Genomic DNA, 115,343 nt, shown 5'->3' with positions numbered 1-115,343 from the left:
TTGAAGCGATCAGCGATTTCTTGATAATTTTTAAATCCGTGCTGTAAACAGAGTAAAACAAAAGCTTTTCCTGTTAATATATTATTAGTCATTTTAAGTAGCTCCATTACTTTTAATGATGTCGCCCCTTTGGTTATTCCTATTAGCCAGAGGGGTATCTTTTTTGTTTGGTGTATTTTTTCAACTGACAAAAATTAATCTTATCAGTATTCTTAAATTATAGCGTAAAGGTTTACGCTAGTTACAAAAAAAATAGTGTAAAGGTTTACAATGAAAACTTTAAACATTGACAGCTACGAGGTTGATGGTGTTTCTACGTTTTCCCGTAAAGGTTTACAGTGTGTATTGGGTATTTCTGCTAGGGAATATTGGCGTAAATACTTATTATCGTGTGGTTTTGACCCTGATAATCGAGACGCTAAATATACAGAAGCTGACGGGATCCTATTGACCACGCTTAAGCTTTTCCTAGAGCTTAAAAGGGGGAGAAAGGGACACACAATTAATCAATTTAAGGAAATAGTGACTAACAATTTAGTTGGCTATTTGTGCGAACAATTTAACCTAAATCCTGAACAAAAATGGAGAGAATTAATTAATGACTATCAATCAAGAAAAATCAAAACTTGACGACATTCTTAACAGTAATACTGTTAATAAAACCCCTAAAGCCCGTAATGGTCACAAAACTCGTACACAGGCACGTCAAGCTGTTGGTCAAAATGTAGCAAATCAAACTGTTAATAATTTTGAAGAAATGACAGATTCTTTAGCCGATAAATTAACGGATAATTTAGCGGCACAAGTTGAAGTTAAAGTTTCTAAACAGTTTGTAGATGGCACATTTCAACAAAAATTAGAAACAAGATTAATGGAAAGATTCTTAGGGTTCAATCAACAATTAGATAATAATTTGTTGGCTTTGGAAACTTCAATTGAGGTGTTAGAAAATGACCCTTTATCCTTGCCCTATGCCTCCGAGGAGGAACTGAATTAATGATGAGATTTTATCTTTCTAAATTCTCTAAACCTAAAAACTGGAAACCTTTACCCGAAGGGGGGTTTATTTCCTCAAGGTTAGATTGGTTTCCTTAAATAACAATTCAAACTAATTTTACACCATGAATAACAAAGACGATAAATTTCTAGTTGTGAATGATGATGATGTTGAAATCATTTACAAAAGGCACAAAAGTAGCTCTAACGATGAGATTCACGGGTTTAATCCGGTTATCATCTTTACCATAATTATTATTAGTTTATTTTGTGCCGTGACCATTGGTAATCAATCTAATAATAATAATCAAACACCAGTAATAATTAACAATAATTAGGAGAAATTATGGCATTAGAAAGATTCAAAAAATCAGCCATTAATGGCGGTAATAATATTAACTTAGATGCGTGGCATTCTCCCACCGGAGGCTTCAGTGCTACCGATGCCGGAAACATTCAATTTCAGAATGTAAAAGGGATCAGAAAAGAGGGTTTTGAACTCGCCACTGATGAAGTAGTTGAACAGGAAAATCAAGCCAAAGCCACCTTTAAAAAACAGTCAGCAAATGGCCGCAAAATTCTTCAAACCCGTACAGAAGTGGCTCAAGAAACTGTTAAGAATAACGAAGCGTTAGCTGATCATATAAAAGCCCTTGCTAATGTTGAAGTTTCTAACCAAAAGCTAAAAGGAGTTATTAATCAACATTTACAAGGGACGAGGGTACAAATGGCCAAAATCAAAGCTAATGGTCAGACTGCGATTGATGATGCGAATAGTAAAGTTTCAGCTATCTTTTCTGCATCCAAAGAGTCAATTAAAGAATCAATCTTTTAATTTTGTTTAACTTTTACCACTGGAGGAAGCCCTTTAATTAGGGCTTTTAATCTTTATGAGAAAATTTGTCTTATTAGGACTGACAACCGCTATTATGTCAGCGATTATCAGTGAAATTAGTTTTATTGACTGGCGTTATAGTTTAACATTTTATCTGTTGTTTTTGGCCAGTAATTTAATATTTTTTCTAGCTTATCAGTATGATGAGCTATTTATCAAGGCTTGTAAGAAATTATGGGATTATTTATTAATCAAAGATGCAGAAAGTTTCAACCTTGCTGTAATCGTCATGTGGGCAAGTTTTAATCTATTTGTAATTATCTGGAGATGGAGCTATGTTAGATAATTTAACGCCCATTAAAAGATTAACCTTAATTACTTCTATTACTGTTGATCTTATCACCGCCGGATTAGTCTTTATTGTATTGTTTCTCCCCCTTAATACCACCAATAAAACCTTAAGATTATGGGGATTAGGAACGGGGATTGTTGCCTGTAAAATTTCATTTTATTTATTAAAGGAATTAAATAAAATGGAAACTTTCCTTAATGGTAATCAACATCTTGAGGAAAATAGCTTTTTTAATAAATTGACGGTGCTTAAGGCTTTGGATGACCAACAGCATCAAAATTTATTACAGCCTCCTGTTATGGCTCAAAAAACTGTGATTCAGGATGATTTTGAGGAATATCACGATCAACCGTCCGAACCAAAACCGCTTTTTGATGTTTATGATTGGCATGACTGCATTGATGAAGCAGTTGGTTTTATTATTTCCGGCAACTCCGGCAGTGGGAAAACGAGCGTGGCTTGTTGGTTAGCAGGGTTATTGACTCAAGAAAAACCCGCTCAAGTGTTAGCCTTAGACCCTCACTGGAACGATAATTGGGGGGAAATAGGGATTAAGTCAATTGGTAAAATTGAACAAATTGAAAAGGTGCTTAAATGGCTTCTTAATGAACTTGATCACCGATGCGAATTAAAGGAGAAAAAGTTACCTTTAGGAGATGATTTAATCGTATTTTGTGATGAAGTTAACGCCTGTTTAGAACGCTTTAGCAATGAGAAAAATATTACTTCAGCGATGAAAAGATTAGGCTCTGAAGGGCGTAAATTTGGTATTACTTTCATTATGCTTAATCAATCCCATAATGCTACAGATTTAGGTATTTCTAAGAAGTATTTGAATAACTATTTTATGATAGCTTTATGTGCATCGGCACGGGCTATTATTGATGAGAATTTCAAACAGAATACCCCAGAAAAAGAATACATTAAATCTATAGCTTATCCCTGTGTTGTTTCTGGTAGTGTTCCCGTTCAAATAGCCTTACATCCAACCCATCATAGTTATAGTAAATTTAAGAAACATGGCAATCCTCCTTTAAATTTACTTCCCATTAATCAACTACCTTTATTAATCTTAAATCAGGCTATCGGACTGTTGCCACCAGCAACAGCAACAGCAACAGCAACAATTTCTTGTATTGGTTGCGGTTCTTTAAATATTAAAAAGAATGGTACAATAGACCTCTTGCGAAAGTGGGATCATGAAAGTACAATAAAGAAAAAATTGGAGAACAGAATATGAATTATGAAGAAGTCAAAAAATTAAACTCAACTGAGTTTAAACGCTATTGTGGAGTTCAGCTCGAAACATTTAATGATATGGTAAAAATTGTCAAAGCTGAAAAAATACTCCAAAAAAAACCGGGAAGGAAAAGCAAATTATCTATAGAAGATCAAATATTAATGACTCTTGCCTATTTAAGAGAATATCGTTCTTTTTTTCATTTAGCAATTGATTGGGGAATTCATGAATCAAATGTTTGTCGAATTGTGAATAAAATTGAGAAAATTTTAATTAGTTCAGGTTTGTTTACTTTACAGGGGAAAAGAACGCTAATTCAAAGTGAGAATGAGATCGAAATAGTAGCAGTTGATGTCTCAGAACATGAGATAGAACGTCCTCAAAAAAAACAGAAAAGTTATTATAGTGGGAAGCAAGGCTATCATACAATAAAATCCCAACTATTGATCAATAAAAAAAGTGCAGAAATAATTTGTACAGCTTTTGCAAAAGGACAAATTCATGATTTTAACCTGTTTAAAAAAAGTAAAATAAATCTAAATGAAGATACCAAATGTTTAGCAGATAAAGGGTATCAAGGAATTAATAAAATTCATAAAAATAGTACCATCCCTATCAAAAAAAGAAGAAACAAAAAACTCAGTTCAGAAGAAAAACAATTTAATCGTCAACTAGCAAAAGAAAGGATAATTGTTGAACATATTCATCGTCATTTGAAAATATTTAAAATACTTTCATCACGATATAGAAATAGAAGAAAACGTTTTAGATTAAGATTTAATTTAATTGCAGGTATTTACAATTATGAGCTTTCTTTGAAGACAAAATTGGCGATCGTCTGATACTTTCGCAAGAGGTCTAATACAGGGAAGACAGCGCTATTTATGTAAAGATTGTAAAACCAGTTTTTAAATTTTAAACCTATGCAAAACTTCTTAAGGGGATTTTATTATTTCCGGCGTTCTTTTGAATTATGGCTCTTGCTAATTACTCGATCATATTCAAACTTAAACAAAGTATTTTTGATAACTGATCATCATCAGGTTTTTGATATGTTAAACGGTTGGAGGGATTTTTAATTATGAAAGTAACTCTTGATTTGAATAATCACATTTTAACTAAGCTTAAAAAAGCTATTAACGAAAGATACGTTAAACAAGAAAGTGTTAATCAATTAATTGAACATATCCTTAATAATTAGACATCTCCAATAACTGATAAAGCTTATATGGTAACAGTTTCATCTTTAATCAGCACTCAGCAATCAATCGCCGTAAAGTTAATTTCACGTCAAAATTTCCTCTAAATCTAATTTCCTCCCAAAAGTATGACTGATTAAAACATCAATTACTTCACTTGATGACGATGATTTTACTATTTCTAAAACTAAACTCTCAATTCTTAATCTCACTAACCCACAAACTGTTAAAAATACTGACTGATATTTATCTTTTCTTAATCTAAATCTTTCTCTTGCTACTCGCCATATTTTTATGATTCTAATTAAATGTTCTATAAATATTCTGACCGATGAAATCTTTTTATTTTCTTCTTTTTCTTCCTGAGTTAATACTCCTTTTTTCGGTTTTTTCTTTGGGGTAATAATTTGTGGCTCTCCCACATAAGCTTTATCCCCTTTAAACATTTGATTCATCCCAAACTTCTTGAGATTTTGACGACAAATGTTAATATCACTTGAAGGACCTGGTTTTCCCGCCACTACATCCACAATATCTCTGCCTTTTGGAAGACTAATTAATTGATTTTTAAAAGTATGTTCACATTTTTTTCCACTATAATATTTTTTCTGTTCTTCATAGTCTAAAGGTCTTTCTCTTGGCTGTTCTTCACTATCTACTAATAATTCATTTTCCTTCAATTTTTCCAACATTTCTTCTATTTTTTCTGGGGACTTTTTTACTTGTTCTAGTAAAGAGCATGGCAAAGCTTCTCTCATAATTTTTTGCCAATAATCAAACAAATTATTCGCAGTTGATTCACTTACTTGAAAGACGATACCTAATAGTTGAAAACTCAGATGATGTCTTAAATAAATTAAAGTCAAAATAATCTGGTTTTCTTTTGAAAGTTTACTCTCTCTACCACCACCGGAATTGATAATTCTAGTTTTTTGTTTTTCAGATTCTTCTTTTGCTTGTTTCTCCAAGATTAAAAGATGTGCGATTAGCAGTTCTAATTGTTCATAATTAATTCCTAATAATCTTTTAGTTGCTTGTTTGTGATCTTGAATATATTGCCAAGTATAATTACTCATTTTGGCTATTTCTCCTTAAAATTTTTGTTGATGATAGCTTAATTTTTTTATTTCTATTATATTATAGAGATGTCTATTGTGGTATAACTTATCTCAATATAGCAATCCTAAATAGGTTGTGGCAAAATTCCATATTGATAAAGTTTGGGGAAATCAAATATTTGACCATGCGCAAAAAACTTAAATAGCCACTTTACTATTTTAAATGATTTACATAAATGATAGAATTGTCTAATAAAATTTTTCACTTGTAGCCAAATATCTTCTACCGGATTTTGTTCTGGAGCATTAGGGGCAAATTTATGACAAGTAATTAACCATTCTTCTTCCAATAAATCTTGATTTATTATAGTTAAATACTCCCTAAATTCTTTTGAGTCATGATAGGTTGCTCCATCCCAAAATATTGCTAATCTTTTTCCTTTTCTTTTTGATAGTAAATACTTGATAAATTTGATCGTATTTTCTGTATTTCCACTTTCATATTCTTTGACAATAAATTCTTTAGTTTGATAGTCTAATGCCCCATAATAAGTTTGTCGGCTTTTTTCATTTTTAATGGGAATTTCTATTCTTTGATCTGTTCTTCCCCAAACATAACCTAAAATGTCTCCCCAAAGTAAATGACATTCATCAATCATAAACACTACAAGCTCTCCACTCTCTATTTCTTTTTCCAAATCTCTAATTTTTCACTGATTTCTTTTTTTTTAGCTTCGACTAATTCGTCATTTTTAGCCGGATTCTTTTTTTGAGTTTTTTTCCAACTTATTTTCGCTTCTTTGAGCAAACTATAATAACTTTGATTGGATTTATAAATAATATTATATTCTCGCTCTAAATAAATTTTTAAATCTGATAATCTTAAATATTCTTGCTCTCTTAACCAATTAATAACTTGGTCTTTTTCTTCTGGTTTTAATTCACTTTTAGTTCCTTTAAACTGTAATTTCAAGCTTTCTACTCCACAAAAAAGAGCTTGATTTTTCCACATACTAATAAAGCTATGAGAAACTTGTAATAATTCTTTTACTTCATGGTATGATTTTCCTTCTAAAATCATTTTGACAGCTAAAGCCCTTTTTATTTCTTTAGCCTCTTTTGTTTGATTGATAAAATCATTTAACTCAGAAATAATGTTCATTTTTTTTTCCTTGAATTTAGATTATAATTAATATTATATCTGTTATGACCTATTTAGGATTGCTATATCTTGACAAGTAAATAACCATATTTTTATTTCTTGGTAACTGTTAAATCCTTGAGGCTCACTTAATTCTTTTTTGACCAGAGCAACTGTTTCTAGCTCTAGTTTTTTTGGTCTTCCTGTTTTATTATGTTCTTGTAATAATGCGTCTAATCCTTCCGTCTTATATAAGTGAAACCATTCGTAAATTGTTCTCTCACTACGCCCCATCATTACCGCTAAGTATCTGATCGTTTCAGCCACTTGAATTTTCCAAAGATATAAAGCTTGAACTTTGGCAAAATTCAAAGCTGTTTTTTGTTGTTTCATGAGATTTTTGAGGGTATCTGCTGATTCAATTACTTCTATTTTTGATATTCCTGACATACTATTGCTCCTGTTAATCTATTCTTATACTAACCCTGAACTTACTTTTTGTAAATGGTATAATTTTAAACATTGATATTGAGCGCAAAATTTAATTTCAAAAACTACCCTATCCTTGAGGGGATGGGGTTTAAGAAAGTATTATTTATTAACTTGTATGATCAAACTTAGTATGATTAAGATTAGCACCAGTTAAAATAGTTTGATCTAAATTAGCACCACGCAGATCCGCATCAGTTAGATCTGCCCCAGTCAGATCCGCACTTTCAAGGTTAGCCGCACGCAGATCAGCCCCTTTCAAACTAGCGCCCTGTAAATTACTTTCTTGTAACTGAATATTGCGACAGTCGGTTTGATCTAAAATTGCCCCTTTTAATTGAGCGCCAAATAAATTAACATTGTTTAAATTAAAACCCGTTAAATTAACTGCATTAAGATTGACTTTTGTTAAGTTTACATCTTGAAAAGATACCCCTGTTAAATTAGCACCAGCAAGGTTAGCTTTTTCTAAATAAGCATTAGTTAAATTAACATTTGTTAGGTTAGCTTGATGAAAATTGACATTCTCTAAATTAGCATTATAAAAGTTAACATTAGTTAAATTTGCTTGTGCTAAATTAGCCCGATTTAAGTTAACATTACTTAAGTTTGCATCTGTTAAATCAGCCCGACTTAAATTACAATCAGCTAAATAAACTCCATGCAAATCAACATTAGTTAAATTGCTACCGGAAGCTAATAAATAAGCCTTAGTTTCACTGGGATCAAAATTGCGAGGAAACCATGTAGAATGATTATAAAAAGCATAATCAAAATTGGTTTTTTCAATAATTGAATCTTCAAAAGTGGCATCAAAAAGTAAAGCTTCAGTTAGAATTGCTCCGGTTAAATTTGCCCCCATTAATTTCGCTTTTCTTAAGTTAGCTCCGGTTAAATTTGCCCCCTCTAAATTAGCATAACTTAAATCGGCTCTTTCTAAATCCACATCGCTTAAATTAGCATTAGTTAAATTAGCTTCCCTTAAGTCAGCTTTCCATAATAAACTATTAGTTAAATTGGCATTAGTTAAATTGGCTTTTGTTAATAATGATACTTCTAAATCGGCCTGATGAAGATTAGCATTAATTAAATTAGCTTCCCTTAAATCTAACAAAGATTGACGGCGATCTTTGCCTTTAATAATAGTTAAATGACTTAAATTAATATTACTTAAATTAGCACCCCTTAAGTTTAAATTTTCAACTTTAGCACCGCTTAAATTAGCATTACTTAAATTACTATTACTTAAGTTTAAATTGCGCAAAGTTTCTTCCATTAATTCGGCACGTTGTAAATTAATTCCAGCAAAATAATGTTCTCCTTTATTTTTTTTCTCAATAAAACTTTCTACCCCTAACATATCAGTATGATCTTCAATAATATTAACAGTTTGTTCCCCCATTTCTTTAACGGAATTGAGTAGGGGTAATAAATTTTCTTTGCCAATTTTTTGTAGATCACTTTTCAGGGCTTCTATGGTATCTTTAATAGTTTCAATTTCGGAAGGATTAACTTTACTTTCTGTGTCTTTTTCTAATTGTTTTGCTAACTGATTAATTTGTCTTTCTACATTTTCCTGAAAGCGTTTTAATTCTTGAAATTCAGCAGTTTTTTCTAGTTTTTCCCGCAAAAATTCCAATTGATAATTAACACTTTCTTGATATTTTTGAAAGCGATCTAAATCAACTCTTTGCTCAATTTTTTCACTTAAACGATCTAATTTTTCATTAATTTTTGCTTCTAAATAATCAATATTATCAAGTTTATAAGTTAAATCTTGATTAAACTTTTCTAAACGCATTTCATAATCTTTTTTAAGATTAGCTAAATCATCATTATTTACAACAGTTTCTTGTAATCTTTCCTTAATTTTTTTGATGTGTTGTTTAACTTGACTTTGGAATAATTGAAAATCATCTTGTCTTACTCCCGCCTCTGATTTAGGGATATTACCTTGTAAATTTTTCTCTTTAATTTGCTGAATATTTTGAAAATCATCCTCTAAAGATTCAATTTTTTCTGTTAATACTTGTAACTGTGAAGCAGAAACAGCAGTATTTAAAAGCTGTTGGTAGGATAGCAACTCCTCTTGTATCTTGTCTCTAAAGGCGATAAAATCCTGTTTTAGCCCATTTTGACTATCATTTTGATTAATTTGAGGTAAAAGCTGATCAACACGGGAATTAAGGGCAATTATTTGTTGTTCTAATTGTGGTAAAGTTTGAGAGGATTGAGATTGATTAATTTGATCTAGCTGAAGTTTGATCCAGACGGTATACTTAGAGACTTTAGCTAATTCCTGTTCTAGTTGTTGTAACTTCGCTGACATAGCGATGGCAGATTCAGATTCACTCATAATTTTGATTATATTATCTACATAATAGAAAAATTTTAACTTTAAACATAAAGATTTTACATCTTTTGATCAGATCAGATAAAAGTTAATTCTTATATTCTAAATAAAAATATTATAATTGAAAGATAGATAATTATGATAAGGGAAAACACAGATGTACAAAAAATTAAGTTTGACCATAGCAACTACTGGCTTATTAACAATTCTCAATCCTAGTTCTAGTTTAGCAGATGGTTTATTAGATACTTTTGTCATGCCTAGTCGTAACATTTATTGCGGTTTAATTGAAGTAAATTCACAAAAATTTTTGCGCTGTGAAATCAGAAGTTCACTCAATCCCTTACCACCTCAATCTGATGGGGGTTTTTGTGAATTTGATTGGGGTGCCGGCCTGTTATTGCCTGAATCTGGAAAAGCCAGAGTTTTATGTATTAGCGACACTATTGCCAGTGATGATTATACCCTCTCTTACGGCAATACTTGGCATTATGACGGTTTTAATTGTAGATCTAACAGAAATGGGCTTACCTGTACTAATGCCAGTGGTAATGGCTTTTTTCTGAGTCGTGAAAGATGGCAGACATTTTAATTATGATTTAATTATTATTTAATTATTAATAATTTTAAGGTGGGAATTACAACCCACCCTATCTAGTTAATTAAGCTACCACAAAATTAACCAATTTTTTCGGTACAACAATCACTTTTTTAATCTCTTTTCCTTCAAGATTGCGTTTACCAACTTCGGAATTTTTCGCTAATTCTTCTAACTCCTCTTTAGTTGCATTTGCACTTACTTGAATTGTGCCTCTGGTTTTACCCATAACTTGAATAACTAAGGTAATTTCATCTACAATTAAAGCACTTTCATCTAATACTGGAAATCCTTGTAAATGAATTGAATTATTATTACCAATCTTAGCCCATAATTCATCGGTTAAATGGGGAGCAAAAGGTGCTAAAAGTAACAATAATGTTTCAATTCCTTCTTGATAAATTGCAGAATTTTTGCATTTTGCATCCTTTAAAGCATTACTTAATTTCATCAATTCAGACACAGCCGTATTAAATTGATAATCACCCTCTAAGTCTTCTTTAATCTCTTTAATTGCCGTATGAATTGCCCTTTTTAAATCCTTTTCTTCTTTAGTAAGATATCCCCCCTTTTCTAAAGCAGATCCAGCATAATTATCTATTAATAACCATACCCGATTTAAGAAGCGAAATTGACCTTCAACATCCGCATCATCCCATTCTAAATCTTTTTCAGGAGGAGCTTTAAATAGGATAAACATTCTCGCCGTATCTGCCCCATATTTTCCTAAAACTTGTTGAGGATCAACCCCATTATATTTAGATTTAGACATCTTTTCAAAGAAAACAGAAAGTTTATGATCAGTTCCTTTTTCATAATAAACTTTTTCGCCATTTTCTTCTTTAATCTCCACATTTTCAGGCACAATATATTTACCAGTAACAGAATTTTTATAAGCCATTGCTTGAACCATTCCTTGAGTTAATAACTTAGAAAATGGTTCATCTACATCAACTAATCCCCGATCTCTTAACACTTTAGTAAAGAAACGTGAGTATAATAAATGTAAAATTGCGTGTTCAATTCCACCCACATATTGATCAACTGACATCCAATTATTGACTTTATTTCTGTTAAAAACTTCTTGATTATTCTTAGCATCAGTATATCTTAAAAAGTACCATGAAGAATCCATAAAAGTGTCCATTGTATCAGTCTCCCTTTTCGCATTTTTCCCGCAACAAGGGCATTTAACATTGATCCAGTCTTCTAACTGTGCCAAGGGGGAAGCCCCACGACCGGTAAATTCCACATTTTCCGGTAGTTTAACGGGTAACTCAGAATCCGGTACTGGTACAATGCCACAATCCTCACAATGAATCACAGGAATGGGACAGCCCCAATAACGCTGACGGGAAATCAGCCAATCCCTCAAACGGTATTGAATACGGGCTTTGCCAAGATCGTTATTTTCTGCATATTTAATAATCGCCTCTTTGCCTTTTGTGGAGAGCATTCCGTCAAAACGTCCTGAGTTAACCATTGTACCTGCTTCAGTATATGCTTCTTTAAATTCAATATCCGTATTATCAGAGTCATCAGGTAAAATAACTATTTTTATTGGCAAATTATTATCTTTTGCAAATTTATAATCTCTTACGTCATGGGCAGGGACTCCCATTACTGCGCCCGTTCCATACTCATAAAGCACATAATCAGCGATTAAAATGGGGATTTCCTCATCAGTAAAGGGATTGATCGCTTTCCCTCCGGTTAAAATACCCCTTTTTGGTTTATCTTCGGCTGTGCGCTCAATTTCACTCTCATTTTTCACTTCTTCAATAAAGGCCTTAACTGCCTCCATATTTTCAGAGGTTGTAATTTGTAAAGTTAAGGGATGTTCAGGGGCTAATACTACATAAGTAACTCCGAAAACTGTATCAGGACGGGTAGTAAATACTCCGATTTTTTCATCTTTGCCAATAATGGGAAATTCTAAATAAGCCCCCACCGACTTACCGATCCAGTTTTCCTGCATTAATTTAACTCGATCAGGCCAGCCCTCTAACTTGTTTAAATCTTGTAATAATTCCTCTGCATACTCAGTAATTTTTAAGAACCATTGACGGAGTAATTTTTTCTCAACTTTTGCGCCCGATCGCCATGAATAACCCTCACTATCTACCTGTTCATTAGCTAAAACTGTCTGATCAATTGGATCCCAATTCACAGTAGCCTCTTTTTGATAAGCTAAACCCGCCGCATAAAATTGTAAAAATAACCATTGAGTCCACTTATAATAATCAGGTAAACAGGTAGTCACTTCCCGATCCCAATCAATAGATAATCCTAATTTTTTTAATTGTTCTCGCATTTGAGCGATATTTTTTAAAGTCCATTCGGCCGGTGGAATACCTCGATCGATGGCCGCATTTTCCGCAGGTAAACCGAAAGCATCCCAGCCCATAGGATGTAAGACTTGATAGCCCTGCATCCGCTTTAAACGGGCGATCACATCGGTAATAACGTAATTTCTAACATGACCCATGTGTAAGTTACCGGAAGGGTAAGGAAACATAGACAGGGCGTAAAATTTAGGTTTATTGCTATCTTCGGGGGTATTGTCCAAACCTAATTCTAACCATTTTTGTTGCCATTTCGGTTCAATTTCGTTGGCATTATAACGGTTTTCTGGAATATTCATTAAATAGTTTCTCCTTAAATTTTAAAGTCAATCTTCTATTGTAAGATGTTTTATGTATTATTTGTTTTGTGTGAGAAAAATATATTGTTATATGGTTTAATGAAAAATGATATGTATTTCAAATATAAAAATTTAGAGTAAAGAAATGAACGACAATTTGCAACCGCCTCGATCTAAAGGTTATATTCATTCTATTTCGTTTGAAAAACGTAGTGGCTGGATCTCTCCCGATGATAATGGTAAAAATTTATATTTTTTGGCAAAAGAAGTAGAAAATAATCAATTTGATGTTTTGAAAAAAGGAGATTTAGTAACATTTGTAATCAGACAAAGTTCTAAAGAAGGATATAATTTCAGATTTGCAAATAATATTAAATTAATCAGCAATACAACATCTACTGATAATAATTATGATATTAGCAATAATGAATCTATCACTCATTCAGGTTATATTGTAAATTTGATTAGAGAAAAAAAAGCTGGATTTATTACCCCAGAAGAAGGGGTAGAAGATCTATATTTTATAGCAAGACAAGTACAGGATAATGAATATGAAAATCTTGAAATAGGAATGTTTGTAAAATTTAATATCGGAATAACTAAAGATGGGGAAAGAAAATTTGCAAATAATATTAGATTCAAGTTTATTGGTTATATTTCCAATCTTTTTAAAGAAAAAAATACAGGATTAATTACATCGGAAATATTAAATCATAGTTATTTTTTTAATTCTCAATCTATTGAAGATCAAGATTATCAAACTTTACAATATAGAATGCTCGTCATATTTTCTCTATATAAAAACCAAGAAGGAAATTTAATTGCTTATAAAATTAATTGTAGATTTCAAGGATATATTGTTAATATTTTAGAAAATTGTGGTTGGATTAAATATAGAGAACAAGATAAGGATTTATATTTTTTAGCAAACGAAGTTGAAAATGACAAGTTTTCATCACTAAAACAGGGTGATTTTGTAAGTTTTACTATTGGGATTAGTAAAAAAGGTAAAAAATTTGCTAATAGAATTAGAATTGAAAAAAAGGTTAATGATAATGATATTAGTACAAATTCAATTTTTTCTAATTATGATTTTTCAAACAATAATGTTTTAAAATATCAAGATCAAATAATTAATATAGGGAATTTAAAACAAAATCTTATAAATTTATTTAATAATCTTTTTCAATCGCAAAAATTTGATGAATTTGAAGATTCAGTATTTTTATTATTAAGATTATTAGGCATTCATTCTTTATATCAATACGATAAAAAACATCAAGCAGGTAGAGCAGATGGTTTTTTTATAATTAGTAGTTTGGCCGTAATGTACGATTGTACATTACGGGAGTCATTTGAATTAATAAAAAAAGATCAAATTGAAAATTATGTTAATAGACTAGAACAATCTCAATTAATTTTTGATATAAGATTATCTGATGGTGGTAGTAGAAGTAAAACGCTAAAAATTGATGGGAAGACAAAACAAGTATGGATTATTACAAAAGGAAAAACAAAAGAAATTGCTGATTATGGAGATATTAAGGTTAAACAAGTGTCAATTTATAGTTTAATTAAATTATTAGAATTACGATTAAATTTTGATACAATAGAGGAAACAGATTTTGCTTTAAATATGTTATCCTGTATAGAAAAAATTGATTGATAATTAATTAAGATAAGAAATCAAAAATTATATGAAAAATTTACCGCCTTAATAGGACAAAAATAGTTAATATTTTTTTATCCATGCTGAAGTTTGTAATTTTAATTTTTTAATCCCGAAACTAACTGATAGTAGAGTAAAATTAAAACATTAACAAACTATCAAAAATTTAGATATTTTGATAAGTTTAACTTCAATCAAAGGAGCATTAATCATTATGGCCGGGAAATTTTCCGTATTAGTCGAAAAAACTACAGGTAAAAAAATTAAACTCGGTGGTTTTCAAAAATCTACCACTAAACCCCCTAAAGCCAAAGCCTATTCTGCCAGTCGTTTTGCCCAAGAGCAACTCCCCACTAAGGTGGATCTGCGCCCCTATATGACAACAGTTGAAGATCAGTCGGCCGTTAATAGTTGTGTGGCTAACTCTTTAGTCGGAGCTTATGAATATTTGGCTAAACGACATTTAGGAGAGGCGGGAGATGTGAGTCGTTTATTTGTCTATTATTATGCAAGGGTTTTTGATGGTTGGGCAAAAAAAGATCAAGGTTGTACTATTACAAATGCAATTAAAGTATTAGAAGAATATGGCTCTTGTAGTGAGGAAACTTGGGGTTATCATCCTGACTTAGTGAATGAAGAACCCCATGAGGAAGCCATCGAGGAAGCGAGTAATTTTTTAATCGAAGAAGCAGATGAAATACCCGTAGAGCTTTATTCAATGAAACATTGTTTAGCGGAAGGTTATCCTTTTACTTTTGGCTTAAGATTATTTAAAACTTTTGATCATGCACGCAAAAAAGGTATTGTTCCCATGCCTAATTTTAGCACAGAGGAAGGGCGAGAAAGTCACGGTAATCATGCGATGTTATGTGTAGGTTATTTAGATGCCCATAAATTATTTATTGTGCGCAACTCTTGGGGTGAAGACTGGGGCGATCAAGGTTATTGTTATATCCCTTATGATTATATGACGAATCCTGAGTTATGTTGGGATTGTTGGGCGATCCGAAATGTCACGGATCTTGATTTTGAGGATGTTTGGGAAGATGATGATGAGGATGATGATTCTTATGATTATGATGAAAGTGAATATGAAGATGAAGATTATGAGTATGAAGATGAAGAATATGATGAAGAATATGATGAGGATGAAGATGAAGAATATGATGAGGATGAAGATGAAGAATATGATGAAGATGAAGATGAAGAATATGATGAAGATGAAGATGATGAGGAAGAATAATTAAATGATCATTACAGGGGTTAACGGCCGTTAACCCCTACCAGAAAACAGGGCGTTTTCAAAGTCAAATTTTATGATCGCTGTGATCTTTTTATAATCAAAATTTAAGCTTGTTTTTGATCATAAAAGATCAAAAATTATAAAAAAAGGGATAATTTATCATAAAAAGTAGTTCAATTTATTGAACAATTTGTGTTAGCCTTGAACTTGAGTTCAACCCTGTATCAATACTTTAAGAGATCATGGCGAGAAATTCACCCACAATGAAATTAATTTCATTGCTAACAGTGATCGTTCAATAAATTGAACTAAGAATTGTATTTTAACCCTGATATTGAAAACCCCCTACCATAAACCCAGATTAATAACTTACTACCTCAAATCTAGTCGGTAGTGCTATAACATTAAGAAATATCAACTTATGTTTAGGAATTATAAAATCTGTGATTGAACTTTATCAATTTGAATTTTCCCAATATTGCGAAAAAGTCCGCTTAATCCTTGATTATAAAGGTTTAGAATACCGTAAAATTGAGGTGACTCCCGGAGTTGGACAAATTGAACTTTTCCAAAAATACGGCTATCGCCAAGTGCCTATTTTAAAAGATGGGGATACTGTGATTAAAGATTCTACGGAAATTGCCTTTTATTTAGATCGTCAATATCCCGATCGCCCCTTAATACCAACGGATCCCGTCAAAAAAGGCCAATGTTTATTAATGGAAGAATGGGCGGATGAGTCCATCGGCATCAAAGGAAGAACCGCCTTTTTTGGGGCTTTAAATCAATACCCTAATTTTCGCACTTCCGTTTTACCCAGTAATGTTCCGGGGCTGATCAAAAATTTAGTCGGGGCTGTGCCATCAGAATTATTAAATATTTTAGGCACAGGGGTAGGCTGTAGCACTGATACAGTCAAAGAGGCCAATAAAGCCTTAAAACAAGATTTAGAAGCCTTAAGTTTAATCTTAAAAGAGCGCCCCTATTTAATCTGTGATCAACCGACTTTAGCGGATTTAACCGTAGCCGGCCTAAGTATGTTAATCAAATTTCCTAGTGATTCCTATTTGGATATTCCTGAAGATTTAAAAGGGAAAGGGATCCCCGGATTAGCGGATAATAGTGATTATGAGCCTTTCTTTCAATGGCGCGATCGCTTATATCAAGATTTTCGTCAATCAGGTACTAATCCACCTCCAAAATCCTCTCCTACTTCCATTGAAATTGAATAAAATTAAATAAGAAAAAATAATCACAGAAACCAAGTTTTTTTATTGACTTGGTTTCTTGTTTTATGAACATAGATAAGTTAAAATAAATGGGGAAAAGCAATCCTTAATTATTCGTGATCAAAGGGCAGGTGTTAAACCTTATAATTAATTGACAATTATCCATAATTTGTTGTCAACTGATAAAAATTGCTTCATATAAATTATAATTAACTAAACTTAATTGAATAGAGGGGGGTGAGAAATGTTGGGTAACTTAAACCATCAACAAGACCACTTATTAGTAGATTTAGGCGATCAAATCAAAGCTAAAACTACTATACCTATAACGCATCATGCCGCACTCAGGGCAGGTTTTGCAGGATATCCTCCGAACCCACGCTGGAATGTTACTAAATTTCAAGCATGGAAAACAGGACAAAGATGGCAACACGCCCTCCAAATAGGGGACATGATTATTCGTTCCCAAGATCAAATGTTAGTCTTTAACAATGAACAGGAAAAGCAATCAACAGATCAACCCATCTCCACAAATTGCTTTAAATTTTCAGTTTGGGCTAAACAATTAATTACGAATCAATTATCATTCATTAGCTGAAATGTAATAACCCAAATTTAAAAATCTGAGTGTATTAATGCCCAGATTTTTTTTTGCTCTAGGCAAAAAAACATTTTCTAAAAAAGTAGAAAATCAGAAAATTACTACATATTTTTGACGGGTAATTATTACTAGATTGAATATATTTTAAAATCGGTAAATTGAGATCATTTATTATTAAAATCTTTAAGAATAAATGATAGTTTCATCATAAAATTAGTCAGAAAAATAAAAAATGAGTAAATATCTGTTATTATATTGGAATAATGGGTTAAAACTAACAAGCATAAAATCTATTAACTAAATAGATAAATTAGATTTTTTTGAATGGGAAATTGTCAATTATCAATTATGATCAAAGATCATCAAATCGCTTTATTTGGCACAAGTGCGGATCCTCCAACGATCGCACATCAAGCAATTTTGGCATGGTTATCACAACATTATGATCATGTGGGGGTTTGGGCTTCTGATAATCCTTTTAAAAATCATCAGACTGTTTTAGCCTATCGCAATGAAATGTTAAGATTATTAGTCAGAGACTTAAATCAACAATATCCTAACATTAGTTTTCATAAAGAATTAAGTCATTTAAGAAGTTTTATAACGGTACAAAAAGCGACTCAATTATGGGGAGATAAGGTAAAATTTACTTTAGTAATAGGCTCAGATCTGATTGAACAAATTAAATCATGGTATCGAGTTAAAGAATTAATTAAAAAAGTTTTATTATTAATAATAACTCGTCCGGGCTATCAAATTGAAGCAAAATCTTTAAAGATTTTAAATGAAATAGAAGCGAATTATCAAGTAGTAGAAATTTTTGTTCCTGACGTTTCTTCTAGTGCTTATCGTCAGGAAAAAAATAATAATATTTTACCTGTTTCTGTGGTTCAATATATTGACAAATATCAATTATATCAAAATAAAACTTAATTTTAGTTAAATAAATTTAAAGGAAAATAACCGTAAGTCCCTTCAATATTTTGATTTTGATCTGCAAAAATAGTGATTAAAACTCCTCGATATTCCCCTGTATAATTTTCAATAGTATAACTTTTTCTTTCCGTACTAAATTTTAAATAGATTGGTTCATTTTCATTAATATTTGATGATTTTTGTATTGTAAATTGACAATTTAAAGCTGTTAAATAATTGGTTAAAGTATTTAAGGTTTCTTGTTCATTATTAGCACAAATTCCTAAATTTTGATCATCGGATAAATTAACAATTGATAGTAAAGCGGTTATTAATTCTTGCTTTTCTTGATCACTGTTAATATTTTTAATTTTAATACCACTATATTGTTTGAGAATGGTTAAGGCTTGTTGTTGATTCATAATTAATTGTTAAAAGTTTTTATGATAAAATTATATATGATCTTGAATTAAATAGTCAGCCAACTAAACATTTCTTTAACTGATAATTGCCAATCTTTTAAACTGTCTAAAACTGGTAAAATTTCTTCTTCTGACTTGATTTCAGGGAATTGATCTGGTTGAAAAATCATGACAGATTCATCATCAGGATCAATCATCCAACCTAATTTTGTACCTTGTTTAATACAAAAAATAATTTTTTTTATTACTTTATTTGCAGACTGTTCGGGAGAGAGAATTTCTATTACCCAATCAGGGTAAATTTCAAATTTATTTGCAATATATCCTTTTTCATTTTTAGGAATACGATCGTAAGCAAAAACACTAATATCAGGCACAATAGATCTTCCGCCAAAAGTACAGCGTAATTCTGTTAAAGCTAAGGCAATTTTTAGGGTTTTTCCTCTTTGATTAATTGCTTCTGATAAATAAGTTTGAATGATACTATGTTGTCCTTGGGGCATAGGTTTTTGTTCGATTTCTCCATTAATATATTCACAATAGGGTTTAGTTTCGGGAAGTTCTAAGAACTCCTCTAAGGTTAATTTTTTTTGAATTTGACTAACAGCAACCATGTTTTTACTCCTAATTGATTATAGTTAATTATATCATAAGGATCAGTGCGTTTTCAAAGTCGGGAGTAAAAATACAATTCTTAGTTCAATTTATTGAACGATCTCTGTTAGCTTTGAAATTTATTTCAAAGCGGGTTAATTACTCACCGTGATCTCTTAAAGTATTGATACCGCCGTGAAATAAGTTTCACGGCTAATAAAAATCGTTCAATAAATTGAACTAATTTTTGTTAGAAATTATCTCTTTTTTAATAATTTTTAATTTATTAAAATAAAATAACCAATAACTAATTTTTAATTATTTTTGCTTCTAATTCTTGTTTAATTCTGTTAATAATTGAACTTTCATCAAGGGATTCTAAAATGCGTTTTACTACCATTTTAGGGCTTTCTGATTTCCATTGCGCACCGTTGGCTAAATAAATTTTTGTTACCTGTGCGATCACATAAGAAGAATATCCGGCAACGCTTCCTTGGGTGATTGCAACGGATAAATAAGGGGCAAAAGTTAAGCCTCCCGTGAGGGGAGCAGATAGCCCTAACATCCCTTTTAAGCCACTTAAGCCGAGATTTGCTAATAATTCACTGCCACTAATTCCTCCCATACTTAAGGCGATTTTTTTTAATAGTTGAATTGCCCCTTTTTGGCTTAAATTAATATTATATAATCTTGATAATTTTAAAATCATAATAACATCAATAATCGCACCACTAAATAAGTCTAAAACTGTGACGGGATTTAAGGCGATCGCTAAAGATTTGATCACCACAGTTTGATTAATAATTTGATTAGCTAATTCTTCCCTAATTGACATTTTTGTGTCAATAATTTGTTGATTAATTTCATTAGCATATAACATAGTATTTAAAGCAATTAAAGACTTACCTTCACGGTGTAAAATTTCCAAAATTTTTAATTTTAAAGTTTCAATTTCAGGTTGACCTCGATATTTTTTAATTTTAATTTTACCCTCTTGATCTTTGATCGCTTCTGTATATAAAGGCGAGGCGGCCACCATCACAATTTCATCAGGTGAGAGCAATTCTTTTACCCTTTCATCCCTAATTTTATGATAAATTTCAAGGCGATCAACTTCAGGATATTGATCAATTTTATTAAATATTAATAACATGGGTTTTCCTACTTCCCTTAATTGGGATAAAGCCTTATATTCAACTTGAGTCATATCCCCCGCAATAATAAATAAAATTAAATCCGATTGTTGAGCAATTTCCTTAGCTAAAAGTTCCCTTGTTTCTCCCCCAACTTCATCAATTCCGGGAGTATCTATTAATTGAATTTGACTGTTTCCTAGCCCCAATAAAGAAACTTTATTAACCGTTTGTTTTTCTTGACCAATTTGCTTTTGAGTTAGTCGCCATTTAGCCGATCCAATAGATTGCGTAACGCCATGTAAAGCCCCAGTTTCAAATAAATTTTCTCCTAAAAGTGCATTTAAAATTGATGATTTTCCCCTACCTACCATGCCAAAAACAGCAATTTGGATCACTGAATTTTCTAATTTATCTAACATCAAAGTTAACTGATCAAGATCAGCCGTTAAGCCCTGTTGTTCCTGTTCGGTTAAATCTAAATTAATAACCAAATTGCGGAGAGATTCTTTGGCTTTTTGATAATTTAATTCACCCTGAATTTCTCCAAAACTTAATAAAGTTTTTTCTAATTCTTCTCCATTCCAATTAAAATCAGTCATTGGGATTAATTATTAATTATTGTTTAATTTATTCAGAAATTTAATCAATTTTAATCATAATTGATCTTTAGGGATAAAACATTCATCCGGTAATAAAATAGGATAATCTTTAAATAACAAACACCCTCGATAACTATTAAGATTAACCGCTACACCAGTGGGTAATTTTTCAGGATTATGATGAACTTCAAAATAACATTGATAAATTTTATGGGCAATTCTTAACACTTTTGGATCAAATAGTGTTTTATTTTCTTGATATTTATTCATAAATATTTTAGATTATATTTCTAATATATTATCAATAATTGTAAACTTATTTGAAAAAAATTTCAACAATTATCAATTGTCAATTGTCCACTCTCAAGTGATATTTATTATCATAAAACTGTTATGATTAAAAATAATCTATTTTTGAGCAATATTTAACTATGATTCCAGTAATTTTAGCGGGGGGGAAAGGCGAAAGATTTTTTCCCCTCAGTCGTCAAAATAATCCTAAACAATTTTTAGCCCTTGATGGTAGCGACAAAACTTTACTTCAAGCTACGGGTGATCGCCTGTTTAAACTAACAGAAAATTGGCAAGATTTATGGGTAATAACATCGGGAAATTTAGCCAGTAAAATTAAACAACAATTGCCTGAATTATTATTAGAAAATATCTTAGTTGAGCCAATCGGAAAAGATACTGCCCCGGCCGTGGCATGGGCTACTTTAGAAATAGCAAAAAAATATGGAGAAAATACAATTATTGGTTTTTTTCCGGCGGATCATTGGATCCCGAATGATCAATCTTTTCAAGCATATTTAAAAACGGCGCAAGAAATTGCTTTCAATCAAAATTGTATTGTAACTTTAGGAATTAAACCAAATTATCCTTCTACGGGTTATGGTTATATTGAACAAGGTAACATTCAAGGTGAAATTAATCAACATTTTTATTATCAAGTAAAGCGCTTCACTGAAAAGCCAAATCAAGCCACCGCCCAAGAATTTTTAAACACAGGAAAATTTAGCTGGAATAGTGGAATGTTTATCTTTAAAGCAGGTGTCATGTTGGAAGAATTAGCTAAATATACCCCTGATTTATTAACTATTTTAAAAGAAAAAGGTAAGGAAGGTTATCACGAATTAACTAAAATTAGTATTGATTATGCGGTGATGGAAAATACCCAATTAGCTTTAGTTTTACCTGTGGATTTTCCTTGGGATGATTTAGGGGATTGGAATGCTTTATTTAGATTATTTAAAACAGAAAATAATCCTAATGTTGCCATCGGTCAACATTTAGAAAAAGATACAAAAGAATGTTTAATTTTTAATAGTAATTCTGAGGAATTAATTGTCACAATTGGTTTAGATGATCTGGTAATTGTGCGGGATCAAAATGTTACTTTAATTGTGAAAAAAGATCGCACTCAGGAAATTAAACAAGTTCTAAAAGAACTGGAAAATAATCCTAATTTACAAAATTTTCTTTGATTTTTTCAGCTTAAAAATTATCAAAAAAAGCCAGATTAACGATCGCATCACCTTGGTTAACTAAAGGGTTTTGAGTATGACCAATAATGATACCAGAAGCGGTAGCTTTAACTTTAGATTGACTTTCGCCAACGGCATCAAAAATAAGGGCGATCGTTTGTTTTTGCTTGACTTTTTCCCCCAATTTTACCTTTAAATGTAAAATACCACTGCGATTGGCACGAATCCAACTAGATTGACGTGATTCTAAACTTAATTTTTCTTTAACAACATCCTCTGAAAAATTATACATTTCTAAGGCTTTCATTACTCTTAAAATCCCTTTAACACCTACTTTAATTCCTTGACGATCTAATCTTAAAGCCTCTCCTCCCTCATATAATAAAACCGGAATCCCCTTTTTACTGGCGGCCTGTCTTAAAGAACCGTCTCTGGTGGTAGAATGGAGCATTAAAGGTGCTCCAAAAGCTTTGGCGATTTTATACGTCTCTGAATCCTCTAAATTGGCTCTGATTTGAGGTAGATTAATCCGGTGAATAGCGGCGGTATGTAAATCAATCCCATGGGTGCAACGGTTGACTATTTCTTTCATAAATAAATTGGCTAAACGGGAGGCCAGAGAGCCGTTAGCAGACCCCGGAAAACTACGGTTAAGATCACGGCGATCGGGCAAATAGCGAGACTGTTCAATAAAACCGAAAATATTAACGATCGAAACGGCAATTAAAGTCCCCCGTAACTTTTTGGGTTTAATTTGTTGGGTAACTTGACGAATAATCTCGATCCCGTTAATTTCATCCCCATGAATGGCCGCACTTAACCACAATTTCGCCCCATCTTCCACCCCATTAATTACCGTGACAGGTAAAGAAATCATTGTTTGAGTAGGAAGATGAGCCACTGGAATTTCTAAATGACGACATTCCCCTTTTGCAATTTTTTCTCCTGCTATTTCAATCATGATTAATTATTAATTAGTTGATGTGTTATAATCTATTTTATCATTAAATATGATACTATAATTAATAATTAAATTAAGAATTAAAAGCATAATGATGAATTATAGATCTCCCCAACAATCTCTCAATAAAGCTTTTCTCAAGGTAAAATTAACTCGTGAGCAGTTTGAGCTTTTTAAAATTAATTTAAGTCAATTAATTTTAAAAACTAATAGTCAGGAATCGGAAGAATTTAATAAAAATTTATTAATTAATTTTTTGCGTGATACCTATTATCATGATCAATTTTTAATTAATACTAAAAATAAGCAAGATCTAGTTATTTATCATGGTAAAAATCACACGGATCCAGTTAATGTAATTTTTGAGACGAAAAAAGTTAATGAAAAAAAAGATTTTCCTAGTTTAACTAATCTCAATTGTAAGGCTTTACAGCAGTTACTTTTGTATTATCTACAGGAAAGAATTATCAATAAAAATTTAGATGTTAAACATTTAATTATTACTAATAATTTACAATGGTTTATATTTGATAGTCAAGTTTTTGAAAAATATTTTGTTAATGATAAATCTTTTGTTAAACAGTTTATTGATTTTTCTGAAAATCGTTTAACTGGGAAAAAAACTGATTATTTTTATCAAGAAATTGCTCAACCTTTCATTGAAAAGGTTAAAGATAATAGACCTCTCTATAATATAATAGAAATAAAAAAATTAAGCTATCATCAACAAAAATTTTAAGGAGAAATAACAAAAATGAGTAATTATACTTGGCAATATATTCAAGATCACAAACAAGCAACTAAAAGATTATTAGGAATTAATTATGAACAATTAGAACTGCTAATCGCACATCTTTTGATCTTGGAGAAACAAGCAAAAGAAGAATCCGAAAAACAAAAAACTAGAATTATCAATTCCGGTGGTGGTAGAGAGAGTAAACTTTCAAAAGAAAACCAGATTATTTTGACTTTAATTTATTTAAGACATCACCTGAGTTTTCAACTATTAGGTATCGTCTTTCAAGTAAGTGAATCAACGGCGAATAATTTGTTTGATTATTGGCAAAAAATTATGAGAGAAGCTTTGCCATGCTCTTTACTAGAACAAGTAAAAAAGTCCCCAGAAAAAATAGAAGAAATGTTGGAAAAGTTGAAGGAAAATGAATTGTTAGTAGATAGTGAAGAACAGCCAAGACAGAGACCTTTAGACTATGAAGAACAGAAAAAATATTATAGTGGAAAAAAATGTGAACATACTTTTAAAAATCAATTAATTAGTCTTCCAAAAGGCCGAGATATTGTGGATGTGGTGGCGGGAAAACCAGGGCCTTCAAGTGATATTAACATTTGTCGTCAAAATCTCAAGAAGTTTGGGATGGATCAAAGGTTTAAAGGGGATAAAGCTTATGTGGGAGAGCCACAAATTATCACCCCAAAGAAAAAACCGAAAAAAGGAGTATTAACTCAGGAAGAAAAAGAAGAAAATAAAAAGATTTCATCGGTCAGAATATTTATAGAACATTTAATTAGAATCATAAAAATATGGCGAGTAGCAAGAGAAAGATTTAGATTAAGAAAAGATAAATATCATACCATTTACAAAAAGTAAGTTCAGGGTTAGTATAGGAATAGATTAACAGGAGCAATAGTATGTCAGGAATATCAAAAATAGAAGTAATTGAATCAGCAGATACACTAAAAAATCTCATGAAACAACAAAAAACAGCTTTGAATTTTGCCAAAGTTCAAGCTTTATATCTTTGGAAAATTCAAGTGGCTGAAACGATCAGATACTTAGCGGTAATGATGGGGCGTAGTGAGAGAACAATTTACGAATGGTTTCACTTATATAAGACGGAAGGATTAGACGCATTATTACAAGAACATAATAAAACAGGAAGACCAAAAAAACTAGAGCTAGAAACAGTTGCTCTAGTCAAAAAAGAATTAAGTGAGCCTCAAGGATTTAACAGTTACCAAGAAATAAAAATATGGTTATTTACTTGTCAAGATATTGAGATAAGTTATACCACAATACATCAATTAGTGAGATACGAATTAGGGGCAAAATTAAAAGTACCACGTCCTTATCATGAGTATCAAAATGAAGGGGTAATATCCGTATTTAAAGAGTATTTACCCATAAGATTAAAAGGCATAATAGCTCAAATAAAAGAGAAATGGGGGGATACTAAAAATATTTGTTACTGGTGTCAAGATGAAACTAGATTGGGTTTTAGGACAGAATTAGGAAGGAAAATAACTTTAAAAGGAGTCAAACCAGAACAAGAATTACAATGGCATTATGACTATTATTATCTTTATGGATTAATCGAAGTCCAAAATGGCAAAAGTTTTTTCTATGAACTATCTCATTTTAATAGTGAATGCTTTGGTAAATATTTAAAAGAATTTAGTAAAGAATATCCCGATGAGATTCATATAATACAGTTAGATAATGCACCTTGTCATAGAGCAAAAAAGTTAGAAGTACCTGAGAATATAATTTTGTTATTTCAACCACCTTATTGTCCAGAAGTAAATCCGATTGAAAGACTGTGGTTATATATCAAACAACAGTTAAAAAATATCTGGTTTAAGAACTTAGATGATGTCAAAAATAAAGTAGCTAATATCTTAAATAATTTACAAGAAGATTTTATCCTGTCTTTAGCAGGTTGGGATTATATTGTTAATGCTTTATCTGTGTAGCTACTTTTTGTAAATGGTATTAGATTTTTCTTAACCAAAGACTAGAACCCTCACATTGTACATTAACATCTTTGCGTCCTCGATTGAAATAATTAGGCAAAGCTTTTTTCAATTCTTGGGGAAATTTTTTAGCTAAAAAAGAATTATGAAACATAATTTCATAATCATTATTATGAGTTAAAAAAGCTCTCCAAAGATAAATTTCATTCCAAACTTTTCCCACTTCATAAAACTCAGGCGGATATTCAAAAGGATAAAACATTTCATGAATATGAATAATAACACCCGATTGAAGACGGGGCAAAATATTAAAAGCTAAATAATTAACTTCACTGCCTAATTTACTCACATGAGATGTATCTAAAAACAGAAGATCTCCTGCTTTTAAATTTTCAAATATTTTTAAGTCAACATCTTGAACTTTTTGATAAATTTTAGTTAATTTCCTTTCATTTTGAAATAGATTTTCAATGCGCTGAGGATATGGTTCAATGATAGTAATATCCATTGGTTGATCCCTAAAACAATGATCATTTAGATCTAACATTAAGGTAGTGCTATTTCCTCCTCCCACATCAATTATTTTTTGTGGTTTAAGATGATTTAATAAACAGAAAAAGACGGTGGCATCGGGATAAGAATAATAGTAATTATTATAATAAAAGCGATAATCCTCTTTTTTATTAATGGGAAATGGTAAAATTTGATCATGATAAATTGCAATTGTTTCTAATAATTGAAGTTGTTTTTCAATATTAAAATTGATCCCAAATTCACTATTACTACTGATTTCTAAATTATCGGTTTGATAAACATTTTGAAAATCTTGATCAGAGGGAATGGGAGAATAAAAATGTCCGGGGGGAACGAATTTCATCACGTCACAAACCCTATTACAAACTGGCTTAATGCCTTGACGAAAAATTTTTTTGATTAGATTTTTGAAGGAAAACATATTAAAAAGATCCTAACTAATTCTCAATTAATCTAGCTGATTGAAAAAATAATAAATATATTACCATTGTATCAAATTTATCCCCAAACACAACTCACAAAATCAGAATTATTAATTTTAGATATTCTGATTAATCTATTGCAAATTGTTAAGATTTTATGGTTAGATCTTTGTTTAAAAATTTTTTTGATTATGTAATATAAAATTATGTTACAATTGTAGTGGGTCAAAAGATGAGAAAAATCGTTACAAATTAACATAACTTAACAAAATATAATAGTAGAACTCATTTTAAAATAAAGTTTAATGAAAAAAGCTTGATCTTTTTAGGAAAGATGATAAATTAATAATTGAAGCTAATAGAAAGCTTCCCTGGCAGAGATAACAGCCAATGTTAAGTGAACTAATTAACTTTTGTTAAGTTAATTTTGTTAAATAAAATTAATAAAATTAAAATTATTTAATCAAATTAAATTTTTGAAAGTTAGAGTTAGTTTATCGTCCGATTAAGTACAATTAGCTTGAAAAAACCAATTAGCTTAAAAAAAGAGGTAAAAAAAGCTGTTTCATTTACAATCTGTCTCGTTCCAAAACAATAGCACCCGTTCTGAAAATAGATATTTCCGTTAATTAGTTAGAAAGGGAGTTTAAGCGAGTATTTTTAATAAATACGGCTACTCTGGGTATAATCAACTAGATTTGGAAATCAACTAGAGAGTAAGACTTGGGTGCTGTTGTTTTGTGTCTAATTAATAGGATTAAAGGGAATTTTACGATACACTAAAGATTGACTTTTAATCAAATCAATCTTAAAAAAATGGACAATACTTTTGATCTTGCTTTGTATGCTAAATATTGTGGTTATGCAACCATTATTTTTTTAGTTTTAACAATTATTGCTTTTATTTTTAAATGGGGTTTTCGCTTCCGTTTCGTGGGTGTGACTAGCTTTATGGGGGTAGTGACGGCTAGTATTTTTGCTTTAAGTTTGGGTTTATTTACCCCTATCAGGATTGAGGGAGCGATCCGTTATCATTTAGTGTATGATAATGGGGCTAATCAAGCGGTGATAACTGTTCCAGCCTCTATTAATCAACAGGAAATAGATGCAACTTTACGTCAGGCGGCCGAAGATTTATTTTCCCCCGGAAGATTAGGTTTAGGTGGAGATCAATTAATTATTAGAATGCGCTCTATTTTTCATGTGAAAAATGGCATTTCTCAACCTCTTTATTTAGGTGAAGTTAAACGATCTTTAGCTAATCGTCAAGATGAAAAGATGGAGATTAAAATATTTACTGATAATTTTAAAAAATTAAGTTCTTAATTTATTGCTCTTACCCCCTAACCTTTATGATAAAGGGAAGGGGGGGTTTATTTAATAATTATTGATTTAAGATTATAACTGCTGTATTTTTTTATGACATGGGAAATAATTGCTCATCGTGGTTTGTCGGAGATCGCTCCTGAAAATACTTTAATTGCTTTTGAAAAAGCGATCAAAAATAAAGCTGATGGACTAGAATTTGATTTACAATTATCGGCGGATCATCAGTTTGTTATTATTCATGATTTAACTTTAGATCGTACTAGCAATAGTCAAGGGAAAGTAAAAGATTTAACCTTAGAAGAATTAAAACAATTAGATCTGGGTTCATGGTTTGATCCTCAATTTAAAGAGGAAAAAATCCCCACTTTAAGAGAAGTTTTTAAGTTATGTCAACCTCACATTTTAAAGTTATATCTTGAAGTAAAAGATGCTAAAAAATGGCAGGAGCAAGATATAATTAAGTTAATTAATTTAATTAATCAGGAACAAAGTCACAATGAAATTTATCTTATTTCTTTTGAACATGAATTTTTAAAAAGAATCCGTCAATTTGATTTAAAGATTAAACTAGGTTATAATGTTAAGACAAGAGCAAGTTTTTTCGATGCTTTAAACTTAGCAAAAAAAGATCAAGGTCATTGTATTTCTAGCGAATATCACTTATTATTAAATAATCATGATTTAATTAATAAAGCTCATGAAAATCAATTAAAAGTAATAGCTTGGACGGTGGATCATCTTGAGGAAATGGCACAATTACAACAATTGAAAATTCAAGGAATTATGACAAATAGGTTGTTATTGAGTTGAAGAATTAACATAAATTAGACTTTTTGCACAAGTTAGGGGATAAGTAATAAATAATACATAATAAGTAATAAATAATTTGTAATAATTTGTGGTTCGGTCTATTTTCTTATGTTTTTAGCTCAAGTAAACCTAGAATTTTTAATGGATTGAGTTTGATTTATTTTAACCATTTGACAAAAAAGTTTATGAATAATCTCTCAAAAATCAAAATTTTAATTGTTGATGATGATAGCGATCATCGAATGCTTTATCGCTGTTATCTTGAAAATGATCATAATTATCAATATGATATTATTGAAGCCGAAAATTTAAAATTAGCCTTAAAATTATGGGAAAATCAAAGCCCAGATTTAGTATTACTTGATTATATGCTTCCCGATGGTAATGGTTTAGATTTTCTTAAAAGTTTATCTAATGATAATTTGGTTAAATTACCTATTATTATGTTAACTGCTCAAGGTAATCAAAAAATTGCGATCGAGGCGATGAAATTAGGGGCTTCTGATTATTTATCTAAACTTGAAATTAATCAATTTTCCCTTTGCTTGGCCGTGACTCAAGTTTGTGAAAAAATTATTTTAAATCGTCAAATTTTACGATCACAACAAAAAGAAAAAATTATTAATGATATTGCCTTAAGAATTAGACAATATCTTGATTTAGATACGGTTTTAAACCAGATCGTTACGGAAGTTAAAAACTTTTTAGAAGCCGATCGAGTGATTATTTATCAATTTGATTTAGATTTTAATGGAGTGATCGTAGCTGAGGCCGTCAACCCCCCTTGGAAAGAATCTTTACATCAGAAGATCGCTGATACTTGTTTTTATCAAAATAAGGATAAAACCCTTTATGGTGATGAGGTTTTAGTGATCAATGATATTTACCAAGCCAATCTGAGTCCCTGTCATTTAGAATTATTAGAACGGTTTGAAGTTAAAGCCAATTTAGTTGTACCCATTATCCTGACAGAACCAAATCAAATCAGTCTTTGGGGCTTATTGATCGTCCATCAATGTTGCACCCCCAGACAATGGGAAACTCTTGAAATTAAATTATTACAACGTCTATCGGTTCAATTGGCGATCGCTGTACAACAAGCCAATCTTTACCACTCCCTCGAACAAAAAGTAGCAGAGCGTACCATCGAACTAGAAAATAGTAAACAAAGCTATTTAAACCTAGTTTCAACTTCTCCAGTGGGGATTTTTCGCCTTGATGCACAGGGTAAATATATTTATGCCAATGAAAAAATTAGTGCCATTACAGGAGAAATTCCCGAAATTGGCACTCGCCCCAATTGCCATCAAATCTTACACCCCGAAGATGCTCAGTTTGTAATCACCAAATTTGCACAATGTCAGCAAGAACATGTCCCCTTTAAAGAACAATATCGCTATTTAAACTCAGATAGTACTATTATTTGGGTTTATGCCCAATTATTTCCCGAATATGATTATCAAGGTAATTTTATTGGTTATATTGGCACTTTAACGGATATTAATGAGCAAAAACAAGCTCAACAAAAATTAGAACAAATTAATCAAGAATTAGAAATAAAAGTACAACAACGCACTCAAGAATTATTAAAAATTAATAGTTTACAAGAGGCAATTCTTAACAGCACCATCTATTCAATTGTTTCCACTGATGTTAATGGAATTATTCAAAGTTTTAATCAGGGAGCGCAAAGAATGTTAGGTTATCTGGCCGAAGAAGTCATCGGTAAATGTACCCCTGAAATTTTCCATGATCCTAAAGAAATCATCGAAAAAGCTCAACTTTTATCCGTTGAATTAAATCAGACAATTGAGCCTAATTTTGAAGTATTTGTGGCTAAATCTCGCCACAATATTCTTAATCAAGAAGAATGGACTCATATTAGTAAAAATGGTTTACGTTTTCCCGTTTTTCTCTCTATTACTACTATTACCAATGAATTAGGGGAAATTATTGGTTTTTTGGGCGTTGGCCAAGATCTGAGCGAACGCAAAGCCGCCGCCAAAGCCCTCCAAGATAGTCAAGCCCGATGGCAATTTGCCTTAGAAGGCACAGGAGACGGCATTTGGGACTGGAATCTCCAAACTCAAGAGGTTTTCTACTCCTCTAATTGGAAAGCAATGTTAGGTTATCAGGATCATGAAATTATTAATCATGCCAGAGAATGGATTAATTTAATTCATCCAGATGAGCGCGAATACTGTTTAAATTATGCTCAAAGTTATGTTAGGGGTGACATTAATGTTTATGAGCTAGAACACCGTTTACGCTGTCAAGATGGCAGTTATAAATGGATTTTGTCCCGTGGTAAACTGATCGAAAGAACAGAAGATGGACAACCCTTGCGTTTAATTGGCACTCATACGGATATTACGGAACGCAAAGCCGCCACTAAAGCCCTCCAAGAAAGTCAAGCTAGATGGCAATTTGCGTTAGAAGGTACGGGGGATGGAGTTTGGGATTTTAATTTACAAACTTTAGAAAAATTTTATTCCACCCAGTGGAAACAAGTATTAGGTTATGGTGAAAATGAAATCGGTACGGATAACTCTGATTGGAGAAATTTAGTTCATCCTGAAGATTTAGCCTCTTGTGATAGCCTTTTTCAACAACATTTAAGGGGCGAAATTCCCATTTATCAAAATGAATACCGGATGCGTTGTAAAAATGGTGATTATAAATGGATTTTATCCCGTGGCAAAATTATTGAATGGGCTGAAGATGGACAACCTTTGCGAGTAATTGGAATTATTACAGATATTAGCGATCGCAAAATGGCAGAATTAGAACGGGAAAAATTAACCCAAAGGCTTAATCTGGCTTTAGCATCGGGTTTGATCGGTTCTTGGGATTGGGATATGATTAAGAATGTGATTACTTGGGATCAAAGGATGTTTCAACTTTATGGCCTCCCATCTAATCATAATCATTTTATGACTGAAATAAAATATCAAGTTTGGGCTAAAGCTGTTCATCCTGAAGATCTTGAGTGTGCAGAAAACAGTGTAAATCTGGCTTTGTCAGGAAAAGAGAAATATAATCCTGAATTTAGGATTATTCGGCCTGATGGCACGATTCACCATATTAAGGCTTATGGTGAGGTGGTAAGGGATGCGCAAGGTAATCCCCAACGGATGATCGGAGTTAATATTGATATTAGCGATCGCAAAGAAGCCGAAGCTCTGTTACAACGTACCAATCAAGAATTAATGAGTGCTACCCGTCTTAAAGATGAATTTCTGGCAAATATGAGTCATGAACTGCGCACCCCTTTAAATGCGATTTTAGGCATGACAGAAGCCCTATTAGAAGAAATTTTTGGTCAAATTAATCAAAAACAAAAGCAATTTTTAGAAACGATTGATAGTAGTGCTAATCATTTACTTTCATTAATTAATGATATTTTAGATGTGGCCAAAATTGAATCGGGTCAAATTGAGTTAGAACGCCACCCTGTCAATATTTCCGCCTTATGTCAATCAAGTTTAACTTTTATTAAACAATCTGCCCTCAAAAAACGGATTCAAGTTCAGGTTAAAATCCCCTTTCATTTACCTGCCTTAGATGGGGATGAACGGCGACTGCGCCAAGTTTTAATTAATTTACTCAATAATGCGGTTAAATTTACCCCTCAAGGTGGTCAAATCACCTTAAAAGTGAGTGTTATTAATAATTTAGACGATTCTAATTATCTTCGTTTAGCTATTATAGATACTGGAATCGGTATTTCCTCTGATAATATTAAAAAATTATTTAAACCATTTATACAAATTGATAGTTCCCTCAGTCGTCAATATGAGGGTACGGGCTTAGGTTTGGCTTTAGTTAAAAATATTGTAGAATTACACGGTGGTAAGGTTAGTGTGAGCAGTACGGAAGGTCAAGGTAGTGCTTTTATGATTGATTTACCCTATCTTACTTCTGAGGGAATTTCCCCTTCAGATCCAAAGATTAATCCTTCTGCTGGTGACTACATTTTAGATGAGGAAACTCAAATTGAAATTTCACCTTTAATTCTTTTAGCAGAGGATAATGCGGCTAATGTGATGACGGTTTCAAGTTATTTGACGGCGAAAGGTTATAATCTGATTGTGGCCAGAAATGGACATGAAGCCATTATTATGACCCAATCGCAAAAGCCTGATTTAATTATTATGGATATTCAGATGCCCAAAATGGACGGTTTAGAAGCGATTAAATATATCCGTAATCAGTTTAAATTAACTGAAATACCGATTATTGCTTTAACGGCCTTGGCCATGGAGGGCGATCGAGAAAAATGTTTAGCAGTGGGGGCTACGGAATATTTAAGTAAACCTGTTAAATTAAAAAATTTAGTAGATATGATCGAAAAATTATTAAAAAATTAACCTCACCCCTACCCCAGCAGGGTATTTTCAAAGTCAAGGTAAAAATACAATTCTGAGTTCAATTTATTGAACGATCACTGTTAGCAATGAAATTAATTTCATTGCGAGTGAATTACTCACCGTGATCTCTTAAAGTATTGATACCGCCTTGAAATGAATTTCAAGACTAATATAAATTAAGTTCAATGAATTGAACTTAATTTATATTAGAAATTATCACTTTTTTAATAATTTTTGATTTATTAATCTTAAAAATAAGTGAAAAAGCCTAACATAAAAAGATTACAAAGATCATAAAAATTGACTTTGAAAACGCCCTGCAGTGGGAGCAGGGTATTTTCAAAGTCAAGGTAAAAATACAATTCTGAGTTCAATTTATTGAACGATCACTGTTAGCAATGAAATTGATTTCATTGCGAGTGAATTACTCGCCGTGATCTCTTAAAGTATTGATACCGCCTTGAAATGAATTTCAAGACTAATATCAATCGTTCAATGAATTGAACTTAATTTATATTAGAAATTATCACTTTTTTAATAATTTTTGATTTATTAATCTTAAAAATAAGTGAAAAAGCCTAACATAAAAAGATTACAAAGATCATAAAAATTGACTTTGAAAACGCCCTGCAGTGGGAGCAGGGTATTTTCAAAGTCAAGGTAAAAATGCAATTGTGAGTTCAATTTATTGAACGATCACTGTTAGCAATGAAATTGATTTCATTGCGAGTGAATTACTCGCCGTGATCTCTTAAAGTATTGATACCGCCTTGAAATGAATTTCAAGGCTAATATAAATCGTTCAATGAATTGAACTTAATTTATATTAGAAATTATCACTTTTTTAATAATTTTTGATTTATTAATCTTAAAAATAAGTGAAAAAGCCTAACATAAAAAGATTACAAAGATCATAAAAATTGACTTTGAAAACGCCCTGCAGTGGGAGCAGGGTATTTTCAAAGTCAAGGTAAAAATGCAATTGTGAGTTCAATTTATTGAACGATCACTGTTAGCAATGAAATTGATTTCATTGCGAGTGAATTACTCACCGTGATCTCTTAAAGTATTGATACCGCCTTGAAATGAATTTCAAGGCTAATATAAATCGTTCAATGAATTGAACTTAATTTATATTAGAAATTATCACTTTTTTAATAATTTTTGATTTATTAATCTTAAAAATAAGTGAAAAAGGCTAACATAAAAAGATTACAAAGATCATAAAAATTGACTTTGAAAACGGCCTAGGATCAAAGGGGTGAGGGCGTTAACTTATGATATTGACAGCCAGAAGTACAAGTTTCTTTAATTTCTACCGCATAAAGGCCGGGTAAATTCATTGCTTCTAATTTCTCATAAATCCATTTAGCTAAAGCCTCAGAAGTAGGATTTTCTAGGCCTGTGGATTCGTTTAAATAATAATGATCTAAATATTGATCTAATAAGGGTTTAATATATTTTTTAATATCTCCATAATCCATAATCATACCTTTTTTTGCCCCTTCAGTAATTAAACTATTACCTTTAATATAAATTTTACCCGTCCAACTATGGCCATGTAAACGGCTACATTTCCCATCATGAAAGGGCAAACGATGGGCGGCCTCAAAACTAAATTCTTTATAAATAATCCATTGTTGTGATGTCAAATTGGTCATAAAAATTTAAGATTATAGCTTTTTTACAATTGACAATTGAGCATGGAAAGTTAACAATTACTTTTTTAATTTGTCACTTGTCCACCGTTAACTGTCAACAGATAACCTACAATTGTATCAAATTTATTTCTATTTAACTAATGATTCCCGATTGTGAGAAAATTTTTTAAGGCTAAGTTTTTAATCAAAATACAACTTATATGAAAATTGCCATTTTATCCCAAGATAATTCCCTTTATTCCACTAAAAGATTAAAAGAAGCAGGAGAAAAAAGAGGCCATGAAATGAGAATAATCAATTATTTACGCTGTTATATGAATATTACTTCCCAGAAGCCTTCGGTGATGTATAACGGTAAACCTTTAGAAAATTTTGATGCGATCATCCCTCGCATTGGTGCTTCTCGTACTTTTTACGGTACGGCCGTAGTTAGACAATTTGAAGTAATGGGGGTTTTTAGTGCTAATGAGTCTCAAGCTATCTCTCGATCGAGGGATAAATTACGTTGTTTACAAATTTTAGCACGGGAGGGAGTTGGTTTACCTGTAACGGGTTTTGCCCATGCCACTCAAGATATTGATGGTTTAATTGAGACGGTGGGAGGTGCGCCTTTAGTGATTAAATTATTAGAAGGTACTCAAGGCATCGGCGTGGTTTTAGCGGAAACCCATCAAGCGGCCAAGTCGGTGATCGAGGCTTTTCGGGGTTTAGAGGCCAATATTTTAGTACAGGAATATATTAAAGAGGCTCAAGGGGCTGATCTGCGTTGTTTTGTGGTGGGAAATAAAGTTATTGCTTCCATGAAACGTCAAGGGGCGGAGGGTGAGTTTAGATCTAATTTACATCGGGGGGGTAAGGCTCAAAAAGTTAGACTTACTCCAGAGGAAAGAAATATTGCCCTGCGATCGGCTAAAGCGATGGGTTTAAGTATTGCGGGGGTTGATCTGCTAAGATCAAATCATGGCCCGGTGGTGATGGAGGTTAATTCTTCTCCAGGGTTAGAGGGCATTGAAAAAGCAACGCACATAGATGTGGCTAGTAAAATTATTGAATTTGTGGAAAAAAATGCGATTTATGGCAATCTTAAAGATAAAATTCAATATTAATTAATTACAAAGTCAATGAAGAATTAAAAGAGAAATTAGTTAATTGTTCAATCTTCTGTAATTAAATTTGGTAACATTGAATACAAAAATCAAGAGAAATACAATAAGTAAAACTTATCTTACTCAAAAACTTTGATTCAACCTTCAGTTAAATATAGCAATCCTAAATAGGTTGTGGCAAAATTCCATATTGATAAAGTTTGGGGAAATCAAATATTTGACCATGCGCAAAAAACTTAAATAGCCACTTTACTATTTTAAATGATTTACATAAATGATAGAATTGTCTAATAAAATTTTTCACTTGTAGCCAAATATCTTCTACCGGATTTTGTTCTGGAGCATTAGGGGCAAATTTATGACAAGTAATTAACCATTCTTCTTCCAATAAATCTTGATTTATTATAGTTAAATACTCCCTAAATTCTTTTGAGTCATGATAGGTTGCTCCATCCCAAAATATTGCTAATCTTTTTCCTTTTCTTTTTGATAGTAAATACTTGATAAATTTGATCGTATTTTCTGTATTTCCACTTTCATATTCTTTGACAATAAATTCTTTAGTTTGATAGTCTAATGCCCCATAATAAGTTTGTCGGCTTTTTTCATTTTTAATGGGAATTTCTATTCTTTGATCTGTTCTTCCCCAAACATAACCTAAAATGTCTCCCCAAAGTAAATGACATTCATCAATCATAAACACTACAAGCTCTCCACTCTCTATTTCTTCTTTCCAAATCTCTAATTTTTCACTGATTTCTTTTTTTTTAGCTTCGACTAATTCGTCATTTTTAGCCGGATTCTTTTTTGAGTTTTTTCCAACTTATTTTCGCTTCTTTGAGCAAACTATAATAACTTTGATTGGATTTATAAATAATATTATATTCTCGCTCTAAATAAATTTTTAAATCTGATAATCTTAAATATTCTTGCTCTCTTAACCAATTAATAACTTGGTCTTTTTCTTCTGGTTTTAATTCACTTTTAGTTCCTTTAAACTGTAATTTCAAGCTTTCTACTCCACAAAAAAGAGCTTGATTTTTCCACATACTAATAAAGCTATGAGAAACTTGTAATAATTCTTTTACTTCATGGTATGATTTTCCTTCTAAAATCATTTTGACAGCTAAAGCCCTTTTTATTTCTTTAGCCTCTTTTGTTTGATTGATAAAATCATTTAACTCAGAAATAATGTTCATTTTTTTTTCCTTGAATTTAGATTATAATTAATATTATATCTGTTATGACCTATTTAGGATTGCTATAAATAATTAATCACATTAGTGGTGTGGCTCTCCCACATAAGCTTTATCCCCTTTAAACCTTTGATCTATCCCAAACTTCTTGAGATTTTGACGACAAATGTTAATATCACTTGAAGGCCCTGGTTTTCCCGCAACCACATCCACAATATCTCGGCCTTTTGGAAGACTAATTAATTGATTTTTAAAAGTATGTTCACATTTTTTTCCACTATAACATTTTTTCTGTTCTTCATAGTCTAAAGGTCTTTCTCTTGGCTGTTCTTCACTATCTACTAATAATTCATTTTCCTTCAATTTTTCCAACATTTCTTCTATTTTTTCTGGGGACTTTTTTACTTGTTCTAGTAAAGAACATGGCAAAGCTTCTCTCATAATTTTTTGCCAATAATCAAACAAATTATTCGCCGTTGATTCACTTACTTGAAAGATGATACCTAATAGTTGAAAACTCAGGTGATGTCTTAAATAAATTAAAGTCAAAATAATCTGGTTTTCTTTTGAAAGTTTACTCTCTCTACCACCACCGGAATTGATAATTCTAGTTTTTTGTTTTTCGGATTCTTCTTTTGCTTGTTTCTCCAAGATCAAAAGATGTGCGATTAGCTGTTGTAATTGTTCATAATTAATTCCTAATAATCTTTTAGTTGCTTGTTTGTGATCTTGAATATATTGCCAAGTATAATTACTCATTTTTGTTATTTCTCCTTAAAATTTTTGTTGATGATAGCTTAATTTTTTTATTTCTATTATATTATAGAGAGGTCTAATGATCCAGTTTTTAAAAATTTTGGGTTTAGATTTTTCTTTTAATAAATTTTCAGCTATTTGATACCATTCTTTTCTTAATTTTACCTCTTGAGGATTATTACTATTAGTTAATTTTCTACCCTTTAATTCGGGATGTTTTTGATTAAAAATTAAATCTACTTCTTGATAAAATAAACTTTTATTATTATATAATTTAGATACTTTTTGATCTATACAATTACTCATTTTTATTTCATCATAATTAAGACAACTTTCCGATGGTTGTTGATGATTTTGATTTAATAAACTTCTGCCCCATGCAAAAGTAATTATTCCGGGTAATAAAATAAAGGTTATAATAATTGCTGTCTTTTTTAACTTTGGTAAAGAAGATTTTTGATGAGATTGATTAACTACAGACGGATTAATATTTTGGTGATTAGCAGATAATAATTGACCAAAATTAAGCCAAAATGAATTAATAATATTACTTAAATTTTCTAAATAATTAATCTGAAATTTTGGGGTTGGATCAGGAACTAAAACTGTTAAAGTAGTAGGCGTTTTAGCGTTAGACTGGGCTAAATTTTGACTTAATTGATAACGGTTTAATTCAGCTAAAATTTCATCGGCCGATTGATAACGATGAAAATGATTTTCTTCGATCATTTTATTTAAAATTTTAGTTAAATTAGGATCAATATTAACTTTATTTTCCCAATGCCAAACCGTTGTATTATCAGTGCTAAGAGTTTGTAAATGATTAGGAGTTTCTCCCGTTAAAAGAACAATACAAGTTACTCCTAAAGCGTAAAGATCACTACAGGGAAAAGCTTGACCTCTTAATATTTGTTCATTGGGAACATAGCCTATTTTACCAATTTTTGTTAAATTAAAACCTCCTAATAATTGGGATGCTTGATTAGAGGCAATTTTAACTGCTCCAAAATCAATTAAAATGGGTTTTTGATCTTGATTTCTTTTTAAAATATTGTCTGGTGAAATATCACGATGAATTACATTTTGTTGATGAAGATAGCTTAAAACGGGTAACAGATCTTCTAAAAATTTAATGATTTCAGTTTGGGATAATTTTAAACCATTATAACTATTTCCTTCGATATATTCTTGAACAAAAAATAGACGATTTTGACCATTAATAATTATAGATAATAGTTCATAAAATTTAGGGATTTGGGGATGATTTAGTTGTTGTAAAATACCAACTTCTCGATTAAATAATTCTTGGGCTTTAGTAATAGCAGAAGCCGTAGAAACTTTAGGAGCAAATTCTTTTAATAGACGTTTTTCTCCCGTAGTAATTAATTCAGCTAAATAGGCATCACCAAAACCTCCTTGTCCTATTAATTTAATGATTTTATAATTATTATTAATAATTGTATCTTTTGCTAAAGATGAAAGAGTTATTTCCATTGTAATTGGGTGTTTTTGATTTGTGATTTGTGATTGATTATTATTAAATGTTCACCGTTTACTGTTCACTTTTGACTGTTTACTTTTGACTATTTCTAGCGTAATCATCTTGAAAACGAATAATATCATCTTCACCCAAATATTCGCCATTTTGCACTTCAATAATAACTAAAGGAATCACTCCTGGATTTTCTAAACGATGAAGATGACATTGGGGAACATAAGTAGACTGATTACTTCCTAAAATCATTTCTCGATCGCCACAGATAACTTTAGCCGTACCTGAGACAACGATCCAATGTTCACTGCGGTGATAGTGCATTTGCAGACTTAAACGGTGGCCGGGATTAACTTCTATGCGTTTGATTTTATAGCCATTTCCTTCTTCTAAAGTGGTAAATGATCCCCAAGGACGCATTTCAGTGGGATTAATTTTACTATTGTTGATTAAGGTTTCTGCCGTTTGAACCATTTTAAATAAAATCCTTTAAACTAGATTAACTTATTCCTATCTTGACATATTTTTTTGTGATTGGTAATTAGTCTGATCTTAATGATAAAATTAATTATTAATTAATAATAAAATTTAATCATTTTCTTTTTTCAAAATTCCATGAGTGTTCAAATTCAATTTTTACCCGATGATATTATGATTGAGGCTCAGGCCGGTGAATCTTTATTAGATGTGGCCGAAAAAGCCGGAATTTTTATTCCTACAGGCTGTTTAATGGGAACTTGTCACGCTTGTGAGGTAGAATTAGACGATGGGACAAATATTTGTGCTTGTATTACGGCCGTTCCCAGAGGTAAAGATCATTTAACAATCCATCTTTATGGCGATCCTACATGGTAATATCAGTGGACGGTGATCACTAACCAGTAAATATATTATTTCTCTATTCCCTACTTATTACTTAATTATGATAACTGTAGCATTACCAAAAGGCGGATTATTAAAAGATTGTATTGAAATTTTTAAAAAAGTTGGTTTAGATTTTTCTGCTTTTTTAGATCCTGATAATCGTCAATTACAAATTGAGGATCCCACAGGCACAGCCAAAGCTTTATTAGTTAGAACCCATGATGTGCCTGTCTATGTGGAATATGGTCAGGCTCAATTGGGCATTGCTGGTTATGATGTCTTGAGGGAAAAAAAGCCCGTTGTCGCCCATTTAACGGATCTAAAATTTGGTTATTGTCGTCTATCTGTAGCGGTTAAAGCTAATAGTAATTATCGGCGATCGCAGGATCTGCCTCATCATGGGCGAGTAGCCTCAAAATTTGTGAATTGTGCTAAAGAGCATTTTCATAATATAGATTTACCAGTAGAAATAGTTCCCCTTTATGGTTCAGTGGAATTAGGCCCGATTACGGAAATGTCCGAGGCGATCGTTGATCTGGTCTCATCAGGAAGAACCTTAAAAGATAATGGCTTAATTGAAATTGAAAAATTATTTGATAGTACCGCCCGTTTAATTGCCCATCCTTTAAGTTATCGTTTAAATAGAGATAATTTATCTAATTTAGTAACTCAAATTAATCAAGTAATTAATTAATGAACAATAGTTTTAAGCACAACAACCACCGATCTTGTTATTATCTCATTCTAATTTATTTTTAATAATTATAGTATTAACCCAAAAGTCGGTGATTTTAAAAACCCCCGACTTTTAAATCTCTCAGGTAGACAACTTTTTAATGTTTAATCATTAATATTTTTATGTTCAAATGTTGCCCATTCGACAAATTATTACAACTACAAACTACTCAAGATTGGCCTTTCTTTTATTGTATTCTTCTTGATTAATTAAGCCACGCTCAAAGGCAACTTTTAAACTGTATAATTTTTCAAAATTATTAATTTTTTTCTTTAATTTTACTTGATTTACTTCAAACTCATCTTCATCAATAACTCCCAAAGATTTTAATTCTTCTAACTTTCTTAAGTCTGCTTCTACTTCTTTTTTTATCTTCAATAATTCTTCTGCTTTTTGTTGTTCAGCCTGTTTTGCTTTAACCTCTTTTATTTTTTCCAAAATCTCCACTTTCTCTTGATCTAATTTCTCAATCGGATTAAACAATTTTGATAAACTTTCTTGATTAATAGATTCAGATTTGCGAAAATTATCAGCAACAGATTGACCTAATAAAATATACTGTTTTTGTAGCTTAATGTTAATTTCTTTAATCTGTGCTTCCAATTTAGTAATTTCATTTTGTCTTTGTAAATCTACAGTGCTTTTTGCAGAAGCTTCCGCTACACTTTCACTAAAAGATTGGGTTAAATTTTTAAAAAAGTTAGTCATAACGATTACTTCCTATTAATTACATAAGGATTAAAGTTAGATAGACTCAAGAATTTGTTGTTTTTGAAGCTTAAATTCTTCTTCAGAAATTTCATTGGCTTCATATTTTTCTTTTAATTCTTTGAGCATTTTTACAGCTTTATCATTGGTTTTATAACTACTATAATTTTGTTGAGAATTATCCGTTATATAACTTGATAAAGAAGTATTATTTTCACCTAGTTTTTTAGATGCAGAATTGACAGTAATAATTTGTTCGGCTGTCATTGTGCTAACACCGATAAAAGAAAGAAATAACATAAAATCTTCTTTATCTTTTCCAGATGGTGATCCCAAACTAGCTAAAATCATCAAAACAAAAGTATAACCTAAAATTTTCAGGGGATTAATTGCTCTGTTTAAATAAATTAATCCTGCGGGAAAAAAGATAAATGTTAATACTCCAGTTAAAACTAAATTTTTTTGAGCTAATTCACTAGCACGACTTATATCTCTTTCACTAGGAATAAAGGGATTCCAAAGAGATAAATTATCTTTTTTCATAAAGTTAATTAGAATTTATAATTAAATTTTAATTAACATTTTAAAACTAATACTTAAATCACCGTTAGCAGAAAAAACCAGATTTTACCAGTTGTTTTATTACAAAATATTAAGCAATTACCAGAAAATAACAGATTTTATTGAGTTGAAATAAGCTATAATATCTTAAAATGTTATTTGATATGTGTTTTATGAATGTTAAAGAAATGTTACAAATCGTTGATCAATGGGTATTTCATCAGACGGATCAACATTTAGATGATTTACAAAAAAAGATTATTGAGGAAATATCTCAAGGAAAGACCTATAAACAAATAGCCGATCTTTATGGTTATAATGAGGGTTATATCGGTGATGAAAGTAGGAAATTATTTAAAATTTTATCGGAAAAGTTAGGTGAAGATGTTAATAAAAATAATTTTATTTGGACTATTGAAAGAGTAATAAATTCCCAGTTTGTTAATTTTGGAACTAATCATATTAATTCTTGTCACAATCATGAATTTTCTAATAATCATAATGGGTTTAAAAGTAATCAGATTAAATTAAATAAATATGATTTAACTTTAGCTCCCCAAATCTTAAAATTTTATAATCGAGAAACTGAATTAAAAACCCTTTATAATTGGATTTTTAAAGGCGATCAGCCCTTTACCCCTACTCGTTTAATTTCAGTTTTAGGGTTGTCTGGAATAGGTAAAACTTATTTAGTTAAAAGATTTATTGATTTAAACTTAGATCAATTTGAGGTAATTATTTGGAAAACTTTAAAATTTCCCAAAAGTTTAGATTTACTGGTTAATAATATATTAAAAATTTGTAAAGTTGAAATTAAAGAAAATTTAGAAGATAAATTAAATCAATTATTTACTCTTTTTAAAGAGCAACGATGTTTAATTATTCTTGATGATTTACAAAATATTTTTATCAAAAGTCAATTAGCTGGACAATATCAAGCTAAATTTCAAAATTATCAAGATTTTTTTATAAGAATTATTGAAACTGAACATCAAAGTAATCTTATTTTAATTAGTCAAGAAGAATGTGTAGAAATGTCTTGTTTTGATCAAGAATTATATCCGGTTAAATCTTTAAATTTATTAGGTTTAGATGATATAAATATACTTAAAAATACGGGTTTAACAGATGAAGTTAATTGGTTAAAGTTAATTAATTTATATGAAGGTAATTTCTTTTATTTAAAAACTATCACTATGTTAATTAATAAAAATTATGATGGTCAAGTAACTGAATTTTTAACGGAAAATTGTGCTACAGATATTAATAGGCTTGTTACTGTGCCTATGATCACTCCACAAATGCAGTGCCATTTTCAAGGAATTTTTAATAATTTATCATCAATTGAACAAACAATAATCTTACAATTAAGTAAGTCAGAAAATCCTATTTTAAGAGAAGAATTAAGACAAAGTTTAAACTTATCATCTTTAGATTTTAATAATGGTTTACAATCATTACAACAAAGATATTTAGTAATTAAAATTAAAGAAGAAAAAATAATGTTTAAATTGTCTTCTATTTTTAGGGAATATGTTAATTCATTTTTCAATTAATAACTGATAACTCATCTTGATTGTATCATTAGACATCTCAGACATCTCCAATAACTGATAAAGCTTATATGGTAACAGTTTCATCTTTAATCAGCACTCAGCAATCAATCGCCGTAAAGTTAATTTCACGTCAAAATTTCGTCAATGGTAAATCAAAATGGATTAATTGTCGAGGAATCGGCACTTGTGGCATTTGTGCTGTGATGATTGAAGGGGAAGTTTCCCAAATTAATTGGAAAGAAAAAACAAGACTATCTTTACCGCCCCATTCTCCTGAGCAAAAACTGCGTTTAGCCTGTCAAACTCAAGTTTTAGATGATATAATTATTAAAAAATATGACGGTTTTTGGGGATAAGGTGATACCAATATTTGGTAATTTAATTATTATAAACTTTTAATTTAATTCTCATCACAAATGCTGAACAAATCATCTTTAATACAAGTAATTTTTAAGCTCATTAATTTCTTACTATGTGTATGTTTAGTCTTCAATTTTCATAGTCAAATTGCCATCGCAGAAACCATCAAAGAGCGATTCAATCATTATCCAAATTGGCAGAATAAACCCACAGTTAATATAGCTAAAGGAGATTTAATTTTCCCCCAATGGTTTGCGGGAAAATGGAATGTGGAAAGTACCTTAATTGAGATGGTAGCACCTTTAGCACCTGAATTTATTAGTCCTGGTTTTGAGGGAAATCGTCAATATTTAAACAAGAAAATTAATTTTCAAGTTCAATATATTCCCACTATTCTTACCAGCGAAAAACAGTATTTGTTACCATCTTTAATTACTAATAAAAATGCGATTATTGCCGATCGAGCTTTTAACGGTTTACAAATAGCAGAAACTTATTTAGGCAAAGAAAATATTTTAACAGTGAAAGTTGATTCTAACAATCCTAATCAACAAATTACCACCTTTAAAGATGGAACACAATTAATTTCAAATATCACAGGAAGATTAACAGAAACTATTGGAGATCAAGAATTTTTAACTATTGAAATTACCCAACAAATATTTAGAGGAAAAGCGGAAATTTATCTTAATGAAGTGGAAACTACCACCGATTATTATTATTTACCTTCAGGCAATATTCAGGCAAAACAAATTACTTCTATTTATTTATCACCTCAAGATCCCAATTATTTTAAATATCAAAATCAACCCGTTGCTTTATATTATTATCAGTTAAATTTATATAACAATTAGGATAATTTAGTCAAAAATTCTAAGATTTTTCGGGTAATTGGAGTTAATAAGGTACGGCGATAAGCGTCTGCGGCTTTTTTAATGGCTTCCGCTTGGGTAGGGTAGGAATGAATCACATTAGATAACTGATTTAAACTGATTTTATTAACCATTGCTGAGGTAATTTCTGAGAGCATTTCCCCCGCATGACTAGCCACAATGGTAGCTCCTAAAACTGAGCCTTTGTGATGATAAATTTTCACAAAACCCTCGGTTTCACCATCGGCGATCGCCCTGTCTACTTCACTCATCATAATTTTAATGGTTTGATATGGGATGCCCTGTTGTTGTAAAACTCTCTCATTCATTCCCACATGGGCAATTTCGGGATCAGTATATGTCACCCAAGGGATCACTAAATTACTAAATTTAGCCTTACCCAAACCAAAGGGAGAAAACAAAGCATTTTTAATGACAATTCGAGCGGCGGCATCGGCAGTATGAGTGAATTTCGAGGATAAACAAATATCTCCAGCCCCATATATTTTAGGGTTAGTTGTTTGTAAATAATCATTAACTTTAACCCCTTTTTGATCATATTCTACCCCTACAACTTCTAAATTTAAACCTTCAATATTAGGGGATCTTCCCACTGCAATTAACATTTCTTGAACGATAATTGAAGCTTCTTTTTGATTAAATTGATAATAAATTTTATGACCTTGATCTGTTTTTTCTACTTGTAATATTTGAGCATTTAATATTAAATTAATTCCCTCTTTCTTAAAAATATTTTGGATAATTTCTGCCGTCTCATCATCTTCTTTATTTAATAAATGATTATATTTATGAAAAATTGTGACTTGAGAGCCTAAACGCTGAAAAAGTTGAGCTAATTCACAACCGATCGCACCGCCACCAATGACAGCTAAACTAGAAGGTAATTCCGTTAAAGAAAAAATAGTTTCATTAGTATAAAATGGTACTGTTTCTATACCTTTAATTGTTAGTTTTATTGGTTTTGCACCTGTGGCTATTACTGCTTTTTTAAAAGTTAATTTTTGTTGATTAACTTCGATTGTATTTTGACTAAAAAAATGAGCTTCCCCAAAGAAAACATCAACCCCTAAACTTTTAAATCTTTGAGCAGAATCATGATAACTAATATCAGCTCTAATTTGACGCATTCTTTCCATGATCAAAGCAAAATCTATCTCTTTTGCTGTGATATTAATGCCTAATTTTTTAGCTTTAATAATTTCACCAATCACTTTAGCTGATCTAATCATAGTTTTAGAAGGAATGCAACCAAAATTTAAACAATCTCCTCCCATTAAATGTTTTTCAATTAAAGCAACTTTTAAGCCTAAATTTAAACCTGCTACCCCTGCTGATACTACTAAACCTGCCGTTCCCGCTCCTATTACTACTAAATCATAACAGGATTGAGGAATAGGATTAACCCAATTTTGAGGATGAACTAAAGAGATTAATTTTTGATTAGATTCATCCATTGGCAGAAGATTTATCGGTGAATTATTTGCTTGATTCATCATAGATAAAAATTAAATTTTCATAGTTAATTAATGAGTTTATTATTACATGATTAACTAATATTTTCTACTACCTCATTTAAAGCTTGTTTTGCTATTTTTGTTACATAGAAAGTCACGGTTAAGGTAGCAATAAAACCAATAATTTTTAAGCTCCATTCAACAATAAAATTAGTGCTAGAAGTTTGAGTGCCAAGGGTAGCTAAATTACCCGCTAAAGAGCCAAGATAAACATACATAATTGTACCCGGAATCATACCAACAGAAGCAAATATATAATCTTTTAAAGATACTCCCATCACCCCATAAGCATAATTTAATAAATTAAAAGGAAAAAGGGGAGATAGACGAGTTAACAAAACAATTTTAAAGCCTTTTTTGCCAACGGCTTGATCAATTGCTTTAAATTTTTGATTGTCAGCAATTTGTTTTAATACCCAATTTCTCGCCAAATATCTTCCAATTAAAAATGAAAAAATTGCCCCAATAGTAGCACCTATGAAAACATAAATTGAACCAAAAATTACCCCAAAAATTAACCCACCTCCTAAAGTTAAAATTGAGCCGGGCAAAAACACAACGGTGGCAATAATATATAGTAAAATAAAAGCGATCGAGCCTAATCCCCCCAAACTATTAATCCATTGTAAAACATTAATTAACCATTCTTGAAGATTAAAACTGTTAAAATTTAAAGATTGCACTAACATTATTGTTGACCTAAAGAGATAAAAAACTAACATTTTTTAAATCAATTCTAACAATCTTTCAGGCAGTATGGCAGGAATAGGGGAATTAAGATAATCTTTAATATTTCTGGTAACAATGAAATCTAAGTTAATAGAAAAAGCCACCTCGCTAGTTACGGCATCTTCAAAATCAGTCATTTGTGTTAGTAATGCCGCACGAATAACCGCATCATTAACACTAGCAACTTTTAATTTTTCTAATAACTTTGTTAGTATATCTAAGGTTGCAGAAATGCCAATTTGTCGCCTCAGAATATAGTAAATATTAGTTACTGCATGACCAGAAATATAGCCTTCTACTTGAGAAGTTGCAACCGTATTCAGTGCTTGAGCTGAAGTAACAATAAAAGGCTGACGATTAGTCATTACGTCAATAATTACATCACTATCAAATAAAACTTTTTTCAAGTATATTTTTCCTCTAAATAATTAATATATAATTCTTGAGAGGGTTTATCTTCTACTTGAATGACTCCAATTAAATTTTGAGTCCAAGGTTCTAATGTTTTAATTGGTTTTGGTATATTCTTTGTTTGATCAGACAAAACTAATTCTGTTTCTTTTTCTATGGATTTAAGTAATGATTGAACTAAATACCATTTTTCCGAAAGAGGTAGTTTTAATGCTTGATTTTTTAGCTCTATTAAAGTCATAAATTAAAAACATAACTTAGATAAATTTGATATTTATAATTACCTCAATTATAGCATAATATTTGTAAGGGTGGCAATTATTTGTAAGTTAAAGCACCTCCACAACTTGAGCCAGATCCAGCCGTGCAACCATAACAATAGGGGGCTGTTTGGATATTTTCAATTACATCTAAATTATTTATTTCTAATAATTTAGCAACGGTTAATAGTTCCCCATTTTCTAATTTTGAAGGTAAATTTTCCATCTGATTAAAGTCACAATCATAAATATTCCCTAAGTAATCAATTGATAATTGATTTTTACACATTAAATTATCAAGAGTTTGGGCATTAAAATTAGATTCTAAAAAATGTAAATAGGGTTTAATTAATCCTTCTTTTTCTAAATATAATTTAGTTCTACCAATGGGTAAATTAGTAATAGTTAATAAACGATTAAATTTAATATTAAAATGTTGTTCTAAAAACTTATGATAATCCTGTTCTAATTTAACTTGATTGGGGGTTAAAGAAAATTGCTCATTAGTAGGTAAAGCCGGATTATAAACTAAATCTAAAATTAAATTTGACTTAATTCCATAACCTAAATTATTTAATAATTGTATTGCTTTAATCGAACTATGATAAACCCCTTTTCCACGCATTTGATCCACATTATCTTCTAAATAACAAGGTAAAGAGGCAATAATTCTGACTTCATGATCTGCACAAAATTGAGGTAGATATTGATAACCTTTTTCAAAATAAATTGTTAAATTTGATCTAACGATTATTTCTTTTTGATATAGTTTTGCTGTTTCTACTAATTGTTTAAAACCATAATGTAATTCAGTAGCACCACCAGTTAAATCTACTGTTTTAATTTGGGGAAATTTAGCAATTAATTTTATTAATTGATCACAAATTTCTGGCGTTAATTCTTCTGTTCGTTTTGGACTTGCTTCCACATGACAATGCTCACAAGCAAGGTTACATTTTTTACCTAAATTAATCTGTAAAACTGTAATTTTACTTTTGCTTAAAGGGTGTTTAATTTTATGATTAAATGGGGTAATTGTTAAGGTTTTTGTTTGCATTTTTGTTAGTTAGATTTTGAGATTAAATTAATAATAAGATTGAAGTTAAACTTTAAATTGTTGCATGAATTGCCGATCAATATAATCTTTAATATACCAAAAAATAGAAGATTCACAACCAAATTGCCCCCACGAAGCGATCGCTTTTTGATTTCCCGTACCAATTAAAGATAAATAATATTTCTGAGGAATATAACTTTTAAGAGGTTGATTATTAATAATTCGAGCTAAATTTTCAAATAAGGGTTTTCCCTGACGTACAGCGAAAACTCCGGCTTTTGGGCGAGGATGATCTTCAAAACTGGCAATATCTCCAGAGGCAAAAATAAACGGATGGGAAACCGACTGTAAATAAGAATTAATTAAAATAAAGCCGTTTTGATCCGTAGTTAATTGTGAGTTTTTGACCCAAGAAGAAGCACTAGCTTGAGTTACCAAAAAAATAAAATTACAATTAATCTTTAAACCAGATTGACAAATAATAAGATTTGGCTCAATTTTGGTAACATTTTCGTTTAAATAAAGATTAATTTTTTGCTTTAATAATAATTGATGAAGTCTCTTACTAACCCATTGATTATGATTAGCTAAAAGTTGATTTTGACGATGGATTAAATTAATTTGAAAATGATTTTTAGGTAATAATTGACTTAAACGATGATTCATATTTAAAGCTAACTCTACCCCTCCTGCACCACCTCCCACAATCCCTAATTGTAAAGGTTTATTAATATTAATATTTTGAGAATTTAATTTAACTTCAGTTAAAAGATTGTACCATTTTTCTAAAAATTGAGGAACTGGTTTTGCACTGATCGCAAATTCTTTAGCCCCATTAATTAAACTTTGATCCGGTGTACTACCAATATCAATAGATAAATAATCAAAGGAAATTAAACCAGTATTTTGACAAAAAATTTGTTTATTTTCTAGGTCAATTCTAACACATTGATCCAGATAAAATTTAACTTGAGTAACTTGAGTTAATGCCCTTAAATCTATATAAATTTCTTCGGCAGGATAAAAACCGGCGATGTGGGCAGGTAACATTCCAGAATAAGGGGTTTTAACCACATTACTAATTAAAATTATTTGGGTATTAACTAAGGGGAATTGTTGAATTTGTTTTAAAACAATTACATGACTATGCCCCCCACCAACTAAGACTAATTTTGTTTGATTTACAGTCATTTTTTTCTTTCTCTGTGATAGAATTGTTTTAATTTTTTAGGGGAAATACCAAGATAAAAACCAATGATTACCAGTTGATTAATTAAAGTGGTTTTAAAAACTCCTAATTTTTGCCAACGGCGATCACAAGTAATCACACAAGTGGAGGCTATTCTAATTTTACCTAATTTTTTTAATCTTTGAATTAAGTCAAAATCTTCCATTATTTCTAAGTTTTGAAAACCTCCTATTTTTTCAAAGATTGAGCGTTTTAAAAATATTCCTTGATCTCCATAGGGTAAAGAAAATAAGATCGATCGCCAGTTAGCCATCATTTCAATAAATTTCATTGTTTTTTTGTTACTATTTATGTTTAATAAAAATGCCCCTGCTACCACTTCAGATTGAGCTAAAATTTCTCTTATAATCTTAGGAAAATTAGCAGAAATAATCGTATCACCATGAAAAAATAAAAAAATATCTCCCGTAGCTTTTTCTGCCCCAAAATTCATTTGATTAGCCCTACCTTTTTGGGGAAAATGATAAATTTTTATCCCCATTGATTGAACAATTTTGACAGTTTGATCCGTACTACCACCATCTACTACTATAATTTCAACTTGCTCATGATTTTGATGATTTAAAATAGCTGTCAATGTATCTTTAATCTTTTTTTCTTCATTAAAAACAGGAATAATAATTGAGATTTTTGCTTGTGTCATCGTTATTTAATGTTTAATTATGTTAATCTGTTTATTTTTTCCCAAATAGATAGATCTTCAGGGCGATCAATATCAGATAATTCTGGTAATAAATGATAATTTAAGTTAAGATTTTTAGCAATAGTCAAAGTTTGATTTAAGACTTGAGAACTTCCCCATTTAATATGATGAAAAAGAGGCTCAATTAGGCGATTTAAACCGATTAAATAATAGCCCCCATCTTGAGCTTTTCCTAATACTAAATCTTGATTATTTATTAATAGTTTAAAGCTTTGTTGTAGAAGCTCAATTGTTATTTCTGGACAATCAGTGCCGATTAAAACTGCCTCGGTTATTCCTTGATTAAAAGCATCAATAAAAGCTGATTTCATTTTTAAACCTAAATCCCCTTCTACTTGAGGTTTATAAATAAAATTTGAGCCTAACCATTGTTGCATTAAATGTTCATTTCCTCCTGTAAAATAAATAATAATTTCTCGATTATTTTGCCCTAATGATTGACATTTATTGACTAAATATTCAGTCATTTGACGATGTAATTCCATCGCACCTTTTGCCCCTAAAAGGGGGATCATTCTGGTTTTTGTTTTGCCTATTTCTGGATACCTTGTCACAATAATTAAACGTTGTTTCTTCATTAATATACCAATCTTCGATCAAACTTTTTAATTCTTGATTAATTAGTTGTTGATTGACTCATTTTTCTTCATAAATAAAACTTAATGGATTACTTTTATTTTCGGCAAAATCTAAGATTCCCTGCTCCCGATGTTCATATAATAAATTACCCTGAGTATCAAATAAAAATGTTGCTCCCCTTTGGGTTAAATAGGCTGAATTAGGCACATAAATTGACCAATTACTCAATACTTCTATCATATTTTTTAACCTAATAGTAGCTAATTCAAAGGGGCGTTGAAACCCTTTTCCTCCTGCCATGTTGAAAAATGAGCCTTTTAAGGCGGGTAAGGGTTTAGCGTGAATTACCTCATCATCAGCGATTAGTTGGGGGGCTTGTCGATCCCCTAAATACCCTCTGAAAACTTCTTTTAATGTACCTTTACTTCCTATTCCTGCACACATTAACAGGAAATTTAACCATGCGTTTTGTGAGGGATTAAAAAATGGTAAATTAAAATTTAACCCTTGATATAACTCTAATTCTTGATGAATGTTGGCATCAGGATCCACAAATAAGCACGACTCAGGAAAGCCCGTATATTGACAGAATTTTAAGCCAGAATTGCGGTTTCCAATGCCGATCGCGCGAATAGCTATATTTTTATTTGCTAATTCTTTTTCAGCCCGTTTAAGCCACCAAGCATATTCTAAGTTATCAAAATCACCAAGTTGTGACCAGATTAAGACTAACAGAAATTCACTGTTTTCACAACCATTAAAAATGGGGACAATTTCGCCATCACTAACTCTTAATTTGGCGGTTTGCTTTAAAATTTGATAAATATTCATAAGCTTTTAAGACTTAACTAAGTTGAGATTTTATTATATCAAATTTTAAAAATGCTTCATCACTGCTTATTTCTTGTTCATATATTTCTCTTATTTTTTCTTCTGATCATATTTCAATATAAAAAAAACCCTCTCCCTTAGTCAGGAGAGGGGTTCGGGGTGAGATTAAACAAATTAAGTTGAATGGGTATCTTCAATCACTTTATCAATTAAACCGTAAATTTTAGCTTCTTCGGCTGACATGAAATAATCTCGATCAGTATCTTTTTCAATTTTGTCAATAGTTTGGCCGGTATGATTAGCCATTAACTGATTTAATTGGTGTTTAATACGGATAATTTCTTTGGCTTCGATCTCAATATCCGTTGCTTGACGGCGGCCTGTGCCTCCCATCGGTTGATGGATCATAATTCTAGCATGGGGGAGGGCTAATCTTTTCCCCGGACTACCTGAAGCTAGTAAAAATGCACCCATTGAGGCCGCTAAACCCACACAAATGGTAATCACTTCTGATTTTATATATTGCATGGTGTCATAAATGGCCATCCCTGCCGTTACAGAACCCCCCGGAGAATTAATATATAAATAAATGGGTTTATTTTGATCTTCTGAGTCAAGATATAACAAAAAAGCTACAATTCGGTTAGCTAAACTATCGGTTACTTCTTGACCTAAAAAGATAATTCTTTCTTGACTTAAACGGGTATAAATATCAATCCATCTTTCATATTGACTACCCGGTAAACGATAGGGAACACTAGGAACACCAATAGGCATAATTTTTACTAATTTTGGTTATTTGCTAAACAATAATAGGTTAAGGGTTAAATTAAATTACTGCTAAGGGTTTAGGTAATTGTTTCGTACTGGTTAAAACTCGATCAATTAAACCGTATTCTTTAGCGGCCTCTGGGGTCAGATAAAAGGTGCGATCGGTATCTTTTTCGATTTTTTCCATTGATTGACCCGTATTTTTCGAGAGAATTTCTAAAAAGGTTTTCTTATTAGAAATTACCTCTTTGGCGCGGATCTGAATATCCGAGGCTTGACCTTGCGCACCGCTACGAGTTTGATTTAACACGATGGTAGCATGGGGTAAACTAGCCCGAAAACCTTTTGTTCCGGCGGATAAAATCATAGCGGCCGTACCCATGGCCTGACCAATACAGATCGTATGTACCGGAGGCTTAATATAATTTAAAGTATCACAGATAGCAAAAGCTTCCGTTTCAAAGCCCACCGCATCCCCTGTATACCATGAAGTTCCAGTGGAATTAATATAGAAAAAGATCGGTTTTTCGGGATCATCGAACTGTAAATATAACAGTTGGGCGATAATTAACTCAGTTACATCAATACCCACTTGTCTTTTTACGTCATCGGAGGAAAATAGGGGCATTCCCAGATAAACGATCCTTTCTTTGAGTAATAATGATTCCAGATCCGGTGGTGGAGTCCGAAAAGCGGCATCTCCATAATAGGAAGATGATTGAACAGCTTTAATTTCCATTTCGATGTTGTTTAATCTAATCATGAAATTTCTTTATTTTGTAGATTGTAGCGTATTTAATCAGTGAACAGTAACCAGTAACCAATCACCAATCGCCAATCAAAAAATTATAATAAGGCCTTTAATAAAGATTGTAATTTTAATTGAACTTCGTCAAATTCTTTTTGGGGATCAGAGCCGGCCACAATCCCTGCCCCACCATAGATAGTAGCCATGTTATGATCGATTAAAGCCGATCGGATCCCCACAATAAATTCACTATTTCCCTGATAGTCTACCCAACCAATGGGCGCACCATATAAAGAGCGATCGAATGACTCATAACGGCATATTTCTTCACAAACAATTTCAGTGGGTACTCCTGCCACAGCCGGAGTGGGATGTAATTGGGCTAAAATTTCTAAAGGATGAATATTAGCATTTAAAGGGGAATAAATTGGTGTCCAAAGATGTTGAATATTGGATAATTTTAATAGTTGTAAAGGGGCTTGTTGAGGTTGTAATCCTAATTGCCATAATCTTTGTAAAATAAAATCTGTTACTGCTTGATGTTCTCTTTTTTCTTTTTCACTTCTGAGCAGTTTTTTCGCAAAATAATTATCTTCTGATAAGTTTTTACCACGAGGGGCTGAACCTGCTAAAGAATCTGTAACAAATTGTTGTTTTTGAATACTAATTAATCGTTCAGGTGATGCTCCTATAAATTGTTTTCCCTTGCCATTACTACTAGAAAAAATGTAACAATCGGGATGATTTTTTCTTAAATAAGCGAGGGCGTTAATATAGTCAAAAGGTTCATTTAAAATAACATTAATTGAATGGGCTAAAACTATTTTACTAAATTTTTTCTCGGCAATAGAATTTAAGGCACAAGCGACTGATTTTTGAAAAGTTAGATCATTTTTTTCTTGAATTTTAGCTTGAGGAATTAAATTTGATTTATAATAATTAATCTTATTTGGAGCTTGGGCGATTAAGTTAATTTGATAACGGATTTGTTCACAAATTAATTCTAAATTTGTATCTTTAGTAAGGGCTAAATTAATAATTAAAGTATGGGTATTTTTTTTGCGAATTACTTGAAATTGGGGTAAAAAAACCGTTGCTCCCGGAAAAGGAGATTGGGGATTGGGATTATCTAAAAAACTAAAACTACAATAAAAATGAGGAGTTGAATGTCCTAAATTATGATCTCCTACTTTCATAATTTTATCGGTATTTTGTTGAATAAATTTTTGCACTTGTTGAAAGCGATCTTTGCCATTAACTATTAAATGATTGGCCGCTCCGTATGCTGTGATAGCTTCTTCTTTTCGTGCATTTTCCCAATAAAAATAAAGGGGCTGAGTGCTTGAAATAACTTTTAAAACGGCCAGAGGATCAATGGGATCTATCTTTTTGGCCAGACTGACATAAATTTCTTTTTTCTGATGATTTAATTTATTCTGACAAGCAACTAAATAAGAATAAAGTTCTTTGTCATGATTTAATGGATTGACCGATGTTTGAGAAACTGGCATTGTTAATAGGGATTGTATCATTTTTGCTCTAAATTTATGATTAAATATTAATTAATTAAATTAAACTTTTTTGTTAAATTGTTATCAGTTGACAATTGATCTTGGACAATTGACAATTGATTGATTAAAAATTGTATGACTTTACTGGTTATTGTAAATGATAAATAAAATAAAATAAATACTTATTGCTCGTCTGTAATTATTCTCTTTTTCAGGGAAAAATTAATTGTCTATAACAGAAATTTAAAAATAAATCAAGTCTTGTTAATATTTTTTTACAATAATCTATAAATCGAAATAAAATAATAAAAATGTTATTACTTTCAGGTAAAATGTTAACAAAACCATTGACAATTCACCATTAAAAAGTATCGATCGCCGAGTGATCATTAATTTTTGATTAATTTTAATTTATGACTAAAACCCCCACTTCCTCCGAAATTCAAGCTATTTTTAATAATATTGCCCCCATGTATGATCAACTCAATCAGTGGATCAGTTTGGGGCAACATCGCATCTGGAAAAAAATGACGGTTAAATGGTGTGCTCCTTCGAGGGGCGATCGCTGTTTGGATCTTTGTTGTGGTAGTGGTGATCTAACTGCCTTATTGGCGAAAGAGGTAGGATCAACGGGGGAGGTAATCGGGATTGATTTTGCACCTCAACAACTGGCTAGGGCTGAGGAAAAAAGACAAAATAATTATCCTCAACTTCATATTAAATGGGTAGAAGGAGATGTATTAAATCTGCCTTTTAGTGATAATTATTTTGATTGTATAACGATGGGTTACGGTTTAAGAAATGTAACGGATATTGGCCAAAGTTTAACGGAAATCTATCGAGTTTTAAAAAAAGGGGCAAAAGCCTCGATTTTAGACTTTCACCGCCCTTCAGAAAATTATTTACAATTTTTTCAAAAATGGTATTTTGATACCTTCGTTGTGCCGTTAGCTAAACAATTTAATTTAACGGAAGAATATGCTTATCTTTTCCCTAGTATTGAGCGTTTTCCTACGGGAAATGAACAGATAAAATTAGCTCAAGAAGTGGGATTTACTAAGGCAATTTATTATCCAATTACAGGTGGTATGATGGGGGTTTTAGTAGTTGAAAAATGATTTTTAAGATGTAATCTTTTGATAGTCAATTTTTTAGCTTGTTTTGAATATTTAAAAATCAAAACTTAAACAAAAGGGATAATTTATCTTCAACAATTGACAATTACCTCTCCCTAAAGTGAGAGGATTGAAAATAATACCATTTACAGAAAGTAATACCATTTACAGAAAGTAACTTCAGACGTAGTTTAATGGAATAGTTTATTTACAAAGATTTCTGGTATTTAACAATGTAGCTACTAAATGTAAATGGTATAACTTCAGACGTAGTTTAATGGAATAGTTTATTTACAAAGATTTCAGGTGTTTAACAATGTAGCGACTAAATGTAAATGGTATTAGTTGTAAATGCTCAAGATGTGGTTAAATCATATTTTGAAAGTGTTAATTAAAATAGTTTTTTATTGATGATGATTCATTGATTTAGCAAGTTTTTGACTTAATATTTTCCTCTGAAATTAATATTTTATCCTTTGTTTCTAAAACTTTTATATGACCCGAAAAACCGTTAACAAAAATAGGTACATTCTGTTCTAAAAACCATTTACGAGTTCTTGCACTGCGATCGCTACACCATAAAGTTGCTGGAGAGGGAACTAAGGCATATTGAGGCTGAACTTTGGCAAAAAACTCATTAGGTGCTAATCCTTCCGTACCATGATGAGGTACTTTTAAAACATTTGCCTTAATATCCTGAGCATTTTTGGCTAAATAATCACCGATCGCATGATTTAAGTCACCAGTAAATAAATATTTATGTTGAGATAGTTTATTTTCAAGCATCATAATTAAAGAAAGATCATTAATATCAGTTTTACCCACAGGTGTATTAACACCATCAAAAGCATAAAGTATTTTAATTAAAATACTGGGAGTAATTTGAAAAGATTGACCTGCTTGTGCTAATTTTATCTCAGTTTTATGGTCTTTTAAGATTTTATGATATTCTAATATTTGAGCATAATTACATCCCCAAGGAATCTCTTGATCACAAAGATTTTTGTCAGGAATATTAAAATAAATTTCCTTAATTTTAATTCCTGCTTCTAAGATAGGAAGAATCCCTCCATAATGATCTTGATGAGGATGACTAATAAAAACAATGTCAATATTTTGAATATTTTTCTCTTGAAGAAAAGGAATTAATTTTTGTTTTGCGGGTTCTAAATAACCCGCATCAATTAAAATTTTTTTACCATTTTTAAATTCAATTAAATGGGCATCTCCCTGTTGTTCAGTTTGATTAACATTAACCATCATCCAAACAAATTCAGGAGAAGATTTTTGCCAAAAATTAACTAATAAAATTAAGCTAATAATAGTAAAAAAAATAGAAACAAAGGTAATTATTGATTGACGTAATTTACTGAGGTTTTTCATATAAATAATAAAAAGGCGGTACAAAAGTTTTTTGCCAACCAGTTTCAGTTAAAGTATCAACTAATTGTGTATATTCTGAAGTTAAAGTCATATTATATTTAACTAAATTAGCATCCCAATGCCCCGATATTTGAGCTACTTTTGAACTTGGAATATTCGGTAGTTTATCAGGTTGTGCAATTAAAAATTTACAAACATTTTTACTTTGAATATAGGTATCTAAATCTTGTTTAGTTTTAATTTCATTGCTAATATTATAAGGAACAGTTCTATGGGGTGGTTGATCCTGTAAACCAAAATGAGTAATAATTGCAAATTGTGTTACTCTATCACTAGCTAATAAACAACTGTTATTTAATTTTCTATTTTCATAAAACCATTGAGCAGTAATATCAATATTTTGTAAAGATAATTGTGCAGGTACTTTATATATTTGAAAATAAAATCTTCCTCTAAATGGATAATTAGGGGGAATTAAAATAATAATTAAAACAATAATAATTGATAACAGTTGATTATTTTTAGCTAAATTAATTTGTTTAATTTTTTGAGTTACGAAAGGCAAAATTTCTTTTAATCCTAAAACAAACATAAAGCTAGTAGAAAAAGCATATAAAGCACGATAAGTTACCCAATTACTAGCCATACTTTCAATATGACCACGAGTTGAAAAGATAAAAGCAAAAGGCGGAAATAATAATAATAGATAGGGTGTTAAAGTTAACAGAGTAATAGTTTGATATTTTTGAAAAAAAATCAAAGCAAAAATTAAAGCAATTACTCCATGAATACCAGCCGTTTGAAAGTAAGATAAGTTAGGTTTCCAGATTTGATAATTCCCAAACCTTGAGATAAATTCATCCTTATTATTCCATAAAATATTTTGACCTAATTCGGTATAATTAAGACAGTAGTAACCTCCTAGATAGGCAATAGTAAATAATATAATTAAAGTAATAATTGTATATTTTTTATTTTTATTAAAACAAACATCTATAATAATAGCTAAAGCTGAAATTCCTAATAACATAACTTCTTGAAAGTGATTATAATACATGATTAAAATTAAAGGTATTAATAATAATAAATGTTTGTATTTTTTCTCTTTAATATTTAATAAGACAATAATTGAAGCAACATAAGTAATTTGAGCGACAATAGTAGAAGAAATTGCATAATATCTAAATGTAAAATTGTATGTACCAAAAAGAAATAAAATACCAATAACTTGAATTTTTGACAAATAATGATCAATACCTAATTTTAAAGCTAGAAGATAAAATTGATAATAAAAAAGAAGTTGGCAAAATGCACTATATATATCTAAAGCAAATCTACGATTAATTGGTTCAATATTAGACATTAATGTCCAAGCCCAAAAATAGCTGAATTTATTTTTAATATAACTTTCTTCTATAGAATTTGTATTCTGAAAAGAGAATATTCTTAGAAAATGCTCCCAAGGATCACTGGGATATTCTAAATAAGCTCTCGGAATTATCAAAATTAATGCGATAATCAACCAAAATATTATTTTTTTGATTTTAAAATTATGTTTATTTTGATAAATAAAATAAACTAATAATAAACTATTGAAACTATGTAAAATAATAAAAACATTAAATAATTGATTAATTGGTAAATTCAAATACCAAAAACAAAGATAAAATATTAAATAAGGGAATATAAAACCCCAACCGTTAACCAATAAAATTTGACAGAAAAAATTTAGACTAGATGATAATTTTGTCTTAAGTTTAATAAATTCCATTATTTTTATTAATTAGATTATTTTTGGATAGAAAAATTAATCATTATTAACTATAGCGGTATGCACTTGGATGAGAACATTAGCAATAGTCGTAAAGTTCTCTACACAAGGATATTAAGTGTATTCACTGAAGTGCAAACCGCTATAAAGATTTAGTTATATATAATTCACTGATCGCAATTAAACCTAAAATCAAGATTAAGCTTAATATATTTCCCAGATTACCTAAAAAAGTAATCAATAGGGCAATAAATACTGTTACTAATACATAACTTAAAGTAACTTTGTGATGACTCCAACCTGATTGTTGTAATCTTTGATAGATATGAGTACGATGGGCTTGAAAGATATTTTCTCGACGATTTAACCTACAAATTATAGTATAAATGGCATCTGCTGTTAAAGGTAATGTAATAACAATTGTGGAAAAAGTATCTATCATATTATGATGATTTACTATGACGATCGCAATAATTCCACCTAAAAAAGTGCTACCCACATCTCCCATAAAAATTTTAGCAGGAGACCAATTCCAATATAAAAAACCGATTAATCCTGTTACTAAAATTAACCATGAATATTGATGGAAATATAAGGCGATAAAAGTTAATTGAACAGCATTAAATCCTGCAACAATGCCATCTAATCCATCCATAAAATTATAAAAATTAATTAAAGCAGTAATACCAATAATCGTAATTAAAATTTCTATGATGTTTCCTATTAATGACAAATTATCTAATAGAGAAAAATGTAAATAATCGAAATTAATAATAATTAAGATTGCTGTTAATAATTGAACAGTATATCTAGTTAAAGCAGAAATATTTTTTTGATCATCAATCAATCCAGTAATCCCTAAAGGTGTTAAGATTAATCCTATAAAAAAAGGTTTTTCTGTTAAGTTATTATTTATTAATAAATGGGGAAAATAAATAGTTAAAATTTGATAGATTATACCCACAAATAAAAAGGCAATAATAAAACCTAAACCACCACCACGAGGAGTTGGTTGTTGATGAGAACTTCTCTCATTTGGAATATCTAATAGTTTTTGACTGAATTTCTCTTTAATGAAACCAGTAGTAAAGATACTAATTAAAAAACTGGTAATTAATAAGAGAATTAAAGTTAAATTCACTTTCATATTTTGTAACTTTAGTTTCCTATTTCTAATTTACCTAAAACAATTAAACTTTCTAAATCTTCTTGTGCAGTGGGAAGATAGGTTTTAATTACAACTCTAATTTGTTCTAATTCTTGATCTTGAGCTAAACCTAACATTCTACTAATATCTGCTAAATCTTGAGTACGACTGGCTGATAATTTCATTAATATTAAGTATGGTAAAGCAATAATTGGTAAACCATCAGGAGCATAATTAGGATTAGCGATCGCTTTTTCAACCCAAGAGTCTTCTCCTTCTAGCACATCTAAAGAGGTTTGATCTGCTAACTTCCATTGACTACCTGCAATACTTAAATTACCAATTTTTTTACTATTAGCATTCTCTAAATCTTGATAAATTAACTCACAATCTTCTGCTTTAATTAAAATATCAAGGTCTAATGTCATTCTTTCTGGCATATACATTCTTGTAGCAACACCACCAATTATGACAAAGGGAGCTTGTTTTAAGATTGAGTTTAAATTAGTCACAGGATAAGTCCAAGTACGTTGAGATAAAAAATTGATACTGCTACCAGTACCTGATTTTACTCTTTTTTGTACCAGTGTTAAAAAAAACTTCCTTTTAGTAGCCGATAAGTCTTGAATTAGCATAAGTGTTCTATTCTACAATATTGGTAAACCAATTTGCCGTAGCTTGTAAGCCTTGATCTACGGTATAAGGGGGTTTCCAGTCTAGCATAGTTCTAATTTTACTACTATCAACCTGTAACGATCCTAACAAGCGATCGCCCAATTCTCCTTTTCCTAATAGTTTAGTACCGAATTTTAATAAGCTAGAAGGAAAAGGTAACATTAAGGGCGATTTACCCATTGCTTTACCAAGTCTTTTAATTAATTCAGGAGTGGATAAATCTTCCCCATCACTAACAATAAAAGTCTGATTTTTAGCGTTAGGATGGTCAATACAAGTAATAATTGCATCTACTAAATTACCGACATAAACGAGACTACGAGAATTATTAATGGAAGCTAAAGGTAGAGGTAAATTTTTAGCAGTTAAAGCCAATAATCGCTCCATATTACCCGGATTATTCGCACCATATACTAAAGTAGGGCGTAAAATCGTGTAAGTCATGAAACTATTTTGACAAATTTCTTGAATAGCTTGTTCCGCTTTTAATTTACTTTTGCCGTAAGGAGTATCAGGATTAGAGGGTGATAATTCGTTAATAATAGTATCGCTTAAAGTTGTCATTGCGCCAATCGAACTTAAGAAAATAAAATGTTTTACTCCTGCTTTGATAGATTGACGTACTAAGTTAATTGTACCTTGAGCATTAACCCTATCAAATTCTGCTTCGGGATCAGATACCGATTCTTTTAAAATATGAGCCCGGGCCGCAAGATGGATTACGATATCTATATTTTGTAAAGCTTCATCCCAATTGGTATCTTGATTAATCTCATTAATAACAATACTATTAACCTCAAGATTTTGATGACGAGTAGCTACTAAAAGATGATAATAACCTTTTTTGAGTACAGGCAAAAGATGAGAGCCAATAAATCCTGTTGCTCCTGTGATTAAAAGCTTTGTTCTACAAGAATTTCCAACCATATTTGTTAAATAAATAAATTGCTGACTGAATTGTTACAAAAGTTAATCTTAATGATTTATGAGAGCCTCTAGCCCAGTGATGATAAATATTTACAGAGGGATAAAATATTGCTCTATATTTTTGAGACATTCTCAAAGTTATGTCGGCATCCTCCAAATACATAAATATATTTTCATCAAAGTAACCAATTTCATCCAATGCTTTACGTCTAAAAAGCATAAAACATCCCGACAAATAAGGAACATCAAAAATTTTATCATATCCAATATCTTTCATTTCGTACCAATCTAAATAATCTTTGATTAATGGTTTTACAAAAGAAGGGACAAATCTTCTAGCAAATAAATGGAAAAAACTGGGATAACGTTTACAAAGATATTGAATCTCACCATTAGGAAAAAGAATTTTGGGACTAATCAAGCCGATATCTTGATTTGCTTCCAAATAGCTAATTAATTCAGGGATAACATTAGGCTCAAAATAAACATCAGGATTTAAGACTAAATGATAATCTGCTTTTTCTGATTTTTCAATGGCTAGATTATGGGCTTTCGCAAAACCCACATTATTTCCATTATTAAAATAATAGTTAATCTTAAATTCTTGAAAATTCTCATTTTCAAATAATGACCTAAGTTCATCAGTAGGGGAATTATCAATCACTAATAATTCAATTGCTAGATTAGTATTAAATAAAGATGATATTGTTTGATGTAGTATTTCAGGATTATTTTTGTAAGTAACTAAGGAAGTTGTAAGTTTCATTTTTGATAAAAATAAAAGATTATAATTAACTCTTAACTATAATTTAGGCTCAACTCAAACTGAATTATACTAGATATTGATTAAGTCTAAATTATAGCCTAAAAGATTTAATGATAACTATATTTTTGAGCTACTATAACTTTTTGCTCCTTGATTACATTAGGTTTTGAATTAACAGTATGTATTTCGGCTTTGAATCCACAATTAGATAACCTTTCAATGATATCTAATCCATAATTTCTGAAAGCTAAAACCTTTCCTTGTCCTCTAATCCGATCACCATGATACTCTGGTTCAAATTTGTGTGTTATAGTTCCATCTTCCTCTAAGTAGCACCTTTCAATAGTTTGTGGGGAATCTGATAAGGGTACAGTAAAAATAAAATAACCCTTGTTTTTTAAGACTCTATAAACTTCAGAAAATCCTTTGATATCATAAGGAACATGCTCAAAAACTTCAGTAGAAGTGACCAAATCAAAAGATTCGTTGCTGAGAAGAAGATTTTGAACGTCTTGACAAACAACAGAATTTTTCATTAGACCTAGAGGTATATCATCAAAGTATTCAGAGTAATAAAAATTTTCAACTTTTCTTTTTAAATATTTATGTAAAGCTCCTCGAGATGACAACTCATAAGTAAAGGTATTAGGAATACTTAGGGATTCAAGAACAAAGCCGACTGCTCTATGAATTTGAGTAGATCTACAGTTAATACAACGAGTACCAAAATAACTTTTGTTAATTTGGATCACTAAAGAGTTACATAAGTTACAAATTCCAGTTTTCATAATATATTAGTATTTAGGATTTTAAAAAAAATACACAACGTTATACCATTTTGCTAAAGATGTGATAGACATATACCATCAATCCCTTACCTAGGGTGTTGACTTTGAGTGAAAAATGAGAAGAAAACTTCATCCACTTCTTCAAGTTGCGATTATTTATACCTACTTAATTAATCAGTGTATAATCTTACCACTGAGTATGCTTTTTTGTCAACTGTTCATAAAGTAGCTATAAAAATCTACTGCTCAAAAATCAAAAAAATGCTTTTGGCAATCTAGCATCAAGGTTTTCCTTTGACAATATAAATATATTTTTATCCTTATTGTTGTACTTGATTCGCAATTTCAATAAACATTAAAAGATTATTTTTATAAGACAACTTTTGTAACAGTAGTTCTATCTTTTTGAAATTATAATCAATATTTCTGTTTTTCGATAATTGTAATATTTTTTCTGTGTTTTCCAATGAGATATTCATAATCTCATGTTGAGCTAATAAATCTTTTACTTCACAAACTTCTGGTAAATTAAATGTTATTATTTTAGCATCTATTACTATATATTCCCATATTTTACTTGTCAATAGACCTTTAGCATCAACGGATCCTTCCATACTAAAGCATAAACAAAAATCACTTTTTATGCAAGTGATAAGAGCAGAAGTGTGGGGTATTCTCGGATAAAATAAGAAATGCTTTTTAAGATGAGGAAAATCATTTCTAACTTTTAATTTAAGCAATTCATTATCTCCTACAAATAAAAATATAAAATTTTCTATAAAATCGCCCAAATTATTTATATTCAATAAAAATTTATCCAAATCATAAAATTTAGGTGGTAAAGAACCAGGATAAGTTATAATCATTTTGTTTTTATTTGTAGAAAATAAATTATTAATTTCAGTATTATCACAAAAGTTATTTAAGCTTTTTGCCAAGTTAAAAGCATTTTTTACTTCTTCTAGATCAACACTATTAAAGGCTATGTTAAATTTATGACTATACTCCTCACAAAATTCTTGAGCAATTCCCTTAGACACTGTAAAACAAGCAGTTGAGTTTTTAATAACGAAGTTTTCTAATTTTATTTTAATATAATTGACGAATCGATTTGATTTTTTAGCAGGATGTAACGCCCATTGATCTCTAAAATCTACTAAATGATTAACTTGATTAAATTTAGATAAAATTAATGCAATTATATGAATAAGAAAAGGGGGAGATGAAGAAATAATAATATCAGTATTCTTCATATTTGAAATTAATTTAATAGTTTTTCTGTTTATTAATTTAGTTAATAAAATTAGACTGATAGGATCAATTATATCAAAAAAAATATTTTCTTTGATAAATCTTAGTATGTTGCCAATAATCCCTTTGACAAAAGTTGTTCCAATAAATCTTGATAGTTCAGAACCTTCTTGATTCTGATTAAATATTCTTGATTTATCTAAATCAGAAATTTGGTTATCATTAATCTCGATTAAAGCATTTGTGGTTAATATATATACGTTAAAATTATTTTCGTAAAAAATTTTAGCCAAATAATATAATCTATTGGCGGCGGCTGAACGATTAGGAGGGAAATAAGGTGCAATAATAAAAACTGTAGATTTTATATCCATAAGTTGTTATGTTTTAATACTTAATTTTGTCAATATACTGCTTACTAACCAAAGCTGAGAATATAGGACTAAATATTAATCCGTATATTATAATTTGCTCAGGTAAATTAGTAGAATCAAATGAAGTAACTGTAAAAATTATGTTAGAGAACATAAGTAAATAAACGTAAATACGGTGATTATTAATTAACATTTTATAAAAATAATCTACAGATAAAAGTAACGTAGCAATTAAGATTGCTACTATTATAACACCCAAAATACCTTGTGTACTAAAAGCATAAGTGTAAGCATCGGTTGTTGCATGGAAGCTACCTCCACAAAAATATTGAGTAACTTGATATGGACCATCACCTGTTAAATTATCACCTTTACCAGGTAACAATAAATTTAAAATTGAAAATGGTCTTTTAACCCCACCAAAATAATTTATATAATATTGGGATGTAAATATAGGAATAACAAACATCCTATCTACTATAGTTAATAAAAGATCAGATAGAAAAAAATTTGATTTAAATATTATATTAATAACTTTGGCAAAAATAGATATTGCTAAAATCCAGCCAAATAATTTAGCCATATTTAATCTTAACTTTTGATGAGAATAAATTTTTTTTGATATACATAAGAATAAAAAAACAAAAAATAATCCCACTTTAAATATATAACCTCTAAAAGGAATTAATACAGAGGCAAGAAAAATTAAAGTCACATAAGGCAATAAACTTTTAAGATGATTGAATAGGCGTTTATTTTTTTGATTAGAAATAAATAATTCAACTGTTGCTAAATTAGGAATAATATTAAAGAACCAAAATAAATAAAAATAGTTTAAGTATTTGTTAAATCCAGTAGTTATTGATTGAAAATAGACTGCTCTACTTTCATAAACAACATCATATTTGTTATGTACGATCCCAATAATTAAATTATATAAATTATCTATATTAGCAAAAGGATAAACAATAAGAATTATCGAACTTATCAAAAATGCAAAATATTTAATTAAATTAAAATTTAAGATTTTATAGATAATAAATGATTGATATATAAATAAATATAAACGAGAAAATACTTGATATATAGGTTTGAAATATAAGACAAAAATTGTAGTATTAGTAATAACAATAATTAACGATATCGCTATTAACAAAGTTTCATCTGTTACAGCAGAACATTGAATAAAAAAATGATTATTTACTAATATAGAAATTCCAAAATTCCAAGATAGTAAAAAGTATCCTAAATGAATTGCTGTATAATAATTTTTATTTTTTACTAATAAGCCTAATGTTATGATAGAACTGATTATTGAAATAATTATTGACAATAAAAAAATCATATTTTACTAATTTAGATACCTTTTTGAGTGAGTATAAAACGTTTTATTAATTAGCAATATTTATCGACATTATGTTCCAGATATTCTAATATACAAATAGTAGCTAAATAAATTTTCATTGTTTGTTTATTTTTTTAGCTGGTAAACCTACTACTACTGATTCATCTTCTAAATTTTTGCCGACTAATGCAGCTAAACCGACTGTAACGTTTCTGCCAATCGATATTTTTTCTCTGATACAAGCACAAGGGGCAATCCAAGTATAATCGCCAATTACTGTACTTCCTGCAATCATAACATGAGCGGTAATGATGACATGATTTCCAATTTTTACATTATGGGCAATATGAACTAAATTATCTATTTTCGTTCCTTGCCCTATTCTTGTATGGCCTAATGTTCCTTTATCTATACAGGTATTAGCACCAATTTCAACATTATCTTCTACTATGACTCCCCCGATATGTGGAAATTTTTCTAGTAAACCATCTTCATTTCTTTGGTATCCAAAACCGTCTGAACCAATAATTACTCCACTATGAATCACAACATTAGAACCGATTTTACTGTTAGAATAAATATGTGTATTTCCATAAATTATCGTATTTTCACCAATTTCACATTTTCCAATTTGAGTGAATGGACCAATATGTACATTTGAATGAATTTTTGCCTCCGGATGTATAATTGCTGTAGGATGTATTTTGTATTCAATTTTTGGAACAAAAAAAGCCTCAACTAAACGTAAAAAGCATAAACGAGGATCTTTAACCAAAATAAGTGTTTTATCGATTATTTTTAATTGAGTTAAGAAATCTTCATATTTTTTACAAAGAATAACTCCAGCTTTTGTATTATTAATAATATCTAAAATTTCATGTTTTTCATGTGTAGAAAAACATATATCTAAATTGCTTTTTGCTTCATAGATAGAAACGGGATTGCTAAAATCTCTATTGAGATCACCGACAATTTCAACAACTTGTTCTCCAAGTATTTTTATAGCTGATTTAACACTAACTTTGATGTAATTCATGATCCTAAAAACCTCAATTTAAAATTAAACGAATAACCTCAAATGCCTCTGCATAATCTTGTCCAATTTGTACACCCCTAGTGATTAACTGGCTTTGGATAAAAGCTTCAGAAAAATAGGGACGTGACAATTGAGATTTATAGCATCTAAGAGATTCAATTTTCTTGTTTTTGTGTTCATTTGTCAAGGGAACAAAGCAAGTCGTTCTAAAATCTAAATTATTCCACATAACCTCATAACCTAACATTGTTGTTTTTTTGAAGGCTCGGAATCCTTCATTAGTAATAACAGTATGATCTTGATGCGTATCATAAGAGCTAGGCAAAAAAACTATATTAGGAGCGTATTTTTTGTTTAAATTAATCATCACATCTAATATATCTTGTCTTTTATCAGAGAATGCTCTAACCTCAAAATCAAATACAATACAATCTTTTTCCTGTATCCCCAAAGTGTGGGTTGCGAACCTAACTTCTTGTCTAAGAATATCTCTTGGTAAATTTGGTAATAGAGATTGTTCAGCGGCAGAAAAAGCAACATAAACAACTTGATATTTATGTTCTACTAATTTAGCTATTGTTCCTCCACATCCTAGCTCCCCATCATCTGTATGAGGAGCAAGAACCATAACAGATTTTGCCTTATCATCAAATAGCATATATTATTTTTAAGTTAAAGTTTGTAGTAAACATGGTGTTATTATACCAATGTAGCAATTATATGTAAGTTGTGGTAACTGCGAGAGTTAAAAGGCTTAGATATTAAACTATTAATCTCTATAATTCCTAAAAATATTTAATAGCAAATTGCCTTGTCCACTCAATTAAATTAATTGCCTTCCAAATATTAGTTTGGTAAGACTTTCTACCTTGTAAACATAAGTTCCAATCATGTTTTAGTTGTTCTAAATTGAGAACTGGAGTTTCTTTTGCCACTTCCGAATCAAGTACAGTGTCAACCCATTCTTTTAATGCCATTAACCACTGACTTTCGGTTGTAGCAAAGCCGATTTTATCCTTTCGCTGTAAAACTGAATCTGGAACAATTCCTTTCATTGCTGAACGAAATACAGATTTAGACATTCCATCAGGTGCAATAATGTAGTCATCAGGCAAATTTAACATAAAAGAGACTAATGCAGGAGTTAAAAAAGGAACACGACTCTCAATCGAGAAAGCCATAGAATTTCGGTCTTCAAAACGCAATAAACAGGGTAAGGTGTTGGTAACACTATCTAAAAGGGATTCTCTCAGGATAGCATAACTTTGAGTATAGTCAAATAGCATCGGGATAGTTTGATGCTTCTGAAACCAAGAACGGTTTAACCAAGATGGAGTCAGGTCTTTCCCCGCTAGTCTCCTCCCTACTATTTGGATTCTAGGAGATAGAATATAACTAATTGTCCATTGAGTCAAGAGCAAACTTCCCATTCCAGGTATTGCTGAAGCTGTGCGACTAAATTGATAAGCTTTTTTCCATTGTTGCTGGCGCAGCAGAGAAGCTAAACGAGCCCCCTTATAGGAAAAGTAGCCTCCCAAAATTTCGTCTGCTCCTTGACCATCTAACATCACTTTTATTCCAGCTTCGGATGCAAGACGAAAGACACAGTGTTGAGCATAAATGCTTGTATTTCCAAATGGTTCTCCTTGTACTTCAATTAAATGTTTCAAGTCAGCTAACAGTTCCTCTGAGGAAGGTTGTATTTTGTGCATGATAGCATTTGCTGATTTCCCAATAATATCAATATAGCATTCCTCACTTAATAAGGGATCATCAGCAATATAACTAAATGTATGAAGATCGAGATTTGGTTCTAAATATCGCATTGCCATAACGATCGCCGAAGAATCAATTCCACCCGAAAGGGCTGTTCCCACTGGAACATCACTTCGTAAATGAAGTTTAACATTATTTAAAAAAAGTTCTCTCAGTTGATGAGAAGCATCTTCAAAAGAAATTTCAATTGGCTGATTGAGGTCAACTTGCCAATAACAGACAGGTTCAAAAACTTTAGGATAATCTAATTGTATTTCTACATAAAAAGCTGATGCTAATTGTTTAATATCAGCAAACAGCGTATCTTGACCACGATCTGTAATTCCAAAACGAAGATAGTTATGAAGTGTTTGAGGATTAACACTACGGCTTACACCTGATAACTCTAATAAAGGAGGAATTTCTGACGAAAAGGCAAAACCGCCTTGCCAAAAAGTATAATATAGCGGTTTAATGCCAAAAAAGTCACGGGCTAAAAATACTTGACGTTTTTGAGTATCTAAAATAGCGAAAGCAAACATCCCTACTAAACGATTGAGACAATCAACTCCCCAATGACGGTAGGCACAAAGTAAAACTTCTGTATCTGAATGAGAATGAAAAGTATATCCTTCATTTTGTAATTCTGATCTCAGTTCAATATAGTTATATATTTCTCCATTAAAAACAATATGATAACAACCATCTAAGCTAGACATAGGCTGTGATCCAGCATCAGAAAGGTCTAAAATTGAAAGTCGTCTATGAAGTAAAATTACTTCTGCTTCTGTATCTTCTAGTGCTAATTTCCCTCGTTTAATATTGTTTTGGTTGAAAATTAACATTCCCTGATCATCAGGTCCACGATGTTCTAATTTATTCAGAAAACAATTAATTGTTTCTTTTGCAATAGTTGTTGTTGAATTGGATATTAATCCAGCAATTCCACACATTGATCAAAAACTCCTTTAAGTAGATTTATTAACTATTTGTAAAAGAATGAGAAAATATAATCCATAAGCGAGGACATTAAAGCCACTTAATAAGGCAATTGAAGTAGTTAAAGAGAGATTTAACTTAAAACCACCATACAAAGACAATATTAAAACTAATAAAGCAAAAATATCATACAATAGCTTGGATTTTTGTCCTCCTAAGACAAACACAATCCGACTGATGGGACTTACCACTAACCCCGCCCAAGCCCAAAAAGACATAATAGAAGCTAGTAAACCTGCCGATGTCCATGTTTCTCCAAAAACTAAGGTAAAAAGTTGTGAACCGAAAATCATTAAAATAAGAGTGGGCAATAACCCAATTAAAGCTAGTGTTTTTGCCGTTTTTAGGAAAAACTTTTTTACTTTTAAAGGTTCGGAAATATTATAAGCTGACACTTGGCTATGAAAACTATCAGCGACACTACTTCCAATTAAAGCGAGGGGAAGTGAAATTACTCTCTGTGCCAAAAAAAAATATCCAGCAGACTGAGAACCATAAAATTGTGTTACTAAAGGAACTGATAAACTCATTGCCAAAATATCAATTAAAGAAGAAGGTAGAGCATATAAGGGAAAGTGTAAATGCTGAGTTGCAACGTCAGTTAAGTTTTTAAATTTAAACGGTGTCACCAAGTAAATTAATTCTTGCCAACTTTGACGCAACATTTGACCTAATCCTAAACCTCGTCCGATTAATTCTCCAATCAGTAAACCTAACCAATCTAAGTTGAAAAAACCGAATGTAACTTGACTTAAGGCTTTGGCTATATTTTGGAAAATTGTAATTTGACTAATTAAAGTAAAATTACTTCTTCTAATTAACCAGTATCTTAAAACTTTAAAGATTGCAGTTAATAAAATGCCTAATGATGTTAACAATAGACTTGAAACTGGTAAGATAGAAAAGCCGAGCCAATTAAATTTAATTAATAAAAAATAGATAATAAGAGCTACTGGAGTTGTAAAAATCGCAATAATCATTGATAAAATTGAAAGATTAGCCGCTTCTTGCTCATTTTTTGCTGATACAATTGCGGCTTCATAAAGAAAAGAAGATGCCACTGAGACGACCGAAACAAAAGCCGTAAAAATGCCTAATTTTCCCAGTGCTTCTGGTGTATATAAACGAGTTATTAAGGGTAAGCTTAATACCACAACTCCTTGCCCCAGTGCAGTTCCACCTGCTAAAACAGCAACACTCTGAATAAATTGACTACCCTTCCAAAAACTTTTTAGTTGACTAATCAAATTTCTCATACTAGGTAATTAGAAAGATTGGTAGCGATATATTGCTGAGTTTCTAAATCTAATTCCGGCCAAATCGGAAGACTTAAAACTTGAGTTGCCAATAAATCACTAATGGGATTAGGCTCATATTGACCTTGATAGATGGGTAATTGATCTTGGGGGATCGGGTAATAAATCATACTACCAATCCCTTGAGAGTTTAAATATTGTTGTAGTTGATCCCTTTTACCATTAGTAATACGAATGGTATATTGATGGAAAACGTGACCATCACTTAATTCTGGGGTGATTATTGCACTAAGTCCTGCTAACAATTCATTATAAATTTTAGCAACTTTTCTTCTACCTTCATTCCATGAATCAATGTGAGGGAGTTTAACTCTTAAAATTGCCGCTTGAATAGTGTCTAAACGGGAATTATAGCCTAAAATTTCATTGTGATATTTTTTCCTAGCTCCATGAACTCTTAACATTCGGGCGATTTCCGCTATGTTATCATCATTCGTAGCGATTAAGCCGCCATCCCCATAAGCCCCCAAATTCTTAGAAGGAAAGAAAGAATAAGCTCCGACATTACCAATAGTACCAGTAAATTTACCTGTGATTGAGTTTTTGATGGTTTTATCACAATCATTTTTACAACCTGAGCAACTACCATAATATTTTGCTCCAAAGGATTGGGCGCAGTCTTCAATGACTTTAAGGTTATATTTTTGAGCAATAGTCAAAATTTGCGCCATTGCTGCCGGATTTCCATATAAATGGACGGGCATAATGGCTTTGGTTTGGGGAGTTATTTTAGCTTCGATTAATTTGGGATCAAGATTAAAGGTATTAGGATCAATGTCCACAAAAATCGGCTTTGCTCCGACATTACTGATAGATTCAGCCGTAGCGAAAAAAGAAAAAGGAGTAGTGATTACCTCGTCTCCTGCCCCAATCCCCATCGCTCTTAAGCCAATAACTAAAGCATCCGTACCAGAGTTAACACCAATAGCGTGTTTAACACCTAAATATTGGGCAACTTCTTGCTCAAATAATTTAACTTCTGGCCCCATGATAAACTGTCCCGATTCCAGAACAGCATCAATGGCAGTTTTTATTTCCTCTTTAATGGCTTGATATTGAGGTTTAAGGTCTAAAACGGGTATTTTGGTATGACTCATAAAGATTTATTTATATTGACATCATTAGGAAAAACAACTTTTACCAAGTCTACACTAAATGAGTTCAATTAATCAAACTATCAGATTTAGCATTGTAACTTCTCTACGACATATATACTATAATTGTCTCTATCAATAATTTTTGTAATTTCTGATTGTTGAATTAATTTATTGATGGGATCATTAACTAAATCGTCCGTAACTCCTTCTAAGACCCAGTTCAAAACTTGATTAACTTTAACTGCTATAATTCTTTGAGCTTTATTTTTGCAAATATATTCTTTCTCTTTACTAATTTCTGCATAGTTTGGGACTGAAAATGTTACTCTAGTTGCAGGTTTTAGAGATGTTAATAAATAGATAGCGGGTAAATTATTTTGATATACTAAAATTTTCCAATCATTAAATTCCAATGATTTAATATCTTGATAAATTTGCTCAAAATATTGATTTTTTTCGGGAGTTGTGTAAATTCCCTTAAAAGGACCAAAATCAGTTTTTTTAGTTAATTGTGGAATATTAGCATCTCTATAAACAAGTTGATTTTTACTAAAGCCTGAATATTGAAAAAATAAACATAACAAAACAGCCAAAGATATAAATAAAGTTTGATGAATATTATTATTTTTTATTGTTTGATTGTGATCATTATTACTATCCAAAAAACTTACTCCATATATTAATGTTATTATTCCACATCCTAACATTCCTACTCCTAAATTACGATAGCTATTCCCAGAAGCAAATGCCATCGTGATTCCAGCAAAAAAACAAGAAAACCAAATCAGATAAAAAATCAATGTATCATTATTTTCATTCTGTTGATTGTTTAAAAATTTACTTTTAGATATAAAATGTAAGAAAATTAAATAAATAAACCCATAACTAAAATAAAACATATAAAATCTTGAGGATAATCCACTATATGCTTCAATAAAATTAGCTTTTAAACCAAATGCTGGAATTAGGAAAATTGTGAAGCTTAAAATTTTTAATAATTGCTTATTTTTTCTAAAAATTAATGATGTTATTAACAGTGAAGATATTATCAAATACATTAATAGATAATGTGGATAGTCTTGCCACAATAAACTTTTAAAAATTGTTCTCGCATTTCCAATCAAAGTTCGATCATTATAAATATAAGAGATAATTTTTTTTGCATAATTAAGAGCAAATAAAAAATTATCAATCCCTGCATGAATTATTAAAGATAATAATAAAGAAGCGGGTATTAATCCTCCTAATATGTAATAAAAAATTTTTTTAATATTCTTATAATTGATGAAAGATAAACCTAAAAAATAAACTAAGACGGGTATCAATAAATTAGGATAGGCAAAAACAGACAATCCATGACAAATACCAGCTAAAAATAAATAAGTTTTTTTTTGAGGATATAAGAATATACAAATACCTAAAAAACAACCGGCCGTGAAAAATATAACCCCCATACTATTATAGCTAAGGCTAGGAATCATATAAGGCTCAAAAGCAATAGCTATGGATGCGATTAGTAAACTTAAATACCAACTAAAATATTTCCTAACAACTAAAAATATTGTTGATGCTAAAAATAATGTTAAAATAAAATATAAATGTCTAGCAAAGAGAATAATTCCATCTGTATTTCCCACAATCCAAACATATAATTTAACAAATGGAGCTATCATAATACCAAAAGGAATTACTGATAACTCATTGACAAAGGGAACATCACCTAAAACATATCTGTAAGCAAGGGCTGTATAATAGGCTTCATCTGTGAAGTCAACTCCGAAATAAAGTCGTATATATGATGCTGTAACTGCAATAATTACTACTATAATTGATGTTAGAGTAGATATATTAAAGAGACTTTGAAGATTAAAAATACTTGTTTTATTCATTTAAATAATGTATTTTGAGCAAATTTTATTATTAAATATTTTTAACAATTATGTCAATAATTCTTTCAATCATGGTTTCATTTAAACCGATCCATAAAGGAAGACGTAATAAACACTCACTAATTTTGTCCGTATTTACTAGCATTCCATTGGTTTTACCATATTGTTGACCTGCGGGGGATGAATGCAGGGGAACATAATGAAATACAGCATTAATATTATTGTCCTTAAATTTGCTGATCAAATTATTACGAATTTTTAGACTTGGTAAGATTATATAATACAGATGAGCATTATGTTGACATTCTGGAGGGATTATTGGGAGACGAATTTTTCCTTGAGCTTCTAAATTGGCTAACCCGTCATGATATTTTTGCCAAATAACGAGTCTTTTGTTGGTAATTTCTTTTACTTGGTTAATTTGCCCCCACAGAAAAGCGGCAATAATATCACTAGGAAGATAGGATGATCCTAGGTCTACCCAAGTATATTTGTCAACTTCCCCCCTGAAAAATTGACTCCGGTTTGTTCCTTTTTCCCAAATAATTTCAGAGCGATCGCACCAGTCTTGATGATTAACTAATAAAGCACCTCCTTCCCCAGAAATAATATTTTTTGTTTCATGGAAACTAAGGGCGGCTAGATGGCCAAAGCTACCTAATGGCTTGCCTTTATAGGTTGACATTATACCTTGAGCGGCATCTTCAATTACCCAAAGTTGATGACGTTGGGCAATATCCAAAATAGTATCCATCTCGCAACCTACACCAGCATAATGAACAGGTACAATAGCTTTAGTTTTAGGTGTAATTGCTTCTTCGATCTTCGTTTCATCAATATTGAGAGTATCGGGGCGAATATCAACAAATATAGGAATTGCTCCTCGAAGGACAAAAGCGTTAGCAGTGGAAACAAAGGTATAAGAAGGCATAATTACCTCATCTCCAGGCTTAATATCGGCTAAAATGGCTGACATTTCAAGGGCGGCGGTACAGGAATGGGTTAGCAGTGCTTTATGACAGCCAATATGCCTTTCTAACCAGTGATTACATAGCTTAGTAAACTGTCCATTACCCGATAGATGAATATTATCTATCGCTTGACTGATATGTTTAAATTCGAGACCTGTAACGTAAGGTTTATTAAAAGGAATTTTGTAATTCATTTAGTACATTCTAAGATGATATGAGTATAAGGGATCCTGAGTAAATCATGACGAATATTACAAGAAATATCTGGGAATATTTTTGAAGCTAAGGCTATATATCCATCTTTGGTGCGAACATTTTGTCCTCGATCTTTAGATATAATCCATTTAGCACAGGGAGATTGATTGTCCACAAATACACCATCAAAAGTAATCAATCTTCCCCCTGGTTTGAGGACAGTTTGAGCAATTTGGAAAAGTTTCAATGTTTCATCATCATCAAGGTGATGTAGAATACCCACAGCCAGAACCAGATCAAAATAAGATTGCTGTGTTAAATTGCTTGTACTAACTCGTTCACACCTAAAAGTAGCATAATTCCCAAATCGTTTTTGAGCCATTTCTATATATTGTTCACTCAGATCAAATCCTAGATATTCTACTTCTGGTAAATAAGGTATTAAATCACCTGGACCACAACCAATATCTAAAATGCGATCGCCTTTTTGGGGGCGTATATAATTTTCAACAAAGATCGGACGTGAACGATTACCTCCAAGTAACCATCCAAACAGACTATACATAGAGGGCAATGATAAAATTGAACGAATTCCCGATGTAATTTGAGGCATGATGATTCTGAGAATAGTAAAGATAATTGGTCTATCTTAATCTTTTTTTGCTATTAGCAATAAAGAACCTCCCAAAGGAAAAGATATACCTATTTTGATTAAAACTAATTCTAAATTTAAAACATATTCTAAGGTATTATTGAGAAAATTACTAATTTTAAATTCAGCCAGAGGATCATATTTTACCCGAAGGTTTTTAGGTTTTAAACGAGAAATCATCATTAAAGGTAATAGTAAAGAAACAAAAGATGTCATTTTGATTACTTTAAAACCAGCATACTCAACTTTATTCTTTAATTCTTTGGCTGTATATCTTCGTACATGATGAGCATATTCATCAGCTTGACTCCATAACCAGCGATGTTGGGGGACTGTAATCATAATACCACCATTTGGTTTTGTCGCTCTAAACATTTGAGTTAATACTTCTTCATCTTCTTTGATATGTTCGATTACATCAAAAGCACCAATCACATCAAATTCATTTTCAAAAGGAATGTTTCTAGCATCCATTTGCCAAAGTTCTGCTTTTTTTAATCTTTGTTGAGCAAAATTTAAACCATTAGTAAAAATTTCGCTACCAGAAATATTAAGATCAGGGAAATTATGTTCAATTGCTGATAAAACAAACCCGGTACCGCAACCGATTTCTAAAAAACTATTAACTCGCTTAAAATACTTGTTAAAAGCCCATATAATGAGACGATTTCTATTTTTAAACCAAAAATTTTTGGCTTCTAATTTAGCTAAAGCATCAAAAAAATGAGCTTCAAAACCTTCATTTTTTTCTGCTAATTCTGGAGCAAAAGCTAAAAAATTATTAATAATTTGGGGTTGCCTATTACAGTTTGGACATTGCCAATCTGTTAGATTAAAATTATGATGGCAGTAGATACATTTTTTCATGATTTTAGTTAAGTAATACATCAATTTTTATCTTGACTTGTGGAAATGAAAGCGGAGAAATTTCACCTGTTGTGAAAGTTAATTCAGAAGTGTATTGATTATTAAATAAATCTCTAAATACCCTCAACTGTGAAGTTTTTAAATCGACAACCCAATATTCTTTAATACCTGCTTCTGCATAAATATCTTTTTTCTCACCTAAATCTTTACTTAGAGTAGCCTGAGAAAATTCAATAATCCAGAAAATATTTTCAGGATAAGGATGATGTTTGAGATATTCTTTTCCTAAAGGTTTAACAATAGCAATATCAGGTTCAGGCTCGGAATTATTAGGTAATGTGATTGGTTTAGCTTCCCTAATTTTTGCTTTATTTCCTAACAGATTTCTCAAATAATCAGCTACTTCTGTGCTATAGTAAGCATGGGGTTCTCTTTCTGGGGACATGACAATAATTTCTCCTCGCAATAATTCTATTGTTTCATCATTGAAAGCACCACTTTCAATTATCTGATGATAGCGTTCAGTTGTCCATTTATAGGTGGTTAAAGTCATAATGTTTACCTTTGATCTAAAATTTTGATAACTTTAAATTATAAATATTTTACCCCCTACTGCCAAAAATTATACCTAAAACAATAAAACCCATCCCAACACTTTTAGCTATAGTAATAGGTTCTTTAAAAAAGATATTACTTAAAATTAATACCAAAACAAAACCAAAACTCATAAATGGATAAGCATAACTTAAGGGGAATTTTGTCATTGCTACCATCCAAGATACTGCTACTAAAAAAGTAGCTACATAACAACTTATCACCCAAGGGTTTAATAATAAATTTAAAATAAAATATAATTTACTTGTTAAATCAAGAGGAAATGAACCTGAAGAATTTACTTGCCATTTTATCACAATTTGACCATAAACTGTTAAAGTGATCGCTATTAAGATATACAGATGATCTATAAGTTTTGTTAACATTATTATTTCAATTTAAAATCTAAGTGAAAGTTGTTTTAAATAAATCATAAAATTGAATAAATCAAATTTTTCTAAACCTCTCGCATCCATTAAATGCAAAAGTCTTGACTGAGGAAAAGAAATATTTAAAGAATAAAATTATTTGAATTTTACAAAAACTTAATATTTTGCCAAAATTCTTCATCATTAACATCAAAAGGTATATTGACTTTGGAGCTAAATAAACATAAATGATTTTTGATCATAATTGCTTCTTCTCTTGAGAAAGAGTTATCTTCATCTCCCCAAAGTAAATAATTTAGTGAAGAAAAAAGAGAAAGACACCCGCATCTAAATATAATATCCATAATAATGTCAAAATTATCAGAATTTTTTAATGGGATAGCGGTTTGAAATATTGGTTGTCCTTGATCAAGATTATTATTAACAAAATGAACTGTTGCACCTGTAAATTTTGCACCATAAGATATGGCTTGTTTTACGGTTTTTGTTCCGATAAAACCAGCAAATGCGGGTAATAAAGAATAATGTAGATTAATTAACTTTTTATCAAATTTATCAATAATTTCTGAACCCAAAATTTTATGTACTGTAGTTACAATAAGATCTGGTTGATAAAAAAATAATGAATTAATTAATTCTAGTTGATTTTTATTGGAAAAATCAATAGATTTGTTAGGTATATTATAACGTTGAGAGTATTCATTAGCTTGACAGTAACGATCCGTTAAAACTGCAACTAATGATACATTTCCTAGCCAACCATAATCAATAGTTGTTTTAATAAATCTTAAATTACCACCACCACCGGAACAAAGAAAAATAATTCGTTTATTTTTTTTCATAAATTTCCCTAATAATTGTATATGGACGTTGTTTAGTTTCGGTAAATATTTTAGAAACATAAATACCAATTATACCCATACAAAAAATGTTAAGACCTCCAAAAAACCAGATTGAAACAATTACGGATACCCAGCCACCCAGATAAAAAGTGAAAAACAGTCGTAAAATTATTAAAGATATAGCTGCTATTATAGCAGTCATAGAAGTAAAAAAACCCAAATAAAAAATACTTTTTAATGGCTGATTGCTAAATGAGGTAATCGCATTTACTAAAAGAGATATTTTCTTTCTTAAGTCATAAGTTGAACTACCTTTTGACAATTTGTTGACTTTAACAGCTATTTGTTTAAAGCCTGTAATTTCCCAAAGACCTAACAAGAAAATTTCTCTTTCTTGATGTTGAACTAAAGCTTTAACATATCTTTTGTTCATTAATCTAGCAGTAACAACATTGGAAGGAACTTTATAGTTGGCCAACAAATTAAAGAGCCAATAAAAAATATTACCTGTTAATTGTTCAAAAAAATCACCTTTTCTTTTTTCTTGTACTCCATAAACAACATCAAGATCAGCAGATTGATATTTTTGATAAAATACACTTAATAATTCTGGTTCTTCTTCTAAATCACAATCAATTAAAAAAATCAAATCTCCCTGGGAATGAGCTAATCCTGTCATCATTGCTTTATGATGACCAAAATTTCTTGAAAGTTCTATGACTTTTACTTTTTTGTCATTTTCATATAAAGAAACTGCTACTTCTAAAGAGTTATCAGGGGAACCATCATCAACAAAAATTATTTCATAATTATCAGTAATTTTTTTAGTTTCATTACTAACACGCTGATAAAACTCCTGTAAATATGGGGATGAATAATACATTGTAGTAACAATTGATAACTTCATATTTGCTTAGAATTTTAAAAACTTTTCATAAATTTACTAGCATTCTGTCCTTCATTAAAAATTAAATCAAGAATACTTACTTTATGTTCAAAAGGGGGAAATAATTGATTATATTCAGGATAACCGGAATAATCCATATAAGTCAACTTAATTCCTTCTTGACTAAAAAGATCTTTTTCAAGATAGTCTTTCGCTGCTGGTCCTGAAATATATTCAGTAGCTTGAGCTTGTTTACATAGGTCTAATAACCTCTCGGTTTTCCCTTCAATTAAATTATATTCCATTGACCAAGATAACTTTGTTGTGATCTTTAATATATCACAAATTGCTTTCACAAATTTGTAGTTAACATTACTTAAAAATATATCTTCATTGCTTAAATATAATTCTGCAAATAAATCTTTATATTCACTAAAATACTTGGCTTTATTATAATTATGTTTTAGAGATGACCAATGTTTTTTCTTCCAATGAGGATTTGCTATTTTAGTATCCTTGATATTCTGACCAAAATTATAAATAACTGGAATAGTAAGCCATTTAATACCTAAAGGTGTTTTAATTTTATTTCTGTTTCTCCAATCATTTTTGGTATATTGCATATTATCATATAAAATAAACTCGTCAACAGAGTTAATGAGATCAAAGTATCCTTTCCAGGGAATATAATTAGATTGTAATATAGCTATTTTTTTAGGCATAAAAAATTAATTTATTTTGATTACTTTATTATCTGATATTTTTTGATATTTATGACCGATAGAATCCATAGCAATACCTTCAGAATTAAACTCTAAAATATCACCATAAGCACTCATCCAACCGATCATTTTAGCGGGTACTCCTGCTACCATAGCATAAGCTGGAACATCTTTAGTAACAACGGCTCCAGCCGCTACAAAAGCACATTCATGTAAAGTTATACCACAAACAATAGTAGCATTTGCTCCAATACTTGCTCCTCTTTTAATAATGGTTTTTAAATAATCATCGCTAGTATTGCGAGGATATTCACAGCGAGGAGTTTTCACATTTGTAAAAACCATACTTGGCCCACAGAAAACGTAATCTTCTAAAATAACTCCTTCATATAAAGAAACATTATTTTGAACCTTACAATTGTTGCCAATAATAACATTATTAGCAACTAAAACATTCTGTCCTAAATTACAATTATTACCAATTTTAGCTTTACCCATAACATGGCTAAAATGCCAAATTTTAGTATTTTCGCCAATCATAGCTCCTTGATCAATATAAGCCGATTCGTGAGCAAAATAATTAACCATTAGGTCTCCTCATTTAATTTTATGTTTAAGAAAAATATAAATTATAAATTATAAATTATCAACTATCACTTATCAATTATCAACTAATTTTTGCTTGTTCTAAAATTTCCACAACTGCCACTCCATTCCATCCGTCAGAGCGTGGTTTTTGACGAGTTTCAAGACAGTCTAAAAAATGTTGACATTCTATTTTTAAGGGGGTAGAGTCGGTCACTTCTGGACTCCAACTACCTTCATCTCTATTATTAAGATTTTGATCTACTCCTTTTTCATAAACAGTAATTTTTTGAGAAACTTCGTCATAAACTAACATTTGTTTTTCGGTAATTACGGTGGTTTTTCTTTCTAACATTGGATAATACCAAGAACAATGAATATGAGCAGTTTTACCTTCAGCAAAAGTTAAATCTACATAAATATTATCTTCAATTGCTGGTTGTAACCAAGCTTGTCCACTAGATTTAACTTTTTCTAATTGAGGATTACCTAAAAGATCTAAAACTACTGATACATCATGGGGAGCAAATGACCACCATACATTTTCTTGGGTACGAACCTTGCCTAATTTTAATCTTTTGGCTTCAACATGAAGGACTTTTCCTGCTTTTCCACTAGCTAAATATTCTCGCATCCAAGTGATAGCAGGTTGATACAATAATAAATGTCCTACCATTAAAATTTGTTGATTTTGATCCGCAAGTTGAGCCAATTCCTTTGCCTCATTTGTGTGTAAAGTCATTGGTTTTTCAACAAAAACATCTTTGCCCATTTCTACAGCTTTTTTTGCCATTTCATAATGAAAAGGTGCAGGAGTTGCTAACACAATGGCAGAAATATTTGATTCTAAAACTTGTTCATAATTTTGATAAGTTTTAAGATTAGGATATTCGATTTCAATTTTGGCTCTTAACTGATCATTTACTTCGGCTACTCCTGCTAAAGCATCTAATTCATAAAAGTTACGAATTAGATTTTTCCCCCAGTTTCCAGCACCAACAACGATTACTTTTTTCACAATAAAATTACCTTTTTTTGATCACAATTAAATTTGCGAGTAATACCCCTAGTATCTAACACTAATTTAGCCCCATTGACAAGTTTGATGTAGTCAATTTGATCATGATCAGTCAAAATTACAATTAGATCAGCTTTCTCAATATTTTCTTGACTTAAATCTACAGATTGTAGATGATTTTCCCCAATTTTGATTTGAGGGATAAATGGATCATGATAGTCAAGTTGAACTTGATCATTGAGGAGTTTTTCCATAACAATTATGGACGGAGACTCTCGATAATCGTCTATATTTTTTTTATAAGCCACACCAATGACTAAAATATGGGCTTTTGAAGGGGCTAAACCTAATGTATTTAAAATTCGCCAGATTTTATCTTTAACAAATTCTGGCATTTTTCGGTTAATTTCCCCTGCTAAAGCGATAAAGCGGGTTTCAAAATTAAATTCTTTGGCTTTCCATTCTAAATAATGAGGATCTAACGGAATACAATGGCCTCCCACTCCCGGCCCCGGATAAAATGGCATAATACCAAAGGGTTTAGTATTAGCCGCATCTAACACTTCCCACACATTCAAATCCATGCGATCGCATAATAAAGCCAATTCATTCACTAAAGCAATATTAACTGCTCGGAAAGTATTTTCAAAAACTTTGACTAATTCGGCGGCTTTAGCACTACTTACAGGCACAACTTTTTCAATAGTTTGTTGATAAAACAAAGTAGCAATTTCTAAAGATAATGGATCTGAAGCTCCAACTACTTTATTCGTATTTTTCGTAGTATAACGCTGATTGCCGGGATCTACTCTTTCGGGGGAATGTGCTAAGAAAAAATCTTGACCTTGTTTTAAACCACTGGTTTTTTCTAAAATTGGCTTCATTATTTCATCAGTTGTTCCCGGATAGGTAGTAGACTCTAAGGTAATTAATTGTCCTTGTTTGAGATATTTAGCAACTTCTTTGGTAACAGATTCAACATAACTTAAATTGGGTGTTAGATTTTTAGTTAAAGGGGTGGGAACACAAACAACAATAACATCTAAATTAGAAACAAGATTAAAATCAGTTACTGCTTGTAATTTTTTATTTTTGACAATTGTTTTTAACTCGTCATCATTAACATCTTGAATGTAATTTTCCCCTTGATTAACTTGATTAACACGCATAGGATTTTGTTCTATTCCTACCACATTAAAGCCCACTTTTGCTTTTTCCACGGCAAATGGCAACCCAACATAACCTAAACCAACAACGCCTACTTTTGCATTATGGTTAATAATTTTGTCTTTCAGAAAGTTAGATAAAGAGATTTCTAAATCATTCATATTTGTGATCAAAAAATTGAGATTTTTATATATTCCAGATTTGGTTTCTCGCCTGATTGATAGCAGACGTTGAAAGTGGATTTTCAAAAAGTACAATAATCAGTTTAACAGATAATGATTTTTTGTTTTAATTATTTTTTATCACATTTATCATAATCATTTACTAAAGTAACGATAAGCTCTGTTTATAAAAAAAAATATATTGATAATTGATCCCTATATAAATCTATCTACTGATAATCAAAAATATTGCCGAATGTAGGTAATAATATTTAAAAATAACGGCTCTGTGAGTTTGGTTATATAAAATTAATAGATTAAAATAGATCAAAGCATTGTATACAAAGTATTGTAGTTCAATCAAATTTAATTTTTATAAAAATTTTAATTTTAATATTTACTAAAGCTTGTATAGAAAGGCTTATATCGGTTATTTAATATTAAATTGTCATAACCAAGACTAAAGAGCCAAAATAACGAAACGAGATCATTTATTCAATAAAGTTATAAGGAGAATAAAACGTGACTTTGAATCATATATCTGAAAATACTAATACTGATGAAATTTCTTTAATAGATATAATCATTTTTTTCCAAAAGCACTGGCGTTTTTTGGGGATCGTTACCTTGTTGTTATCTTTAGGTATTACAGGGATGGCATTGTCAAAACCGAAAAATTTTACTCAAAAATTAACAATTGCGATCGAGCTTAATTTAACTAATATTCAACTGCAGAACATTGACATTGGTCAGATACCAAGGAACATTGATCTTCCTAAAGTAAATAATTTAGGGGTAGAATTTTTAACTAATTTAGAAAATGATAAGGTTGATTTACAAGCTACCTATAATGCCGAAAATCAAAATATAGACATAACATTAACATCTTCTCAAACCACTGATTTAACTGATAAATCTGATCACATCATCACTCAACTTCAAGATAGTTTTAAAGAAAAAATAAAATCAGATTTAGACAACTCTCTACAATCACTAAATAGAAATATTCAGAAAAATGAACTGATCTTAAAAGACCTAGAAAGCCAAATCAGTCAATCTTCTAATAATGTGCCAAGATTGGAAGCCCTTGAACTTCAAAGAACAGCTTATATAATTAATCTAAGCAGTTTAAAAGTTGATCGGCAATTTTTAGACAATTCTAAAGTTAATATTGCTGAGTTTACCGAGAAAGTATTACCTGTTAAGATTATAAAAAAATCACCCATTGAACAACAGTCTAGTTCTTTACTAAAGGTTTATATTTTGGCGGCGATCGCTAGTTTTATGGTGGCCGTATTTAGTGCAGTAATATTGGAGCAAATTAAATCTTTAAAACAAGAATTAACTCAAAATCAAGTAGACGAACTTCCCAAAGAGTCACAAATCTAATATCCTTAAATAAATTGCTCTCTTTTGGCTCTTTTGTTTATTTTTATGGCAAAAAAACACTCTTTTTCTTTAATATACCGTCTAGGACAATTAGGGCTTGACGGCTTGATGGCTTGGTTTGCCTGTACTTTAGCCTTTCTCATTCGTTTTGAAGGCAATATACCGCAAACTCATCAAGGTTTAGCTTTAATTCTCCCTTTTATATCTATTCCAGGGCGTTTACTTTGCCATTATATTTTTGGTTTATATCAACAAGTTTGGCGTTTATTTGGTTTTAGGGATAGTATTATCCTCCTCAGTTCTGTTACTTTTTACAGTTTGGCTTTGCTTACTACTACTCGATTAATTATTCCTCGTTTTACTCCTAGTTTTAGCGGAATACCTCTGGGGGTGGCGGTGATTGATTGGTGTTTTTGTGTTATGGGCATGATGTTAATCCGTTATGCCCGTCGTCGTTTTACTCAAAAACGAATGGCTAAACAAAAATTATTTAATCAGTCAGAAAAACGAGTTTTATTGGTGGGAGCCGGTCAAACTGGAGCGATGGTAGTCAGAGAAGTGAGGGAAAATCCTCAATTTAATCTCAAGTTAGTCGGTTTTTTGGATGATGATCCTACGAAGTTAGGTCGTAAAGTAGAGGGGGTTAAAATTTTAGGAAAAACTTCTAAAATTTATGAGATTGCCGAATATTATGAAGTGGATGAAATTCTAATTTCAATGCCTTCTGCCTCTGCTGAGCAGATCAAAAAAATTGTTGATTTGACTCAGGGTTCAACTTTTGAACTGAAAATTTTACCTGCTCAAGAAGAAATTTTACTTAATCAAAATTTAACTGCTCAAGCTAGGGAAATTTCCATTCAAGATATTTTAGGGAGGCAAGAAATTAAATTGAATTTTTCGGAGCAATTTAATGACCAATTTCCCTGTGCTAAAGAGCAAATTTATCAAAAGAAAATTTTAGTAACAGGTGCTGGGGGTACGATTGGCTCGGAAATTTGCCGTCAAATTGCTAAGTTAAAACCTCAATTATTAATTCTTTTAGGGAGAGGAGAATATAGTATTTTTAAAATTCAACAAGAATTTAATCGCAATTTTCCTAGTATTGAAATTGAGGCTATTATTGCTGATATTCGTCATCAATCAAGAATGGAAACTATTTTCCAAACCTATCAACCAGATATTGTTTTCCATGCCGCCGCCCATAAACATGTTCCTTTAATGGAAGATAATCCCACCGAGGCGATCGAAAATAATACCCTTGCCTCAGCTTTTTTAGCTCAAATGGCTGTTAAATATGACGTTAAAACATTTGTCATGATTTCCACCGATAAAGCAGTAGATTCTACTAATTTTATGGGTTTAAGCAAAAGATTGGCCGAATTAATGGTCACAAGTTTGGCACAAGAAAATAAAACCCGCTTTTTAGTGGTCAGATTTGGTAATGTTTTAGGTAGTCGAGGCAGTGTCGTTCCCATTTTCAAAGCTCAAATTAATCGAGGGGGGCCTGTCACAGTCACGGATCCAGAAATGACCCGTTATTTTATGACCACACCTGAAGCCTCTCAATTAGTTATTCAAAGTTTAGCGGTGGGAAAATCGGGACAAATTTTAATTTTAGATATGGGAGAGCCAATTAAGATTTATGATTTAGCTAGACAAATGATCGAATTAGCAGGATTTACCCCCGATGTGGATATTCCTATTAAAATTACAGGCTTACGTCCGGGTGAAAAACTACATGAATCTTTAGTTAATGCCAATGAAAAATTAGAAAGAACACACCATCCTCAACTTATGGTAGCATCTAATATTGTTCCATCAAGTCAAGCTTGGCATAATGTTATTAATAAACTTAATTTAGCGGTTCAAGATAATTTAGCTAAAGATCAATTATGGAACAAAATCAATGATTATAAAAATAAGTTAGAATCTAATCATTTGATTTCAAATTCTTAAACTTATTTTAACGTAAAATTTATTTATTAAAGTATAAAACCCATTATAGACAAAATTTAAAATGAAATATCCTGAAGAATTTAACAGACAATCAGAAATCAACTTATGGCTATCAGCAAATGATAGTTTGTCTTTTGATTATTCCGATGGTACAGAAGCAGAAAATTATTTAGAAGAATGTATCAAAAATGCTACCGATTTAAGTTTTGATTCAGTAGAATTGGCTAAATATATTCGAGATTGGCCTTCCGAATATCATTTAAGCCCGAAAAGAAATAATTTACTACGTTGTTTAAACTTAAAAAAAACTGATACCGTCCTTGAGTTAGGGGCAGGATGTGGTTCAATTACAAGATATTTAGGTGAAAATACTGGTCAAGTTATTGCGGTAGAAGGTAGTCAAAAAAGGGCAAAAATTAATGCTTTAAGATGTAGAAATTTAGATAATGTAAATGTTATTTGTTCTAATTTTCAAGATTTAGAATTAACGGAAAAATTTGACATTGTTACCTTAATTGGAGTATTAGAATATAGTGGTAAATATATAGAAGCCGAAAATCCCTATCAACTAGCTTTAGAAAATGCTAAAAAATTTTTAAAAGAAGATGGTATTTTAGTTATTGCGATCGAAAATAAGTTTGGGATGAAATATTTTGCAGGATGTAGTGAAGATCATACAGGCTTATTATTTGATGGCATAGAAGGTTATCCTAGTAAATATCCTGTGAGAACTTTTGGAAAAAAAGAATTACAAGATTTATTAAAAATTTCAGGATTTAATTGTCATCAATTTCTCTATCCTTTTCCTGATTATAAAGTACCAGATGTAATTTTAAATTTAGATGAAATTGAGAAATATAATTATGATCAGCCTTTTATTTATAACTGGCTAGGTTATAGTAATTCAAGAGATTATGGACGTGCTAAAAATGAATATATCCATGAATTTTTATTAGGGAAACAACTAGAAAAAAATGGACTATTATCTCAATTTGGTAATTCTTTTTTAGTGGTAAGTAGTCCCAATTCTGATCATCTTATTAAGAAATATATAGATGAAAATACTTTTGCATCTAAGTTTAATGCCACAAGATATAAGCACTTTATGACAGGAACTTATTTAAAAAAATTAGATGAAAATAATTTAGTAATAGAGAAAGACTTTTTATATCCTGATTTAGCTAAAGCATACGAAGAAACTAAAGAAAGTCAAGGATTTTTAAAACATGAAATTCACGAAAAAACTCCATTTCTTGATGGTATTTTATTGATAGATTTATTCATCGAAGCATTCAGAGATAAAACTAAAAATGTAGAAGAATCTTTATTAGAACCTTTAAATTTATGGTATCAATTTTTGTTAAAATTTTCACAAACTGAAGGAGAAAATATATATTTATCGGGTAAATATATAGATTGTGTACCTTGGAATTTAATGATCGAAAAAAACGGTAATTTAGTTTATATAGATCAAGAATGGGAATACCTAGAGAAAATTGAACTCAATTATGTTTTATTTAGAGGACTATTTTTCTTGTACCAAATGTTTAACCCTTGGATTGGAGAAGTCTTAAAAAATAAAGATATTATATTAACACTTAAAAACTTTGTTATATTTTGTACAGATTTATTAGATATTGATGTTACTTCAGCAAAAATTGACCAATATTTAGAAATGGAGTTTAAATTACAAACAACGGTTAGTTATTTATCTTCCCCTAATTTTACAGAGTATCTTAATCTATTAGAACAAAAAACACAATTTTTGATTACTGATTTATTTGTTGAGAAATATGAATCCCAATTACAGCAAACTCAATCTCAACTTTTCATGGCAAAAGAAACCATATCTGGGATGGAAAGTAGTAAATTTTGGAAATTGCGTAATTTATGGTGTAAAGTAAAATCTGTATTTATAAATCAAAATTAAATTTGATATGTTAAAGACGACTGTAGTTATTCCTACTAAAAATCCAGGTAATATTTTCAGGAAAGTTATTGAAAATATAATTAATCAGAAAACCAGTTGGGATTTTGAAGTTTTAATAATTGATTCTGGTTCTAATGATGGCACAATAGAACTATGTCAAAAATACCAAGATGCTGTTAGACTGAAACAAATACCATCAGAAGAATTTGGACATGGCAAAACAAGGAATCTAGGAATATCTATGGCAAAAGGAGAATTTGTTGCTTTAATTACCCATGATGCTATACCTTCTAATGAGCATTGGTTAAACAATTTAGTTAAAGCAGTAGAGCAAAGAGAAGACATTGCCGGAGCTTTTGGTAGACATTTACCCTCTCCAAATTGTAATCCTTTTGTTGCTAGAGATTTAAAATTACATTTTGATGGTTTCTGTCAACATGATCCTATTGTTAAATTAGATGATCCAGAGCGTTATCAACATGATTTAGGCTATAAACAGTTTTTACACTTTTTTTCTGATAATAATGCTTGTATTCGTCGTAGTGTTTGGCAAAAAATTCCTTATCCTGATGTAAATTTTGCGGAAGATCAGATTTGGGCAAAAACAGTTATCGAAGCTGGATACGCTAAAGCTTATGCTAATGATGCTTGTGTATTTCATTCACATAATTATTCTCCTTGGGAATATTTACAAAGAAGTTTTGATGAAGCTAAAGCATTTAAAAACTTTTTTGGTTATGATTTATGTCCCAGTATAAAATATTTAATCTATCATTTTCTAATGATGAGCAAATCAGATTTAATGTTTGCTTACAAAAATCGGCTTATGAATAATTCTTGGTTTTATCAGATTGTCCCAAATAATTTTATGCGTCAATTAGGATATTATTTAGGACAAAATAATGATAAATTAGCTATTAATTTATCTAATGTTTTATCTCTTGATCATCAATTAAAAAAATCATAATTTATTCTCACAATATTTATTATCATGAATTTAAAAAAAATAAAACTGAAAATATATAATAAATTTAAACAATTAGGATTAACTAATTTTTTGTTGTTCTTATGTTTTTATCCTTTGAAAAAATTGTCTAACAAAACAGTAGATAAGGTTAATAAAATAGACGTATTCAGTTTTTATGATTTTATTCTGATACCTCCTAGAACTCAATCTTTTACAAATCAAGATACTAAAATCTCGGAAAAAACAGTTAACTGGATTATTCCTGATTTTCATAAAGGTTCTGGCGGTCATATCAATATTTTTCGATTAATTGCTAATTTAGAAAAAAATGGGTATCAATGCAGAATTGTTATTGTTGGTGGTTCTAAGTTCGATTCTGGAGACAGTGCTTATCAATACATCTGTCAACATTTTAATATGTTAAAAGCTACTGTTTCTATTGGTGAAGAGTCTATTCCACCTGCTTGGATCACTGTTGCTACTAGCTGGATTACAGCTTATACCGTAGAAAGATTTTCTTTAACTAAAATTAAATGTTATTTTGTTCAAGATTTTGAGCCTTTTTTTTACTCCCACAGTAGTGAATATATATGGGCTGAACAAACTTATAAATTTGGTTTTTATGGAATTACTGCGGGTGATTGGTTAGCAGAAAAATTAAAAAGAGAATATGGGATGATAACTAAAGCGATTAGTTTTTCTTTTGATCGACAGTTGTATAACCTAAACTCACAAAATCAGAATAAATCTCAACAAAGACAAATTTTCTTTTATGCAAGATCAGTAACTCCTCGTCGTGGGTTTGAGTTAGGATTATTAACGTTAAGAGAAGTAGCCAAAAAACTGCCCGATGTAAAATTTGTTTTAGCAGGTTGGGACATCAGTAATTATGATATTCCATTTTCTTATATAAACGCTGGAATTGTTCCTCTTGATCAACTGGCAGAGCTATATAATCAATGTGATGTAGCTTTGGTTTTATCATTTACCAATCTTTCTTTATTACCTTTGGAATTGATGGCTTGTGGCTGTCCAGTTGTAAGCAATAAGGGTGACAATGTGGAATGGTTATTGAATCAAGAAAATGCAGTTTTAGTTGAACCAACTGTAGATGCTCTTAGTGATGCTTTAGTTAAGTTATTAGAAGATGAGGAAAAGCGTCAAAAATTTATCCAAGCAGGATTAGAGTTTGTCAACAAAACCAACTGGGAAACAGAAGCTCAAAAAGTTTCTGACTTTTTCAATGAAATAGTTTGTGATAAAATCAGCTAAACTCTCTTAATGATATTTTACTTAATAATTTTATGTCTATATTAGTTCTTGGTGGAAATGGATTTATTGGCTCAAATTTAGTCAAATTTTTAGTTCAAAATGGTCAACAAGTAAAGGTACTCGATCGTAGTAAAAAATCTTATATTGAGCTATTGCCACAAGTTGAATATATTTATGGTGATCTTGCCAATTATCAGGTTGTTAATCAAGCATTAAAGGGAATAGATACTGTTTATCACTTAGTTAGTAACACTATTCCTAATACTTCTAATTTGAATCCTGTGAAAGATGTAGAAAATAATTTAATAACAACGATCAAATTATTACAAAGTTGTGTTGAACAATCGGTGAAAAAGATAATTTTTGCTTCTTCAGGAGGAACAATATACGGTATTCCTCAAACAATTCCAATCCCAGAAAATCATCCTACGAATCCAATTTGTTCTTATGGAATTAATAAATTAGCTATTGAAAAGTATTTAAGTTTATTTAATCATCTTTATGGATTAGATTATGGTATTTTAAGAATTTCTAATCCCTATGGAGTGGGACAAAATCCCCAAGGCAATTTAGGAGCAATTACGGTTTTTTTAGATAAAATTTTTCGGCAAATACCTATTTCCATATGGGGAGATGGAGAAGTGGTTAGAGATTATATTTATATTGATGATGTGGTCCATTCTTTTTATTTGGCTCTGTTTAATGATAGTCCAGAGAAAATATTTAATATTAGTAGCGGTTATGGTTTGTCTTTGAATCAGTTAATTGATAAAATAAAGCAAATTATTGATGCTGATTTTACAGTTAGTTATACAAAATCAAGACCTTGTGATATTCCTATTAATTGTTTGTCTAATGAAAAAGCTCAAATTCTTTTAAACTGGTATCCAAAAGTTACTTTAAAAGATGGAATTTTAAAAACTTGGGACTGGATCAACTATTATTATAATCATTAAAAAATTAATTGACTTTTTACTTATTTTATCAAATAAAATTTGATAAATCTTGATAAAATAATGCTAAAATATATTTTAAAATTATCAAAAATTTTTATAATGAATTATAAAATAGCAACTTATATTACAGCATATAAAGATACTTTAGCACTTAATCAATGTTTAACAGGAATTAATAATCAAACTTATTCCATTAGTAAAACATTTATAATAGATAATTCAGAGAAATTAATTATTAACTCTAAGACTCCTAATTTAATGATCAAACATCATCCTGAAAATATCGGAATTGGGGCAGGAATTAAAGAAGCTTTAGAGTTTGCAATTGCTAAAAATTATGATTTTTTATGGACATTTGATCAAGATAGTATTCCTACTCCTAATTGTTTAGAAATTCTGTTAAATACTTATGAAAAATTAAATAAAGAGGATTTTCAAATTGGTATTATTGCCCCCACTGCGATAGATCAAAGTAATAATAAAATTGTTGAAGGAGCATCTTTTAATAACGATATTTTTATGGGTTATACTCCAGAAAATCCGAATTTTCATTATGAATGTGATGCTCCTATTACATCAGGCTCATTAATCTCTTTAAAAGCCGCTAAAATGATCGATCCCCCCCGTAGTGATTTATTTATTGATGGAGTAGATTTAGATTATGGTTATCGTTTAAAACAAAAGGGTTTTCACAATATTATAGTTCCTACGGCGATTATGTATCATAATTTTGGCAATCCCAAAACGGTTAAATTTTTTAATCAAGAATTAATTTTTCAACAATATTCTGCTTTAAGACATTATTATATCTGTCGTAATCATACCTATTTAGAAACAAGATTTGCTCAAAATTTTTATAAGTTAACTAGCAGTTTAAAACGTCTTAAATATATGATTTATACTATAATTAAAATTGTTGTTTATGATCAAGAGCAAACTTTAATTAAAATTTATGCTTGTTTACTAGGAACTTTTCACGGTTTTATTGGTAAACTTGGAAAAATTTGGAGTTAATCGTATTTTTATTAATGTGATTTATTTTCTTATTATTATACTATTTACAAAAAGTAACTAAAAACTTAATATAAAAATAAAAAATCAAGAAAAAATCATGACAGGAATACCTCATATTGAAATTATTGAATCAGCAGATACACGAAAAAATCTCATGAAACAACAAAAAACAGCTTTGAATATTGAGATAAGTTACACCACAATACATCAATTAGTGAGATACGAATTAGGGGCAAAATTAAAAGTACCTGAGAATATAATTTTATTATTTCAACCACCTTATTGCCCAGAAGTAAATCCCATAGAAAGACTGTGGTTATATATCAAACAACAGTTAAAAAATATCTGGTTTAAAAACTTAGATGATGTCAAAAATAAAGTAGCTAATATCTTAAATAATTTACAACAAGATTTTATCCTGTCTTTAGCAGGTTGGGATTATATTGTTAATGCTTTATCTGTGTAGCTACTAAATGTAAATGGTATTAGTTATTATGACTGTAATTATTGCAGGGGAAAGAAGTGGTGTGGGTAAAACTACTATAACTTTAAGTATCCTTAGTTTTCTCGCTAAAAATAATCTTAAAACTCAATCTTTTAAGGTTGGGCCTGATTATATTGATCCCATGTTTCATAGTAAAATTACTCGGCGATCGTGCCGAAATTTAGACCCTATTTTAACCTCTGAAAATTATGTTAAATGTTGTTATAATTATCATCTAAATCAGGTAGATTATGCTATTATTGAGGGCGTAATGGGTTTATTTGATGGCGTATTTTTACCTGATTTTATTAATACTAATAAAGATCAATCTATTAATGATTATGGTAGCACTGCTCATCTGGCTAGATTGTTAAATTTACCTGTTATTTTAGTAGTTGATTGTAGTAAATTATCTAATTCTGTGGCCGCTATTGTACATGGTTTTAAAACTTTTGATCCTCAAGTTAAAATTATTGGTGTAATTTTAAATAAAGTAAGCAGCGATCGCCATTTAAAACTTTTAGAAAATGCCTTAAAATCTCTTAATATTAAAATTATTGGTGTCTTTAAAAGACAAGATAATATAACTATCGGCGATCGCCATTTAGGATTAATTCCAACGGAAGAAATATCTAATTTTCAAAATATAGTAGATCAATTGGCAATTTTAGCTCAAAATTGTTTAAATTGGGACATTTTATTACCCCTCTTAAAAACTAATTCTGTGGCCAATTTATCTTGTCAGTTTCAGTCAGAAAATACACAGGAAAGATGCCTATATTACCTAAAAAATAAACAGGAAAAATCTTGGTATTTCCCATCATTAAAACCGATTAAAATTGCAGTAGCAAAAGATAAAGCTTTTAACTTTTATTATCAAGATAATTTAGATTTATTACAAGCAATGGGAGCAGAGTTAATTGAATTTAGCCCCTTAGTAGATCAAACATTACCAAACGATCTTAAAGGCTTATATTTAGGAGGAGGTTTTCCTGAAATATTTGCTCAACAATTAACGGAAAATATCACTTTAAAACAACAACTTAAAAGTTTAATTAATCAGGGCTTACCCACCTACGCCGAATGTGGAGGATTAATGTATTTAGGGGAAAATTTAATTGACTTTGATGGTAAAAATTATGAGATGTTAGGGGTATTACCTTTTACCAGTCAAATGGGTAAAAAATTAACTTTAGGTTATCGTCAAGCGACTTGTTTAGAAGATAGTATTTTTATGGCAAAAAATCAACAAATTTGGGGACATGAATTTCATAGATCAACTATTATTACTAATAATCAAAAACCCCTTTTTAAATTACAAAATCTTTATGATCATGACTTAATTAATGAAGGTTGGTATGATCAAAATATTCATGCTTCTTATTTACATACCCATTGGGGAGAAAATCTTAATTTTGTGCAAAGATGGTTAAATTTTTGTAGTGGTAGGGAAAACCGAAATCTCAAAAATGAACCAAATTTAAGATAATTACGTCTAAAGAGCAATAGTTAAGACTCGGATCAGTTTTAACTGTCAAAAAAATCAAAAAATTTTCGTAAACAGAAAATTCTCACTTGTAGTAACAAACACAAAAAAACTAAGTACCTAAGCAAAATTAATTACATAATGTGGAATGGGCATCCTGCCCGTCACAGGCTTCTAGCCTGTGCCACCATTGAGTAATTAATTACACACATCTACTTTATACCTAAAGTTTATTAATTAGATATGAAACGTAAATTTTCTATTTTTAACCTTCCCTTAATCAAATACCTTGTTGCCATTTTATTTGGTGTCTTAATGACAGTGGGAGCTTATCGAGTAGCTCCTTCCCACGCCGATCCCATCTCAACCCAAAATCAAGCCACTGTAGTGGCACAAGCTCCAAGCCCGACTCATGTTAGTAACTTTGTTAGTAATGTGGTTAAAGAAGTCGGCCCGGCGATCGTGCGTATTGATATTGAAAAAACCGTTACCCGTCAGATCAACCCTATTTTTAACGATCCGATGTTTCGTCAATTTTTTGGGGATCAGTTAGATCAAATGCCCCAACAACAAGAAGTTGTTAAAGGCTTAGGCTCTGGTTTTATTATCGATCGCAGTGGGATTATTTTAACCAATGCCCACGTTGTGGAAGGCGCAGATCGAGTTACAGTTAGCCTAAAAGACGGGCGCACCTTAAACGGAGAAGTTAAAGGAGTTGATACCGTCACCGACTTAGCCGTTGTGAAAGTAGATGACAATAATCTCCCTACCATTAATCTTGGTGACTCCTCCGCCTTAGAAGTGGGCGACTGGGCGATCGCCATGGGAAACCCCCTTGGCTTAAATAATACCGTTACATTAGGTATTGTCAGCACCTTAGACAGATCAAGCGCCCAAGCAGGTATTCCCGATAAAAGATTAGACTTTATTCAAACCGATGCCGCCATCAACCCCGGTAACTCAGGCGGCCCCCTATTAAACGAAAGAGGGGAAGTGATCGGCATTAATACCGCTATCCGTAACGGTGCAGAAGGGATCGGCTTTGCCATTCCCATTAATATCGCTAAACGGATCTATCCCCAACTAGCCAGAGGTGAAAACGTCAGTCATCCCTATTTAGGAGTACAAATGATTGCACTAACACCAGAGTTAGCCAAAGAAAATAACGATGATATTAATTCTCCCATGCAATTACCGGAAATTAATGGCGTGTTAGTAGTGCAAGTATTACCCAATACTCCAGCGGCCAAAGGCGGGATCAGACGTGGGGATGTTATTATTGAGTTTAACGGTCAAACAATTACCCAAGCCGAACAATTACAAAATTTAGTTGAAAAAAGTTCCGTTAATCAAGCAGTTAATATTAAAATTAAACGTGGTAATCAAACTCAAACTTTATCTATTACTTTAGGAAATTTACAACCACAAAATTCTGAACAATAATTAAATCAACAAATCAATTAATAAACTTCCGAAATTTTGAAAATTTTGGAAGTTTTCTCTTAATACCATAGTTCAAAATTAGAATTAAATTGTTTAAGTTTATATTGAGTCAAATCAGACCATAATTGAGAATATTGAGAATTTATTAAATAACGCTGTTGAGAATTATCTATATTTATCATCGCCTTAGCACAAGTTTTAAGTAAATTAATAGCGATAAGATCATTCGCTTTGATCTGAAATCTAAATAATAATTTTACGATAGAAGATTGATCTTGAAATTGAAATAAACAACTATATTCATGATAGAATTTTTTTCTGATGAGCCAAAATGCGATAAACTTCTAAACGATGACTATAATTTTTTTCATTAAGATTATTAACTTGACGAATATATGATTCTGCTTGAGCAAAATTTCCTTTTTCAAATTCCTCAACAATTTTTAATTCTAATTCTTTTTTGGTTTGACTAATATTCTTGACAACTGCCATTACTAAACCACGTCCATCCTCATGATAAACTTCATAAGTAGATAAAACTGAATTTTTTAAAGATTGATTTTCTAAAATTCTAGCCTTCCCATTTTGAGACAAAAAACTATTCATTGGAGCTAATTTAATTTTCGATTGATCGTAATTAGTTTTAGTTTGATGACTCTGATTAGGAGATAATTTGAGCGTTTCGTCTTGATTATTTTTGAGGAAATCTAAGTTTAATATTTGTTTAATCAGCATTAGCATAATAATAAATTATAATATAATTAAGTAAAATAAATTAATCATTGTATTTATTTATAAATATAACAAATTCAATCTATTCAATAAGTGACTAATTGTAATTATACTTGTGATAAGAATCACAACCATTATTGAAATTGTCAGTAGAGTAGGAGGAAAACCTAATTTAAAAGCATTTTTTAGTGAATTTTGCTCAAGAAACATTGATCAACCAAAAAAATTTTTAAAAAACACTTGCCAAATCAAAAAAATATGCTAATATGGTTTATACGCAAATAAATAAAGCGCTCAAAAAAAATGCGGGTATAGTTTAGTGGTAAAACCATAGCCTTCCAAGCTATTGATGCGAGTTCGATTCTCGCTACCCGCTTAAAAACATCAATAAATTGTTAGTCAATAGTTTTAATTAATATAATTTTAATTGTTGGATCATGCTACAGGTTTTTATTTTTGTCAAAGGGAGAAATTCAGATAAATAATGTTAAATTATTTTGAAGTTTTTTAACTATTTTTTATGATTAATTTTCTGATTTCTTCTAATCCTAACAACAAAGGAGGACAAATTAATAATAAACCAATTTGCCATATTTCTAAGGGTGCTGTAGAAAATATTTTCTCAAAGGGTGCAAAATAAATTAATGAAAATATTAACATCCATTCTGTGGCAATACCAACCCAAATTAACGGATTATTAAACCAATTTAAGCGAAATACTGAGGTATTTTCTGAGCGACAAGCAAACACATTCCCATCTTGACAAGCCACGATCGCCGCTAAGGTCATGGTGGTGGCATGGGCATAAATTCCCATGACAACGGGATCTGCGGTATGTGCTAAAATTTGCGGTGTAATTGCCTGAATTTCCCCTAAATTATAGCCATTGATCCCCCAAATGAGGAAAAAGCCACCCATTCCCACAATTCCCTCGATTAAGCCTAAAAAGCAATAGGCTCGAAGTAATAACGATCGATCTAATAGGGGCTTCTGTTTTGAGCGGGGAGGTAGGCTCATTGTGCCTGTTTCCGCCTGTTCGATCCCTAATGCTAAGGCCGGGATCATATCCGTACCCAGATCAACCGCTAAAATTTGCATAATTAAGAGGGCAGGGGGAATTTTTAAGGCTACCATTAATAAAAATGGCACAACTTCAGCCACATTTGAAGCTAAAATATAGGTCATAAATTTCCGAATATTTTGATAAACTGTCCTTCCTTCCTCTACTGCACTCACAATCGTGGCAAAATTATCATCGGTTAAAACTAGATCGGCCGCTTCCCTTGCCACGTCTGTGCCGTTTAAGCCCATTGCTACCCCAATATTAGCCGCTCGTAAGGCGGGTGCATCATTCACTCCATCCCCTGTCACCGCCACAATATGACCTAAATCTTTGTACGCTTGTACTAATCTTAATTTTTGCTCTGGCGCCATCCTTGCAAAGACTAAGTTAGAGCGGTATTTGATAATTTGTCTTAACTGTGCATCGGAAAGATGGCCTAAGCCCTCTCCCGTCACAACCCTCACTTTTTCCCCCACTAAGCCAATATTACGCGCGATCGCAACGGCGGTTAAGCCATAGTCACCTGTGATCATGGTAATATTGATCCCTGCTTGATGACATTTAGCGATCGCATCGGGAACTTCTGGGCGAGGCGGATCAAACATGGCCACTAAACCTATAAAAATCAGATGACGCTCTAAACTTTGGGGTTTATACTCTAATAATTTTTGATCACCTTTCCTGATACTGACTCCTAATACTCTAAAACCCTGTTGAGCGAGGCGATCGTTAGCGGTAATAATATGTTGACGATCTTCCTTGGTTAATTCCTTAATTTCCCCATGAATTAACATAAAATGACAACGGCGTAAAATCTCAATGGGTGCGCCCTTGGTAAAGCTTAAATAGGGGTGACTATTGGGGAAAAGTTGGCTATTTTGCCAGTCTAAAACCACTGTCATCATGCGTCTACGGGAGTCAAAAGGCACTTCCCGCAGTCTGGGATATTGTTTTTGTAAATCCTCTAAATTTAAGTGAGCTTTCAGAGCTACCACTAACAAGGCGGCCTCGGTGGGATCCCCTAACTCTTGCCAACGGCTCGATCCCGCCGGATGGACTAAATGGGCATTGGAGCAAAGGGCAGAACCCACTAATAATAATTCTAATTGTGACTTTATGGAGTTTTCAGAGGGCATCATAATTTTCCCTTTGGGATCATAGCCTTCTCCCGTCACTTCAATGGTTTGCCCTTCCTCACCATTGGGAAGCCACAGCGATCTCACTGTCATTTCATTTTTAGTCAAAGTTCCCGTTTTATCGGTACAGATAACCGTTGTGGCACTTAAAGCCTCCACGGCCGACAAACGGCGCACTAAAGCGTTACGTTTGGCCATGCGTTGCACACCCATGGCCAGAGATAAAGTCACAGTGGGTAATAAGCCCTCCGGCACTAAAGCCACAATAATGCCGATCGCAAAGATAAAACTCTCTTTTAACTCCATGCCCACTAACAAGGAAGTTGCGAAAAAGACAATTGTTCCCATTGTGAGGGCAATAAAAGTTATAATCCTCACAATATAACCGATTTGTACTTCTAAGGTGCTAGGCTCACGGGTGACTTTGGTGGTAAGTTGGGCAATATGACCAAATTCCGTCTGTGCGCCCGTTGCATACACCACCGCCACCCCACGCCCCGCCGAAACAGTGGATCCAGCCAATACTAAATTGCGTATTTCCGCAGGTTTAACCGTTTCTTGGAGGGGGGTTTCGGCGGGATGGAGGATGGCCGTATCATCTCTTAAAGGTACAATTTTTCTCACTTCGGCCGGTTCGGCGAAACGTGCCACTGGTAAAGACTCCCCCGTCATCACCGACACATCTAAATAGAGGTTATCCGCCGACACCAGACGGGCATCGGCCGAAATGCGATCGCCTTCCTCAAGTTGGATCACATCTCCCCAAACCAACTCCCTTGCCAAAATTTGTTTTAACTCCCCATCTCGATACACTTTCACTTGAGAGGGTAAGACTTTTTTGAGGGCTGAAAGGGCTTTTTCCGCGCGAAACTCCTGCCCAAAACTAAAGACGGCATTAATTAAAATTACTGACCAGATCGCCCAACCTAGTTCTGGTGTATTAGAGATAAAAGCTAAAACTCCGGCGCTCCAGAGCAATAAAGCCATAAAATGGGTTAATTGATCGGTAAAACGTAACCATAGAGGGCGATGGACAGGCTCAGGTAATTCATTAAAACCGAATTTTTTTAAGCGGCGATCGGCTTCATCTTCGGATAAACCTTGTGCTGAGGTTTCCAGACGCTCGTAAACGCCTTCAGCATCAAATGACCAAATAGCTTTGTGGGGGATCATGAGTATTAGAGAGTTTTTAAAATTTGTATCTAATAAAAATCAACTCTAACTAATTTTTGACAAAAATAAGGTTAATGTTAAGAAATGTAATGATACCATTTACAGAAAGTAACTTCAGAGGTAGTTTAATGGAATAGTTTATTTACAAAGATTTCTGGTATTTAACAATGTAGCTACTAAATGTAAATGGTATGAGTCTGTAGGATATAAATGTTGTTAAGTTGTTAAGCATTTTTTGTCTCTTTATCATTTTTATTGCGGTTTCTTATTTGAGTACATCTTGGTTTTCCCTCTACCATGTGTCTTGCCCAATGTTCACAATTATAACTAAATTTATTCCAAACAAGGATAAGCAACTAAACTACCCGGAAGTATCTCATTTCCTTCTTGATCATAAACGCTTGGTTCACAATCTAATTTAATAAATAATTGAGATAAATAGATTAATTGTTTTTCTGTAGCTTTAAATAATCCTTCAGTCCATTCTACATCATATTCTGGTAAAAAATGTAAAATTTCTGCATATTTTTCATTAGCTTTTTTGAGATGATTCGTTAAATTTTTAACAGCACCTCTATAAAAAGATAAATTTTCTTTTTTACAATATTCTTTGATTTCTATACCAAAATAATCTGCAATTTCTTGACAAATAGAAATAATTTTAGGATCTTTAATATTTTTAACAGCGTGAGTTAATTCGTGACGAATTACATGATTATAAAGATGATCTTGAAGATTTCCAAATTCATGAATAATTCTCGCTGGATTATTATAATTTCTGTTTGTTGCCATATTTTTATGTTGTCTTGAAACTAAAATAAATAAATAAAAACAAACTTATCTCAATTTTATTATAAACAAGTTTGCTTTTATGGAATTAATACATTAAGTTATTTGCTGTTTTACCAAGATTTAAAACCTTTTTTTGCTTGAGTTTGATTTTCCTCTTTTGGAGAATCATCTGATAAAGACTCAGGATTTATTTCTTCTTCTTTCGCTTTTTGCTTTTCTTTTTTAATTTCGTTAATATAATCACTAGAAACAGATGGGAAAAAACCCCGCTTAATAGATCCAGATAAATCAGAGCCTATTTGTAATTTAGTATTAATAGTTGAAGCAGGTAAAGAACCTGCTTTTGTCGTTGTTTGACTAGCCGTTTCGTCTAAATTAGACATAATACTTAAATCTCCTAATTTCATTAATCTAATACTATTATATAACAGAATAGTGAAGACGGATCAAATAATAGTTTGTAGGGTGGGCAACGCTTTTTTATATTTGATTTTTACTTATTAATTAAATACGTTGCCCACCACCATAATTATAATATTAAGAAAAGGTGGGCAATCTATGATAATTTTTGATTAAGATTAATCATTTAAAATTGATGGCACACCCTACCAAATTTTTTTGGGGGAGGAGTTTTAGGGGGTATCACTTGTTAATCACGATAAATTTCTCTACGATGCTTACATTGTAATAGTTTAATAATTTTATTAAAATCATCAATTTCATATCTAAGACGATAATCACCAATGCGAATACGATATTCTTGCTCAAATCCTTTTAATTTAATTGTATTAGCAGGACGGGGATCTTCAACCAGAATTTTTATCTTGTCAATGACACGATTTTTAACATAATTAGGTAAATTATTAATTTGTTTTTCTACTGTTTTAGAAATAATAATTGTATAACCCATAATTAAAGTCAACCTTGAGCTAAAAATTGATCTAAAGTAATATATTCCCCTTCCTTATATTCTTTTCTAATTAACTCAAGTTCTTCTTTTGTTTCAAAATTATCTTGATAATTTTCTTCTTCTTTTTCAAAAATTTGCTGTTCAATTAACTCTTTAAGCTGACATTTTTCTTCAAAATCAAGGCAATTAATCGCTGTAATTAATTGATCTAAAGTTAATTCTAATGTAAGAGTTGCTGTCATTTTTTTATGTTGATAATAAAGAACTGTAAATTTAACTTATATTCTAACATATAGCAATCCTAAATAGGTCATAACAGATATAATATTAATTATAATCTAAATTCAAGGAAAAAAAAATGAACATTATTTCTGAGTTAAATGATTTCATCAATCAAACACAAGAGGCTAAAGAAATGACAAGGGCTTTAGCTGTCAAAATGATTTTAGAAGGAAAATCATACCATGAAGTAAAAGAATTATTACAAGTTTCTCATAGCTTTATTAGTATGTGGAAAAATCAAGCTCTTTTTTGTGGAGTAGAAAGCTTGAAATTACAGTTTAAAGGAACTAAAAGTGAATTAAAACCAGAAGAAAAAGACCAAGTTATTAATTGGTTAAGAGAGCAAGAATATTTAAGATTATCAGATTTAAAAATTTATTTAGAGCGAGAATATAATATTATTTATAAATCCAATCAAAGTTATTATAGTTTGCTCAAAGAAGCGAAAATAAGTTGGAAAAAAACTCAAAAAAAGAATCCGGCTAAAAATGACGAATTAGTCGAAGCTAAAAAAAAAGAAATCAGTGAAAAATTAGAGATTTGGAAAGAAGAAATAGAGAGTGGAGAGCTTGTAGTATTTATGATTGATGAATGTCATTTACTTTGGGGAGACATTTTAGGTTATGTTTGGGATGGAGCAACGTATCATGACTCAAAAGAATTTAGGGAGTATTTAACTATAATCAATCAAGATTTATTGGAAGAAGAATGGTTAATTACTTGTCATAAATTTGCCCCTAATGCTCCAGAACAAAATCCTGTAGAAGATATTTGGCTACAAGTGAAAAATTTTATTAGACAATTCTATCATTTATGTAAATCATTTAAAATAGTAAAGTGGCTATTTAAGTTTTTTGCGCATGGTCAAATATTTGATTTCCCCAAACTTTATCAATATGGAATTTTGCCACAACCTATTTAGGATTGCTATATCGGAACATTGATTTTTGCTTAGATAAAATGACCAAGGGATTATTGTGTCTAAATGTCTAAAGATGCTGTATTTTTGAGGGTTTCTGAGTAAAAATTAGGAATAATATGTAGTTTTTTTTGTTCAGAAGTTTGATTTTTAAATTGATGATTAATTTTGGATTAGTTCAGATTTGATTTTTTTGTTCATGAATAATTCAGGCTAAAAGAGCGTTACACAAGTCAGGGAAAAGGAAAAAGTGTTGTATTAAATTTCGTAACTAATTTTCAACAATTGAAAAAGATGGGTTAGCTTGGAACTGGAGATTAATCAGTTAAGGAAAATAGAAATTATGTCAGAAACTGAAGCCAAAGAATCAAAAAGTTATATTAGTTATAATCCCCCAGACAGTAATACAGGTGTAATCCGTCTTAAGCCTCAACAATTTATCCATATTTTAGATAATAATACCGGAGTGACACGCCTTGAGGTGGGTCCTCAAACTATTACGTTAGGTGATGCGGAAAGATTGGTATTACAGCCCACTCAAATGTTAATCATCCCGCCCCGTCACTATTGTATGATTCTTAATCCTGTTTTACGAGACGATGAGAATAAACCTCTGGCGGATCAATTTGGTCAAATTCGGTTAAGCTATGGAGATGAAGAAATCCGTTTTGCTCAAGAGCCTTTTCCCCTCTATCCGGGAGAGGAATTAAAAGGAAAAGTTACCAAATTACAAGTAGTTGAAACTAATCAAGCCCTACGTTTAAAAGCAATTCGAGATTTTACTGATTCAATTTTAATTGATGGAGAAACCACTAATATTAATCGTATCGCTGGAGATGAATGGTTATTTGAGGGACCTGGTACATATATTCCCCGCATTGAAGTGGAAGTTGTTAAAACCGTTTCAGCCATTATAATTAAACCTAATCAGGCTTTACGCTTAATGGCTAGACAAAATTGTATCGATCGCCAAGGAAATCGCCGTAAAGCGGGTGAAGAATGGCTAGTGAGGGAAGAAGGGGCCTATTTACCCGGAGTTGATGAAGATGTGATGGGTGTGATCGATGCCTATGTTTTAACGGAGAAAAAAGCCTTATATTTGAAGGCTAAACGCACTTTTACCGATATTTTTGGGCGACAAAGAAAGGCAGGGGATGAATGGCTTGTCACCTTTGAAGACACGGAGATCCATATTCCAGACGTTTATGAGGAAGTGGTGGGAGAAGTGGGCATTACCACCTTAACCGATCGCCAGTGGTGTATTGTGGTTAACCCCATTGATACCAATGGTAAGCCCCAGTTGGGTTTTAGAGAGATCAGACAGGGTTTAAGCTCCTTTTTCCTCCATCCGGGGGAATATTTAGAAACGGGTATCCGTAATATTTATGTATTAGGGGAACAGGAAGCCCTGTTATTAAAGGCGAGGGAGAGTTTTGAAGATGGGAATATTACCCGTCAACCGGGCGATCTGTGGATGATCACAGGGCCGAGAGATTATATACCAAGGGTGGAAGTGGAAGTTATTGAAACGAGACGGGCGATCCCCTTAGATAAAAATGAGGGCATTTATGTCAGGGATATTCAAACAGGGGAATTAAAATTAGTGGGAGGGCCTCAAGCCTATATGTTAAAGCCTTATGAGGAACTCTGGGAAAAAGAATTACCCTCCGTAGTTGAAGATTTAATCGGGCAAAAAGTTGATCCCTTTGCCGATCGCTCCCGTCAATATCAAGACATGACGGCCTTAAGGGAAAGTTATGCCACCCTAGCCGATCAAAGCCCACCGGAAAGGGATAAAACAAGGGCGGTGGTTTTCCATGTTCCCCAAAATGCGGCCGTACAGATCCACGACTATAAAGAGCGCACAGCGAGAACGGTTTTTGGGCCTGATCTGGTGATGTTAGGGTCTGATGAAGCTTTCACCGTCTTAAGTTTATCAGGAGGTAAACCCAAACAGGCTAATTTAATTAAATCTTTAGCTTTGTTATTAGGGCCTGACTTTATGACGGATATTTTCACCGTTGAAACGTCCGATCATGCCCGTTTACAGTTGCAATTATCCTATAATTGGTATTTTGATATAGATAAAAATGATGAAAAAAGCGCCTCTAAACTGTTTCAAGTACCGGATTTTGTAGGGGATGCTTGTAAAGCGATCGCATCACGGGTCAGGGGTGCGGTAGCCTCACAAAAATTTGATGAATTTCACCGTAATTCAGCTAAAATTATCCGTCTGGCCGTATTTGGCTTAGATGAAGAAGGTAAAATTAGAGATGAATTTCGCTTTAATGCCAATAATTTAGTAATTACTAACATTGATATTCAATCCGTTGAACCCGTAGATGAGGAAACCCTCAAAAGTCTTCAAAAATCGGTACAGATAGCCATTCAAATCACTACCGATGCACAAGAGGCGGCCGCCCGTCATGATGCGGAAAGAATTGAACAGGAAGCCAAAGCCCGTTTAGAACGTCAAGTAATTGTGGATCAAGGTGCGGCCGAAGAACAAAAACGCCATTTATTAGAATTACAGGCACAAAACGCCGCTATTCAATCCACCGGCCAAGCGATCGCCGAAGCTAAAGCCAAATCAGAAGCCTCTCAAATTGAGGGTCAATTGGCGGTACAATTGGCACAACAGGAAGCCGAAGCCCAACGCATCCGTGCTGAGTCAGAATTGGCCTTGTTATGCGCCCGTCAAGAGGCAGAATTAGCTCATAAACAAGCACTCATAAACCTCGAAATCGAACAGGCTCAGAAAATGGCAGAAATTACTAATAATGAATATCGTCAAAAAGTAGAGGCTTTAGGCAGTGAAACGATCAAAGCGATCGCGCAAGGTGGGGCGGAAATACAAGCCAAATTATTACAGGGCTTAGGTATTCAAACCATGTTAATTACCGATGGTAATACCCCGATTAATTTATTTAGCACGGCTAAAGGTTTAATTCAACCTCAACCCCAAATGAAAAATGATGATAATTTAGAATTTTAATTGAATTTTGTCTATGGACTAATGTTATCGCCTTTTCTGGCTATTCTCAATAAGCTTTCAATTTTATTGATTTTTCGGTCAGTTATCTGGTTAAAAGCCTTATTCTATAAGGCTTTTTTCTTTATTGACATTGATAGGGTCATAAATTTAAAATCTGTACAAATTAACACTAACAAGCCTAATCCTTTTATGATAGATCTATTTTAAATTTACTTATGAAATTATGACATTAGCTAGTAATCCTGCAAAAATTCAATTTGGTACAGATGGTTGGCGTGGTATCATCGCCGATGACTTTACTTTTACCAATGTTTGTAAAGTTACCCGCGCGATCGCCGCTTATCTTGAAACAGCCTATTCTAAAGATCGTCCCGTTTTAGTTGCCTATGATACCCGTTTTTTAGCGGATCAATTCGCCCAAACTTCCGCCGAAGTGTTAGCTGATCTAGGTTGGACTGTTAAAATTGTAGATCGTGACTGCCCCACCCCCGTGATCGCCTATAATGCTAAATTTTTAAACTCGGCCGGGGCTTTAATGTTCACCGCCTCTCACAACCCCGCCCCTTACTGTGGTATTAAATATATACCGGATTATGCCGGCCCTGCTACCCCCGAAATTACTGATACTATTGTGAGTAATTTAGAGGGTGCTAGTGATGAACTTCCCACCGGAAAAAATAAGGATAAAATTTCGAGTTTTGATCCTAAACCCGAATATTTAAAATTTATTTACACTTTATTAGATGTGGAAAAAATTAAAAGAGCAGGTTTAAGAGTTAAATATGATGCTCTTTATTCTACTTCCAGAGGCTATTTAGATGAAGTTTTAAATCATTGCGGTTGTGAAACGGAAAACTTTAACACCTACCGTGATGTGCTTTTTGGGGGCGGAATGCCCGAACCTAAAGGCGATCAGTTAACTGGTTTGATCGAGGCCGTGAAAAAAGATCAGGCTGATCTGGGTTTAGCTACCGATGGAGATAGCGATCGCTTCGGGATCGTAGATGAACAGGGTAATATGTTAACTCCCAATATGGTTTTACTTTTATTAGCCCGTCATTTAATTAAAAATAAAGGCAAAAAAGGCGCGATCGTGCGTACCGTTGCAACCACTCACCTATTAGATAATTTTGCGGCCAAATACGGTTTAGACTTATATGAAACCGCCGTTGGTTTTAAATATATTGGGGAAAAAATGCGCGAAACCACCGTTTTAATAGGCGGTGAGGAGTCTGGCGGTTTAAGCGTGATCGGTCATATTCCTGAAAAAGATGGTATTTTAGCCGATATGTTAGTGGCTGAAGCGATCTCTTATGAAGGAAAGCCCTTATCTCAGTTAGTTGAGGAGGCGATCGCCGAAGCTGATGGGCCTCTCTTTAATCATCGTTTAGATTTACACTTAACTGAGGCTCATAAACAGGCGGTATTAACTCAGTGTATGAGTGAACCTCCCACCGAGGTGGCCGGAATTAAAGTTAAAGAAGTGGGGCGCAAAGACGGCATTAAACTTTATTTAGAAGAAGGTAGCTGGGTGTTATTACGTCCCTCCGGTACAGAACCTCTGATTCGGGTTTATATGGAGACTAATTCCGTAGAAAAACAACAGAGTATTGCCTCTGCTATGTCTGCTATGATCCAAAAAATGGAACCTAATTAAACTGCTAAAATAAAGAAAAAACTATCTTCAGAGCAAAAAATTAAGTAATAAGTAATAAGTAATTATTAATTAGGTTTTAAAAAAGTGCTAAAGCCTTGTTATAAATAACTAATAAAAGATAGCAAATAGCGAAAATTTTAAGCATATATCAATACTTTTTTTTGAATAACTATTGTGTGATTAAATGACTAATAATTTTAATTCCCATCCTCAAACTAATTCGTTAAGAAATATTATTATTGCCCTAGTAGCAATTGCCTTAACTATCAGTATTTTTTTCGGTTTACAAACTAAAAGTTCTACCGTTTCTTTAGAAAGTCAAGCTCAAAATTCGATCCCATTAGATCAGGCTTTAAGCAATCATAAACCCACTTTATTAGAATTTTATGCTAATTGGTGTACCAGTTGTCAAGCTATCGCTCCCCAATTGGCTAATTTAAAACATGAATATGGGCAAAAAGTTAATTTTGTAATGTTAAATGTTGACAATACAAAATGGCTACCAGAAATTTTAAAATATCGGGTTGATGGCATTCCCCATTTTGTTTATATTAACGATCAAGGTGACACTATTTCCCAAGCGATCGGCGAACAACCTTTAACAATTATGAAAGCAGATTTAGATTCATTAATTGCCCATCAACCCTTAACTCATAGCCCACAAATAGGTCAAATTTCTACTTTTAAACCTACCATTTCTCCTAATAACGATCGCCCCGATGATCCCTTAAGTCATGGAGTCTAAATATTTAATTATTAAAATTCCTCAATTTTCCCAATCTTTGTCAAAATTGGGGATAGAATATTCCTATTAATTTTTATTAAAATTGACCTAGATAAGATCACTCAAATATTAGATTAATTTCCTCAATTAATCCTGAGTATTAAAAATACAAATAGAACATTAATACTTAATAGTTAAAGTCGAAAATTAATCATCTTTGCCCAGGTTTACAAACATTATAATCTTCATGGGAAATTACCTCTTCCGGCGTTAAAATTGTCCCATGATCCCTACATAATAAACGATAATTTCTTGTCACCGGAATACTAACAATTAGGCGATCGTGTCTAAGTCTCTTACCATGAAAATCTCGATAATCCGATTGTTCTTGTAAACTACTAATAATTCTACGGGCTTTAATAACAACATTTTTTGGTAAAGATCTAAGATCAATAGGATCTTGAGCAAAAGTTTCTTCCCAAGCATTTTTTTCTAATCTTTTTTGTTCAAGATCCGCTTCTTTTTGGGCGCAACGATGACAAACTTGACCATAACCTTTATGCCCACAGGGAAACTGTTTTTTTCTTTTAGCCATAAATCAATCCTACAGGAAATTTCCCGTATCCTCCTTCTTGTATTAATTAAGTTAATAAAAAGATCACTTAACCTTAACTTGTCTAAGAAATAGTTAAGATTTATCTATTTAAAGAATACAAGATCAGTGAGTTTTTTCTGAAGTAGAAAAATATAAAGAAATGTTAACAGTTTAACATAACCCCTGCCCCTTTTTTCCGGTAGAGCATTTTGAAAGTTAGCACTAAAATTAATTACAATAGTATTTTTGTACAAAGCTTGTATCATAGACTTATGACGTTTTTGCAATAAGTAATTAATTTTCCATCACTATTTATATCATAAGTGCTTTTAATGGGAAACAGATTATTTAAAATGTTATTTTTCTCAAATAAAGTAAAAGATTAATTATTAATTAAAACCCTATAAAAAATCAATTTATCGCAATGAAAATAAAATTAATCATCATAATAATTAGTGCCTTATTAATGGCATTAGCCAATCCGCCTTTTTCCCTATGGTATTTAGCATGGTTTAGTTTAGCCCCTTTATGGGTTATACTTATTTTATCAAAAAATCAACCAGAAAAATCTAAATTTAAAGTAAATTTAACACAAAACATTTTAAGTTTAATCCCACATAAAATCTTACAAATTATCCTTAATCAAAAATTTTTATTTCCCTTAATCTGGGGTTGTATTTTTTATGGATTTTCCCTATTTTGGATTACAGGAATACATCCTTTAACTTGGATGGGAATACCTTGGTTATCTAGTTTATTGATTACAATTTTTTGTTTTATTTTTGTCACTTTATGGGCAACTACATTAGTAATAGTTTGGGGATGGCTTTTAACTAAAATTTCCAAAATTAAAATCTTTAACAAGATACAAACAAATCAACAATTAAAATCAATCATTGAAAGTCTTAAAAGAATTATAATTGGCGTAACAATTTGGTGTTTATTAGAAATAATTGAAAGTCATACACCCTTATGGTGGATCTCCCTTGGTTTAACTCAAAGCCCTTCTAACTTAATCATTTTACAACTAGGAAAACTCTCAGGCCTCACCACTATTACCGCCTCAATTGTAGCAGTTAATGGCTTAATAGCTGAAGGTATTATTCACTTATATCTTAATCAAAAAAAAGTTTTTAATCCTCAACATAAAAGTTACTATGCCTTCTTATCTTTTGCATTTATTCTGCTCACAATTTTACATTCAATTGGATTTTATATCTATCAAAAACCCATAGCCAAAAACGATCAAAACGCCATTAAAATAGGATTAATTCAAGGAAATATACCACCACAATTAAAGTCTTTTCCCCAAGGATTTTATCAAGCATTAGAAGGTTATACTAAAGGCTATCAAAAATTAAGTAATCAAGGAGCAGATTTAATCATCACACCAGAGACAGCCCTACCTTTTTTCTTCAAAGATTTTGTGTTTCATAGCTCATTATATCAAGCAATTTTAAAACAAAAAACCCCCATTATTTTAGGTGGTTTTTCCCAACAAGATCACGGTTATACTAACAGTTTATTTTCCCTAACCAAAACAGGAGAAATATTAAGTCAATATGATAAAATCAAATTAGTACCACTAGGAGAATATATCCCTTTTCAATCAATCTTAGGTAAACTAATTACCCGACTTTCTGCTTTTAATATCGTGTTAATTAAAGGCAGTCAAAAACAAATTTCAGATCCTTTTAAAACTGCCGTAGGAAAAAGTATTATTGGTATTTGTTATGAATCGGCTTTTCCTAATATTTTTCGTTTACAAACATTAACCGGAGGAGAATTTATGATTACAGCCTCCAACAATTCATTTTATCGCAATTCAATGTTATTTCAACACCACGCCCAAGACGTTTTAAGAGCGATCGAAAACGATAGATGGTTAGCAAGAAGCACTAATACAGGTTTATCAGCCATTATCAACCCTCAAGGTAAAACCATTTGGATTTCCCAAATTAACACCTATGAAAGCCACCTTAACTATATATATAAAAGACAAACCCGAACGCCCTATGTTAAATATGGTGACTGGTTAATTTGGATATTATTACTCTTAGCAATCATCATCTTGCCCATTTCAGCCTAAACTGCCCATACCTATTGTGGAAGTTAAATCGTCAATTTAATTAATCTCCCATTTCCCCAAAAAAAAATTTTTTCAAAAAAAATAAAAACAAACAAAACCCTTACCAATCAACAAATACAGCCAAATTGAATCAAGAATAATAAAAAAAAAAATTCCCAAAAAAAAGGAAAAAAGAGAGAAAAAACAGTTGAAAGGCTTACACAGAGACAGAAAAAAGAAATTTGTCAAAAGTGTTGACAAAACCAAAGAGGTAGGCTATATTGATAAATGCGCGGTTGAGAGAGACAAACGAAGCCAAGCGCACCGAACCTAGACAAATCAATATATTGAAAACTTATTACTAGCCCTTAGTCAAACTAATTTAACAAAAAACTTGACTAAAGTCAAATTAAAAAAAGAGCTTAACAACTCAAACCAAAAACTAAACTTAAGAAATTAATTTAGTTAAAATGGAGAGTTTGATCCTGGCTCAGGATGAACGCTGACGGTATGCTTAACACACGCAAGTCGAACGGGGTAGCAATACCTAGTGGCGGACGGGTGAGTAACGCGTGAGAACCTGCCTCTGAGACGGGAACAACAGTTGGAAACGACTGCTAATACCCGATAAGCCGAAAGGTGAAAGATTAATCGCTCAGAGAGGGGCTTGCGTCTGATTAGCTAGTTGGTGGGGTAAAAGCCTACCAAGGCGACGATCAGTAGCTGGTCTGAGAGGATGAGCAGCCACACTGGGACTGAGACACGGCCCAGACTCCTACGGGAGGCAGCAGTGGGGAATTTTCCGCAATGGGCGAAAGCCTGACGGAGCAATACCGCGTGAGGGAGGAAGGCCTTTGGGTTGTAAACCTCTTTTCTTAAGGAAGAAGTTCTGACGGTACTTAAGGAAGAAGCATCGGCTAACTCCGTGCCAGCAGCCGCGGTAATACGGAGGATGCAAGCGTTATCCGGAATCATTGGGCGTAAAGAGTCCGTAGGTGGTTAGACAAGTCTGCTGTCAAAGGATGAGGCTTAACCTCATAAAGGCAGTGGAAACTGTAAAACTAGAGTGCGGTAGGGGTAGAGGGAATTCCCAGTGTAGCGGTGAAATGCGTAGAGATTGGGAAGAACACCAGTGGCGAAAGCGCTCTACTGGGCCGAAACTGACACTGAGGGACGAAAGCTAGGGGAGCGAAAGGGATTAGATACCCCTGTAGTCCTAGCGGTAAACGATGGAAACTAGGCGTAGGCTGTATCAAATCAGACTGTGCCGAAGCTAACGCGTTAAGTTTCCCGCCTGGGGAGTACGCTCGCAAGAGTGAAACTCAAAGGAATTGACGGGGGCCCGCACAAGCGGTGGAGTATGTGGTTTAATTCGATGCAACGCGAAGAACCTTACCAAGACTTGACATCCGATGAATTTCTCTGAAAGGAGAAAGTGCCTTAGGGAGCATCGTGACAGGTGGTGCATGGCTGTCGTCAGCTCGTGTCGTGAGATGTTGGGTTAAGTCCCGCAACGAGCGCAACCCTCGTCCTTAGTTGCCATCATTAAGTTGGGAACTCTAAGGAGACCGCCGGGGAGAACTCGGAGGAAGGTGGGGATGACGTCAAGTCAGCATGCCCCTTACGTCTTGGGCGACACACGTACTACAATGGTAGGGACAAAGGGTAGCCAACTTGAGAAAGTGAGCGAATCTCAGCAAACCCTACCTCAGTTCAGATTGCAGACTGCAACTCGTCTGCATGAAGGAGGAATCGCTAGTAATCGCAGGTCAGCATACTGCGGTGAATCCGTTCCCGGGCCTTGTACACACCGCCCGTCACACCATGGAAGTTGACCACGCCCGAAGTCGTTACTCTAACCGAAAGGAGGAGGATGCCGAAGGCAGGGCCAATGACTGGGGTGAAGTCGTAACAAGGTAGCCGTACCGGAAGGTGTGGCTGGATCACCTCCTTAAAAGGAGACCTCTTGTCAGGGAAAAGTAAGAAAGCTAGAACTGACAACAAAACAAAGGTCAGGCAAGGGCAGTAATCAAGTTTTCAATAGATTAGGTCGGCAGATTAGGTCGGGTACGACCAAAGGGGCTATTAGCTCAGGTGGTTAGAGCGCACCCCTGATAAGGGTGAGGTCCTTGGTTCAAGTCCAAGATGGCCCACTAAGGGGGTTTAGCTCAGTTGGTAGAGCGCCTGCTTTGCAAGCAGGATGTCAGCGGTTCGAGTCCGCTAACCTCCACCAAAAGAACCTTCAGCACCGTTTTTTTTAATTGTAAAAAACGAATGCTGGGTGTTAAATCCAGTCAAGAACCTTGAAAATTACATAGAACTAAAATAAGTCAGAAAGAGTCGAAACAGAGTAACAAAAAAACTCAAAGAACGAAACTCAAAAAACAGGTCAAGCTACAAAGAGCTAACGGGGAATACCTAGGCACACAAAGGCGAAGAAGGACGTAGTTACCGACGAAACGCTCCGGGGAGCTGGAAACAAGCATCGAGCCGGAGGTATCCGAATGGGGAAACCCCTTGTACGACCCAC

At 31.6% G+C, this 115,343-nt stretch carries 106 protein-coding genes, 3 tRNA genes and 2 rRNA genes (2 of these 111 only partly in view); 47 read left to right on the top strand and 64 right to left on the bottom strand.

Annotated features, from left to right (window positions below; all coding sequences use genetic code 11):
* A protein-coding gene (locus Anndu_RS09780; protein WP_464101028.1) for a hypothetical protein crosses the window boundary here: on the bottom strand, positions 1-92 show its 5' portion. 109 nt of this gene lie to the left of the window's left edge; only the first 92 of its 201 coding nucleotides appear in the window; its start codon is at positions 90-92; its stop codon lies beyond the left edge, outside the window.
* Positions 93-270: 178 nt separating this feature from the next.
* Here Anndu_RS09780 and Anndu_RS09775 point away from each other — a divergent pair, with 178 nt between their 5' ends.
* From Anndu_RS09775 to Anndu_RS09745, 7 genes are all read left to right on the top strand, one after another.
* On the top strand, positions 271-630 hold the full coding sequence (locus Anndu_RS09775) for a hypothetical protein (RefSeq protein WP_464101027.1): 360 nt from the start codon (positions 271-273) through the stop codon (positions 628-630).
* Positions 599-997: a hypothetical protein gene (locus tag Anndu_RS09770; protein ID WP_464101026.1), complete on the top strand. Its 399-nt coding sequence runs from the start codon at positions 599-601 to the stop codon at positions 995-997. The genes Anndu_RS09775 and Anndu_RS09770 overlap by 32 nt, the downstream gene beginning before the upstream one ends.
* 345 nt (positions 998-1,342) lie before the next feature.
* Entirely contained in the window at positions 1,343-1,831 is a 489-nt protein-coding gene (locus Anndu_RS09765) for a hypothetical protein (RefSeq protein WP_464101025.1), read from the top strand.
* Positions 1,832-1,925: 94 nt separating this feature from the next.
* Positions 1,926-2,177 carry a hypothetical protein gene (locus tag Anndu_RS09760; RefSeq protein ID WP_464101024.1) on the top strand — a complete coding sequence of 84 codons (252 nt, stop codon included), beginning with the start codon at positions 1,926-1,928 and terminating at the stop codon, positions 2,175-2,177.
* Positions 2,167-3,423: a hypothetical protein gene (locus Anndu_RS09755; RefSeq protein ID WP_464101023.1), complete on the top strand. Its 1,257-nt coding sequence runs from the start codon at positions 2,167-2,169 to the stop codon at positions 3,421-3,423. The genes Anndu_RS09760 and Anndu_RS09755 overlap by 11 nt, the downstream gene beginning before the upstream one ends.
* Positions 3,420-4,265 carry an IS5 family transposase gene (locus Anndu_RS09750; RefSeq protein ID WP_464101022.1) on the top strand — a complete coding sequence of 282 codons (846 nt, stop codon included), beginning with the start codon at positions 3,420-3,422 and terminating at the stop codon, positions 4,263-4,265. The genes Anndu_RS09755 and Anndu_RS09750 overlap by 4 nt, the downstream gene beginning before the upstream one ends.
* A 19-nt stretch (positions 4,266-4,284) precedes the next feature.
* The gene (locus Anndu_RS09745; RefSeq protein WP_464104066.1) at positions 4,285-4,335 is read left to right on the top strand and encodes a transposase-like zinc-binding domain-containing protein; all 51 of its coding nucleotides are present in this window, start codon (positions 4,285-4,287) and stop codon (positions 4,333-4,335) included.
* A 373-nt stretch (positions 4,336-4,708) separates the two neighbouring features.
* Here Anndu_RS09745 and Anndu_RS09740 read toward each other — a convergent pair whose 3' ends face one another.
* The 4 genes from Anndu_RS09740 to Anndu_RS09725 all read right to left on the bottom strand — a co-directional run bounded on the left by Anndu_RS09740 (position 4,709) and on the right by Anndu_RS09725 (position 9,666).
* Positions 4,709-5,698, bottom strand: coding sequence for a transposase (locus Anndu_RS09740; protein ID WP_464101021.1), 990 nt, complete (start codon positions 5,696-5,698; stop codon positions 4,709-4,711).
* A gap of 107 nt (positions 5,699-5,805) precedes the next feature.
* A protein-coding gene (locus Anndu_RS09735) for an IS630 family transposase (RefSeq protein WP_464104065.1) occupies positions 5,806-6,833 on the bottom strand; the annotation gives its coding sequence in 2 pieces (ribosomal slippage) (positions 5,806-6,380 and positions 6,380-6,833; 1,029 coding nt in all).
* Positions 6,834-6,884: 51 nt separating this feature from the next.
* Entirely contained in the window at positions 6,885-7,271 is a 387-nt protein-coding gene (locus Anndu_RS09730; protein ID WP_464101020.1) for a helix-turn-helix domain-containing protein, read from the bottom strand.
* Between the two features lie 148 nt (positions 7,272-7,419).
* Positions 7,420-9,666 carry a pentapeptide repeat-containing protein gene (locus Anndu_RS09725; RefSeq protein ID WP_464101019.1) on the bottom strand — a complete coding sequence of 749 codons (2,247 nt, stop codon included), beginning with the start codon at positions 9,664-9,666 and terminating at the stop codon, positions 7,420-7,422.
* Between the two features lie 154 nt (positions 9,667-9,820).
* Between Anndu_RS09725 and Anndu_RS09720 the strand changes: the two genes are divergently transcribed.
* Positions 9,821-10,255, top strand: coding sequence for a DUF6636 domain-containing protein (locus Anndu_RS09720; protein WP_464101018.1), 435 nt, complete (start codon positions 9,821-9,823; stop codon positions 10,253-10,255).
* 70 nt (positions 10,256-10,325) lie between these two features.
* Here Anndu_RS09720 and leuS read toward each other — a convergent pair whose 3' ends face one another.
* Complete coding sequence (leuS, locus tag Anndu_RS09715) at positions 10,326-12,905, bottom strand: leucine--tRNA ligase (protein WP_464101017.1); 2,580 nt, start codon at positions 12,903-12,905, stop codon at positions 10,326-10,328.
* A 145-nt stretch (positions 12,906-13,050) separates the two neighbouring features.
* On the opposite strand from leuS, the gene Anndu_RS09710 reads away from it, so the two are divergent.
* The 5 genes from Anndu_RS09710 to Anndu_RS09690 all read left to right on the top strand — a co-directional run bounded on the left by Anndu_RS09710 (position 13,051) and on the right by Anndu_RS09690 (position 18,580).
* Entirely contained in the window at positions 13,051-14,571 is a 1,521-nt protein-coding gene (locus tag Anndu_RS09710) for a cold-shock protein (RefSeq protein WP_464101016.1), read from the top strand.
* Between the two features lie 217 nt (positions 14,572-14,788).
* Entirely contained in the window at positions 14,789-15,817 is a 1,029-nt protein-coding gene (locus tag Anndu_RS09705; protein WP_464101015.1) for a C1 family peptidase, read from the top strand.
* A gap of 443 nt (positions 15,818-16,260) precedes the next feature.
* Complete coding sequence (locus tag Anndu_RS09700; protein ID WP_464101014.1) at positions 16,261-17,049, top strand: glutathione S-transferase; 789 nt, start codon at positions 16,261-16,263, stop codon at positions 17,047-17,049.
* A 241-nt stretch (positions 17,050-17,290) separates the two neighbouring features.
* Positions 17,291-17,644: a hypothetical protein gene (locus tag Anndu_RS09695; RefSeq protein ID WP_464101013.1), complete on the top strand. Its 354-nt coding sequence runs from the start codon at positions 17,291-17,293 to the stop codon at positions 17,642-17,644.
* A 327-nt stretch (positions 17,645-17,971) separates the two neighbouring features.
* A complete protein-coding gene (locus tag Anndu_RS09690) occupies positions 17,972-18,580 on the top strand; it encodes a nicotinate-nucleotide adenylyltransferase (protein WP_464101012.1) in 609 nt (202 codons plus the stop codon).
* Positions 18,581-18,582: 2 nt separating this feature from the next.
* Here Anndu_RS09690 and Anndu_RS09685 read toward each other — a convergent pair whose 3' ends face one another.
* The 4 genes from Anndu_RS09685 to Anndu_RS09670 all read right to left on the bottom strand — a co-directional run bounded on the left by Anndu_RS09685 (position 18,583) and on the right by Anndu_RS09670 (position 21,583).
* Positions 18,583-18,984 (bottom strand): DUF1824 family protein, encoded by a 402-nt coding sequence (locus Anndu_RS09685; RefSeq protein WP_464101011.1) that lies wholly within the window; start codon positions 18,982-18,984, stop codon positions 18,583-18,585.
* Positions 18,985-19,031: 47 nt separating this feature from the next.
* Positions 19,032-19,598: a Uma2 family endonuclease gene (locus tag Anndu_RS09680; protein WP_464101010.1), complete on the bottom strand. Its 567-nt coding sequence runs from the start codon at positions 19,596-19,598 to the stop codon at positions 19,032-19,034.
* Positions 19,599-19,885: 287 nt separating this feature from the next.
* Positions 19,886-21,313: a GTP-binding protein gene (locus Anndu_RS09675; RefSeq protein WP_464101009.1), complete on the bottom strand. Its 1,428-nt coding sequence runs from the start codon at positions 21,311-21,313 to the stop codon at positions 19,886-19,888.
* Between the two features lie 54 nt (positions 21,314-21,367).
* Entirely contained in the window at positions 21,368-21,583 is a 216-nt protein-coding gene (locus Anndu_RS09670; RefSeq protein ID WP_464101008.1) for a hypothetical protein, read from the bottom strand.
* 161 nt (positions 21,584-21,744) lie between these two features.
* On the opposite strand from Anndu_RS09670, the gene Anndu_RS09665 reads away from it, so the two are divergent.
* Entirely contained in the window at positions 21,745-22,797 is a 1,053-nt protein-coding gene (locus Anndu_RS09665) for a mannose-1-phosphate guanylyltransferase (protein WP_464101007.1), read from the top strand.
* 10 nt (positions 22,798-22,807) lie between these two features.
* On the opposite strand, the gene Anndu_RS09660 is transcribed toward Anndu_RS09665, so the two are convergent.
* Positions 22,808-23,758 (bottom strand): succinylglutamate desuccinylase/aspartoacylase family protein, encoded by a 951-nt coding sequence (locus tag Anndu_RS09660; RefSeq protein WP_464101006.1) that lies wholly within the window; start codon positions 23,756-23,758, stop codon positions 22,808-22,810.
* Between the two features lie 91 nt (positions 23,759-23,849).
* Here Anndu_RS09660 and Anndu_RS09655 point away from each other — a divergent pair, with 91 nt between their 5' ends.
* From Anndu_RS09655 to Anndu_RS09645, 3 genes are read left to right on the top strand one after another with little or no spacing between them, the layout of a single operon-like run.
* Positions 23,850-24,497 (top strand): DUF7149 domain-containing protein, encoded by a 648-nt coding sequence (locus Anndu_RS09655; protein WP_464101005.1) that lies wholly within the window; start codon positions 23,850-23,852, stop codon positions 24,495-24,497.
* A 15-nt stretch (positions 24,498-24,512) separates the two neighbouring features.
* Positions 24,513-25,367 carry a transposase gene (locus Anndu_RS09650; protein ID WP_464101004.1) on the top strand — a complete coding sequence of 285 codons (855 nt, stop codon included), beginning with the start codon at positions 24,513-24,515 and terminating at the stop codon, positions 25,365-25,367.
* Positions 25,368-25,408: 41 nt separating this feature from the next.
* Complete coding sequence (locus tag Anndu_RS09645; protein WP_464101003.1) at positions 25,409-26,470, top strand: IS630 family transposase; 1,062 nt, start codon at positions 25,409-25,411, stop codon at positions 26,468-26,470.
* A gap of 19 nt (positions 26,471-26,489) precedes the next feature.
* On the opposite strand, the gene Anndu_RS09640 is transcribed toward Anndu_RS09645, so the two are convergent.
* A complete protein-coding gene (locus Anndu_RS09640; RefSeq protein WP_464101002.1) occupies positions 26,490-27,347 on the bottom strand; it encodes a class I SAM-dependent methyltransferase in 858 nt (285 codons plus the stop codon).
* 895 nt (positions 27,348-28,242) lie between these two features.
* On the opposite strand from Anndu_RS09640, the gene Anndu_RS09635 reads away from it, so the two are divergent.
* From Anndu_RS09635 to Anndu_RS09625, 3 genes are all read left to right on the top strand, one after another.
* Positions 28,243-28,752, top strand: a complete 510-nt coding sequence (locus tag Anndu_RS09635) for a DUF2518 family protein (protein ID WP_464101001.1) — start codon at positions 28,243-28,245, stop codon at positions 28,750-28,752.
* A 93-nt stretch (positions 28,753-28,845) separates the two neighbouring features.
* Positions 28,846-29,565, top strand: a complete 720-nt coding sequence (locus Anndu_RS09630) for a glycerophosphodiester phosphodiesterase (protein ID WP_464101000.1) — start codon at positions 28,846-28,848, stop codon at positions 29,563-29,565.
* A 185-nt stretch (positions 29,566-29,750) separates the two neighbouring features.
* Complete coding sequence (locus tag Anndu_RS09625) at positions 29,751-33,935, top strand: PAS domain-containing protein (protein WP_464100999.1); 4,185 nt, start codon at positions 29,751-29,753, stop codon at positions 33,933-33,935.
* A gap of 1,253 nt (positions 33,936-35,188) precedes the next feature.
* Here the strand turns inward: Anndu_RS09625 and queD are convergent.
* The gene (queD, locus tag Anndu_RS09620; protein ID WP_464100998.1) at positions 35,189-35,596 is read right to left on the bottom strand and encodes a 6-carboxytetrahydropterin synthase QueD; all 408 of its coding nucleotides are present in this window, start codon (positions 35,594-35,596) and stop codon (positions 35,189-35,191) included.
* Positions 35,597-35,796: 200 nt separating this feature from the next.
* Here queD and rimK point away from each other — a divergent pair, with 200 nt between their 5' ends.
* A complete protein-coding gene (gene rimK, locus Anndu_RS09615) occupies positions 35,797-36,702 on the top strand; it encodes a 30S ribosomal protein S6--L-glutamate ligase (protein WP_464100997.1) in 906 nt (301 codons plus the stop codon).
* A 163-nt stretch (positions 36,703-36,865) separates the two neighbouring features.
* On the opposite strand, the gene Anndu_RS09610 is transcribed toward rimK, so the two are convergent.
* The 4 genes from Anndu_RS09610 to Anndu_RS09595 all read right to left on the bottom strand — a co-directional run bounded on the left by Anndu_RS09610 (position 36,866) and on the right by Anndu_RS09595 (position 40,620).
* Positions 36,866-37,892, bottom strand: a protein-coding gene (locus Anndu_RS09610; protein ID WP_464104064.1) for an IS630 family transposase whose coding sequence is annotated in 2 segments (ribosomal slippage) — positions 36,866-37,514 and positions 37,513-37,892 — 1,029 coding nt in all. Because the reading frame shifts where the segments join, the coding sequence is not laid out codon by codon here.
* A 90-nt stretch (positions 37,893-37,982) separates the two neighbouring features.
* Entirely contained in the window at positions 37,983-38,657 is a 675-nt protein-coding gene (locus tag Anndu_RS09605) for a transposase (RefSeq protein ID WP_464100996.1), read from the bottom strand.
* A 15-nt stretch (positions 38,658-38,672) separates the two neighbouring features.
* Positions 38,673-40,148 (bottom strand): protein kinase domain-containing protein, encoded by a 1,476-nt coding sequence (locus tag Anndu_RS09600; RefSeq protein WP_464100995.1) that lies wholly within the window; start codon positions 40,146-40,148, stop codon positions 38,673-38,675.
* Between the two features lie 79 nt (positions 40,149-40,227).
* The gene (locus tag Anndu_RS09595; RefSeq protein ID WP_464100994.1) at positions 40,228-40,620 is read right to left on the bottom strand and encodes a phosphomannose isomerase type II C-terminal cupin domain; all 393 of its coding nucleotides are present in this window, start codon (positions 40,618-40,620) and stop codon (positions 40,228-40,230) included.
* Between the two features lie 141 nt (positions 40,621-40,761).
* Between Anndu_RS09595 and Anndu_RS09590 the strand changes: the two genes are divergently transcribed.
* A complete protein-coding gene (locus Anndu_RS09590) occupies positions 40,762-41,001 on the top strand; it encodes a 2Fe-2S iron-sulfur cluster-binding protein (protein ID WP_464100993.1) in 240 nt (79 codons plus the stop codon).
* A 67-nt stretch (positions 41,002-41,068) separates the two neighbouring features.
* Positions 41,069-41,704, top strand: a complete 636-nt coding sequence (gene hisG, locus Anndu_RS09585; RefSeq protein WP_464100992.1) for an ATP phosphoribosyltransferase — start codon at positions 41,069-41,071, stop codon at positions 41,702-41,704.
* Positions 41,705-41,911: 207 nt separating this feature from the next.
* Here the strand turns inward: hisG and Anndu_RS09580 are convergent, their stop codons facing one another.
* Positions 41,912-42,454: an SHOCT domain-containing protein gene (locus Anndu_RS09580; RefSeq protein ID WP_464100991.1), complete on the bottom strand. Its 543-nt coding sequence runs from the start codon at positions 42,452-42,454 to the stop codon at positions 41,912-41,914.
* A gap of 36 nt (positions 42,455-42,490) precedes the next feature.
* Positions 42,491-42,997: an SHOCT domain-containing protein gene (locus tag Anndu_RS09575; RefSeq protein WP_464100990.1), complete on the bottom strand. Its 507-nt coding sequence runs from the start codon at positions 42,995-42,997 to the stop codon at positions 42,491-42,493.
* A gap of 206 nt (positions 42,998-43,203) precedes the next feature.
* Between Anndu_RS09575 and Anndu_RS09570 the strand changes: the two genes are divergently transcribed.
* The 3 genes from Anndu_RS09570 (at position 43,204) to Anndu_RS09560 (ending at position 45,785) form a co-directional block, all read left to right on the top strand.
* Complete coding sequence (locus Anndu_RS09570) at positions 43,204-44,571, top strand: AAA family ATPase (protein WP_464100989.1); 1,368 nt, start codon at positions 43,204-43,206, stop codon at positions 44,569-44,571.
* 68 nt (positions 44,572-44,639) lie between these two features.
* On the top strand, positions 44,640-44,927 hold the full coding sequence (locus tag Anndu_RS09565) for a 2Fe-2S iron-sulfur cluster-binding protein (protein ID WP_464100988.1): 288 nt from the start codon (positions 44,640-44,642) through the stop codon (positions 44,925-44,927).
* A 60-nt stretch (positions 44,928-44,987) separates the two neighbouring features.
* Entirely contained in the window at positions 44,988-45,785 is a 798-nt protein-coding gene (locus Anndu_RS09560) for a DUF6816 family protein (RefSeq protein ID WP_464100987.1), read from the top strand.
* On the opposite strand, the gene Anndu_RS09555 is transcribed toward Anndu_RS09560, so the two are convergent.
* The 12 genes from Anndu_RS09555 to Anndu_RS09500 all read right to left on the bottom strand — a co-directional run bounded on the left by Anndu_RS09555 (position 45,782) and on the right by Anndu_RS09500 (position 56,187).
* On the bottom strand, positions 45,782-47,317 hold the full coding sequence (locus Anndu_RS09555) for a mercuric reductase (RefSeq protein WP_464104063.1): 1,536 nt from the start codon (positions 47,315-47,317) through the stop codon (positions 45,782-45,784). The genes Anndu_RS09560 and Anndu_RS09555 overlap by 4 nt on opposite strands.
* Before the next feature lie 53 nt (positions 47,318-47,370).
* On the bottom strand, positions 47,371-48,027 hold the full coding sequence (locus tag Anndu_RS09550; RefSeq protein WP_464100986.1) for a TVP38/TMEM64 family protein: 657 nt from the start codon (positions 48,025-48,027) through the stop codon (positions 47,371-47,373).
* A 36-nt stretch (positions 48,028-48,063) separates the two neighbouring features.
* On the bottom strand, positions 48,064-48,432 hold the full coding sequence (locus Anndu_RS09545) for a PIN domain-containing protein (protein ID WP_464100985.1): 369 nt from the start codon (positions 48,430-48,432) through the stop codon (positions 48,064-48,066).
* A 38-nt stretch (positions 48,433-48,470) separates the two neighbouring features.
* Positions 48,471-48,719 carry a hypothetical protein gene (locus Anndu_RS09540; RefSeq protein WP_464100984.1) on the bottom strand — a complete coding sequence of 83 codons (249 nt, stop codon included), beginning with the start codon at positions 48,717-48,719 and terminating at the stop codon, positions 48,471-48,473.
* A 77-nt stretch (positions 48,720-48,796) separates the two neighbouring features.
* Positions 48,797-49,795 carry an arsenosugar biosynthesis radical SAM (seleno)protein ArsS gene (gene arsS / locus Anndu_RS09535; protein ID WP_464100983.1) on the bottom strand — a complete coding sequence of 333 codons (999 nt, stop codon included), beginning with the start codon at positions 49,793-49,795 and terminating at the stop codon, positions 48,797-48,799.
* 45 nt (positions 49,796-49,840) lie between these two features.
* A complete protein-coding gene (locus tag Anndu_RS09530) occupies positions 49,841-50,986 on the bottom strand; it encodes an FAD-dependent oxidoreductase (protein WP_464100982.1) in 1,146 nt (381 codons plus the stop codon).
* Complete coding sequence (locus Anndu_RS09525; protein WP_464100981.1) at positions 50,983-51,687, bottom strand: TIGR04283 family arsenosugar biosynthesis glycosyltransferase; 705 nt, start codon at positions 51,685-51,687, stop codon at positions 50,983-50,985. The genes Anndu_RS09530 and Anndu_RS09525 overlap by 4 nt, the downstream gene beginning before the upstream one ends.
* Positions 51,688-51,704: 17 nt before the next feature.
* Positions 51,705-52,325, bottom strand: coding sequence for a TIGR04282 family arsenosugar biosynthesis glycosyltransferase (locus tag Anndu_RS09520; protein ID WP_464100980.1), 621 nt, complete (start codon positions 52,323-52,325; stop codon positions 51,705-51,707).
* A 58-nt stretch (positions 52,326-52,383) separates the two neighbouring features.
* Positions 52,384-53,157 carry a peroxiredoxin-like family protein gene (locus Anndu_RS09515; RefSeq protein WP_464100979.1) on the bottom strand — a complete coding sequence of 258 codons (774 nt, stop codon included), beginning with the start codon at positions 53,155-53,157 and terminating at the stop codon, positions 52,384-52,386.
* A 174-nt stretch (positions 53,158-53,331) separates the two neighbouring features.
* Positions 53,332-53,934: an ATP-dependent Clp protease proteolytic subunit gene (locus tag Anndu_RS09510; protein WP_464100978.1), complete on the bottom strand. Its 603-nt coding sequence runs from the start codon at positions 53,932-53,934 to the stop codon at positions 53,332-53,334.
* 52 nt (positions 53,935-53,986) lie between these two features.
* Complete coding sequence (locus Anndu_RS09505; RefSeq protein WP_464104062.1) at positions 53,987-54,673, bottom strand: ATP-dependent Clp protease proteolytic subunit; 687 nt, start codon at positions 54,671-54,673, stop codon at positions 53,987-53,989.
* 101 nt (positions 54,674-54,774) lie between these two features.
* Positions 54,775-56,187 (bottom strand): isochorismate synthase, encoded by a 1,413-nt coding sequence (locus Anndu_RS09500; RefSeq protein ID WP_464100977.1) that lies wholly within the window; start codon positions 56,185-56,187, stop codon positions 54,775-54,777.
* A 413-nt stretch (positions 56,188-56,600) separates the two neighbouring features.
* On the opposite strand from Anndu_RS09500, the gene ubiE reads away from it, so the two are divergent.
* Positions 56,601-57,305, top strand: coding sequence for a bifunctional demethylmenaquinone methyltransferase/2-methoxy-6-polyprenyl-1,4-benzoquinol methylase UbiE (ubiE, locus tag Anndu_RS09495; RefSeq protein ID WP_464100976.1), 705 nt, complete (start codon positions 56,601-56,603; stop codon positions 57,303-57,305).
* A 423-nt stretch (positions 57,306-57,728) separates the two neighbouring features.
* On the opposite strand, the gene Anndu_RS09490 is transcribed toward ubiE, so the two are convergent.
* From Anndu_RS09490 to Anndu_RS09365, 26 genes are all read right to left on the bottom strand, one after another.
* Positions 57,729-58,685 (bottom strand): ComEC/Rec2 family competence protein, encoded by a 957-nt coding sequence (locus tag Anndu_RS09490; protein WP_464100975.1) that lies wholly within the window; start codon positions 58,683-58,685, stop codon positions 57,729-57,731.
* Positions 58,669-60,048: a hypothetical protein gene (locus tag Anndu_RS09485; protein ID WP_464100974.1), complete on the bottom strand. Its 1,380-nt coding sequence runs from the start codon at positions 60,046-60,048 to the stop codon at positions 58,669-58,671. Before Anndu_RS09485 ends, Anndu_RS09490 begins: the two co-directional genes overlap by 17 nt.
* A 550-nt stretch (positions 60,049-60,598) precedes the next feature.
* On the bottom strand, positions 60,599-61,603 hold the full coding sequence (locus Anndu_RS09480; protein WP_464100973.1) for an MraY family glycosyltransferase: 1,005 nt from the start codon (positions 61,601-61,603) through the stop codon (positions 60,599-60,601).
* 11 nt (positions 61,604-61,614) lie between these two features.
* The gene (locus tag Anndu_RS09475) at positions 61,615-62,238 is read right to left on the bottom strand and encodes a hypothetical protein (protein WP_464100972.1); all 624 of its coding nucleotides are present in this window, start codon (positions 62,236-62,238) and stop codon (positions 61,615-61,617) included.
* Positions 62,239-62,245: 7 nt separating this feature from the next.
* The gene (locus Anndu_RS09470) at positions 62,246-63,205 is read right to left on the bottom strand and encodes a UDP-glucose 4-epimerase family protein (protein ID WP_464100971.1); all 960 of its coding nucleotides are present in this window, start codon (positions 63,203-63,205) and stop codon (positions 62,246-62,248) included.
* Positions 63,186-63,971, bottom strand: coding sequence for a glycosyltransferase family 2 protein (locus Anndu_RS09465; RefSeq protein ID WP_464100970.1), 786 nt, complete (start codon positions 63,969-63,971; stop codon positions 63,186-63,188). The genes Anndu_RS09470 and Anndu_RS09465 overlap by 20 nt, the downstream gene beginning before the upstream one ends.
* Positions 63,972-64,078: 107 nt before the next feature.
* Entirely contained in the window at positions 64,079-64,759 is a 681-nt protein-coding gene (locus tag Anndu_RS09460) for a class I SAM-dependent methyltransferase (protein ID WP_464100969.1), read from the bottom strand.
* A gap of 320 nt (positions 64,760-65,079) precedes the next feature.
* Positions 65,080-66,384 (bottom strand): glycosyltransferase family protein, encoded by a 1,305-nt coding sequence (locus Anndu_RS09455; protein ID WP_464100968.1) that lies wholly within the window; start codon positions 66,382-66,384, stop codon positions 65,080-65,082.
* A 13-nt stretch (positions 66,385-66,397) separates the two neighbouring features.
* A complete protein-coding gene (locus tag Anndu_RS09450; protein ID WP_464100967.1) occupies positions 66,398-67,729 on the bottom strand; it encodes a hypothetical protein in 1,332 nt (443 codons plus the stop codon).
* A 115-nt stretch (positions 67,730-67,844) separates the two neighbouring features.
* The gene (locus tag Anndu_RS09445; RefSeq protein ID WP_464100966.1) at positions 67,845-68,765 is read right to left on the bottom strand and encodes a UDP-3-O-(3-hydroxymyristoyl)glucosamine N-acyltransferase; all 921 of its coding nucleotides are present in this window, start codon (positions 68,763-68,765) and stop codon (positions 67,845-67,847) included.
* 13 nt (positions 68,766-68,778) lie between these two features.
* Complete coding sequence (locus Anndu_RS09440) at positions 68,779-69,423, bottom strand: PIG-L deacetylase family protein (protein ID WP_464100965.1); 645 nt, start codon at positions 69,421-69,423, stop codon at positions 68,779-68,781.
* Positions 69,424-69,550: 127 nt separating this feature from the next.
* A complete protein-coding gene (asnB, locus tag Anndu_RS09435) occupies positions 69,551-71,473 on the bottom strand; it encodes an asparagine synthase (glutamine-hydrolyzing) (protein ID WP_464100964.1) in 1,923 nt (640 codons plus the stop codon).
* 15 nt (positions 71,474-71,488) lie between these two features.
* A complete protein-coding gene (locus tag Anndu_RS09430; RefSeq protein ID WP_464100963.1) occupies positions 71,489-72,775 on the bottom strand; it encodes a lipopolysaccharide biosynthesis protein in 1,287 nt (428 codons plus the stop codon).
* The gene (locus Anndu_RS09425) at positions 72,772-73,932 is read right to left on the bottom strand and encodes a DegT/DnrJ/EryC1/StrS family aminotransferase (protein WP_464100962.1); all 1,161 of its coding nucleotides are present in this window, start codon (positions 73,930-73,932) and stop codon (positions 72,772-72,774) included. The genes Anndu_RS09430 and Anndu_RS09425 overlap by 4 nt, the downstream gene beginning before the upstream one ends.
* An 86-nt stretch (positions 73,933-74,018) precedes the next feature.
* Positions 74,019-75,821 (bottom strand): ArnT family glycosyltransferase, encoded by a 1,803-nt coding sequence (locus tag Anndu_RS09420; protein ID WP_464100961.1) that lies wholly within the window; start codon positions 75,819-75,821, stop codon positions 74,019-74,021.
* 31 nt (positions 75,822-75,852) lie between these two features.
* Positions 75,853-76,986 (bottom strand): dTDP-4-amino-4,6-dideoxygalactose transaminase, encoded by a 1,134-nt coding sequence (gene rffA, locus Anndu_RS09415; protein ID WP_464100960.1) that lies wholly within the window; start codon positions 76,984-76,986, stop codon positions 75,853-75,855.
* On the bottom strand, positions 76,983-77,600 hold the full coding sequence (locus Anndu_RS09410; protein WP_464100959.1) for a class I SAM-dependent methyltransferase: 618 nt from the start codon (positions 77,598-77,600) through the stop codon (positions 76,983-76,985). Before Anndu_RS09410 ends, rffA begins: the two co-directional genes overlap by 4 nt.
* Before the next feature lie 36 nt (positions 77,601-77,636).
* The gene (locus tag Anndu_RS09405) at positions 77,637-78,506 is read right to left on the bottom strand and encodes a class I SAM-dependent methyltransferase (RefSeq protein WP_464100958.1); all 870 of its coding nucleotides are present in this window, start codon (positions 78,504-78,506) and stop codon (positions 77,637-77,639) included.
* Between the two features lie 4 nt (positions 78,507-78,510).
* On the bottom strand, positions 78,511-79,059 hold the full coding sequence (locus Anndu_RS09400; RefSeq protein ID WP_464100957.1) for a Uma2 family endonuclease: 549 nt from the start codon (positions 79,057-79,059) through the stop codon (positions 78,511-78,513).
* Positions 79,060-79,108: 49 nt separating this feature from the next.
* Positions 79,109-79,486: a DMT family transporter gene (locus Anndu_RS09395; protein ID WP_464100956.1), complete on the bottom strand. Its 378-nt coding sequence runs from the start codon at positions 79,484-79,486 to the stop codon at positions 79,109-79,111.
* 149 nt (positions 79,487-79,635) lie between these two features.
* On the bottom strand, positions 79,636-80,331 hold the full coding sequence (locus Anndu_RS09390; RefSeq protein ID WP_464100955.1) for a formyltransferase family protein: 696 nt from the start codon (positions 80,329-80,331) through the stop codon (positions 79,636-79,638).
* Complete coding sequence (locus tag Anndu_RS09385) at positions 80,318-81,238, bottom strand: glycosyltransferase family 2 protein (RefSeq protein ID WP_464100954.1); 921 nt, start codon at positions 81,236-81,238, stop codon at positions 80,318-80,320. The genes Anndu_RS09390 and Anndu_RS09385 overlap by 14 nt, the downstream gene beginning before the upstream one ends.
* A gap of 14 nt (positions 81,239-81,252) precedes the next feature.
* On the bottom strand, positions 81,253-81,939 hold the full coding sequence (locus Anndu_RS09380; RefSeq protein WP_464100953.1) for a WbqC family protein: 687 nt from the start codon (positions 81,937-81,939) through the stop codon (positions 81,253-81,255).
* 6 nt (positions 81,940-81,945) lie between these two features.
* Positions 81,946-82,527: an acyltransferase gene (locus tag Anndu_RS09375; protein ID WP_464100952.1), complete on the bottom strand. Its 582-nt coding sequence runs from the start codon at positions 82,525-82,527 to the stop codon at positions 81,946-81,948.
* A 79-nt stretch (positions 82,528-82,606) separates the two neighbouring features.
* A complete protein-coding gene (locus Anndu_RS09370) occupies positions 82,607-83,542 on the bottom strand; it encodes a Gfo/Idh/MocA family protein (RefSeq protein WP_464100951.1) in 936 nt (311 codons plus the stop codon).
* A complete protein-coding gene (locus tag Anndu_RS09365) occupies positions 83,539-84,870 on the bottom strand; it encodes a nucleotide sugar dehydrogenase (RefSeq protein ID WP_464100950.1) in 1,332 nt (443 codons plus the stop codon). The genes Anndu_RS09370 and Anndu_RS09365 overlap by 4 nt, the downstream gene beginning before the upstream one ends.
* A gap of 528 nt (positions 84,871-85,398) precedes the next feature.
* Here Anndu_RS09365 and Anndu_RS09360 point away from each other — a divergent pair.
* The 10 genes from Anndu_RS09360 (at position 85,399) to Anndu_RS09315 (ending at position 97,767) form a co-directional block, all read left to right on the top strand.
* On the top strand, positions 85,399-86,259 hold the full coding sequence (locus tag Anndu_RS09360) for a hypothetical protein (RefSeq protein ID WP_464100949.1): 861 nt from the start codon (positions 85,399-85,401) through the stop codon (positions 86,257-86,259).
* A 45-nt stretch (positions 86,260-86,304) separates the two neighbouring features.
* Complete coding sequence (locus Anndu_RS09355; RefSeq protein WP_464100948.1) at positions 86,305-88,215, top strand: polysaccharide biosynthesis protein; 1,911 nt, start codon at positions 86,305-86,307, stop codon at positions 88,213-88,215.
* 61 nt (positions 88,216-88,276) lie between these two features.
* On the top strand, positions 88,277-90,145 hold the full coding sequence (locus tag Anndu_RS09350; RefSeq protein ID WP_464100947.1) for an SAM-dependent methyltransferase: 1,869 nt from the start codon (positions 88,277-88,279) through the stop codon (positions 90,143-90,145).
* 7 nt (positions 90,146-90,152) lie between these two features.
* A complete protein-coding gene (locus Anndu_RS09345) occupies positions 90,153-91,112 on the top strand; it encodes a glycosyltransferase family 2 protein (protein WP_464100946.1) in 960 nt (319 codons plus the stop codon).
* Between the two features lie 24 nt (positions 91,113-91,136).
* Positions 91,137-92,384: a glycosyltransferase family 4 protein gene (locus Anndu_RS09340; protein WP_464100945.1), complete on the top strand. Its 1,248-nt coding sequence runs from the start codon at positions 91,137-91,139 to the stop codon at positions 92,382-92,384.
* A 32-nt stretch (positions 92,385-92,416) separates the two neighbouring features.
* A complete protein-coding gene (locus Anndu_RS09335; RefSeq protein WP_464100944.1) occupies positions 92,417-93,340 on the top strand; it encodes an NAD-dependent epimerase/dehydratase family protein in 924 nt (307 codons plus the stop codon).
* A 99-nt stretch (positions 93,341-93,439) separates the two neighbouring features.
* Positions 93,440-94,354, top strand: a complete 915-nt coding sequence (locus tag Anndu_RS09330) for a glycosyltransferase family 2 protein (RefSeq protein WP_464100943.1) — start codon at positions 93,440-93,442, stop codon at positions 94,352-94,354.
* Between the two features lie 97 nt (positions 94,355-94,451).
* A complete protein-coding gene (locus Anndu_RS09325) occupies positions 94,452-94,820 on the top strand; it encodes a transposase (RefSeq protein WP_464100942.1) in 369 nt (122 codons plus the stop codon).
* A 28-nt stretch (positions 94,821-94,848) separates the two neighbouring features.
* Positions 94,849-96,327, top strand: coding sequence for a cobyrinate a,c-diamide synthase (locus tag Anndu_RS09320; protein WP_464100941.1), 1,479 nt, complete (start codon positions 94,849-94,851; stop codon positions 96,325-96,327).
* A gap of 240 nt (positions 96,328-96,567) precedes the next feature.
* Positions 96,568-97,767: an HhoA/HhoB/HtrA family serine endopeptidase gene (locus Anndu_RS09315; RefSeq protein ID WP_464100940.1), complete on the top strand. Its 1,200-nt coding sequence runs from the start codon at positions 96,568-96,570 to the stop codon at positions 97,765-97,767.
* Positions 97,768-98,067: 300 nt separating this feature from the next.
* Here the strand turns inward: Anndu_RS09315 and Anndu_RS09310 are convergent, their stop codons facing one another.
* The gene (locus tag Anndu_RS09310; RefSeq protein ID WP_464100939.1) at positions 98,068-98,502 is read right to left on the bottom strand and encodes a hypothetical protein; all 435 of its coding nucleotides are present in this window, start codon (positions 98,500-98,502) and stop codon (positions 98,068-98,070) included.
* A 302-nt stretch (positions 98,503-98,804) separates the two neighbouring features.
* On the opposite strand from Anndu_RS09310, the gene Anndu_RS09305 reads away from it, so the two are divergent.
* Positions 98,805-98,875: transfer RNA gene (locus Anndu_RS09305), tRNA-Gly, on the top strand.
* A 131-nt stretch (positions 98,876-99,006) separates the two neighbouring features.
* Here the strand turns inward: Anndu_RS09305 and Anndu_RS09300 are convergent.
* The 5 genes from Anndu_RS09300 to Anndu_RS09280 all read right to left on the bottom strand — a co-directional run bounded on the left by Anndu_RS09300 (position 99,007) and on the right by Anndu_RS09280 (position 103,815).
* Complete coding sequence (locus Anndu_RS09300; RefSeq protein ID WP_464100938.1) at positions 99,007-101,871, bottom strand: cation-translocating P-type ATPase; 2,865 nt, start codon at positions 101,869-101,871, stop codon at positions 99,007-99,009.
* Between the two features lie 333 nt (positions 101,872-102,204).
* Positions 102,205-102,663 carry a hypothetical protein gene (locus tag Anndu_RS09295; RefSeq protein WP_464100937.1) on the bottom strand — a complete coding sequence of 153 codons (459 nt, stop codon included), beginning with the start codon at positions 102,661-102,663 and terminating at the stop codon, positions 102,205-102,207.
* 110 nt (positions 102,664-102,773) lie between these two features.
* Positions 102,774-103,046: a hypothetical protein gene (locus Anndu_RS09290; RefSeq protein WP_464100936.1), complete on the bottom strand. Its 273-nt coding sequence runs from the start codon at positions 103,044-103,046 to the stop codon at positions 102,774-102,776.
* Between the two features lie 266 nt (positions 103,047-103,312).
* Entirely contained in the window at positions 103,313-103,573 is a 261-nt protein-coding gene (locus tag Anndu_RS09285) for a type II toxin-antitoxin system RelE family toxin (protein ID WP_464100935.1), read from the bottom strand.
* A gap of 8 nt (positions 103,574-103,581) precedes the next feature.
* Positions 103,582-103,815, bottom strand: a complete 234-nt coding sequence (locus tag Anndu_RS09280; RefSeq protein WP_464100934.1) for a hypothetical protein — start codon at positions 103,813-103,815, stop codon at positions 103,582-103,584.
* Positions 103,816-103,931: 116 nt separating this feature from the next.
* On the opposite strand from Anndu_RS09280, the gene Anndu_RS09275 reads away from it, so the two are divergent.
* From Anndu_RS09275 to Anndu_RS09260, 4 genes are all read left to right on the top strand, one after another.
* Positions 103,932-104,777 carry a helix-turn-helix domain-containing protein gene (locus Anndu_RS09275; RefSeq protein WP_464100933.1) on the top strand — a complete coding sequence of 282 codons (846 nt, stop codon included), beginning with the start codon at positions 103,932-103,934 and terminating at the stop codon, positions 104,775-104,777.
* A 340-nt stretch (positions 104,778-105,117) separates the two neighbouring features.
* Positions 105,118-107,769 (top strand): major vault protein, encoded by a 2,652-nt coding sequence (locus Anndu_RS09270; RefSeq protein ID WP_464100932.1) that lies wholly within the window; start codon positions 105,118-105,120, stop codon positions 107,767-107,769.
* Positions 107,770-107,992: 223 nt separating this feature from the next.
* On the top strand, positions 107,993-109,426 hold the full coding sequence (locus Anndu_RS09265; protein WP_464100931.1) for a phosphoglucomutase/phosphomannomutase family protein: 1,434 nt from the start codon (positions 107,993-107,995) through the stop codon (positions 109,424-109,426).
* Between the two features lie 184 nt (positions 109,427-109,610).
* Positions 109,611-110,171 (top strand): thioredoxin family protein, encoded by a 561-nt coding sequence (locus tag Anndu_RS09260; RefSeq protein ID WP_464100930.1) that lies wholly within the window; start codon positions 109,611-109,613, stop codon positions 110,169-110,171.
* Between the two features lie 190 nt (positions 110,172-110,361).
* Here the strand turns inward: Anndu_RS09260 and Anndu_RS09255 are convergent, their stop codons facing one another.
* Positions 110,362-110,745, bottom strand: coding sequence for a DUF7682 family zinc-binding protein (locus Anndu_RS09255; RefSeq protein WP_464100929.1), 384 nt, complete (start codon positions 110,743-110,745; stop codon positions 110,362-110,364).
* 424 nt (positions 110,746-111,169) lie between these two features.
* Here Anndu_RS09255 and lnt point away from each other — a divergent pair, with 424 nt between their 5' ends.
* The 5 genes from lnt to Anndu_RS09230 all read left to right on the top strand — a co-directional run.
* A complete protein-coding gene (lnt, locus tag Anndu_RS09250; RefSeq protein WP_464100928.1) occupies positions 111,170-112,834 on the top strand; it encodes an apolipoprotein N-acyltransferase in 1,665 nt (554 codons plus the stop codon).
* 446 nt (positions 112,835-113,280) lie between these two features.
* A 16S ribosomal RNA gene (locus tag Anndu_RS09245) occupies positions 113,281-114,767 on the top strand.
* A 125-nt stretch (positions 114,768-114,892) separates the two neighbouring features.
* A tRNA-Ile gene (locus tag Anndu_RS09240) sits at positions 114,893-114,966 on the top strand.
* 4 nt (positions 114,967-114,970) lie between these two features.
* A tRNA-Ala gene (locus Anndu_RS09235) sits at positions 114,971-115,046 on the top strand.
* 154 nt (positions 115,047-115,200) lie between these two features.
* Positions 115,201-115,343, top strand: a 23S ribosomal RNA gene (locus Anndu_RS09230) (it continues 2,740 nt past the right edge of the window).
* Together the 16S and 23S rRNA genes with 2 tRNA genes alongside form the textbook arrangement of a ribosomal RNA operon.

The sequence above is a fragment of the Annamia dubia NIES-4383 genome (genome assembly GCF_055394725.1).
This window is presented reverse-complemented; position numbering and strand designations above follow the sequence as displayed.

Excerpts from the sequence above, each read along its gene's own strand:
- Anndu_RS09775 (WP_464101027.1), top strand. The coding sequence starts at position 271 with ATGAAAACTTTAAACATTGACAGCTACGAGGTTGATGGTGTTTCTACG.
- Anndu_RS09770 (WP_464101026.1), top strand. The coding sequence starts at position 599 with ATGACTATCAATCAAGAAAAATCAAAACTTGACGACATTCTTAACAGT.
- Anndu_RS09765 (WP_464101025.1), top strand. The coding sequence starts at position 1,343 with ATGGCATTAGAAAGATTCAAAAAATCAGCCATTAATGGCGGTAATAAT.
- Anndu_RS09760 (WP_464101024.1), top strand. The coding sequence starts at position 1,926 with ATGTCAGCGATTATCAGTGAAATTAGTTTTATTGACTGGCGTTATAGT.
- Anndu_RS09755 (WP_464101023.1), top strand. The coding sequence starts at position 2,167 with ATGTTAGATAATTTAACGCCCATTAAAAGATTAACCTTAATTACTTCT.
- Anndu_RS09750 (WP_464101022.1), top strand. The coding sequence starts at position 3,420 with ATGAATTATGAAGAAGTCAAAAAATTAAACTCAACTGAGTTTAAACGC.
- Anndu_RS09740 (WP_464101021.1), bottom strand. The coding sequence starts at position 5,698 with ATGAGTAATTATACTTGGCAATATATTCAAGATCACAAACAAGCAACT.
- Anndu_RS09730 (WP_464101020.1), bottom strand. The coding sequence starts at position 7,271 with ATGTCAGGAATATCAAAAATAGAAGTAATTGAATCAGCAGATACCCTC.
- Anndu_RS09725 (WP_464101019.1), bottom strand. The coding sequence starts at position 9,666 with ATGAGTGAATCTGAATCTGCCATCGCTATGTCAGCGAAGTTACAACAA.
- Anndu_RS09720 (WP_464101018.1), top strand. The coding sequence starts at position 9,821 with ATGTACAAAAAATTAAGTTTGACCATAGCAACTACTGGCTTATTAACA.
- leuS (WP_464101017.1), bottom strand. The coding sequence starts at position 12,905 with ATGAATATTCCAGAAAACCGTTATAATGCCAACGAAATTGAACCGAAA.
- Anndu_RS09710 (WP_464101016.1), top strand. The coding sequence starts at position 13,051 with ATGAACGACAATTTGCAACCGCCTCGATCTAAAGGTTATATTCATTCT.
- Anndu_RS09705 (WP_464101015.1), top strand. The coding sequence starts at position 14,789 with ATGGCCGGGAAATTTTCCGTATTAGTCGAAAAAACTACAGGTAAAAAA.
- Anndu_RS09695 (WP_464101013.1), top strand. The coding sequence starts at position 17,291 with ATGTTGGGTAACTTAAACCATCAACAAGACCACTTATTAGTAGATTTA.
- Anndu_RS09690 (WP_464101012.1), top strand. The coding sequence starts at position 17,972 with ATGGGAAATTGTCAATTATCAATTATGATCAAAGATCATCAAATCGCT.
- Anndu_RS09685 (WP_464101011.1), bottom strand. The coding sequence starts at position 18,984 with ATGAATCAACAACAAGCCTTAACCATTCTCAAACAATATAGTGGTATT.
- Anndu_RS09680 (WP_464101010.1), bottom strand. The coding sequence starts at position 19,598 with ATGGTTGCTGTTAGTCAAATTCAAAAAAAATTAACCTTAGAGGAGTTC.
- Anndu_RS09675 (WP_464101009.1), bottom strand. The coding sequence starts at position 21,313 with ATGACTGATTTTAATTGGAATGGAGAAGAATTAGAAAAAACTTTATTA.
- Anndu_RS09670 (WP_464101008.1), bottom strand. The coding sequence starts at position 21,583 with ATGAATAAATATCAAGAAAATAAAACACTATTTGATCCAAAAGTGTTA.
- Anndu_RS09665 (WP_464101007.1), top strand. The coding sequence starts at position 21,745 with ATGATTCCAGTAATTTTAGCGGGGGGGAAAGGCGAAAGATTTTTTCCC.
- Anndu_RS09660 (WP_464101006.1), bottom strand. The coding sequence starts at position 23,758 with ATGATTGAAATAGCAGGAGAAAAAATTGCAAAAGGGGAATGTCGTCAT.
- Anndu_RS09655 (WP_464101005.1), top strand. The coding sequence starts at position 23,850 with ATGATGAATTATAGATCTCCCCAACAATCTCTCAATAAAGCTTTTCTC.
- Anndu_RS09650 (WP_464101004.1), top strand. The coding sequence starts at position 24,513 with ATGAGTAATTATACTTGGCAATATATTCAAGATCACAAACAAGCAACT.
- Anndu_RS09645 (WP_464101003.1), top strand. The coding sequence starts at position 25,409 with ATGTCAGGAATATCAAAAATAGAAGTAATTGAATCAGCAGATACACTA.
- Anndu_RS09640 (WP_464101002.1), bottom strand. The coding sequence starts at position 27,347 with ATGAAATTCGTTCCCCCCGGACATTTTTATTCTCCCATTCCCTCTGAT.
- Anndu_RS09635 (WP_464101001.1), top strand. The coding sequence starts at position 28,243 with ATGGACAATACTTTTGATCTTGCTTTGTATGCTAAATATTGTGGTTAT.
- Anndu_RS09630 (WP_464101000.1), top strand. The coding sequence starts at position 28,846 with ATGACATGGGAAATAATTGCTCATCGTGGTTTGTCGGAGATCGCTCCT.
- Anndu_RS09625 (WP_464100999.1), top strand. The coding sequence starts at position 29,751 with ATGAATAATCTCTCAAAAATCAAAATTTTAATTGTTGATGATGATAGC.
- queD (WP_464100998.1), bottom strand. The coding sequence starts at position 35,596 with ATGACCAATTTGACATCACAACAATGGATTATTTATAAAGAATTTAGT.
- rimK (WP_464100997.1), top strand. The coding sequence starts at position 35,797 with ATGAAAATTGCCATTTTATCCCAAGATAATTCCCTTTATTCCACTAAA.
- Anndu_RS09605 (WP_464100996.1), bottom strand. The coding sequence starts at position 38,657 with ATGAGTAATTATACTTGGCAATATATTCAAGATCACAAACAAGCAACT.
- Anndu_RS09600 (WP_464100995.1), bottom strand. The coding sequence starts at position 40,148 with ATGGAAATAACTCTTTCATCTTTAGCAAAAGATACAATTATTAATAAT.
- Anndu_RS09595 (WP_464100994.1), bottom strand. The coding sequence starts at position 40,620 with ATGGTTCAAACGGCAGAAACCTTAATCAACAATAGTAAAATTAATCCC.
- Anndu_RS09590 (WP_464100993.1), top strand. The coding sequence starts at position 40,762 with ATGAGTGTTCAAATTCAATTTTTACCCGATGATATTATGATTGAGGCT.
- hisG (WP_464100992.1), top strand. The coding sequence starts at position 41,069 with ATGATAACTGTAGCATTACCAAAAGGCGGATTATTAAAAGATTGTATT.
- Anndu_RS09580 (WP_464100991.1), bottom strand. The coding sequence starts at position 42,454 with ATGACTAACTTTTTTAAAAATTTAACCCAATCTTTTAGTGAAAGTGTA.
- Anndu_RS09575 (WP_464100990.1), bottom strand. The coding sequence starts at position 42,997 with ATGAAAAAAGATAATTTATCTCTTTGGAATCCCTTTATTCCTAGTGAA.
- Anndu_RS09570 (WP_464100989.1), top strand. The coding sequence starts at position 43,204 with ATGTTACAAATCGTTGATCAATGGGTATTTCATCAGACGGATCAACAT.
- Anndu_RS09565 (WP_464100988.1), top strand. The coding sequence starts at position 44,640 with ATGGTAACAGTTTCATCTTTAATCAGCACTCAGCAATCAATCGCCGTA.
- Anndu_RS09560 (WP_464100987.1), top strand. The coding sequence starts at position 44,988 with ATGCTGAACAAATCATCTTTAATACAAGTAATTTTTAAGCTCATTAAT.
- Anndu_RS09555 (WP_464104063.1), bottom strand. The coding sequence starts at position 47,317 with ATGAATCAAGCAAATAATTCACCGATAAATCTTCTGCCAATGGATGAA.
- Anndu_RS09550 (WP_464100986.1), bottom strand. The coding sequence starts at position 48,027 with ATGTTAGTGCAATCTTTAAATTTTAACAGTTTTAATCTTCAAGAATGG.
- Anndu_RS09545 (WP_464100985.1), bottom strand. The coding sequence starts at position 48,432 with ATGACTAATCGTCAGCCTTTTATTGTTACTTCAGCTCAAGCACTGAAT.
- Anndu_RS09540 (WP_464100984.1), bottom strand. The coding sequence starts at position 48,719 with ATGACTTTAATAGAGCTAAAAAATCAAGCATTAAAACTACCTCTTTCG.
- arsS (WP_464100983.1), bottom strand. The coding sequence starts at position 49,795 with ATGCAAACAAAAACCTTAACAATTACCCCATTTAATCATAAAATTAAA.
- Anndu_RS09530 (WP_464100982.1), bottom strand. The coding sequence starts at position 50,986 with ATGACTGTAAATCAAACAAAATTAGTCTTAGTTGGTGGGGGGCATAGT.
- Anndu_RS09525 (WP_464100981.1), bottom strand. The coding sequence starts at position 51,687 with ATGACACAAGCAAAAATCTCAATTATTATTCCTGTTTTTAATGAAGAA.
- Anndu_RS09520 (WP_464100980.1), bottom strand. The coding sequence starts at position 52,325 with ATGAAGAAACAACGTTTAATTATTGTGACAAGGTATCCAGAAATAGGC.
- Anndu_RS09515 (WP_464100979.1), bottom strand. The coding sequence starts at position 53,157 with ATGAATATTTATCAAATTTTAAAGCAAACCGCCAAATTAAGAGTTAGT.
- Anndu_RS09510 (WP_464100978.1), bottom strand. The coding sequence starts at position 53,934 with ATGCCTATTGGTGTTCCTAGTGTTCCCTATCGTTTACCGGGTAGTCAA.
- Anndu_RS09500 (WP_464100977.1), bottom strand. The coding sequence starts at position 56,187 with ATGCCAGTTTCTCAAACATCGGTCAATCCATTAAATCATGACAAAGAA.
- ubiE (WP_464100976.1), top strand. The coding sequence starts at position 56,601 with ATGACTAAAACCCCCACTTCCTCCGAAATTCAAGCTATTTTTAATAAT.
- Anndu_RS09490 (WP_464100975.1), bottom strand. The coding sequence starts at position 58,685 with ATGAAAAACCTCAGTAAATTACGTCAATCAATAATTACCTTTGTTTCT.
- Anndu_RS09485 (WP_464100974.1), bottom strand. The coding sequence starts at position 60,048 with ATGTCTAATATTGAACCAATTAATCGTAGATTTGCTTTAGATATATAT.
- Anndu_RS09480 (WP_464100973.1), bottom strand. The coding sequence starts at position 61,603 with ATGAAAGTGAATTTAACTTTAATTCTCTTATTAATTACCAGTTTTTTA.
- Anndu_RS09475 (WP_464100972.1), bottom strand. The coding sequence starts at position 62,238 with ATGCTAATTCAAGACTTATCGGCTACTAAAAGGAAGTTTTTTTTAACA.
- Anndu_RS09470 (WP_464100971.1), bottom strand. The coding sequence starts at position 63,205 with ATGGTTGGAAATTCTTGTAGAACAAAGCTTTTAATCACAGGAGCAACA.
- Anndu_RS09465 (WP_464100970.1), bottom strand. The coding sequence starts at position 63,971 with ATGAAACTTACAACTTCCTTAGTTACTTACAAAAATAATCCTGAAATA.
- Anndu_RS09460 (WP_464100969.1), bottom strand. The coding sequence starts at position 64,759 with ATGAAAACTGGAATTTGTAACTTATGTAACTCTTTAGTGATCCAAATT.
- Anndu_RS09455 (WP_464100968.1), bottom strand. The coding sequence starts at position 66,384 with ATGGATATAAAATCTACAGTTTTTATTATTGCACCTTATTTCCCTCCT.
- Anndu_RS09450 (WP_464100967.1), bottom strand. The coding sequence starts at position 67,729 with ATGATTTTTTTATTGTCAATAATTATTTCAATAATCAGTTCTATCATA.
- Anndu_RS09445 (WP_464100966.1), bottom strand. The coding sequence starts at position 68,765 with ATGAATTACATCAAAGTTAGTGTTAAATCAGCTATAAAAATACTTGGA.
- Anndu_RS09440 (WP_464100965.1), bottom strand. The coding sequence starts at position 69,423 with ATGCTATTTGATGATAAGGCAAAATCTGTTATGGTTCTTGCTCCTCAT.
- asnB (WP_464100964.1), bottom strand. The coding sequence starts at position 71,473 with ATGTGTGGAATTGCTGGATTAATATCCAATTCAACAACAACTATTGCA.
- Anndu_RS09430 (WP_464100963.1), bottom strand. The coding sequence starts at position 72,775 with ATGAGAAATTTGATTAGTCAACTAAAAAGTTTTTGGAAGGGTAGTCAA.
- Anndu_RS09425 (WP_464100962.1), bottom strand. The coding sequence starts at position 73,932 with ATGAGTCATACCAAAATACCCGTTTTAGACCTTAAACCTCAATATCAA.
- Anndu_RS09420 (WP_464100961.1), bottom strand. The coding sequence starts at position 75,821 with ATGAATAAAACAAGTATTTTTAATCTTCAAAGTCTCTTTAATATATCT.
- rffA (WP_464100960.1), bottom strand. The coding sequence starts at position 76,986 with ATGAATTACAAAATTCCTTTTAATAAACCTTACGTTACAGGTCTCGAA.
- Anndu_RS09410 (WP_464100959.1), bottom strand. The coding sequence starts at position 77,600 with ATGCCTCAAATTACATCGGGAATTCGTTCAATTTTATCATTGCCCTCT.
- Anndu_RS09405 (WP_464100958.1), bottom strand. The coding sequence starts at position 78,506 with ATGAAAAAATGTATCTACTGCCATCATAATTTTAATCTAACAGATTGG.
- Anndu_RS09400 (WP_464100957.1), bottom strand. The coding sequence starts at position 79,059 with ATGACTTTAACCACCTATAAATGGACAACTGAACGCTATCATCAGATA.
- Anndu_RS09395 (WP_464100956.1), bottom strand. The coding sequence starts at position 79,486 with ATGTTAACAAAACTTATAGATCATCTGTATATCTTAATAGCGATCACT.
- Anndu_RS09390 (WP_464100955.1), bottom strand. The coding sequence starts at position 80,331 with ATGAAAAAAAATAAACGAATTATTTTTCTTTGTTCCGGTGGTGGTGGT.
- Anndu_RS09385 (WP_464100954.1), bottom strand. The coding sequence starts at position 81,238 with ATGAAGTTATCAATTGTTACTACAATGTATTATTCATCCCCATATTTA.
- Anndu_RS09380 (WP_464100953.1), bottom strand. The coding sequence starts at position 81,939 with ATGCCTAAAAAAATAGCTATATTACAATCTAATTATATTCCCTGGAAA.
- Anndu_RS09375 (WP_464100952.1), bottom strand. The coding sequence starts at position 82,527 with ATGGTTAATTATTTTGCTCACGAATCGGCTTATATTGATCAAGGAGCT.
- Anndu_RS09365 (WP_464100950.1), bottom strand. The coding sequence starts at position 84,870 with ATGAATGATTTAGAAATCTCTTTATCTAACTTTCTGAAAGACAAAATT.
- Anndu_RS09355 (WP_464100948.1), top strand. The coding sequence starts at position 86,305 with ATGGCAAAAAAACACTCTTTTTCTTTAATATACCGTCTAGGACAATTA.
- Anndu_RS09350 (WP_464100947.1), top strand. The coding sequence starts at position 88,277 with ATGAAATATCCTGAAGAATTTAACAGACAATCAGAAATCAACTTATGG.
- Anndu_RS09345 (WP_464100946.1), top strand. The coding sequence starts at position 90,153 with ATGTTAAAGACGACTGTAGTTATTCCTACTAAAAATCCAGGTAATATT.
- Anndu_RS09340 (WP_464100945.1), top strand. The coding sequence starts at position 91,137 with ATGAATTTAAAAAAAATAAAACTGAAAATATATAATAAATTTAAACAA.
- Anndu_RS09335 (WP_464100944.1), top strand. The coding sequence starts at position 92,417 with ATGTCTATATTAGTTCTTGGTGGAAATGGATTTATTGGCTCAAATTTA.
- Anndu_RS09330 (WP_464100943.1), top strand. The coding sequence starts at position 93,440 with ATGAATTATAAAATAGCAACTTATATTACAGCATATAAAGATACTTTA.
- Anndu_RS09325 (WP_464100942.1), top strand. The coding sequence starts at position 94,452 with ATGACAGGAATACCTCATATTGAAATTATTGAATCAGCAGATACACGA.
- Anndu_RS09320 (WP_464100941.1), top strand. The coding sequence starts at position 94,849 with ATGACTGTAATTATTGCAGGGGAAAGAAGTGGTGTGGGTAAAACTACT.
- Anndu_RS09315 (WP_464100940.1), top strand. The coding sequence starts at position 96,568 with ATGAAACGTAAATTTTCTATTTTTAACCTTCCCTTAATCAAATACCTT.
- Anndu_RS09310 (WP_464100939.1), bottom strand. The coding sequence starts at position 98,502 with ATGCTGATTAAACAAATATTAAACTTAGATTTCCTCAAAAATAATCAA.
- Anndu_RS09300 (WP_464100938.1), bottom strand. The coding sequence starts at position 101,871 with ATGATCCCCCACAAAGCTATTTGGTCATTTGATGCTGAAGGCGTTTAC.
- Anndu_RS09295 (WP_464100937.1), bottom strand. The coding sequence starts at position 102,663 with ATGGCAACAAACAGAAATTATAATAATCCAGCGAGAATTATTCATGAA.
- Anndu_RS09290 (WP_464100936.1), bottom strand. The coding sequence starts at position 103,046 with ATGTCTAATTTAGACGAAACGGCTAGTCAAACAACGACAAAAGCAGGT.
- Anndu_RS09285 (WP_464100935.1), bottom strand. The coding sequence starts at position 103,573 with ATGGGTTATACAATTATTATTTCTAAAACAGTAGAAAAACAAATTAAT.
- Anndu_RS09280 (WP_464100934.1), bottom strand. The coding sequence starts at position 103,815 with ATGACAGCAACTCTTACATTAGAATTAACTTTAGATCAATTAATTACA.
- Anndu_RS09275 (WP_464100933.1), top strand. The coding sequence starts at position 103,932 with ATGAACATTATTTCTGAGTTAAATGATTTCATCAATCAAACACAAGAG.
- Anndu_RS09270 (WP_464100932.1), top strand. The coding sequence starts at position 105,118 with ATGTCAGAAACTGAAGCCAAAGAATCAAAAAGTTATATTAGTTATAAT.
- Anndu_RS09265 (WP_464100931.1), top strand. The coding sequence starts at position 107,993 with ATGACATTAGCTAGTAATCCTGCAAAAATTCAATTTGGTACAGATGGT.
- Anndu_RS09260 (WP_464100930.1), top strand. The coding sequence starts at position 109,611 with ATGACTAATAATTTTAATTCCCATCCTCAAACTAATTCGTTAAGAAAT.
- Anndu_RS09255 (WP_464100929.1), bottom strand. The coding sequence starts at position 110,745 with ATGGCTAAAAGAAAAAAACAGTTTCCCTGTGGGCATAAAGGTTATGGT.
- lnt (WP_464100928.1), top strand. The coding sequence starts at position 111,170 with ATGAAAATAAAATTAATCATCATAATAATTAGTGCCTTATTAATGGCA.